Raw genomic sequence first — 113,363 nt, 5'->3', positions numbered from 1 at the left:
GTGGCGGCTGCAAGATGCAGCACTTGGATGCTTCAGCACAAATCGCGGTCAAACAACGCGCCCTAGAAGACAACTTGTGGCACTTAGGCAAAGTGAAGCCTGAGACCATTCTTCGCCCCATTCAAGGCCCTGCATGGGGCTATCGTTTCCGCGCCCGTTTGTCGGTGCGCTATGTGGTGAAAAAGGGCGAAGTGTTGGTGGGGTTCCATGAGCGTAAGAGCCGCTACGTGGCTGATATGCGCCAGTGCCCCATCTTGCCGCCGCATGTCGATGCCATGCTCATGCCATTGCGTCAGCTGATTGGCAGCATGGATGCGCGTGAGACCTTGCCGCAAATTGAATTGGCTTGTGGTGACCATGTGACGGCTTTGGTGCTGCGCCACATGGAGCCCTTGAGTGCACACGACATGCAAGCTTTGCGCGACTTCGCCGCCAAGCACAACGTGCAGTGGTGGCTCCAGTCCAAAGGCCCAGACACCGTGTGTCTGATGGAGGGCGCTTTGGGTGAGCCGTTGTCTTACGCCTTGCCTGAATTTGGCATCACGATGCCGTTCAAACCGACTGACTTCACGCAAGTCAATCCGCATATCAACCGTGTGTTGGTCACACGCGCTTTGCGATTGCTTGAGGTGCAGCCGACTGAGCGTGTGATCGACTGGTTCTGCGGCTTGGGTAACTTCACCTTGCCTTTGGCAACGCTTGCACGCGAGGTCTTAGGCATTGAGGGCAGCGAGGCTTTGGTGACGCGCTCTGGCGAGAACTATGTGTTCAACCAAGCGAACCGAGACAAGCCTTTGGCGCCGACCAGCTTTGTCGCGCGTAACTTGTTTGAAATGACGCCCGAGTTGCTGCGCCAAGATGGCGCGGCAGACAAGTGGTTGGTGGATCCGCCGCGTGAAGGCGCTTTCTCATTGGTGCAAGCGCTGGCCGAGATGCACCAGCAGCCAGAACTTCGTCAGGGTTGGACACCACCCAAGCGCATTGTGTATGTGAGCTGCAACCCGTCTACTTTGGCGCGTGATGCGGGTGTGTTGGTGAATGCTGCAGGCTATCGCATTTCATCGGCAGGTGCGGTGAATATGTTCCCGCACACGGCCCATGTGGAGAGCATGGCTGTGTTTGATTTGGTTTAAACCGCAACGCCTCAAAATCTGCAGACGTAAAAAAGGGACCGTGAGGTCCCTTTTTTGTGGATGGTAGGAATGGCTTATTCGCGTTCGCCACCAAAGATGCCGAGCAAGGCCAGCAAGCTTTGGAACACGTTGATCACGTCCAAGTACAAAGTCAGTGTGGCGCTGATGTAGTTGGTTTCGCCGCCATCCATCACTTGCTTCAAGTCGTACAACATGAACGCGCTGAAGATGGCCATGGACAACATGGAAATCACCATCATGCCGGCTGATGAGCCAACGAACACGTTGATGATGCTGCCAACCATCAAGACCACCGCGCCCACCATGAGCCATTTGCCCATGCCAGACAAGTCGCGCTTGATGACGGTGGCCAAGCTGGCCATCACAAAGAACACGCCTGCTGTACCCGCAAAGGCGGTCATCACCAACTCTGCGCCATTTTTGAAGCCCAAAACCATGGCGATCATGCGGGAGAGCATGAGCCCCATGAAGAAGGTGAAGCCCAAGAGCACGTACACGCCGGTGGCGCTTTCTTTGGTGCGCTCGATGGCGTAGATGAAGCCGAAAGCGCCAGCCATCATCAAGATCATGCCCATCACGCCGGAGATGGCGTAGCTGATGCCAGTGGCTACGCCAATGTAGGCGCCCAACACGGTGGGCAGCATGCTGATGGCTAACAACCAGTAGGTGTTGCGTACCACGCGGTTGCGTTCAGCCGTTGGCAACACGTAGTAGTCAACGGTTTGAATGTTGTCATTCATCATGAGTAGATCTCCTATAAACCTGATGATTCAGATGGGGCGAATTCTAGAGGTTTCAAGGGCTGGTACTTCATAGCTTACTTTTATTGAGGTTTCTTTTGTCTTGAGCGAGGGTAGTGGGGCTGTCAGAGTCGGTATGCTTGGGGTTTTCTTACTTTTCAAACTTGTTGCACATGAAAACCAAACACTTCCTCGAATCCGCAGATGTCAAAGCCATTGCCGCAGCCGCCGAAGCGGAAGCTTTGAAAAACAACTGGGCAGTCACCATCGCCATCGTGGACGATGGCGGCCACCTGTTGAATTTGCACCGTTTGGATGGCGCACCTGGCATTTCTTCGCACATTGCCCCAGCCAAAGCTCACACAGCAGCCTTGGGTCGTCGTGAGAGCAAGGTGTATGAAGACGTCATCAATGGCGGCCGCATGTCATTCCTGAGCGCGCCTGCCGTGCAAGGCATGCTCGAAGGCGGCGTGCCCATCATCAAAGATGGTCAATGCATCGGCGCTGTGGGCGTGAGCGGTGTGAAGTCCAACGAAGACGCGCAAATCGCGAAAGCAGGCATTGCTGCCATTGGTCTGTAAACCTTCGCGTTTCTAACAAAAAGCCCCGCAGCGCTAGGCGTTGCGGGGCTTTTTTGTGAAGGGGGGCGCCTTAGTAAATCAAACGTTCAGGGTTGATTTCTTGCAAGATGGTGGTGGCAATTTCCTCAATGCTTTTGTGCGTGGTGGACAGCCAGCGAATGCCTGCACGGCGCATCATGGCCTCGGCTTCGGCCACTTCGTGGCGGCAGTTGGCAAGGCTGGCGTATTTGGAGTCAGGGCGGCGTTCGTTGCGAATTTCGCTCAAGCGCTCGGGTTGAATGGTGAGACCAAAAATCTTTTTCTTGTGTGGCATCAGGGCAGGGGGGAGTTGGCGGCGTTCAAAATCCTCAGGAATGAGCGGGTAGTTCGAAGCCTTCAAGCCGTGCTGCATAGCCAAGTACAAGCTTGTGGGGGTTTTGCCGCTGCGACTGACGCCGACCAAGATCACGTCAGACAACTCCAAATCGCGGTTGAGTTGACCATCGTCATGGGCCAAGCTGAAGTTGATGGCTTCGATGCGCTCTCGGTACTCTTGGCTCTTGCTGGCATCTGAGAAACGGCCCACACGGTGGTTGGACTTGATGCCCAGTTCTTTTTCGAGCGGATTCACAAAGATGCTGAACATGTCCATCAGCATGGTTTTGTCCTTGCAGCCTTCCAAAATCACGCTTAAGACCTCCATATTCACCAATGTGGTGAACACAATGGGGCGGCGGCCCTCGATTTCGCCTGTGTGCAGGATTTGCCGCACGGCTTGGTGCGCTTTGTCGACCGTGTCAACAAACGGGATGCGGATGTGGCGAAATTTCACTTCAAACTGCGCCAAGATGGCGTTGCCAAAGGTTTCTGCGGTGATGCCGGTGCCGTCAGAAACAAAAAACACGGTGGGATTGGGCATGAAAAACTTTCAAAGTAAATGAAGCCAAAAACACAGGTTTTGGCGGGCGAGATAGCTTGTCGGCCACCTACAATGCTCCATTATCCGAATTTCGCCAGGCAGACTGATCGATCCATTCGAACAACTAAAAAGTCGCCGCGCTGCATGGCACGCCAGTTTTAACTTTTGGAGCTTGTCTATGACTGCACTTTTCAGCCCAACCGCCTTGGTGGTTCCTTTTGAGCAACTGCGAATGACAGACGTCGAAGCCGTTGGCGGTAAAAACGCCAGCCTCGGCGAAATGATTTCGCAACTACCCTCTGGCGTGCGTGTGCCCACGGGCTTTGCCACGACGGCCCATGCCTTCCGCGAGTTTTTGGCGTTCGACGGCTTGACCGACAAAATCAACGCCCGCTTGGACAAGCTCGACACCGAAGACGTGCGCGCCTTGGCCGAAGCCGGTGCCGAAATTCGCGCCATGGTAGAGGCCCAGCCTTTCCCAGCCGATTTGGAAAAAGCGATTCGCGAAGCCTTCATCACCTTGTCTGAGGGCAACGCTGCCGCGACGTTTGCCGTGCGTTCTTCTGCCACTGCCGAAGACTTGCCAGACGCTTCTTTCGCAGGCCAACAAGAAACCTTCCTCAACGTGCACGGCATTGACGAAGTGCTGCACAAGATGAAAGAGGTGTTTGCTTCGCTGTACAACGACCGCGCCATCAGCTACCGCGTGCACAAGGGCTTTGCCCACGCCGATGTGGCTTTGTCTGCCGGTGTGCAACGCATGGTGCGCTCTGACACGGGCGCTGCTGGTGTGATGTTCACCATCGACACCGAATCGGGCTTTGAAGATGTGGTGTTCATCACCTCCAGCTATGGCTTGGGTGAGACCGTGGTGCAAGGCGCCGTGAACCCCGATGAGTTCTACGTGCACAAGCCCACCTTGAAGGCCGGCAAGCGCGCTGTGATTCGCCGCAACTTGGGTTCGAAGCTGATTCAAATGGTGTTCTCCACCGCCGAAGAGAAAAAAGCCAGCGGCAAGTTGGTGAAAACCGTGGACGTGCCCACTGAGTTGCGCAACCGTTATTCCTTGACCGATGCCGATGTGGAGCAACTGGCCCACTACGCGCTGGTGATCGAGCAGCACTATGGCCGCCCTATGGACATCGAGTGGGGTAAAGACGGCACAGACGGTCAGCTCTACATCTTGCAAGCGCGTCCTGAAACCGTGAAGAGCCAAGCCAAAGGCCAAGCCGAGCTGCGCTACAAACTCAAAGGTCACAGCACCGTGTTGGCCGAAGGCCGCGCGATTGGCCAAAAAATTGGCACGGGTCCCGTGCGTTTGGTGCACAACATCAGCGAGATGGACAAGGTCCAGCCCGGCGACGTGTTGGTCACCGACATGACCGACCCCAACTGGGAACCCGTGATGAAGCGCGCCAGTGCCATCGTGACCAACCGTGGTGGCCGCACCTGCCACGCCGCCATCATTGCGCGTGAGTTGGGCATTCCTGCGGTGGTGGGATGTGGCCACGCCACCGAGCAACTCAAAGACGGCACCTTGGTGACCGTGAGCTGTGCCGAGGGTGATACGGGTCGCATTTACGACGGTTTGCTTGAGACCGAAGTGACCGAAGTGCAACGCGGCGAGATGCCACAGATCAAAACCAAGATCATGATGAACGTGGGCAACCCACAGTTGGCCTTTGACTTCGCTCAGTTGCCCAACGAAGGCGTGGGCTTGGCCCGCTTGGAGTTCATCATCAACAACAACATTGGCGTGCACCCCAAGGCCATCTTGGACTACCCCAATGTCGACGCTGACTTGAAGAAGGCGGTGGAGTCTGTGGCCCGTGGCCATGCGTCACCCCGCGCGTTCTACGTGGACAAAGTGGCCGAAGGCATTGCCACCATTGCCGCCGCGTTTTTCCCCAAGCCTGTGATCGTGCGCATGTCGGACTTCAAGTCCAACGAATACCGCAAACTCATTGGCGGCAGCCGCTACGAGCCCGAGGAAGAAAACCCCATGTTGGGCTTCCGTGGCGCAGCCCGCTACATCAGCGAAGACTTCGGCGAAGCCTTTGCGATGGAGTGCGAAGCCATGCGTCGCGTGCGCGAAGACATGGGGCTCACTAACGTGCAAGTCATGGTGCCTTTCGTGCGCACCTTGGGCCAAGCTGAGCGCGTGACCAATTTGTTGGCCTCGCACGGTTTGAAGCGCGGCGAAAACGACCTCAAGGTCATCATGATGTGCGAAGTGCCAAGCAACGCCATCTTGGCAGACGATTTCTTGAAGTACTTCGACGGCTTCTCCATCGGCTCCAACGACTTGACCCAATTGACCTTGGGTCTCGACCGCGATTCCGGCTTGGAGCTGTTGGCCGCTGACTTTGACGAACGCGACCCCGCCGTGAAAGCCATGCTCAGCCGCGCCATTGCAGCTTGCAAGGCGCAAGGCAAGTACGTGGGTATCTGCGGCCAAGGCCCCAGCGACCACCCCGACTTCGCGCACTGGTTGGCAGACGAAGGCATCAGCTCCATCTCGCTCAACCCAGACAGCGTGATTGAGACTTGGAAATCATTGGCCAAGTGATTCAACCTTGACACACCAACCCACAGCTGCCTCTGAGTCAGAGGCAGCGTCCCCATTGTCGATAGGCGGCTCGGCCTTGCCGAGACGAACTTTGTGGGGTGTGGTGGGCTTGGTGTTGCTCACGGTCACCTCGTTGGGTTTGGCTTGGAGTTTTCCCAGCCTGACTTGGCTGCATTTTTTATGGGTCGCACAAGTGGTGCCTGTGCTGTATTTGCTTTTGGCATGGTGGGGAACGCAAGCGCCGCGTTCGGATGATGATGCCGCTTAAACCTTGGCCTTGGCGCTTGTTGTTGCTCAGCTTTGCTGGCTTGGTCCTGCTGACGCTTTTGTTGTTGCTCGCAGATTTTGCTGGCGTACCCAAGGCTGTGGTGAATGGCTTTTTCTTGGTGGTGTCCATCATTGGCTACGCACTCATCGGCATGTTTTGCCGAACAACAGTGCCAGAGGAGTACTTTGTCGCTGGGCGCAGCATCAGTGCGCCGATGAACGGCATGGCGACAGCCGCGGATTGGTTGTCTGCTGCTTCATTCATCGGTTTGACCGGATTGCTCTTAACGGATGGTTTGGTTGGGGATGGTCAACATCCGGGGGGACTGGCTTATCTGTTGGGCTGGACCGGTGGCTTTTGTTTGCTTGGTTTTTTGTTTGCAGCCAAGCTCAATCGGTCGCGTGCGATCACGATTCCTGATTTTTTAGAGCAACGTTTCGGCAGTGCCGCGGTGCGTTGGTTAGCGGCATGGGGCGCCATCTTGTGCTCGGGTATTTATTTGGTGGCGCAGATTTATGGCATTGGTTTGGTGGCATCCATGCTGTCAGGTTTGACCTTTGAACTCGGTGTCTTTCTGGCTTTGGGCGGTGTGTTGCTGTGCTCTTTTCTCGGTGGCATGCGTGCGGTGACATGGACGCAAGGCGTGCAATGCGTGGTGATTGTGGTGTCCATGGTGGTGTTGGCCATGGCGGTCTCATTCAAAACACAGGGGCATCCTTTTGTGACGGTGGCTGCGATTCAGTCATTGCCGACGATTCAACAACGCACGCAGCAAATTGAGTCTGATCCAGCAGAGCTGATGACGCGCGATGTCATTAGCCTGCGTATGAGCAGCTTAGACGTCAAGATTGCTGAGCCTATTTATGCCCGTGAAGTCGAACGGCAGATCGTGGCGAAACAAGTGGCACGTGCGAAAGCTGACAACGCTTCGCTGCGAGAAATTCAAAAATTAGAAGCAAACCCAGCGTGGCGCGAAACTTCGCTGGAGCGATTGGTGGGTGCTTGGCAGTCTGAGCGTGAAGTGCTGGCGCAAGCCATTGATCGACCTGTTGGTTTCCAAAAAAACAACTTGAATGGATGGAACGATGGCTTAAACAACAGCCTGGCTTTGATTTTTTGTTTGATGCTGGGGACTGCCGCATTGCCACATATCTTGGTGCGTTCTTACACAACGCCAACCCCTGCAGAGGCTGAGCGTTCAGTGGTCTGGGCGTTGGCTTTCATTGTGGTGGTGTACTTGTGTGCGTCTTCGTTGGCGGTGTTGCTTAAGTCGTATGTATTGACGGAATTGGTTGGGTCGCATTTGGATCAATTGCCCGATTGGGCGGATCGTTTGAAGCTGCGCAAACTGGCGTTGTTGAGCATCCAAGACTACAACCAAGACGGCATGGTTCAATACGCTGACGTTCGTCTGTTCAGTGACTATTTTGTGTTGGGTGTGCCTGAGATGACGCACATTTCATCGGTGTTTACAGGGTTGCTCGCTGCTGGGGCTTTGGCTGCGGCGCTTTCAACAGCAGATGGTTTGTTGCTGACGATTTCTAGTGCGTTGGCGCAAGATTTATATTTCCAAACAGCAGAGCCCAATGCGCCGCCCTTGCGTCGCATCATGTTGAACAAAATATTGTTGATGGTGGTGGCCTTGCTCGCTGCGTGGTTTGCCACCAATCGCCCCGTCAGTATTTTGTTCTGGGTGACCTGCGCGTTTTCGTTGGCAGCTTCGACGTTCTTCCCCGTCATGCTTTTGGGTATTTATTGGCGAGGCATGAACCATGTGGGCGCGCTGTTGTCGATGGTGGCGGGGCTTGCTGTGAGTTCTTACTACATTGCCTCTAATCACCCGTGGGTGCAGATGTGGCTGCATTGGCAGCCCGCGGACACCTTGTGGATGGGCTTGGACCCGGTGTGTGCGGGTGTTTTTGGGGTCCCTGCCGGATTCTTGATGGGGTACTTGGGGAGTAAGCTTCCCTTTAAGCTTAAAAATTGACTATAATCATGGGCTTTTCCCTTGCTGCCAGCGTCTGACGCCGCAGGCAGCTTCATATCCACAAGGAGTGTCCATGCGTCATTACGAAATCATTTTGTTGATCCATCCGGATCAAAGCGAACAAGTTCCAGCCATGCTGGAGCGTTACAAAGGCATGATCACCGCAGGTGGTGGTGCGATTCATCGTACGGAAGACTGGGGTCGCCGCCAGTTGGCCTACATGATCAACAAGCTTGCCAAAGCTCACTACATTTGCTTGAACATCGAAGCTAGCCAAGCTGTGATGTCTGAACTCGAACACGCGTTCAAGTTCAACGATGCTGTGTTGCGTCACATGACTGTCTTGCGTAAGAAGGCTGAAACAACACCTTCCATCATGATGAAGACCGTCGAGCGCGAAGAAGCTCGCAAGAACCAGCAAGCTGAGTTCGCGGGCTAATTGCTGACTCACGACAAGGTTTGAACCACGTTGTTTTGAACGCTTGTGTTGTAGAGGCTTCGGCCCTGCGATACACCCCAGCCGGTTTACCCGCCATTGATTTGAGTCTCGAACACGAGTCCGAAATTCAAGAAGCAGGGCAAAAGCGACAAGTCAAAGCAACCGTCAAAACAGTCGCCTTGGGATCCTTAGCTGAGCGTCTCGCTCAACTTCCCCTCGGTAGCCTTTGGCAGTTCAGTGGCTTTTTAGCCTCACCTCGTCACAGCAAAAACGTCGTTTTTCACATTCAAGATTTTCAGCAAATTTCATAGGAGGCCCAGATCATGGCCACATTCAAGAAATTCAACAAAGACAAGCGCCCAAAGCGCAACACGCAATCATTGCTTTTCAAGCGCAAGCGCTTCTGCCGCTTCACCGTCACTGGCGTTGAAGAAATCGACTACAAAGACGTCGACACATTGCGTGACTTCATTGCCGAAAACGGCAAGATCATTCCCGCACGCCTGACCGGCACACGCGCTATTTACCAACGTCAGCTGAACACTGCCATCAAGCGCGCACGCTTCTTGGCTTTGGTGCCTTACAGCGACCAGCACAAGATCTAAGGAGACCGACCATGCAAATTATTCTGCTCGACAAGGTCGTGAACCTCGGCAACCTCGGCGAAATCGTCCGTGTGAAAGATGGTTACGCCCGTAACTTTTTGATCCCATCAGGCCGCGCTCGTCGCGCCACTGAGACAGCGATCAAAGAATTCGAAGTTCGCCGCGCTGAACTCGAAAAAGCTGCTGCTGAAAAATTGGCTGCTGCACAAGCCCAAGGCGAGAAGCTGACTGGCAAAGTCATCAAGCTCAGCCAAAAAGCTGGCGTGGACGGTCGTTTGTTCGGCTCTGTGACCAACCACGACATCGCTGAAGCGTTGACGAAAGAAGGTTTCGCAGTGGCCAAAGCTCAGATCCGTATGCCTCACGGCCCCATCAAAACAGTGAGCGAAAGCGCTGTGGGCGTGGCATTGCACACTGACGTGATTGTTGAAATCACGGTCAACGTGCAAGGCGAGACTGCTTAAGTTTCTCCACACCTCAAAAGCCGCTCTTCGGAGCGGCTTTTTTATTTGTTCTTTGCATTTCCCCAGCTAACCCACGTCTTATCCACAGAGTTATCCCAAGCGTTTAGCGTCTCTGGGCTTAGGATGTGCGTTTTACAGGATCACTATGTCAGCCGAATCGCTAAGCTTTGAAGAAAGCTTCTCCCACGACCAACAAATTGCACAGCTGCGCATTCCGCCGCACTCCATCGAGGCAGAATCCAGTGTGTTGGGCGGCTTGTTGCTAGACAACGGTGCGTGGGACCGCGTTGGTGATTTGTTGGTTGAAGGCGATTTCTACCGCTACGAACACAAGCAGGTGTACGGCGCGATTGGTGCCTTGGTCAACGCCAGCCGTCCTGCGGATGTGATCACTGTCTACGAGCATTTGCAATCGTTGGGCAAGGCCGAAGAAATCGGTGGCTTGGGCTACCTCAACGCCTTGGCGCAATACGTGCCGAGCGCGAGCAATATTCGTCGTTATGCCGAGATCGTGCGTGAGCGCTCAATCCTGCGCAAGCTGGTGACCGCCAGTGATGAGATTGCTACCAATGCTTTCAACACTCAGGGCAGGGCCGTGGCTCAAATCTTGGATGAAGCCGAGCAAAAAATCTTCAACATTGGTGAAGAAGGCTCACGCATGAAGCAGGGCTTTCAAGCCATGCCGCAGTTGGTGGTCGATTTGCTCGATCGCGTGCAAGAGATGGCGGACAACCAAAACGACATCACCGGCGTACCGACAGGTTTTATTGACTTTGACCGCATGACCTCTGGCTTGCAGCCGGGTGATTTGATTGTGTTGGCGGCTCGTCCGTCTATGGGTAAGACCGCGCTGGCCATCAACATTGCCGAGCATGTGGCCTTGAACGAAGGTTTGCCTGTGGCTGTGTTCTCGATGGAGATGGGGGCGGCACAACTGGCAGTTCGTATCGTGGGCTCAATTGGCCGTGTCGACCAAGGCCACTTGCGCACAGGCAAGCTCAACGATGACGAATGGCCGCGTTTGACAGAGGCCATTGAAAAGCTGCGCAATGTGTCGCTGCACATTGACGAAACACCAGGTCTGACCCCGAGTGAGCTGCGTGCGAACGCTCGTCGTTTGGCGCGTCAGTGCGGCAAGCTCGGTCTGATCGTGGTCGACTATTTGCAGTTGATGAGCGGCTCAAGCAGCAGCGGTGGCGATAACCGAGCCACAGAGATTGGCGAAATTTCTCGCGGCTTGAAGATGCTTGCTAAAGAGTTGCAGTGCCCCGTGATTGCGCTGTCTCAGCTCAACCGAAGCGTGGAACAACGCACGGACAAACGCCCCATGATGAGTGACTTGCGTGAATCAGGCGCGATTGAGCAAGACGCGGACGTGATCATGTTCATCTACCGCGACGATTACTACAACAAAGAGTCCAAAGAGCCAGGCGTGGCCGAAGTCATCATCGGCAAGCAGCGTAACGGCCCCACAGGGACCGTCAAGCTGGCCTTCTTGAAACCACTCACCAAGTTCGAGAGCTTGGCCAGTGGCTACAGCAGTGGTGGCGATTACTAAGCCAGTCCTGAAGGTTTAAAGCACTTCACTGGCAAAGTCAGCCAGACGCGAGCGCTCGCCACGCGCCAAGGTGATGTGACCGCCGTGTGGCCATCCCTTGAAGCGGTCCACCGCATACGTCAAGCCCGATGAGCCTTCGGTCAGGTAGGGCGTATCAATCTGCGCCAAGTTACCCATGCAGATGATCTTGGTGCCGGGGCCCGCGCGCGTGATGAGCGTTTTGATTTGCTTGGGCGTCAAGTTTTGAGCTTCATCGATGATGAGGTACTTGTTCAAGAAGGTGCGCCCGCGCATGAAGTTCAAACTCTTGACCTTGATACGACTGCGAATCAAATCATTGGTGGCCGCACGACCCCATTCGCCGGCACTGGTTTCCGTTTTGGCCAACACTTCGAGGTTGTCGTCTAAGGCGCCCATCCATGGGCCCATTTTTTCTTCTTCGGTGCCAGGCAAGAAACCAATGTCTTCGCCCACGCTCACGGTCGCGCGGGTCATGATGATTTCGGTGTAGCGGCGATCGTCTAACACTTGTGTCAAACCAGCTGCCAAGGCCATCAATGTTTTACCCGTGCCGGCGGTGCCTGTGAGGGTGACAAAGTCAATCTCAGGGTCAGTGAGCAAGTTCATCGCAAAGTTTTGTTCGCGGTTGCGTGTCGTCACGCCCCACACGGCATTTTTGAGATGTGTGAAATCTTTGAGTGTTTTCAACACCACGGTGTTGCCGCGAATTTCGGTGACGCGGGCGTACAAGCTGGGCTCTCCAGCAGACTCGTGATACACAAACTGGTTGATGTGCAAGTCGGGTACCAGTGGGCCACTCAGGCGGTAGAAGGTGTGGCTGCCACTTTGCCAACTCTCAACCTCTTTGGCGTGCTTGAGCCAGAAGTCTTCGGGCAGCGCCATCGCGCCCGAATACAACAGGTCACCGTCTTCCAGGGTCTTGTCGTTTTGATAGTCTTCAGCGGCTAGACCTAGTGCACGCGCTTTGACGCGCATGTTGATGTCTTTGGAGACCAACACCACTTCGCGTGGGGCATGTTTGACACGCAGGGCTTCCACCACCCCCAAGATTTGGTTGTCGGCTTTGCCTTGTGGCAGGCTGGAGGGGAGTGTGAAATCGAGGGGCTCGGTTTGGAAAAACAGGCGGCCGCTGACTTCGATGTGGCCGGTGCCATCGAGCTGGATGCCGGTGAGGATGTCAGCCTCATGTGATGCCACAAGTGCATCAAGCGAACGACTGGTCTGACGGGCATTGCGGGCTACTTCGGTCATGCCTTTTTTGTGGCCGTCGAGTTCTTCGAGCACGATCATGGGCAGATACACATCGTGCTCTTCGAAGCGGAACAAGCACATGGGGTCGTGCATCAGCACATTGGTGTCGAGTACGAATAATTTGGCAGGGCCTGTGTGCTTTTTCTTCGGACTTGTTTTTCGCTCGACCTTGTTGGCTGGAATTGAGATTGGTTTGCGTGAGACTGGGCTGACGGCCTTTGCCTCTTGGGGGGCTACAGAGATTTCCGCTGTCGACGCTTGTTTGGGACGAACTGCAGATTTCCGTGCGTTGCGCGATTTGGTTGTTATGGCGGCATCTAAGCCCTCGGTGTTCAACAAAGCGGCACGTTTGGCGGGAGCGGGAGGCAATGGCATAGATGAAACTTAAAGAGTTGAAACACGAAAGTTGGTTTGAAAAAGCGAAAAAGCCGCCTGGAGGCCAAGGCGGCTTTTGATGGGATACCCGTTCACTTCTGTCAATGTCATGAAGCCACTATACCCGAGCTCCGTGACACTTTTGGGCAGGGCTTATGCGGCTGCTGCGGTGGCCTTTTTCAAGGCCTTGACAGCTTTGAGTACTTCGTCCACATGACCTGGCACTTTGAGGCCACGCCATTCTTCTTTCAGCAAGCCGTCGGCGCCAATCAAAAATGTGCTGCGCTCGATGCCTTTGACTTTTTTGCCGTACATGATTTTGTTTTTCACCACGCCAAACATGTGGCACATTTTTTCTTCGGTGTCGGCAATCAACTCGAAAGGCAGCTCGAGCTTGGTTTTGAAGTCATCATGCGATTTCATGTTGTCGCGTGACACGCCAAACACCAAAGCGCCCGCTTTGACGAAGTCTTTGTATTTGTCGCGGAACTGCATAGCCTCTGTGGTGCAGCCTGGGGTGTTGTCCTTTGGGTAAAAGTACAAGACCATCATTTGGCCTACGTGCGACGTGTTGCTGACCTTGATGCCGCCTGTTGCATTGGCTTCAAATTCGGGGAGGGGTTTGTTGACAACAATGGCCATAGCGCTCAATCGGATGTGACAGTTCAGACGGCCGGATCAAGGAGGCGACTGTCGAGACAGCCCCCTTCCGGCAACCCATTATTTTAACTTAGAAACTTGCTTTTTTGAAAGCTGACTGTAGGCAGAACGCTGGCCAAAGCGCGTTCTAAATTCTTACTTGTCAGCAGTCTCGAGCAGTAGCGCCGCTGCGACTTTGCGGCCTTCACCTGCCAAGATGTTGTAGGTGCGGCAAGCGGCTTGTGTGTCCATGGTTTCAAGGCCTAGGCGGCGCTGCATCAAAGCCACTTGCCATTCGGGCTTGGGAAAGCGCAGGCGTTCACCGCTGCCAAAAATGACCAATTCAACATCGAGATCTGCGAGTTGGGCAAAGTGTTGCGGGCCTAAATCCTCAAAACTTTGACAATTCCAATCCAGTCGAACGCCCTCAGAAGTGATCAACACACTGTGCGTGATTTTTTCACCTTGGATGGCAATCCATCCTGGGCCATAAGCGGTGACCGACTGGGTCTCGATGCGATCGGGTTGTAATTTCATAAATGCCTTGAGATCTGTGGTCAAATTATAGGTTTCACCCCGTAAAAGAGCCCTCGGAGGGACTTTGAAGAAGATCCAAAAATCCAACAAGCTGTCCAACGTCTGTTATGACATTCGCGGTCCCATCATGGACCGAGCGCGTCAAATGGAGGAGGAGGGCCACAAGATCATCAAACTCAACATCGGCAACTTGGCCGTGTTTGGCTTTGATGCGCCTGAAGAAATCCAACAGGACATGATCCGCAACCTGCCCACCTCGGCGGGTTACTCGGACAGCAAAGGCATTTTTGGCGCCCGCAAAGCGGTGATGCACGAGACGCAAAAGCAAGGCATCAAAGGCGTCACGCTCGATGACATCTACCTTGGCAACGGCGCGAGCGAGCTGATCGTCATGGCCACCAACGGCTTACTCAACAACGGCGACGAGTTGCTCTTGCCTGCGCCTGACTATCCGCTTTGGACTGCTGCGGTAAGCTTGTCTGGCGGTACACCTGTGCACTATGTGTGTGACGAAGACAACGGTTGGATGCCCAACATCGACGATATTCGTTCGAAGATCACCAAGAACACCAAGGGCATTGTGGTCATCAACCCCAACAACCCCACCGGTGCTTTGTACTCAGATGAACTGCTGCTGCAAATCGTCGAGCTCGCACGCAAGCATGGCTTGATCATCTTTGCGGACGAGGTGTACGACAAGGTCTTGTACGACGGTGTCAAACACACGCCCATTGCCAGCTTGAGCGAAGACGTGTTGACGCTCACCTTCAACTCCTTGTCCAAGAGCTATCGCTCATGCGGTTATCGCGCAGGTTGGTTGGTGGTGTCGGGTGACAAGAAGCCGGCGGCTGATTACATCGAGGGCCTCAACATGCTCTCGAACATGCGCTTGTGCGCCAACGTGCCAGGCCAGTGGGCGATCCAAACCGCCTTGGGCGGCTACCAAAGCATCAACGATTTGGTAGGCGAGGGCGGTCGTTTGCGCAAGCAGCGCGACTTGGCCTATGAGCTCATCACAGCCATTCCTGGTGTGACGTGTGTGAAGCCGCAAGCTGCGCTCTACATGTTCCCGCGCTTGGACCCCAAGGTGTACCCGATCAAAGACGACCAACAGTTTTTCTTGGAGCTCCTCCAAGAAACCAAGGTCATGTTGGTGCAGGGCACGGGTTTTAACTGGAAGACCACGGATCACTTCCGCATCGTGTTCTTGCCCCATGAAGACGACTTGCGTGAGGCCATCTCACGCATCGCCAAATTCCTCGAAAACTATCGCAATAAGACATCGAAATGAAACCTATCCAAGTTGGCCTCTTAGGCATCGGCACTGTTGGCAGCGGCACTTTTGAAGTGCTCAAACGCAACCAAGAAGAAATCACACGCCGTGCAGGTCGTGGCATTGAAGTGGCCATGGTGGCAGACCTCGATGTGGCACGTGCCAAAAGCATTGTGGGTGCAAACGTTCAAGTGGTGGACGATGCACGCAAAGTCATCGCCAACCCCGAGATTGACATCGTGGTCGAGTTGATTGGTGGCTACGGCATTGCCAAGCAACTCGTGCTCGAAGCCATCGAAGCGGGCAAGCATGTGGTGACGGCCAACAAGGCATTGCTCGCTGTGCACGGCACTGAAATTTTTGCTGCCGCTCACAAAAAGGGCGTGATGGTGGCGTTTGAAGCCGCAGTGGCCGGTGGTATTCCGATCATCAAAGCTTTGCGTGAGGGCCTCACCGCCAACCGTATTCAATGGCTGGCCGGCATCATCAACGGCACAACCAACTTCATCTTGTCCGAGATGCGTGACAAAGGTTTGGCCTTTGCCGATGTGCTCAAGCAAGCGCAAGAGCTCGGCTATGCCGAAGCTGACCCCACTTTCGACATCGAAGGTGTGGACGCCGCGCACAAGGCCACCATCATGTCGGCCATCGCGTTTGGCGTGCCTGTGCAGTTTGACAAAGCGCATGTCGAAGGCATCACCAAGCTCGAATCGCAAGACATCAAATACGCCGAGCAATTGGGCTACCGCATCAAGCTCTTGGGTATTTCCAAGCGCACCGAGGCGGGCATTGAGTTGCGCGTGCACCCATGCTTGGTGCCTGCCAAGCGTTTGATCGCCAACGTCGAAGGCGCGATGAACGCGGTGATGGTGCAAGCCGATGCCGTGGGCACCACGCTGTACTACGGCAAAGGCGCGGGCAGCGAACCCACCGCCAGTGCGGTGATTGCCGACTTGGTGGACATCACCCGTTTGCACACCGCCGACCCGTTGAACCGTGTGCCGCATTTGGCATTCCAGCCCGATGCGATGAGCAGCTTGCCCATTTTGTCGATGGACAAAGTGGTGACCAGCTACTACCTGCGCTTGCGCGTGGCCGACGAGGCGGGCGTGTTGGCCAAGGTCACTGGTATTTTGGCCAACGCCAACATCAGCATCGATGCGGTGTTGCAGCGTGAAGCCGGTGAGGGCGAAAACCAAACCGACCTCATCATCCTGACCCACGATTGCGTGGAAGCGAACATGAACCAAGCCATGGCACAAATGCAGCAGCTCAACACTGTGTTGGCCCCCATCACCCGCATCCGCAAAGAAGAGTTGAACTGATGTTGTATTTGTCCACGCGCGGCCATGCCGAGCGCAAGCGTTTTTGTGAAATCTTGTTAGAAGGCTTGGCCCCTGATGGCGGCTTGTATTTGCCCGAGCACTACCCCCAAGTGGATGACGTTGCGCTCACACGTTTGCGCACCACGTTCAACGCCCAGGGCTATGCCGCGTTGGCGTTTGAAGTGCTGTCGCTTTACATCGACGACATTCCTGCCGCTGACCTGAAAGCCTTGTGCGCCAAGACCTACACGCAAGATGTGTTTGGCACAGCGGCCATCGTGCCCGTGCGCCCCTTGGAAGAGGGCTTGTATGTGGAGGCCTTGTCCAATGGCCCCACGCTTGCGTTCAAAGACATGGCCATGCAACTGCTGGGCAACTTGTTTGAGTACGAGTTGGCGCGCCGTGGTGAAGAACTGAACATTTTTGGTGCCACCAGTGGCGACACCGGCAGCGCGGCCGAGTACGCCATGCGCGGCAAAAAAGGTGTGCGCGTGTTCATGACCAGCCCACACGGCCGCATGAGCCCCTTCCAGCAAGCGCAAATGTTCAGCTTGATGGACGAGAACATTCACAACATCGCCATCGAAGGCGTGTTTGACGATTGCCAAGATTTGGTCAAAGCCGTGTCCAATGATTTGGACTTCAAAACCAAATACAAAATTGGCACGGTCAACTCCATCAACTGGGCGCGTTTGTTGGCGCAGGTGGTGTACTACTTCGCAGGCTACTTCCAAGCGACCACGGCCAACAGCCAAAAGGTGAGCTTCACTGTGCCCAGCGGCAACTTTGGCAACGTGTGCGCCGGCCATGTGGCCCGCATGATGGGCTTGCCTGTGGACACCTTGGTGGCAGCCACCAACGAGAACGATGTGTTGGATGAGTTCTTCCGCACCGGCGTGTACCGCGTGCGTGGCAGCGTCGACACATTTGAAACTTCAAGCCCCTCGATGGACATTTCCAAGGCCAGCAACTTCGAGCGCTTTGTGTTCGATCTGCTCGGTCGTGATGCTGCCTTGACCAAGGACTTGTTTGGCGCGCAGCTGTCGCAACACGGCAAGTTCGATTTGAGCTGCAACCCACACTTCGTCGAAGCCGCCACACGTTACGGTTTTGCCAGCGGCAAGAGCACACACGCCAACCGTTTGGCCACCATCCAAGACGTGCACAAACGCTTTGGCCAGATGATCGACACCCACACCGCTGACGGCGTGAAAGTGGCGCGTGAGCATGTCAAAGCTGGTGTGCCCATGATCGTGTTGGAAACCGCATTGCCCATCAAATTTGCCGCCACGATTGAAGAGGCATTGGGCCAAGAGCCCACACGCCCTGCCAAGTTCAACGGCATTGAAGCCTTGCCTAAGCGCGTGCATGTGATGAAAGCCGATGTGGCGCAAATCAAGGCTTACATCGCGAAGCATTGCGACCACGCATGAAGGTCGTCGCCTTTGCTGGATATTCCGGCTCAGGAAAAACCACTTTGGTGGAGCAGCTGATTGGCTGCATGCGCATGAAAGGTTTGCGCGTGTCTGTGGTCAAGCATGCACACCACAACTTTGACATCGACAAGCCCGGCAAAGACAGCTGGCGCCACCGCGAGGCGGGGGCGTTTGAGGTGCTGGTGGCGTCCAATCAACGTATGGTGTTGCAGCGCCAGTTTGAGCAGCCTGCACAGCTCTCAGTGCACCACCTGTTGGCCGAGGTTTACGAGGGCGTGGATTGGGTGTTGGTGGAAGGCTTTAAGCGAAGCGATTTGCTCAAGGTTGAAGTTTGGCGTCATGCGTCTGCGCAACCGGTACGATACCCAGAGGATGATTTTGTGGTGGCGATTGCCACGGATTCGCCCAATGATTTGCCTGAAATCACGCAACGTCCTGTGCTTGATTTGAATGATCCCTACGCCATCACTGATTGGCTCATCGCCAATCAGTCGCGTTTTGAATACACCCCACCGATGTTATGACGCGTCCTGCATTGCTTTCTTTGGATGAGGCTTTGCCTCAGTTGTTAGAACAGGCTCATGCCTTGCCCCATTCGCAGGTGGTGTCCACCTTTGACGCCGATGGCCGAGTGCTGGCGCAAGATGTGATTGCGGCATTGCAAGTGCCGCCACAGGACAACAGTTCGATGGATGGTTACGCTGTGCGTGCTTCTGATTGCACACAAGCAGGTTCAGTGTTGCGAGTGACCCAGCGCATTCCTGCTGGCACACACGGCGCACAGATCCATGCAGGCGAGGCTGCCCGTATCTTTACTGGTGCCCCTATTCCACCGGGTGCGGATGCTGTGGTGATGCAAGAAGACTGCGAAGCCTTAGAGGGCGAACAGGTCAAGGTCAACAAGGCGGTGCCTGCAGGACAGTGGATTCGCCGCTCCGGCGAAGACGTGACGCGCGGCGCTACGGTATTGAACAAAGGCACTCGCTTGACGCCTGCTGAGCTGGGTCTTGCTGCCAGCATTGGCTTGGCTCAGGTGCAAGTGTCTACGCGTCCACGCGTGGCTTTGTTTTCTACGGGCGATGAATTGGTCATGCCCGGCGAGGTTGCCCCCGAGGCCATGCCCGCTGGCGCCATTTACAACTCCAACCGTTTCTTTTTGCGCGCCATGTTGCTGCGCTTGGGATGCGAGGTGACAGACCTTGGCATCGTTCCCGACAAACGCGAAGCCACCATTGCTGCACTGCGCGATGCGGCCCAGCACCATGATTTGATTCTCACCAGTGGCGGCGTGTCGGTGGGCGAAGAAGACCACATCAAGCCCGCTGTGCAAAGCCTGGGCGAGTTGAACCTGTGGCAGCTGGCCATTAAGCCCGGAAAACCTTTTGCGTACGGCAAGGTGAATCGTGAAACTGCCAGTGATGTATGTCACTTCATGGGCTTGCCTGGCAACCCTGTATCAAGCTTTGTGACTTTCTTGTTGTTGGTGCGTCCGTTTGTGTTGGCTTTGCAAGGTGTCACACACACTGACATTGCACGCACAGAAATGGTGGCTCACTTTGATTGGCCCCGCGCTGACAAGCGTCGCGAGTTCTTGCGTGTCAAGCGCAATGCAGAAGGTGGCTTAGATTTGTTCCCAAACCAAAGCTCAGGTGTGCTCACCTCAGCCGTGTGGGGCGATGGCGTGGTGGATAACCCTGCTGGGCAAACGATTTCAAAAGGCGATACCGTTCGCTTTATTTCCTTTGCGGAGTGGCTGGCATGAGCGTGACCTACAACGTGAATCTCAAATACTTTGCGTCCATTCGCGAAGCCATCGGGGAAGGCAGCGAAAGCGTGAGCACGCACGCTGCTACGCTCAGTGCTTTGCGAGAAGAATTGATCGCCCGTGGCGGCGCATACGCCGACGTGCTGGCCCACGGACGCGCCGTTCGCATGGCCTTGAATCAAGAGTTATGCGATGAATCCGCAGCCTTGAGTGAGGGTTGCGAAGTGGCATTTTTCCCCCCCGTCACTGGCGGTTAAACCCAAAGGGCCGTTATGTCGTTCACCGTCAGCATTCAAACCCAAGACTTTGATGTGAGCCAAGAGTTGGCCTCTTTGCGTGCGGGTGATGCGCGTGTTGGCGCAGTGTGCTCATTTTTGGGTACGGTGCGCGAGCGCAACGATGGCAGCTCAGTTGCCAGCATGGAGCTGGAACACTACCCCGGTATGACCGAAAAATCCATCTCAGCCATGATGGATGAGGCCCGCCAGCGTTTTGACATTTATGCCGCGCGTGTGATTCATCGTGTGGGCTTGTTGCATCCACAAGACCAAATCGTTTTCGTCGCAGTGACCTCTGCGCATCGTGGCGAGAGCTTCAAGGCCTGTGAGTTTTTGATGGACTACCTCAAGACTCAAGCGCCTTTCTGGAAAAAAGAAGTCACGCCCGAAGGCGCACGCTGGGTCGATGCTCGTGTGAGTGACGACCAAGCTCTGGCCCGTTGGGGCATTGAAGCCAGCAACAGCGGGGCCATCTGAGGGCGCTACCAAGGGCGTTGCTGCTGGCTGAATGTCTGCGTGCGATGGGCTCTTGTTGGTTTAGAACTTGACCCATATCAAGGCTTGGCGGCGTGTTACCCCTTGAAATAGCCAGCGGCTGCCTCAAGTACTGACCAATTCAACAAATTCCTCGGAGTTTCCATGCGTATTGACAAACTCACCACCAAGTTTCAAGAAGCCCTTAGCGACGCCCAAACGCTGGCGCTAGGGGGCGATCACGCCTATATCGAGCCTTCTCATGTCTTGGTGGCCATGCTGCGCCAAAACGATGGTCCTAAGTCGCTGCTGCAGCGCGCAGGGGCCAATGTGTCGGGCTTGTTGTCATCTGCTGAAGACGCGATGAACCGCTTGCCCAAGGTCGAAGGCCAAGAGCAGGTGCAAGTGGGACGCGATACCGTGTCCTTGATTCAAGCCGCAGAAAAAGAAGCCATTAAGCGAGGCGACCAATTTGTAGCCAGTGAGTTGTTTTTGCTCGCCATGTGCGACAACAAAGGCAACTGGGGCAAGCTCACCATGCAAAACGGTTTGAACCGCAAGTCTTTAGAGGCAGCGGTGATGGCGGTGCGTGGCGGCCAAAAAGTGGACAACGCGGAGAGCGAAGGCCAGCGCGAGTCGCTCAAGAAATATTGTCTTGATCTGACCGAGCGTGCGCGTCTTGGCAAGCTTGACCCCGTGATTGGCCGTGACGATGAAATTCGCCGCGCCATTCAGGTGTTGCAACGTCGCAGCAAAAACAACCCTGTGCTCATCGGCGAACCAGGCGTTGGCAAGACTGCCATTGTGGAAGGCTTGGCTCAGCGTATCGTGGCAGGAGAGGTGCCTGATTCGCTCAAAGGCAAACGCGTGTTGTCACTCGACATGGCCGCTTTGTTGGCCGGTGCGAAATATCGTGGCGAGTTTGAAGAGCGCTTGAAAAGCGTGTTGAACGAACTCGCAAAAGACGAAGGCCAAACCATTGTGTTTATTGACGAGTTGCACACCATGGTGGGTGCAGGCAAAGCCGATGGTGCGATGGACGCGGGCAATATGCTCAAGCCCGCTTTGGCGCGTGGCGAGCTGCACTGCGTGGGTGCCACCACGTTGGATGAATACCGCAAGTACATCGAGAAAGATGCGGCGCTAGAGCGTCGTTTCCAAAAAATCATTGTGGGTGAACCTTCGGTGGAGGCCACCATTGCCATCTTGCGCGGCCTGCAAGAAAAGTACGAAGTGCACCACGGTGTGGAGATCACCGATCCTGCCATCGTGGCGGCGGCCGAGCTGAGCCATCGCTACATCACCGACCGTTTCTTGCCCGATAAGGCGATTGATTTGATTGACGAGGCGGCGGCCAAGATCAAGATTGAAATCGACTCCAAGCCCGAGGTGATGGACAAGTTGGACCGTCGCTTGATTCAACTGAAAATTGAACGCGAAGCGGTGCGCAAAGAAAAAGACGAAGCCTCGCAAAAACGTTTGGAGTTGCTCGAAGAAGACATCACCCAAGTGAGCAAAGAGTACGCTGACTTGGAGGAAATTTGGAAAGCTGAAAAATCCACCGCACAAGGTAGTGCCCAGATCAAAGAAGAGATTGACCGCTTGCGTCATCAGATTGAAGAGCTGACCCGTAAGGGCGATTTCAACAAAGTGGCCGAGCTGCAATATGGCAAATTGCCCGAGCTTGAAAAGCGTTTGAAAGAAGCCAACGCCCGCGAGAGCGGCAAGGCCAGTGAGGGCGGTCACCGTTTACTGCGCACACAAGTAGGCGCCGAAGAAATTGCCGAAGTCGTGGCACGTGCCACGGGCATTCCGGTGTCCAAACTCATGCAAGGCGAGCGCGACAAGCTCTTGCAGATGGAAGATAAATTGCACGAGCGTGTGGTGGGTCAAGACGAAGCCATCGTGGCGGTGGCCAACGCCATTCGCCGTTCACGCGCAGGCTTGGGCGACCCCAATCGACCCACCGGTTCGTTCTTGTTCTTAGGCCCAACCGGCGTGGGTAAGACCGAGTTGTGCAAAGCGCTGGCAGGTTTCTTGTTTGACAGCGAAGATCACATGATTCGCATCGACATGAGCGAGTTCATGGAGAAGCATTCGGTCAGCCGTTTGGTGGGCGCGCCTCCCGGCTATGTGGGCTATGACGAGGGCGGTTACTTGACCGAGGCCGTGCGTCGCAATCCCTACAGCGTGTTGCTGCTCGATGAGGTAGAGAAGGCGCACCCCGATGTGTTCAACATCTTGTTGCAAGTGTTGGACGATGGCCGCCTGACCGATGGCCAAGGCCGCACCGTGGACTTCAAAAACACGGTGATCGTGATGACATCCAACATCGGCTCGCCCATCATCCAAAGCATGGTCGGCCAAGACGCGCAAGACATCAAAGACGCGGTGTGGGATGAGCTCAAGTCACATTTCCGTCCCGAGTTTTTGAACCGCATTGACGAGACAGTGGTGTTCCACGGTTTGGATGCCGAACACATTGCGCGCATTGCCGCCATCCAGCTCAAGATCTTGGCCAGTCGCTTGACCAAGATGGACTTGACCTTGGATGTGTCGCCAGCCGCTTTGGCCGAATTGGCAAAGGTGGGCTTCGATCCAGTCTTTGGTGCGCGCCCCTTGAAGCGGGCCATTCAGCAGCGCATTGAAAATCCGCTGTCTAAGTTGTTGTTGGAGGGTAAGTTCTTGCCCAAAGACACAATTGCGGTCAGTGTCGATCCCGTGCGAGCACCGGGTGAATTTGCATTCACCAAAGTCGAGGTTTGACCCCAGATAGGTGAGGGGGCTTGTCCCCCAGTCGACCGTTTCAAACGAGCGCTGCAGTTAGGATGCTTGCATTCTCTCTGCAGCGTTTTTATGACTACTTCAATTCCCGTATCTAGCCCTTGGCGCGATGACGCCGCTGTCATTGGTTTGGTTGGCATTGCTCACGCCAGTTCACACTTTTCGCATCTGTTGCTGCCCCTGATGTTCCCTGTGTTCATCAGCACGTTTGCTCTGAGTTATTCGGAACTGGGTTTTTTGATGACAGTTTTTTTTGTGGTCTCGGGAGTAGGCCAAGCTTCTGCGGGTTTTGTGGTCGACCGATTTGGCGCTCGCCCAGTTTTGTTTGCGGCTTTGTTGTTGTTAGCCGCGGGATGTTTGGTGGTGTCAGTCGCCAACAGCTATGTAGGTTTGATGCTGGGTGCTGCGCTGCTTGGGCTGGGTAACTGCTCGTTTCACCCGGTCGACTTCACTATCCTCAATCAAAAAGTGTCAGCGCCTCGTTTGGGTTATGCGTTCAGCGCGCATGGCCTTACAGGCAACCTTGGTTGGGCATTGGCTCCGGTCTTCATGGTGGGTTTGAGCACGGCTTTTGATTGGCGTGTGGCTTATATGGGGGCGGCATTGTTGTTTGTGGGCATCTTTGCCTTGCTCATGTGTCAACGCGACTTTTTGCACGCCGAAGTGGTGAGTCATAAGCAAACCGCTGAAGCAGGCAGCACCATGGCCTTTTTGAAAATCCCAGTGGTGTGGTGGTGCTTTGGATTCTTCTTGCTCTCCACCATGACCTTGGCCGTGGTGCAAAGCTTTGCGGTGTCTATCTTGCAAGCGCTGCACCACGTCACATTTGAGGCTGCCACTTTCACGTTGACTGCCTACATGTTGTGTGCAGCCGCAGGCATGTTTGTGGGTGGTTTTGTGGCTTCGCGTTGGCCGCGTCACAGCGATAAAGTGGTCGCGGGCTGTATGACGGCGGGTGCCATCTGCATGGCCTTGTGTGGCAGTGGTTGGTTGAGTGCCGAGTTCACCATGGTCATCTTGGCGGCCACAGGCTTGGCCATTGGTGTCGGTGGACCATCGCGTGACATGATGATCAAAAAAGCCACACCCAAGGGTGCCACAGGGCGCGTGTATGGCATGGTGTATTCGGGTTTGGACACAGGCTTTGCCATCTCGCCACTGATCTTTGGTGTGTTCATGGACCATGGCTGGTACGGTGCCACGCTGCTAGGTGCTGCGTTGGTGTTGATGCTCAGTGTGGTCGTAGCGCTTGGTGTGGGCCGCCGGACAGTACACGCATAAGCCATTTAGGCATCCAATAAAAAAGGGACCGTGAGGTCCCTTTTTGGTTTCGGTAGAAACTGAATTACTTCAGGTGCTTACCGATTAAGCCAGCCAGTTCAAACATGGTGACTTGGGCCTTGCCAAACACTTGCTTGAGCTTGTCGTCAGCATTGATGTTGCGCTTGTTGACTTTGTCTTGCAGGCCGTGCTTTTTGATGTATGTCCACATCTTGCTCACGACTTCAGTGCGTGGCACTGCGGCGTTGCCGATCACAGCAGCCAAAGCGGCGCTGGGTGTGAGGGCCTTCATGAACGCTGCGTTAGGCGTGCGCTTTTTGGCGGGGGCCTTTTTCTTAGCAGGCGCCTTTTTGGCTGCTACTTTTTTAGCTGGGGCTTTTTTGGCAACCACTTTCTTGGCAGCTGGTTTTTTTGCGGCTGGCTTTTTGGCAGCTACTTTCTTGGCTGCAGGCTTCTTAGCGGCTACTTTTTTAGCGACTGGTTTTTTCGCAGCGGGCTTTTTAGCCGCTGGTTTCTTAGCTGCTACTTTTTTAGCGGTTGGTTTTTTCGCAGCGACTTTTTTTGCGGGAGCAGCTTTTTTTGCTGCTGCTTTTTTAGCTGGAGCTTTCTTTGCAGTTGCCATGGTTGATTTCCTTCTAGAAGTGTTTTTTTCAAGCCCTTAGAGATATCGCTCTAGAGCAATCCGCATGCTAATTGAGAACATCGTTCTTTCCAAGTGAAAAACGACTTTTTTCATAGGTAAATGTTGTTTTTTTCAAATGCTCGTTTTTCGTTGCGTCTGTGTGGTTTCAGTTGCACGAAACGGATGGGGCTTAGCACGCTTTTAATTTTTCTGAAAAGTGATTTTGAATTATGAAATTTGCATTTGCTGCACTGCAATATTTTTTCTTGATATGAGAAATCGTATTTCATATTTCGGTATCGAGTTTGTAACCCATTGTTTTTTAACAATAAAAATAAATTCTTCTATAAGACACAAGACATTGTTTGAGTCTTCTATAAGACTTATAGTAGACACATCGACAACCTTTCAACTTTCTGGAGTGAACCATGCCTCAATCACTGAATGAACAACTCAGCCGCGAACAACAAATCGCAGCCCTCGAAAAAGACTGGGCGACCAACCCACGCTGGAAAGGCGTGAAGCGTGGTTACTCTGCAGCTGACGTCGTGCGTTTGCGCGGCAGCATGCCGATCGAGCACACACTCGCCAAGCGCGGTGCAGAAAAGCTCTGGGAAAAAGTCAATGGCGGCGCCAAGAAAGGCTACGTCAACGCGTTTGGCGCGATCTCTGCTGGTCAAGCGATGCAACAAGCCAAGGCTGGCTTGGAAGCTGTGTACTTGTCAGGCTGGCAAGTCGCTGCTGACGGCAACACTTCTGAAACCATGTACCCAGACCAATCGCTCTATGCGTATGACTCTGTGCCTACGATGGTTCGCCGCATCAACAACACCTTCAAGCGCGCTGACGAAATCCAATGGAGCCGTGGCATCAACCCAGGCGACAAAGAATTCATCGACTACTTCTTGCCTATCGTGGCGGACGCTGAAGCCGGTTTCGGTGGCGTGTTGAACGCTTTCGAATTGATGAAGAACATGATCTCTGCTGGCGCTGCTGGCGTTCACTTCGAAGACCAATTGGCTGCTGTGAAGAAATGCGGTCACATGGGCGGCAAAGTGTTGGTGCCAACACAAGAAGCTTGCGAAAAATTGATCTCTGCACGTTTCGCTGCTGACGTCATGGGCACATCCACCATCGTGTTGGCTCGTACCGATGCCGAGGCTGCTAACTTGATCACTTCTGACCATGACGCCAATGACAAACCATTCTTGACAGGCGAGCGCACACAAGAAGGTTTCTACCGCGTCAAAAACGGTTTGGAACAAGCCATCAGCCGTGGTGTGGCATACGCGCCTTACGCTGACTTGGTGTGGTGCGAAACAGGCGTGCCTGACATCGGCTTCGCTCGTGAGTTTGCACAAGCCGTGCACGCTGCATGCCCAGGTAAGCTGTTGTCTTACAACTGCTCACCTTCTTTCAACTGGAAGAAAAACTTGGACGACAAGCAAATTGCATCGTTCCAAGAAGACCTGTCCGCATTGGGCTACAAGTACCAGTTCATCACCTTGGCTGGTATCCACATCAACTGGTACAACACCTTCCAGTTCGCCAATGCATACGCTAACGGCGAAGGCATGAAACACTATGTCAACATGGTGCAAGAGCCTGAATTCGCCGCACGCGATAAGGGCTACACCTTCGTGTCACACCAACAAGAAGTGGGTGCAGGCTACTTTGACGACGTGACCACTGTGATCCAAGGCGGCTCATCTTCTGTGAAAGCCCTCACAGGTTCTACCGAAGAAGAGCAGTTCCACTAAGCACTTCAAGTGAGAGATGGCCTGAGAAGGCTGTCTCTTGGTTTGAATAGGTTTGAGGCCACTCAACGCGCGAGCGTTGGGTGGCTTTTTAATTGAAAGCTCTAGTGACTGAGAAATTTACTCTGAAGTCGCCGGGTCGAGTATTAGCCGCTGTCCAGACGCCAGCGCCAGGCGTTTTTCCAAACGACTGCGCCATGGCCAGTGCCCAATTAAATTGTTGGATCTTTCCACCGACTTGCCAACCTGCCCCCTGGAGCACATAGGCCTGCTTGTCGGTTGCGTTGATCAATGGTGAATGGTTGTTCTTGATCATGCCGACATCGTAAAAAACTCCACCGTAAACATCGGGCACGATTTGGTGAATGAGGTCAAAGGATGCTTGTACACCTTGGTCACCAACACCATCGATAGAAGAATACGCGCGAATGCCACTGATGCCACCCAGAGACATGCGGTTGTAGCTATCGAGATTTTTAGCTGCTATTTGGGCTTTCCATCGAATAGAGCCTGTGTAGATTCGGTCGCGGTCGAGGGCTTGTGAGAGTGCGCCCGTGAGCTCCAGTTTTTTGTATTCACCCGCGACACGAAGGCCAGCGGCGTCATCCGTCTGATCTGAATGCAGACGGTCTAAGTTGACACGACCTACGGCGAGCATCAGTTCGTTATTGAAGCTATCTACCCAACTGTTCGATGATTCTGCGCGAATTTTTAATCGAATTTGTTGGTCAACACGATCCGAGATGATGACGTCTGAGCTTAGATTTTTTGTCTCTCTGCGTGATACTTCACTGCTCGCAAGCCAACGTCCGTTGCGATCAGTATGAATCAGTGAGGTCAGACCGATCCCCGCTTCGTTCGAAAAACCCTCAGTGTTTGCGTTGGAAGATTTGACATGGCCAGCGAATGTTCGTAACCGACTTTGTGTGCCAACGAGAGGGGCTTCGTAATCTGCACGGTAATAGCCGACACCTGTGGATTGTTGGGTTGTGAGGGTCAGTTCCGAAGATGGACTGAAGCCAGCAACTCTGAGGTTGCCGAGTAACTGATCGCGTCCGAATTGTGAGAGTCCATAGTTGTTGGCTTGAACAACTCCGCCTAGTATTTTTCCAAATTGCGCTTCTAAAAGACGTAAGTGGATTTCTACATCCACGCCGTTGTCGTTGATTTGTTTCAGGCTGACTTCCAAGTCAACTGGCAAGTCATACGATGCTGCATTCAACTGGTTTTCAATTCCTTGAATGTCAATCGGCATACCTGTTTTGTAAATGGCATTGAAGCGGCGTGTGACTTCTTGAATGTACTCTTTGCCCAGATTCCTCTCGGTAGTTACAACGGAGACTTTATTCAGTGTAGGGAGTGAGACCTTGACTGTGAGCACTGTGCCGTTAGCTTCGGTTTGTGTATGCGTGGTGATATAGGCGAGATACCCCTTGCTTTGAAAGAGTTCCCATGCAAAAGTTTTGAATTCAGTGAGTTTTTGTGCGGAAACTGGCTTGTTGATTTCCGTGAGCAAATAGCCCATTAACTCTTTTTGAAACAAAGGACTTTGCACGCGAATCTCATTCAATCGTGCAATGCTCTTTTCCGTTTCACTTGTGGATGCTTTTTTCGGTGCGGGTTGATAACGCCCACGTGAGAGCTCTTGTGTGCTTTGCTCAATATTACGAAGCACGTCTGTGGCACCGAGTGAAGTTTGGGCGTTGACATGTTGCAGCGCTAGTCCGTAAATGCATGCACTGGCGATGATTGGTAGTTTGCGAGAGAGTAATTTAGATGGGTGTGGTTTCATCTTTTTGGGGTGTTGGGTGAAAGCTTCCAATTGTGTAATTGGATTTATCCGTCTGAATGAATCAACGAATTGCTTTTGACTGATTTGCTGTTGCTACTGCAACTCACGCTACTTTCATTGCCGTCGCCACCTTCAGACTTGCACACGCAATCAGTGGTGCTCTCTGACAGGCAAGCTGCCAATCCATCAGGGCTTAAGCTAGACGCTTCTTGATTACCAAGTTTTAAGCGAAATTTAAAGTCATCTGCTGTATAGAAAGGCTTGGAAGTTGAGGCAATTGGCGGAACAGCAGGCGCGCCTGATGGTGCTGCTGTGATGCTGCTCTGTGTATTGTCGATAGCCCAAAGGTGCTGGCAGTAAATGCGCTGGCTGTGACGGAGCCGTTCTTGCCGAACAAGATGCCATTGGGGTTGAGCAAAATGACTTGTCCGTTAGCTGACAGCTTTCCCAAAATTTGGGTAGGGTCGTTTCCCACCACGCGGTTCAGCAATACAGCCGTTGAACTGGGTTGTGCAATGTTGACTGACGCACTTGTACCCACGTTAAAACTTTGCCAATTGACGCTGGCTTTGTCGCTGGATTGTGTGATTGCCATCTGGGCACCGCTGGTACTGATAGAAGCGATGCCCTTGCTAACAGTGGCCCCTTGGGGGAGGGCGCTCGCTGAGAGGGTCGGCAAGCTAGATTGAGCTTGCGAGGAGCCGAGTGATAAGCAGGCTAAGGCAATCGATGCAAAACTCAACCGTAAGATGCCAACAAATCCATCGGTGTTGCCAAATACGAATGACATGCCATGGGCCACACCTCGATGTGCTTGTCCACTCGCTGCTTTACCGCAGGCAGTGGTATGTTCACCAACAGCGACTAAAGTACCTAGGCGTTTAGAAAAGATGACTTTGTAACAACTGGTGTTCATATTGGCGAATAAGCAAAAATCGTCTAAATTGATTTGTAATCGCTAAATTCTATTTTTTCAGGGTTTTCACGTATATACGCCAATTGGCGTATGAAGCATGGTTCTAAGTTGGTTTTCTGAGAGTTATGCGCAAAAAATGCAAGAGTTATGCTTTGCTCCGCAGAAAAACTTTCGAAGAACCGCAGAATCACTGCATCTCGTACTTGCCATTCGCCATGCTTTAAATGCGCATTGAGGGGGAGCGTAAAATTGCGCTTCAGCGTTTCAGCATATTTCACAAGCGCGGCCGTTGCCGCGCTTTTTCATTGAAGACACATGGTTCAGATTACTCTTCCCGACGGTTCGCAACGTGACTTTCCAGGCCCTGTGACAGTGGCCGAAGTGGCAGCCTCTATTGGCGCAGGTTTGGCCAAGGCTGCTTTGGCAGGCAAGGTCGATGGCAAGGTGGTGGACACCAGCTACACGATGAATGCCAATGCGAGCTTGGCCATCATCACGGCCAAAGACGCCGAAGGCTTGGAGGTGATTCGTCACTCCACCGCCCACTTGCTGGCATACGCGGTTAAGGATTTGTTCCCAGAGGCGCAAGTCACGATTGGCCCCGTGATCGACAACGGCTTTTATTACGACTTCTCCTACAGCCGACCTTTCACACCAGAAGACTTGGTGGCGATTGAAAAGCGCATGGCTGAGTTGGCCAACAAAGACGAACCTGTGGTGCGTCGCGTGTTGCCGCGTGATGAAGCTGTGGCCTATTTCAAAGGTTTGGGCGAGCATTACAAGGCCGAGATCATTGGCAGCATTCCTAGCAACGAAGATGTGAGCTTGTACCGCGAGGGCAGCTTCGAAGACTTGTGCCGTGGTCCACACGTGCCCAGTACTGGCAAGCTCAAGCATTTCAAGCTGATGAAAGTGGCAGGTGCCTATTGGCGCGGCGACAGCAAAAACGAAATGCTGCAACGCATTTACGGTACCGCCTGGGCCAGCAAAGACGATTTGCAGCAATACCTCACACGTTTGGAAGAAGCCGAGAAACGTGACCATCGCAAACTGGGCCGTGAGCTTGACCTGTTCCACATTGACGAGCATTCACCTGGCACCGTGTTTTGGCATCCCAAAGGTTGGACCGTGTGGCAAGAGGTGGAGCAATACATGCGCCGTGTCTATCGTGACAACGGTTACCTAGAGGTGAAGGGTCCACAGATCCTGGATCAGAGCTTGTGGGAGAAAACCGGTCACTGGGACAAATACCGCGAAAACATGTTTGTCACCGAATCGGAAAAGCGCGACTACGCGTTGAAGCCGATGAACTGCCCTGGCCACATCATCATCTTCAAGCAAGGTATCAAGAGCTACCGCGATTTGCCATTGCGCTTTGGTGAGTTTGGCCAATGTCACCGCAACGAACCCAGCGGCGGTTTGCACGGCATCATGCGTGTGCGTGCATTCACACAAGACGATGGACACATCTTTTGTACAGAAGATCAAATTCAAGCCGAAGTGGTGGCGTTCACCACTTTGCTGCAAAAGGTTTACAAGGACTTTGGTTTCACCGACATCATTTACAAGCTCTCAACCCGCCCAGAGAAACGCATTGGCACAGAGGAAAGTTGGGATCGTGCGGAAAATGCCTTGGCCGAAGGCCTGCGTACGTCAGGCTGCGAGTTTTCGTATTTGCCAGGTGAGGGTGCTTTCTATGGACCCAAGATCGAATACACCCTGAAAGACGCGATTGGCCGCGAGTGGCAATGCGGCACGATTCAGGTCGATCCCAACCTGCCAGAGCGCTTGGATGCTGAATTTGTGGGCGAAGACGGCTCACGCCATCGCCCCATCATGTTGCACCGCGCCATCGTGGGTAGCTTGGAGCGTTTCATCGGAATTTTGGTGGAGCAACACGCGGGCGCCTTGCCCACTTGGCTCGCTCCAATTCAAGTTTCGGTGCTCAATATCACCGATTCGCAGGTCGAATATTGCAAAGAAGTTGCAAAAACGCTGCGAAATCAAGGGGTTAGGGTCGAATTAGACCTCCGAAACGAGAAAATCACGTATAAAATACGCGAGCATTCAATGCAAAAGCTTCCCTACATCTTGGTCGTAGGCGACAAAGAGAAGGAAGCTGGCGCCGTCGCAGTGCGCGCCCGAGGCAACCAAGACCTCGGTGTGATGTCCCTCGAAGCCTTCTGTGAAAAGATCGTTTCTGACATCTCCCTCAAAAGCTGATTTCATTGAGAAATTGCCAAGAGTTGTGCGTGGCACACGTGTGTCGGTTTGTTTTTGATTTTTAAGGATAGTCACCATCGCTACAGAATTTCGCGATCGCCGTCAGCGCGAGGAACGCAAACACCGCCTTAACCGGGAAATCATGGCCCCGGAAGTCCGCCTTTCAGGTCCTGACAACGAACCCCTCGGTATCGTGAGCTTGGCTGATGCCTTGCGCATGGCCGGTGAGTTAGATGTTGACTTGGTTGAAATTGCTGCCACGGCTGTGCCGCCGGTGTGCCGTTTGATGGATTACGGTAAGTTCAAGTACCAAGAGCAAAAGAAGGCTGCGGAAGCGAAAGCGAAGCAAAAGGTCATCGAGGTCAAGGAAATCAAGTTCCGCCCCGGTACCGATGATGGTGACTACAACATCAAGATGCGCAACATCAAGCGCTTCTTGGATGATGGCGATAAATGCAAGATCACGCTGCGCTTTCGTGGCCGCGAGATCACGCATCAAGAAATCGGTATGGCGCTGTTGCAGCGCATCCGTGATGAGTTGGCGGATCTGATCGTGGTCGAACAGTTCCCCAAACTCGAAGGGCGTCAAATGATCATGATGGTCGCGCCTGGTAAGAAGAAATCGGGTGGCGCCGCCAAACCCGCTGCAGAAGCTGCTCCGGCAGCCTCTGCATAAAAGGCGACGCAAATTAGTGTCTCGGGGCTAACAAGACTGCACATCGGTGTGCAGGCGCCTCACGAGCACAAATAAAGGAGCATCTAAATGCCCAAAATGAAGACCAAAAGCAGCGCTAAAAAGCGCTTCCGCGTTCGTCCAGGCGGTACCGTGAAACGCGGTCAAGCCTTCAAGCGTCACATCTTGACCAAGAAGACGACCAAGAACAAGCGTCACTTGCGTGGTGCAGTGAATGTGCATGAGACCAACATGGGTCACATGGCGCAAATGCTGCCCAAGTGCGGCCTGTAATTAACTGACGAACAAGGAGAAAAACTATGCCTCGCGTCAAACGTGGTGTTACGGCCCGTGCCCGTCACAAAAAAGTTCTGGCTTTAGCCAAAGGTTTCCGCGGCCGCCGCGGTAACGTCTTCCGCATCGCTAAACAAGCGGTGATGAAGGCCGGTCAATATGCTTACCGCGATCGCCGCACTAAAAAGCGCGTGTTCCGTCAGCTGTGGATCGCTCGTATCAATGCTGCCGCACGTCAATGCGGTCTGACATATAGCCAATTCGCCAACGGCCTGAAAAAGGCAGCGATCGAAATCGACCGCAAGATGTTGGCCGACTTGGCCGTTCACGACATGGCTGCTTTCACCAGCATCGTGAATCAAGTCAAAGCCAAATTGGCTGCTTGATAGTCAAGGGTTAACCACCCACGAGTAAAGGGGTTGGGGCTACACAGCTTCAATCCCTTTTTTGTTTTCTTCGCTCCCCAAATTTTTCAATGAAATAACTTTCATGATGAGGGGAAAATTGGAATCATCAAAGTTATGAACGAGTTGGATTCTCTGGTCGCCAGTGCCCAGGCCCTGTTTGCACAAAGCACCACACCGGCTGATCTTGAAAACGCCAAAGCCCAGTTCTTGGGAAAGTCAGGCCGCATCACCGAGATGATGAAAGGCATGGCTGCATTGAGCGTCGAAGAAAAGAAATCGACCGGTGCCGCCATCAACGTGGCCAAGCAAGCGATTGAAGCAGCACTCACGGCCCGTCGCCAAGCCTTGGCCGATGCCGAACTCGAGACCCAACTCAAAGCCGAAGCCCTCGATGTGACCTTGCCCGGTCGTGCCCGTATGGCTGGCGGTTTGCACCCTGTCACGATCACGCTTGAACGCGTTGAAGCCATTTTTGGTTCGATGGGGTTTGAAGTGGCCCAAGGCCCAGAGATTGAAACCGACTGGTTCAACTTCACTGCGCTCAACACGCCTGAAGATCACCCAGCACGTTCTATGCACGACACCTTCTATGTGGAAGGTGGCAGCCCCGAGGCTCCTAACTTGCTGCGCACGCACACCAGCCCCATGCAAGTGCGCCACGCTGTGCAGCATGTCAAGCGCTACCAAGCGCGTTTGGATGCCGGTCAAGGCATGCCCGAAATTCGCGTCATCGCACCAGGTCGCACCTACCGTGTGGACAGCGATGCCACGCACTCGCCCATGTTCCACCAGTGCGAAGGCTTGTGGATTGGCGAGAACGTGAGCTTCAAAGATCTCAAAGTGGTCATCACCGATTTCTGTCGCACCTTCTTCGAAAGCGATGACTTGGTGCTGCGCTTCCGTCCCAGCTTCTTCCCATTCACAGAGCCCAGCGCTGAGATTGACATCCAATTCCAAAGCGGCGCTTTGGCAGGCCGTTGGCTCGAAGTGGGGGGCTCAGGCCAAGTGCATCCGAACGTGGTGCGCAATATGGGCCTCGACCCTGAGCGTTTCATCGGCTTTGCCTTTGGCATGGGTATGGATCGTTTCACCATGCTGCGTTACGGCGTGAACGACTTGCGCTTGTTCTTCGATGGCGACATTCGCTTCTTGAGCCAGTTCCAATAACTTCACGCACACACGAGATTCATCATGCAATTCCCCGAATCCTGGTTGCGCGAATTCTGCAACCCCTCACTCACCACCCAAGAACTGGCCGACACGTTGACGATGGCTGGTTTGGAAGTGGAAGAACTCCAACCCGTCGCACCACCTTTCACAGGCATCGTCGTCGGTGAAATCAAAGAAGCCGTGCAGCACCCAGACGCTGACCGCTTACGCATTTGCCAAGTGGATGTGGGGCAGGGCGCGTTGCTCAACATCGTGTGCGGCGCACCCAATGCACGCGTAGGCATCAAAATTCCATGCGCCACCGTGGGCGCAGAGTTACCACCGGGCGAAGACGGCAAGCCCTTCAAAATCAAAGTGGGCAAGCTGCGCGGCGTGGAAAGCCAAGGCATGTTGTGCTCAGCCAAAGAACTCAAAATTGCCGACGACAACGGTGGCTTGCTTGAGTTGCCAGCTGATGCACCTTTGGGGCAGAACATCCGCGAGTACTTGAACCTCGACGACACCTTGTTCACCTGCAAACTCACGCCCAACTTGGCGCATTGTTTGAGCGTTTACGGCATTGCCCGCGAAGTGTCGGCTCTCACCGGCGCGCCGTTGAAGGCACCGACATTCCCGACGATTGCAGCGACCAATTCAGACACCTTGCCCGTCAAGGTCAGCGCCCCCGATTTGTGTGGCCGTTTCTCAGGCCGTGTCGTGCGTGGTGTGAACACCAAAGCGCAAACGCCTGCATGGATGGTGAACCATTTGGCCCGTTGCGGCCAACGCAGCGTGAGTCCCTTGGTCGACATCTCCAACTATGTGATGTTCGAGTTGGGTCGTCCGTCGCACATCTTCGATCTCGACAAAATTCAAGGTGGCTTGGAAGTGCGTTGGGGTAAAGCCGGTGAGCAGCTCAAGCTCTTGAATGGCAACACCGTCACGGTTGACGAAAAAGTGGGCGTCATTGCAGACGCACATCAAGTCGAATCACTCGCTGGCATCATGGGTGGCGATGCCACCGCCGTGAGTGACGACACGCAAAACATTTACATCGAAGCCGCCTTCTGGTGGCCCACGGCCATCGCAGGCCGTTCTCGCCGCTTCAACTTCAGCACCGATGCTGGCCATCGCTTTGAGCGTGGTGTCGACCCAGAGTTGACCGTGGAGCATATCGAGCGCATCACGCAGCTGGTGATTGACATTTGCGGTACGCCCAACACTACTGTTGGCCCGATTGACGACCACCGTGTGAACATGCCTGTTGCCAAGCCTGTCACATTGCGCGTGGATCGTGCTGTGAAAGTGATTGGCATGCCACTCACGCAACAACGCATGGCTGAGGCTTTACGTGGTTTGGGCTTGCCTGTGACTGAAGGTGAGGGGACCTTGACGGTTCAACCGCCATCGTTCCGTTTCGATTTGCAAATCGAAGAAGACCTGATCGAAGAAGTGGCACGCATGGTGGGTTACAACAACCTGCCCACCACACCGCCTCTGGCACCTATCACGGCCAGCGTGCGCCTTGAGTCGCAGCGCAGCCCACATGCTTTGCGTCATCAGTTGGCTGGCTTGGGCTACCAAGAAACCATCAACTACAGCTTTGTGGATGAGCGTTGGGAGCAAGAGTTGGCAGGTAATGCCAATCCCATCAAGTTGCTCAACCCCATTGCCAGCCAAATGAGTGTGATGCGTTCTACCTTGTTGGGCTCGCTGCTCAACGTGGTGAAGTTCAACGTGGATCGCAAGGCCTCACGCGTGCGCGTGTTTGAAATTGGCCGCGTGTTTCACAAAGACGCCTCGGTGCAAAACACTGACACCACTGTGCAAGGCTTTGATCAGCCCATGCACGTCGCGGGCATTGCTTTTGGAAGCGCTGCACCTTTGCAATGGGGCACCAAAGAACAAGGCGCAGATTTCTTCGACGTGAAGGCCGATGTGGAGGCTTTGTTGGCGCCCGCTGTACCAACTTTTGAAGCGGCTGAGCACCCAGCCATGCACCCTGGCCGTTGCGCCAAGGTCTTGGTCAATGGCCAACCCGTGGGGCATGTGGGTGAATTGCATCCACGTTGGCGTCAGAGCTGGGAACTGGCCCAAGCGCCCGTGATGTTTGAACTCTCGCTCGATGCCGTGTTGCAGCGTGAAGTACCCAAGTCCACGGGGGTCGCCAAGTTCCCTAACGTCGAGCGCGATATTGCGGTGATCGTCAAAGACAGCGTCACGCACGCCCAATTGATGGCTGCGGTGTACGCTGCTAAAACTCAAGGTTTGCTGCGCAGTGCTGTGTTGTTTGACGTGTATCGCCCCAAAGCCGAAAGCGCAGCCATGGCGATGGACGAAAAGAGTTTGGCAGTGCGCTTGACGCTCAACAGCGATGAAGCCACCTTGAACGAAGCACAAATTGAAACTGTGGTGCAAGCCGTGTTGGCTGAACTGACTGCCAAAGTTGCTGCCCGTTTGCGCAGTTGATGTTGAGACGATAAAGAGAACCGTATGGAACTGTCTTTTGAAAGCTTAGAAACGCCAGCGCTCACCAAGGCGCAGTTGGCCGACTTGTTGTTTGAACAAATTGGATTGAACAAACGCGAGTCCAAAGACATGATCGATGCTTTTTTCGATCTGATTGCACAAAGTTTGGTCGATGGCACGGATGTGAAAATTTCAAGTTTCGGTAATTTTCAAATTCGTACCAAGGCAGCAAGGCCTGGGCGTAATCCTCGAACCGGTGAGTTGATACCCATCCAAGCACGAAGAGCGGTGACATTTCATGCCAGTCACAAGCTGAAGGAGCAAATTCAAGGTGACAGTAATTCCAAAGTTGACAACTGATTGAAAAAGAGGCCAAGTTGGCCTCTTTTTTTTGCCAAAACTGTCAATCGGGATAAGGAATGAGGCAATCTTCGTGTAACCTCTGCGGTCCCGTTTACAAGCTACTGATTTTCATGGAGAAATCCCTCCCTCCCATTCCAGCCAAACGCTACTTCACCATTGGTGAAGTGAGCGAGTTGTGCGGCGTCAAGCCGCACGTGCTGCGCTATTGGGAGCAAGAGTTCACGCAGCTGCGCCCCATGAAGCGCCGAGGCAATCGCCGTTATTACCAGCGTCACGAAGTGCTGATGATTCGCCGAATTCGCGACCTCTTGTATGACCAAGGTTTCACCATCACAGGGGCGCGTAATAAGCTGCAAGAGTTGGTCCAATCTGAGCGCGAGCGCCGCCGTGCAGGTGGTGAATTGATCGATATCGATTTGCCCGATGACGATGAGTTTGAAGATGATTTAGATGTGGATTCGGACGACGCGCAAGCATTGCCGCTATTGGGCTTGAGCAGCAACGATGAAGCGCTTCAGGCTTTGCGAAAAGAACTCACACAAATTCGAGATCTGCTCTCAGAGCGCCACTGACAGGCGTTATAATTTCCGTCTGATTCGGTGTGTGGCGCAGCCTGGTAGCGCACTTGCATGGGGTGCAAGGGGTCGAAGGTTCGAATCCTTTCACACCGACCAAAAATGATGAAGGGTTAGCAACGCAAGTTGCTAACCCTTTTGTCTTTTTCGACTGTTAAGACTTCAAACAATATCGACATGGTGAAGCTCAAACTTGCCCTTCTTTGCATCTGCAAAGTAGTGCAGCAAAGTTTCTTTGACGGTTCGAAATGCAATTTCATCCCAAGGTATTTCATGCTCTGCAAATAAACGGGCCTCTTGCGTTTCGTGGCCTGGGTTGAATTGGTCGCTGGTGAGCTGAGCACGGTAAAAGAAATGCACTTGGCCCACGCGTGTGACGTTCATCAGTGTGAACAAGTCTTGCATCTCAAACTGCGCACCAGCTTCTTCAACGGTCTCGCGCGCTGCGCCTTGCGCTACGGTTTCGTTAAGCTCCATGAAGCCGGCCGGTAGCGTCCATTTGCCAAAGCGTGGTTCGATGTTGCGCTTGCACAGCAACACTTTGTCACCCCATACTGGCACGGTGCCCACCACGTTGAGCGGGTTCTCGTAATGGATGGTGTGGCAAGCGTTGCACACCGCACGTTCACGCGTGTCGCCATCGTCAGGCAGGCGATAGGTCACCGCGCTGCCGCAAGCTTTGCAATGTTGGATGAGTGGGCGGTGCAGCATGTGGTTTAAACCAAGCGAACTTTGAGTTCACCCAGGCCGGTTACTGCACCCACCAGTGTGTCGCCTGTCACCACTGCACTCACGCCTTCGGGCGTGCCGGTGTAAATCAAATCGCCGGGTTGCAACTCCCAAGCAGCCGACAAATGTTCAATCGTTTCAGCGATGTTCCAAATGAGTTGGTTGGTGTTGCTGCGTTGGCGGTCTTGGCCGTTGACTTGCACATAAATTTCGGCGTTGGCCACGTCGCCCGCGTGTGTTGCTGGTGTGATGGGGCCAATGGGCGCGCTGTGATCAAAGCCTTTACCAATGCACCAAGGGCGACCTTGCTTTTTCATGTCGTTTTGCAAGTCGCGGCGTGTCATGTCTAGGCCCACGGCGTAACCGTAAATGTGGCTCATAGCATCTGCTGCTTTGATGTTCTTGCCACCTTTGCCAATGGCAACCACCAACTCAATTTCGTGATGCAAATTTTTGGTGAGACTGGGGTAGGGCATGTCACCCGTTTCACCCGCATTGACCACCAACACAGCGTCTGCAGGCTTCATGAAAAAGAAAGGCGGTTCACGGCCTGTGAAGCCCATTTCTTTGGCGTGTTCTTCGTAGTTGCGGCCCACGCAGTAAATGCGGTGCACAGGGAAACGTTCTGTTTTGCCCACTACGGGCACGGACACAACGGGGGTAGGTTCGAATGTGTAGTTCATGCGGATTTACTCACCAGTTCAAAGTGTTCCACCATGGGCGGCTGTGCAAAGAAGGGGCCCACGATAGCGCGCCATTCGCCAAAGGCAGGAGATTCACGGAAGTCAACAGTGTGGTTCTCGAGCGTGGTCCAGAAAATTTGTAACACATAGCGCTCGGGTGACTCGATTCCGCGGTTGATTTTGAAGCCTTGAAAACCTTTGGCTTTAGCAATAACGGTTTCTACGCCACGTTGAATGGCTTCATCGAATGCAGCTTGTTGGCCAGGTTGAATGCGGATGTCGACGAGTTCGAGAATCATGATGGATGTGTTGAGTTAAAACTTGTCACAAGTCTACCGTCACTGCGCTCGGTGCACCGTCGCGTTCGGGATATCCTTTGGCACTTATGAGTCACACATCCCACACCCCTGCAACGCCTTTGTTTTGGCCCATGCAATGGGCATTGCCTGTTGGCGTGCAAGCGCTGTGTACCACGCGAGTGGGCGGCGTGTCGCATGCGCCGTTTGATGGCTTCAATCTGGGCGACCATGTGCAAGACGAGGCGCATGCGGTGGCTAAAAATCGCGCGCTACTGGCATCTCAGTTGAATGGTGCACGGCCTGTGTTTCTCAGCCAAGTGCATGGTGTGGAGGTGGTTCAACTCAATGCCGCTACACCCGATGGCACCAAGGCCGATGCATGTCTCACGCAAGAGCCGCGCGTGGCGTGCACCATCATGGTGGCTGATTGTTTACCCTTGTTGTTCACTGATGACGCGGGTCAAGTTGTTGCTGCGGCACACGCGGGTTGGCGTGGTTTAGCAGCGGGTGTGGTTGAGCAGACCGTGCAAGCGATGTGTGAGAAAGCCGGTATCGGCCCATCGCAAGTGCGTGTCTGGCTTGGGCCATGCATCGGCGCAGATGCGTTTGAAGTGGGTGAAGATGTCCGCGTGGCTTTCACTGAACAAGGCGATGCGTCAGTCGCTGAACGTTGCTTTAAACCGCATCCCACGCATGCGCAGAAGTGGTTGGCAGACCTTGCCGGTTTGGCACGATGGCGTTTGCAAGCCTTAGGTGTTCACTCGGTGTCGGGCAACGACAGCACGCCCGAGTGGTGCACGGTCACGCAACGCTCAAGGCTCTTTTCGTTCAGGCGTGACGGGATGACTGGGCGCTTCGCGGTATGTATTTGGCGCAACTGATTCAACATCATCGTTGTTGTTTTGTATACCGTTTGCCGCAAGCGCTTGTTTGCGCTCTGCAGCTTCTTTGGCCTTGATGGCACGGCGTCTCGCAGGTGTGCCCATGATGTAGCCCACCACGCTCATGGGCAACACCCCGTAGAGTAGAAAAGTAAAGGCTGCGCCGAGCAAAGAGCCCACGGGGCTTGTTGCTTCGGCGATTGCCATCATGAAAGCCACGTAAATCCAAGCGATCAAGACCAAATACATCTAGGGGTTTTCTCTCAAGTTTGATATCTGTCAGAAATTCGAAGGTAATTCACTGACATACTGGTGACATGTCAAAGACAACAGCGACTGTATAGGAGATAGTGATGGATCAGAATGCGGCCCTCAAGAGCCTCGGGGATAGCTGGCTCAAAGCCTTGGCCTCATTTCAGACACTCGGTGGTAGCGATGCCAAAACACCCGCACTGAGCTTTTCTCCTGAAAAACTTGAAGCTTTACAAAAGCAGTACATGGCCGAAGCCACTGAGCTTTGGAATCAGAGCTTGCAGGGCAAGCCTGAAGTGAAAGATCGGCGCTTCAAAGGTGAAGCCTGGGCGCACAACCCTATGGCTGCATTCACTGCAGCGGCTTACCTGCTCAACACCCGCACCATGATGGCGCTTACGGATGCCGCTGAGACCGATGCCAAAACCAAGGCGCGTATCCAGTTCGCCGTTGAACAGTGGGCTGCGGCTTCTGCCCCTAGCAACTTTTTGGCATTGAATGCTGAAGCACAACAAAAAGCAATCGAGACCAAAGGCGAGAGCATTTCTAAGGGCATTAAAAACTTGTTGCACGACATGCAGCAGGGCCATGTGTCTATGACCGATGAGAGCCTGTTTGAGGTTGGCAAAAACGTAGCCACCACCGAAGGCAAAGTGGTGTTTGAAAACGAGTTCTTCCAATTGCTCGAATACAAACCGCTCACGGCCAAGGTGTATGAGCGACCATTCTTGTTTGTGCCGCCGTGCATCAACAAGTTCTATATCTTGGACTTGCAACCAGAAAATTCTTTCATTCGTTACGCCGTGGCACAAGGCCATCGCACGTTTGTGGTTAGCTGGCGCAATCCTGACGAAAGCATGCGCAACACCACATGGGACAACTACGTGGAAGATGTCGCAATTCAAGCCATCAAGGTGGTGCAAGAAATTGGTGGTTCTAAACAAATCAATGCACTGGGTTTTTGTGTGGGGGGCACCATCCTCTCTAACGCGTTGGCCGTCTTGGCTGCACGCGGTGAAAAACCAGTAGCCAGTGCGACTTTGTTGACCACCTTGATTGACTTCACCGATACCGGCATCTTGGATGTGTTCATTGATGAGAACTTTGTGAAGTTCCGTGAAGGTCAGTTTGCTGAGGGCGGATTGATGAAGGGCAAGGACATGGCGTCCACCTTCAGCTTCTTGCGTCCCAACGATTTGGTGTGGAACTACGTGGTGGGCAACTACCTCAAAGGCGAAACGCCACCACCGTTTGACTTGTTGTACTGGAACAGTGACTCCACCAATTTGCCTGGCCCCATGTATGCCTGGTACTTGCGTAACACCTATTTAGAGAACAACCTCATCAAACCTGGCAAAGCCACGGTGTGCGGTGAGAAGATTGACTTGCGTAAGGTGGACATGCCCATCTACATCTATGGCTCGCGTGAAGACCACATCGTGCCGATTGGCGGTGCCTACGCCAGCACACATGTGTTCCCAGGAAAGAAGCGTTTCGTCATGGGGGCTTCGGGCCACATTGCGGGTGTGATCAATCCACCCGCGGCAAAAAAGCGTTGCTACTGGACAGGCAGCGACACCAACTTCCCCAAAGATGCTGAGCAGTGGATTGCCAAGTCCAAAGAGCATCCAGGCAGTTGGTGGACCGATTGGTCGACTTGGCTCAAGACCCACGCAGGTAAACAAATTGCAGCGCCAAAGACGTATGGCAAAGGCAAGTACAAAGCCATTGAGCCAGCACCTGGCCGTTACGTCAAAGCGCGCGCCAGCAACTGATTTAAAGATTTTCTAGGGAGATAGAACAAATGGAAGATATCGTCATCGTTTCTGCAGCACGCACAGCCGTAGGTAAGTTTGGTGGTTCGCTCGCCAAAATTGCCGCCACAGAGCTGGGCTCCATCGTCATTCGTGAAGCTCTGGCACGTGCCAAAGTAGATCCTTCCCAAGTGGGTGAAGTCATCATGGGCCAAGTGTTGGCTGCAGGTGCTGGTCAAAACCCCGCACGTCAAGCTTTGATGAAGTCGGGTATTCCCAACGCCGTGCCAGCGCTCACCATCAATGCGGTGTGTGGCTCGGGCTTGAAGTCGGTCATGTTGGCCGCACAAGCAGTGGCGTATGGTGACAGCGAGATTGTGGTGGCCGGTGGCCAAGAAAACATGAGCGCCTCTGGCCATGTGCTGATGGGTTCACGCGATGGTCAACGCATGGGCAACTGGAATATGGTTGACACCATGATCGTGGACGGCTTGTGGGATGTGTACAACCAGTACCACATGGGCATCACGGCTGAAAACGTGGCTAAAGAATTCAACATCACTCGCGACATGCAAGATGCATTGGCGCTGGCCAGTCAGCAAAAAGCAACGGCTGCGCAAGAGGCTGGTAAGTTCAAAGACGAAATCGTTTCAGTGCATATCCCACAACGCAAGGGTGATCCGATCGAGTTCAACGCCGACGAATACATCAACAAGAAAACCACTGCCGATGCTTTGGCTGGCTTGCGTCCCGCTTTTGACAAAGCGGGTTCTGTGACTGCGGGTAACGCATCCGGCATCAACGACGGCGCTGCCGCTGTGGTGGTGATGACTGCCAAGAAGGCTGCTGCATTGGGCCTCACACCATTAGCACGCATTGCCGCATTTGGCACCAGCGGTTTGGACCCCAAAATCATGGGCATGGGCCCCGTGTCTGCTTCACGTAAAGCGTTGGAGCGTGCAGGCTGGAAAGCCTCAGATGTGGACCTGTTCGAACTCAACGAAGCTTTTGCAGCGCAAGCATGTGCGGTGAATCAGCAATTAGACATTGATCCAGCCAAAGTCAACGTCAACGGGGGCGCGATTGCAATTGGCCACCCTATTGGCGCATCCGGCTGCCGCATCTTGGTGACTTTGCTGCACGAAATGCAACGCACCAACGCCAAGAAGGGCTTGGCCGCTTTGTGTATCGGTGGTGGCATGGGCGTGTCATTGGCGCTTGAGCGTTAAGCCGATTCAAATTTAAATTTCAATTCATAACTCATAAAACAGGAGACAAAACATGAGTCAAAAAGTAGCTTACGTCACAGGTGGTATGGGTGGTATCGGAACCGCCATTTGCCAACGCTTGCACAAAGAGGGTTTCAAAGTCATCGCAGGTTGCGGCCCAACACGTGACTTCAACAAATGGCTCGACGAGCAAAAAGCTTTGGGCTATACCTTCTACGCATCGGTCGGTAACGTGGCCGAGTGGGATTCCACTGTGGAGGCTTTCGCTAAGGCCAAAGCCGAGCACGGCCCGATCGATGTGTTGGTGAACAACGCTGGCATCACCAAAGACCGCATGTTCTTGAAGATGACCAAGGAAGACTGGGATGCAGTGATGAGCACCAACCTTGACTCCATGTTCAACGTGACCAAGCAAGTGGTGCCCGACATGGTCGAGCGTGGCTGGGGCCGCATCATCAACATCTCTTCGGTGAACGGTGAAAAAGGCCAAGCCGGTCAAACCAACTACTCTGCTGCCAAAGCAGGTATGCACGGCTTCTCGATGGCTTTGGCCCAAGAGCTGGCTACCAAAGGCGTGACGGTCAACACCGTGTCGCCTGGCTACATCGGCACCGACATGGTCAACGCCATCCGTCCTGATGTGTTGGAAAAAATCGTGGCCACCGTGCCCGTCAAGCGTTTGGGCAAGCCTGCCGAAATCGCGTCCATCATTGCTTGGATGGCCAGCGAAGACGGTGGCTACACCACCGGTGCTGACTTTGCTGTGAACGGTGGTTTGCACATGGGCTGATGCATTGCGCCCCAGGCGCTTCGCAAAATCCACGAAAGCCGCAGCTCAGTCTGCGGCTTTTTCATTAGCCATGTGGTGTAAGTGTTAACCCGTTAATCATCTTTGTTAAAGTCGCCAAATTAAATAATAAAACGGCAAATTTGCTGGAGGCTGCGATGGGTGACTACACAAACATGGCTGGTTACTACGACGTCATCATGACCTCGGGCTACTACGATTACAAAAAGATTGTGGACAGCCTTGTCTCACATCATCCCCAACGTAATGTTTTAGAAATTGGCTGCGGTACAGGGTTGATTCTGGAAGAGTTGGCCAAGCGCCAACCTCAGTTGCCTATCACTGGAATCGATTTGACAGCGCCCATGTTGTCGATCGCAAAAAAACGCTTGGCTCCGTTTTCGACGGTGTCGCTTTCGCAGCAAAACATCACCGAGTTGTCATTGAATGAGAAGCATGAGCTGGCTTTCTCTTACGGTGGCGTTTGGTATTTCGTGATTGATGGTGACAAAGAGCCGTTCTTGGTCAGCCACATTGCAGACGAGCAAGCCAACCACTTGGGTTTTGAACATTTAGCCAAGCACATTGCTGTAGGCGGCACCTTGTTGTTGGGTATTCAAGGGCCTCACCACGACTACGAGACTGTGATTTCAAACGGGATGAAGTATTCACAAAAAATTGATCCCACAGACATCGGCTTTACCAAACACTACTACCTCAAAGATGGGGATCACAAAGTCATGGATCAGACAGTCCACTACCGCACCTACACCTTTGCGGAGGCGCAGGCCTTGATGGGGACCTATGGATTTGAGTACGTGCCTGAAAAAGACCGCAATCAACTGTTTTTGCAGTTCAAGAAAGTGAAATGATGCCAACTGCAAAACCAAGCCTTTTCTTCATCGGTGTTGGCAATATGGGCAATCCCATGGCCGCCAATTTGGTGAAGGCGGGTTACACCGTCACAGTCTTTGATGTGTCTCGTGCGAAAGCCGACAACCTGCTCGCCCTCGGTGCCACTTGGGTCAACAGCTTGGCCGAAGGCGCTGCCAACGCAGATGTGGTGATGGCATCCTTGCCTGGGCCTGTACAAGTGCGCGAGGTGATGTTGGGTGAGCAGGGCGTGTTGGCGCATGTCAAGCCTGGTGCTTGCGTGATCGACACATCGACCAGCGCCGTGGAGTTGGTGCGTGAGCTGGTTGCTTTGGCTCAAACCAAAAACGTTGATTTTTTAGAAGCACCTGTGACCAACGCGGTGGACATGGCCGCCTTAGGGCGGCTCTCCATTTTTGTGGGGGGCGACAAAGCCTGTTTTGAAAAATACAAACCCATCTTTGAGGTCATTGGCGAAAAAATCTTTCACGTGGGCGAACCAGGCAATGGCGCGACCATCAAGCTGCTCACCAACTTGTTGTGGTTTGTCAGTGCTGCTGCGATTGGTGAAGGTTTGATGCTGGGCGCCAAGGCTGGCATTCCGCTGCACACCGTGTGGGAGGCGATCAAGTCAAGCGCGGGCAACAGCTGGGTGGCCGAGCACGATGTGCCATCCATATTTGCAGGTCACTACGATCCAAGCTTTTCGCTGGCTTTGTGCTGCAAAGATTTAGGCCTGATCAACGGCATTGCCAAATCACAGGGCTACGATTTGCCCATGGGTGGTATGGCGCAACAGTTGTTCCAACAAGCCATGGCCACCTACGGACCAGATGCGGCTGAGCTGCATGTGGTGAAACTTTTAGAAGAGCGTGTCGGACACATGCTGCGACCATGACACACCAATCGCGTTTACTGGCCGAAGCCCATTTGCACATGCCGCAAGGCGTGGCAGAGAACTACCGCTATTGGGGCGAGAAGGACACCGTGTTCATCGCCAGCGCCAAAGGCTGCACGCTCACCGATGTGGACGGCAAAACCTATGTGGACTTTCGCTTAGGCTACGGTCCCATCATCTTGGGCTACCGCGACGAACGCGTGGACAACGCGGTGATTGAACAAATCACGCAGCGTGGCACGCTCTCGGGCTTCTCGACCGAGCTCGACACCACCGTGGTCAAGCAAATCAAAGGCATGTGCCCCAACATTGACAAGATGCGCTTTGCCAATTCGGGTACCGAGGCGGTGATGGGCGCAGTGCGCACCGCGCGCGGCTTCACCCAACGCGACCGCGTGGCGATCGTAGAAGGCTCGTTCCACGGCTTGTACGACGAGATGATGTGGAAGTCCGACATCGAGCATTGGCAGCCGGGCAGCAAGGTGGCACCCAAGGTGATTCCCTTCGGTGGTGGTATTCCAGAGCGCAGCCGCGAGTTGTTGAGCATCATCAGCCATAACGATTTTGAAGCCTTAGAAAACTTGTTTGCCACGCAAGGCGACACCTTGGCCTGTGTGGTGATTGAGCCCATCATTGGCAATGCAGGCAGCGTGGCCGCCAGCCAAGAATGGTTGCAGCGTTTGCGTGACCTGTGCACACAGCACGGTACGGTGCTCATCATTGATGAGGTGAAGTCTGGCTTTCGCGTCGCGAAGGGCGGGGCGCAAGAGTTGTACGGCATTCATGCCGACCTCACCACCTACGCCAAAGCCATGGGCAACGGCTACCCTGTTGCTGCATTTGGCGGCAAAGCGCATGTGATGGATGTGGTGGGCTCTCACCCAGGCGGTGTGGTGCATGGCGGCACGTATACGGCCAACTTGGTCGCGCTCAGTGCCGCACACGCCACACTCAAAATTTTGACCGAGACCAACGCGCAGCAAACCATCAACCATGCGGGTGAACAAATTCAAGCAGTGCTGGGCCGTGTGTTCACAGCGGCAGGCCTTGAGCATGCCTTTGCAGGCCCGCCTGCGATGTTTGGCATTCACTTCAGCGCCACCGTGCCCACCAACTACCGTGATTGGCGTGTAACCAACAGCGAGCTTTATCGCAAGTTTGCGTGGGAATTGATTGCACGTGGTGTGATGCTTGAACCCGACTCACGCGAGCCATGGTTCATTTGCGAAGCGCATCAGCACATGGACATGGGCTGGCTCGAAGAGGTGGCCACGCAGTCCATCCGCGTGGCCTTGGCGGCGAAAGATTAAGACGCCGACTTGCCTGTGTTGACCATCTGCATGGCGGAGGCAATGAGGCCTGAGACCTCTGTCATGTTGCTTGGCACGATGAGTGTGGTCTTGGCGTCAGACGCCACTTTGGCATAAGCCTGCACGGCTTGCTCTGCGACTTTGAGTTGTACCGCTTGTTCGCCACCGGGTTGGCGAATGGAAGCGGCAATGCGTTCAATCGCTTGCGCCGTGGCATCGGCCACGGCGGTGATGGAAGCGGCTTCACCTTGCGCCTTGTTGATGGCCGCTTGCTTTTCACCTTCGGAGCGCGCAATGAAGGCTTCGCGCTCACCTGTGGCGATGTTGATTTGTTCTTGACGACGGCCTTCTGAGGCAGCGATCAGCGCACGCTTTTCACGCTCAGCCGTGATTTGCGATTGCATGGCATGCAAGATTTCTTTCGGCGGTGTCAGGTCTTTGATTTCGTAGCGCAACACTTTCACGCCCCAGTTCAACGCCGCTTCGTCGATGGCCGCCACAACTTGCGCATTGATGATGTCACGCTCTTCAAAGGTCTTGTCGAGTTCCAACTTGCCAATCACGCTGCGCAAGCTGGTTTGAGCGAGCTGCGTCACGGCCATGATGTAGTTGGACGAGCCATAGCTGGCCAAGCGAGGATCGGTCACTTGGAAATACAAAATGCCGTCGACTTGCAGTTGCGTGTTGTCGCGCGTGATGCAAATTTGGCTTGGCACATCGAGCGGAATTTCTTTGAGACTGTGCTTTTGAATCACGTTGTCAATGAAAGGCACGACAAAGTTCAGGCCCGGTGTGAGGCTGGCGTGGTACTTGCCCAAACGCTCGACCACCCAAGCGTTTTGTTGGGGCACGACTTTGACCGTTTTGACGATGAACAAAACAGCGATGGCTAAAAAGAGAATTGCGATTTCCATGCGTTGACCTTTGAGAGCAGTTAAATTTTTTGTAGCACCAAGCGATTGCCTTGCATTTCGCAGATGCGGTGCAAGCCTGGCGCGGGGGTGTTGTCATCGGCACATACAGCAGCCCATTGCGCACCGCGGTGTTTGACTTGGGTATGGCCTTGCGCATCCCAAGCATCGACCGTGACCGTTTCGCCAATGTCGAGATGCACATTGCTGTCTTGGGTGTCATTGCTGAGTGGTTTTTTCAAGTGCCACAAGACGGTAGCGCCGCCTCCCACGAGGGCTGCTGTCACGATTTGCCATGTGAGCGTGCCATCTGCATACGCTGTCAGCGCAGCGGCTGTGGCGCCTAGCGAGAGCATGAGCAAGTAAAACGTGCCGGTCAGTAGCTCAGCCATCACGAGCACGCCTGCGACGATCAACCAGAGGGTTGGGTTATCCATCATTCACACCTTGAACTAAATATTTTTAAGTACAGCGCCATTGTTGCCCAATTTGAAAAGGGTGGCACGGGATAATTGCGCCATGAATTTTCCCGATGCCTCGCTTTGGCGCACGTCCGTCGCCCCCATGATGGACTGGACAGATCGCCACTGCCGCTATTTCCATCGTTTGCTCAGTCGCAACACCTTGCTCTACACCGAGATGGTCACCACCGGTGCGCTGCGTCATGGCGATGTGCAACGCCATTTGCGTTTCAACGCCGAGGAGCATCCGGTGGCTTTGCAGTTAGGTGGTAGTGACGCGGCTGATTTGGCGCACGGCGCCAAGCTAGGCGAGCAATGGGGTTACAACGAAATCAACCTCAACTGCGGTTGCCCGTCTGACCGTGTGCAGCGCGGCGCGTTCGGTGCGTGTTTGATGAACGAGCCACACACCGTGGCCGATGGCGTGAAAGCCATGATGGATGTGGTGAGCATTCCGGTGACGGTGAAGCACCGCATTGGCATTGACCGCATCGAAAGTTACGACTTTGTGCGGGACTTTGTGGGCACTGTCAGCGATGCGGGTTGCAAGGTGTTCATCGTCCATGCGCGCAACGCGTGGCTCGATGGCCTCAGCCCCAAAGAAAACCGCGAAATTCCGCCGCTGCGATACGAGCTGGGCTATCAGCTGAAAAAAGACTTTCCCGATTTGGTGATTGCCATCAACGGTGGCATCACCACCAATGCGCAAATGACCGAGCATTTGCAGCACGTCGATGGTGTGATGCTAGGGCGCGAAGCCTATTACCGCCCGTGGCTCATGACGACGTGGGACGCCGAGTTTTACAACGACCCGCACGACATCCCAAGCCGCGAAGCGGTGGAGGAGGCGATGGTGGCGTATATGGAGCGTGCCCACGCCGAAGACGGTTGCCCTTGGTACCCGATTGCGCGTCACATGCTGGGCTTGTTCCACGGCCAGCGCGGTGCGCGTTTGTGGCGACAGACTTGGAGCAATCACAAACTCAAGCCATTACCCCCGCGTGAAGTGATGAAGATCGCCCGTGAGGCCTTGGCTCGCGGTGCAGAAAAACCAGCCGAAGTGTGATGGGTTTGCGCAACCCGAGAGCTGTTCTGCTGAAAAAGATTTAGCTCGCGGCTTCTAAGCCGTTGGCAAAGTGCTCATTCATGCGCTGCACGCTCAGTGCGGCGTCACGTGCCATCAACGCATCCATGATGGCTTGGTGTTCTTTGAGCGACTCTTCGAGACGCCCGCTCTTGAACAAGGAGTTGTGGCGGTTGAGCTTCATCACTTTGCGCAAGTCGCCCACCATTTGATCGCGCCAACGGTTGTTGGCAATCTCAAGCAAACGCATGTGAAAGCGCTCGTTGATTTCAAAAAACTTCTCGCGGTCTGTCACTGCGGCAGTCAGCTCAGCGTGTAGGGCTTGCAAGTCTTTCAGTTGTTCCGGCGTTGCCTGTTTGGCCACGACACCTGCGGCATCAGACTCCAGCAAAGCGAGCAGGTGGTACACATCCCGCTGGTCTTTTTCGTTGACCTCGGTCACATAGGCACCGCGTCGCACCTTCATGGTGACCAAGCCTTCGGCGGCGAGCACCTTCAGAGCCTCGCGCATGGGGGTGCGGCTGATGCCGTACTCCTCAGCCAAGCGCATTTCGTCAATCCAGCTGCCTGGCTCTAACTCGGCCGCAAAAATGCGTTGCCGAAGCAGTTCGGCAACTTCTTCATACAGGGCGCGAGGGGTCAATGTGACGGCGGACATGGGACGAATTGTAAGCCTGAATAAGATTTTGAATCAATAATTATGAATGATATGATCGCTGATGATCCATGTGCCCAGCAGGTTAACCTTGCACATCAGTCTTTTTAGAGAGTGACCAGATATGAGCCAAAAGCCCTTTGAATTCAACGCCTCCAACCTCGAAGCTTGGCAGAAAGCCGCTGCCAAATCGCTCAAGGACAAGCCACTGGAAAGCCTGAACTGGCTCACGCCCGATGGCATCAGCGTCAAGCCGCTCTACACAGCCGAAGACACGGCCAATCTGCCCTACGCCAACACACTGCCAGGCTTTGAGCCTTTCCTGCGCGGCCCTCAGGCCACCATGTACGCGGTGCGCCCCTGGACGATTCGCCAGTACGCAGGCTTCTCCACCGCTGAAGAATCCAACGCGTTTTACCGCAAGGCACTGGCCGCAGGCGGGCAGGGCGTGTCGGTCGCGTTTGACTTGGCCACACACCGTGGCTATGACTCTGACCATCCCCGCGTCACGGGCGACGTGGGCAAAGCCGGTGTGGCCATTGACTCGGTGGAAGACATGAAGATTTTGTTCAACGAAATTCCGTTGGACAAAGTGTCTGTCTCCATGACCATGAACGGCGCTGTGCTACCCGTGCTGGCCGGTTATGTGGTGGCTGCTGAAGAGCAGGGTGTCTCGCAAGACAAGCTCTCCGGCACGATTCAGAACGACATTCTGAAAGAGTTCATGGTGCGCAACACCTACATCTATCCGCCCGAGCCGTCAATGAAGATCATTGGCGACATCATCGAGTACACGAGCAAGAACATGCCCAAGTTCAACTCGATCTCGATCTCTGGCTATCACATGCAAGAAGCCGGTGCCAACCAAGCGCTGGAGATGGCGTTTACGCTCGCTGACGGCAAGGAATACGTGAAGACCGCCATCGCCAAAGGCATGGACGTGGACGACTTCGCTGGCCGCCTGTCCTTCTTCTGGGCGGTGGGCATGAACTTCTACTTGGAAATTGCCAAGATGCGTGCCGCACGTTTGCTGTGGTGCCGCATCATGAAGGGTTTTGACGCCAAGAACCCCAAGAGCCTCATGTTGCGCACGCACAGCCAAACCTCTGGCTGGTCGCTCACCGAGCAAGACCCCTACAACAACGTGGTGCGCACCACCATCGAAGCGATGGCAGCCGTGTTCGGCGGCACCCAGTCCCTGCACACCAACTCGTTGGACGAAGCGATTGCATTGCCTACCGAATTCAGCGCACGCATTGCACGTAACACCCAGCTCATCATTCAAGAAGAGACCCACATCACCAATGTGGTGGACCCATGGGCCGGTTCTTACATGATGGAGTCACTCACGCAAGAAATGGCCGACAAAGCCTGGGCCATCATTGAAGAAGTTGACGCCATGGGCGGCATGACCAAGGCCGTGGACAGCGGTTGGGCCAAGCTCAAGATTGAAGCCGCTGCTGCTGAAAAGCAAGCGCGCATCGACTCTGGCAAAGACGTCATCGTGGGCGTGAACAAATACAAGTTGGCCAAAGAAGATCCAGTCGAGATCTTGGAAGTGGACAACGTCAAAGTGCGTGATTCACAAATTACACGCTTGAACAACATCAAAGCCAAGCGCGACAATGCGGCGGTGCAAGCTGCTTTGGCTGCCCTCACCGCTGCTGCTGAGAGCGGCGAGGGCAACTTGCTCGACTTGTCGATCAAGGCCATTCGTCTGCGCGCCACCGTGGGTGAAGTGTCTGACGCCTTGGAAAAAATCTATGGGCGCCACCGCGCCGACACACAAAAGGTGACTGGTGTGTACGCAGCTGCTTACGACTCCGCCGAAGGCTGGGACAAACTGAAAACCGAAATCGCCGAATTTGCTGACCAACATGGCCGTCGCCCCCGTGTGATGATCGCCAAGCTGGGCCAAGACGGCCACGACCGTGGTGCCAAAGTGGTGGCCACCGCCTACGCCGACTTGGGCTTTGACGTGGACATGGGGCCCTTGTTCCAAACGCCTGAAGAGTGCGCACGCCAAGCGATTGAAAACGACGTGCACGCCGTGGGCGTGTCCACACTGGCCGCCGGTCACAAGACTCTGGTGCCCGCCATCATCGCTGAGCTGAAAAAGCAAGGCGCCGACGACATCATCGTGTTCGTGGGCGGCGTGATTCCTCGCCAAGACTACGACTTCTTGTACGAAGCTGGCGTCAAGGGTGTGTACGGTCCAGGTACGCCGATTCCTGCCAGCGCGAAAGATGTGCTGGAACAAATCAAAAAGGCAGTGGGCTAATCAGCCCTCGGTCAAGACGGAACACAGCGCGTGACGCCTGAACAGCTTTTGGACGGCATCTTGCACGGGGCTGCACCCGTGCAACGTCGTGCCATGGCTAAAGCGATCACGCTGCTCGAATCCACACGTCCTGACCACCGCGCTTTGGCCGACGAGTTGCTCACTGCCATGCTGCCGCATACCGGCAAGTCGTTTCGACTGGGCATCAGCGGTGTGCCCGGTGTGGGCAAGTCCACTTTCATCGAAGCCTTGGGTTTGTTTCTCATCAAGCAAGGCCACCGCGTGGCGGTGTTGGCGGTGGACCCTTCGTCAACCGTTTCGGGCGGCTCTATCTTGGGCGACAAAACGCGCATGGAGCACCTGAGCGTGCACCCCGATGCCTACATTCGTCCGAGCCCCAGCAGTGGCACCTTGGGCGGCGTGGCCGAAAAAACGCGAGAGTCCATGTTGGTGTGCGAGGCAGCCGGCTATGACGTGGTGATTGTGGAGACTGTGGGCGTGGGCCAAAGCGAAACGGCGGTGGCCAACATGACCGACATGTTCTGCTTGTTGCAACTGCCTAATGCTGGCGACGATTTGCAAGCGATTAAAAAAGGTGTGATGGAGTTGGCTGATTTGGTGGTCATCAACAAGTCGGACATCGACTTGAATGCTGCCACCCGCGCAGAAGCTCAAATCACCAGCGCCTTGCGTTTGTTGGGCATGCACGGCAACCCCGACAACATGCACCACAACGAAACGCAGTGGCACCCCAAAGTGGTCAAGATCAGCGCCTTGTTAGGGCAGGGTGTTGACGCTTTTTGGACCGCTGTCAGCGAATTCAAAGGCCTGCAAGTCAACAATGGGCGCTTTGGCATTCGACGCCAACAACAAGCGCTGTCGTGGATGTGGGAGCGCATCGACACAGGCCTAAAACAAACTTTTCGGGCGCAGCCGCGTGTGCAAGCGCTGTTGCCCGATTTGAGCCAACAAGTGGGCGCGGGGCAGCTGGCTGCCTCCACCGCGGCGAGACAGCTGCTCAGTGCTTACCAAGCACAGGGCTGAATGTGAAATCTTCCTGGAGTAAAGAAAGAGCAACCATGCAAGACATCATCGAACAACTGGAACAAAAGCGCGCTGCGGCCCGCTTGGGTGGCGGCCAAAAGCGCATTGACGCGCAGCACGCCAAGGGCAAACTCACAGCCCGCGAGCGCATTGAGGTGTTGCTCGACGAAGGCACCTTCGAAGAGTGGGACATGTTTGTGGAGCACCGCTGCACCGACTTCGGCATGGGCGATGACAAGATTCCAGGTGACGGCGTGGTCACTGGCTACGGCATGATCAACGGCCGTTTGGTATTTGTGTTCAGCCAAGACTTCACCGTGCTCGGTGGCTCTCTGTCTGAAACACACGCTGAGAAAATCTGCAAGATCATGGACCAAGCCATGAAGGTGGGTGCACCTGTGATTGGTTTGAACGACTCGGGCGGCGCACGTATTCAAGAAGGTGTGGCTGCTTTGGGTGGTTACGCCGAAGTGTTCCAACGCAACGTCATGGCCAGCGGTGTTGTGCCTCAGATCAGCATGATCATGGGTCCATCCGCAGGCGGCGCGGTGTATTCACCTGCGTTGACCGACTTCATCTTCATGGTCAAGGACACCTCTTACATGTTCGTGACCGGTCCTGATGTGGTCAAGACGGTGACCCACGAAGAAGTGACTTCTGAAGAGTTGGGTGGCGCGGTGACGCACACCACCAAGAGTGGTGTGGCCGACATGGCCTTTGAAAACGACGTGGAAGCTTTGCTCATGCTGCGTCGCCTCTACAACTACTTGCCACTGAACAACAAAGAAAAAGCGCCAGTGCGCCCCAGCGGTGATCCATCAGATCGCATGGACATCAGCTTGGACACCTTGGTGCCAGACAATCCCAACAAAGCGTATGACATGAAAGAACTCATCGTCAAAACCGTGGACGATGGTGATTTCTTTGAGCTGCAACCCGACTACGCCAAAAACATCTTGATTGGTTTTGCCCGCATGGAAGGCCAAACTGTCGGTATCGTGGCGAACCAACCTTTGGTGTTGGCTGGTTGCTTGGACATCAAGAGCTCTATCAAGGCCGCACGTTTTGTGCGCTTCTGTGATGCGTTCAACATTCCCGTGGTGACGTTTGTTGACGTGCCTGGCTTCATGCCCGGTACCTCACAAGAGTACGGCGGCATCATCAAGCACGGCGCGAAGTTGCTGTACGCGTACGCTGAGTGCACCGTGCCCAAGATCACGGTCATCACCCGCAAAGCCTATGGCGGCGCGTATGACGTGATGGCTTCTAAGCACTTGCGCGGCGACGTGAACTTCTCATGGCCTAACGCCGAAATCGCGGTGATGGGTGCCAAGGGTGCGGTGGAAATCATCTTCCGCGAAGACAAGAACGATCCCGAAAAACTCGCGGCTCGCGAAGCTGAATACAAAGCCCGTTTTGCCAACCCCTTCGTGGCTGGCGCACGCGGCTTCATCGACGACGTCATTCAACCGCACGAAACACGCAAGCGCATCTGCCGCTCGCTCGTGATGTTGAAAGACAAGAAGATCGACAACCCATGGCGCAAGCACGGCAACATTCCGCTCTAAGCCGCTAGGAGAAGAAGAACATGTTTAAGAAAATTCTGATTGCAAACCGTGGCGAAATCGCTTGCCGCGTCATCGCCACCGCTCACAAGATGGGCATCAAAACTGTGGCTGTTTACTCTGAAGCTGACAAAGAAGCACGTCATGTACAACTGGCTGATGAAGCCGTGTTGTTGGGCCCAGCGCCTTCACGCGAGTCTTACCTTGTGGCTGACAAAATCATCGCAGCCGCGAAGGCGACTGGCGCACAAGCCATTCACCCCGGTTACGGCTTCTTGAGCGAGAACACCGACTTCGCCAAGCGTTGCGAAGAAGAGGGCATTGCCTTCATCGGCCCCAAGGCGCACTCCATCGCGGCGATGGGCGACAAGATTGCTTCTAAGAAGCTGGCGCTCGAAGCCAAGGTCAACACCATTCCTGGCTACAACGATGCGATTGAAACGCCTGAGAAGGCTGTTGAAATTGCCAAAGGCATTGGCTACCCCGTCATGATCAAGGCTTCGGCTGGCGGCGGTGGTAAAGGCTTGCGCGTGGCGTTCAACGACAAAGAGGCCCTCGAAGGCTTCACCTCTTGCCGTAACGAAGCCCGCAACAGCTTCGGCGATGACCGCGTGTTCATTGAGAAATACGTGCTCGAGCCACGCCACATTGAAATTCAAGTGTTGGGCGACTCACACGGCAACGTGGTGTATTTGAACGAGCGCGAGTGCTCGATCCAACGTCGTCACCAAAAAGTGATCGAAGAGGCACCATCGCCATTCATCAGCGACGCCACGCGTAAAGCGATGGGTGAGCAAGCCGTGGCCTTGGCCAAGGCTGTGAAATACCAGTCCGCTGGTACGGTCGAATTCGTGGTCGGTAAAGACCAAGACTTCTACTTCCTCGAGATGAACACCCGTTTGCAGGTGGAGCACCCCGTGACCGAAGCCATCACTGGCCTGGACTTGGTGGAGCAAATGATTCGTGTTGCCGCAGGCGAGAAGCTGGCCTTTGGCCAAGCTGACGTCAAGCGCGACGGCTGGGCCATCGAGTGCCGTATCAACGCAGAAGATCCCTTCCGTAACTTCTTGCCTTCCACAGGCCGTTTGGTGCGTTTCCAAACGCCGAAACAAAGCATGTTCCAAGGCAACACCCAAGACCTGCACGGCGTGCGTGTGGACACCGGTGTGCAAGACGGTGGCGAGATCCCGATGTTCTACGACTCGATGATCGCCAAGCTCATCGTGCACGGCAAAGACCGCAATGAAGCCATCGCCAAAATGCGCGAAGCTTTGAACGGCTTTGTCATCCGTGGCATCAGCTCGAACATTCCGTTCCAAGCTGCGTTGTTGGCACATCCCAAGTTTGTGACGGGTCAGTTCAACACTGGCTTCATCGCCGAGCACTACGCCCACGGTTTCCGTGCCGAAGACGTGCCACACGATGACCACGATTTCTTGGCTGCTTTGGCTGCCTTTGTGCGTCGCAAGTCACGTCAACGCGCTGCCAACCTCAGCGGTCAGTTGCCTGGCTACGACGTGAAGATTGGCCAAGACTACGCGGTGGTCGAGTTGGGTCATAACGGCGACAACCGCTACGTGCAAGTGCATGTGGATGAGTTTGCAGGCAAGCCTGGCGTCGCTCAAATCACCATCGCTGGCAAAACCTATGCGATTGAAAGCAACTCACGCTTGAACGACATTCGCATTGAAGGCACTTGCAATGGCAAGCCTTTCACAGCACAGGTTGAGCGCGGCACGTTGAAGAACCCCTTGGCTTTGCAAGTGCAACACAATGGCACGCGCATTGAAGCTTTGGTGATGTCGCCCCGCATGGCCGAGTTGCACAAACTCATGCCATTCAAAGCACCACCTGACTTGAGCAAGTACGTCATCTCGCCAATGCCTGGCTTGTTGGTTGAAGTGTCTGTGGCCCCTGGCCAAAAAGTGCAAGCCGGCGAACGCGTGGCCGTCATCGAAGCGATGAAGATGGAAAACGTGTTGTTTGCAGCCGCAGACGGTGTGGTCAAGAAAGTGGTGGCTGCTAAGGGCGAATCACTGACAGTGGATCAAATGATTGTGGAGTTTGAATAAATGAGTGCGAATTCTCAGCGCCCATTCAAAGTCCTCGGCATTCAACAAATCGCCATCGGCGGCCCTGACAAGGGTCGCTTGAAAAAGCTGTGGGTGGACATGTTTGGCCTCGAAGTCACGGGCACGTTTCAAAGCGAACGCGAGAATGTGGACGAAGACATCTGCGCCATCGGCGTCGGCCCCTTCAAGGTCGAAGTCGATTTGATGCAGCCCATGGACATCGAGAAAAAGCCTGCGGTTCACGCCACGCCGTTGAACCACATTGGTTTGTGGATCGATGACTTACCCGTGGCCGTGGAATGGCTCACAGCACAAGGCGTGCGCTTTGCACCCGGTGGCATCCGCAAAGGCGCTGCTGGCTTTGACATCACCTTCATGCACCCCAAAGCGAACGACGAGTTCCCCATTGGTGGCGAAGGCGTGTTGATCGAGTTGGTGCAAGCACCACCTGAAGTGGTGAAGGCTTTTGCGGCCTTGGCGGCTTCTCACGCCTAACATTCGCATCACGAATTCGCTGTGTCCTCTTTGAATACGCGAAAAGAAAAAGCCGCTCAACTGAGCGGCTTTTTCATGGTCTATCACGCATTGTGTTGAGGAACTAAGCTCACTCGTGCATCGATACACGCTTGGCCAGCACGTGAGCCAGCAAAGAAGCACACGAGGCAACCACAGCGCACAACCAATAGTGCGTCACCTGTCCGCTCGGTTCGTTTTGCAACAGCATGCCACCGACCCATGCGGCCACACCCATGGCAAATGACTGCACCGCGCCATTGAGTGACATGAAGGTGCCGCGAAATTTGGGATTGGCAGCTGATGTGAGCAAGGCCATGCCCGGAATCATGCGGGCATTCATGGCAAAGAACAAGGTGCTGGTGACCAACAGCACCACAAACAACGGCACAGGTTCGATCAGCGTGATGGCAAACATCGGAATGATCGAGAACAACACTGCGCGTTGAAAGGTTTGGCGTTTGCCCAAGCGGTCAGTCACGCCACCCACCCAGCGTCCGCTGAACAGCGTCACCACGCCGCCACAAAAGTACAGCCATGGAATTTCGCTAGACGCCATGATCTGGTTGTTTTGCAAATACAGCGTGATGTACGGAATGATGGTGAAGGCTGCAAACATCATGGTGGCAGACAGCAGCAAGGCCATGCGTTGGTTCGATTCGCTCAGCACTTGGCCCATGGCATGCAGCACGTGCTTGTCTTTGGCATGGGCCACATGGGCATTGAGCTGTGGCACGCTGTAATTAGCCAACACGCCTACAGCAACGCACATCACGCCAATGGCAAAGAAAGCGGCGTGCCATCCCCAGAGGTTGGCAAATAACAAACCTGCAGGCACACCGGCCACGGTAGCGACCGAGAAGGATGTCATCACAATGCCAGTGGCGCGTCCACGGCGTTCGAACGGCACCACGTCACCAATGATGGTTTGCGTCATGGTGGACAACACGCCCCCAAAAAAGCCAGATGCAATGCGTGCAGCCATCAACCAGCCATAGGTGGGGGCAACGCCACAGGCCACGGTGGTGAGCGCGAATAACACGTACAGCGTCAGCAACAAGTGCTTGCGGTCAAAGCGGTCGATGAAGGTGGTGGCAAACAAGCCAGACAGACCGGCTGCCACTGTGTAAGCCGAGACCAACAAACCAAACTCAGCAAAGCTGATGCCAAACAAGCTGGTGAGCTGCGGGCCCAGCGGCATCATGATCATGAAGTCCACAATGTGTGTGAACTGAATGCCAGCGAGCGACAAAAGAAGCAGTAATTCTCTGCGTGCAGTGAGTTTGATGTGCATGGAAATATGAAATGTCACGAGTGGGCAGAAGATACCCATATGCACTCACCAAGACTCAAGTTTTTGTAGCTTGACGCGCCTTGGCTTTGGCGAGCGCGGCTTCAATGATCGCACGTTTGCGATCGACCTCGGGGGCGTGCTCCGTGCCCTTGGTGTGTGTGGGCAAATCGGCGAGCTTTTTCAATGCTTTGGCTTGCAGCCGCTCATCGTGTTCAACGGCTTCACGTTTGAGTCGTGCTGTGCGCGTGTCGTAGCGTTGACGTGCCAAGTCGGCCAGCTCTTGCGGCCATGAGGCCCAGCCGCTCAGGTTGATGTCGATGGGTTCGAGAGAAATGCAATCCACCGGACAAGCAGGAATGCACAGTTCGCAGCCGGTGCAGTAGGGCTCCACCACGGTGTGCATGCGCTTGTTCGCGCCCACGATGGCGTCGGTGGGGCAAGCCGCAATGCATAGCGTGCAGCCAATGCACCACGCCTCATCAATGATGGCGATGGTGCGAGGGCCTTCTAAGCCGTTTTCAGGGTTCAGGGGGAGGGCTGGCTTGCCGGTGAGGGCTGCCAGCCGTTCAACGCCTTCTGTGCCGCCTGGAGGGCACTGGTTGATGTCAGCCTCGCCTTGGACGATGGCCTCGGCGTAGCGCTGACAGTCAGGGTAGCCACAGCGCGTGCATTGCGTTTGTGGCAGGGCGTTGTTGATCTGTTCGACCAGACTCACTTTTTCGCAGTCGTTGCCTTTTTGGCTGCAGGCTTAGCGGCGGCTTTGGTGGCGACCACTTTCTTGACTGCAACTTTTGCTTTGGGCTTAGCTGTTGATTTGCCCTGGCCGTTGTTGTGTTCCAAGATGAAGCTCTTGACGTGTGGGTATACCACTTCACGCCAACGACGACCACTGAAGATGCCGTAGTGGCCTGCACCTTTGACTTCCAAATGGTGGTGCTCTTTGCGCACGATGCCGCTACACAGCTTGTGAGCAGCTTCGGTTTGACCTGAGCCGGAGATGTCGTCGAGTTCGCCTTCCACGGTTAGCAAAGCTGTGGCGTGAATGTCTTGTGGGCGCACCAATTCCAATTTGCCTTGCGGGTTTTTGACTTCCCATGTGCCGCGCACCAGCTTGAACTCTTGGAACACGGTGTTGATGGTTTCCAAGTAGTAATCCGCATCCATGTCGAGCACCGCGTTGTACTCGTCGTAAAAATCACGGTGTGATTCGACGCTGGAGTTGTCGCCCTTGATCAAGTCTTTGAAGTAGTCGTAATGGCTCTTCAGATGGCGATCAGGGTTCATGGCCACGAAGCCTGTGTGTTGCAAGAAGCCTGGGTACACGCGACGACCTGCACCTGGGAAGTTGTCGGGCACGCGGTAAATCACATTGTTTTCGAACCAGTTGTGACTCTTGTTCATGGCCAGGTTGTTCACGGCCGTGGGTGATTTGGTGGCATCGATAGGGCCACCCATCATGGTCATGGTAATCGGCGTTTTCTCGCCACGGCTGGCCATGAGTGACACTGCAGCCAAGACGGGGACGGTGGGTTGGCACACGCTCATGACGTGGCAATTGCCGTACTTGCTTTGCAAATCGCGGATGAACTCTTGCACGTAGTTCACATAGTCGTCGAGGTGGAATTCGCCTTCGCTTAAGGGAACCAGTCGCGCGTTTTTCCAGTCGGTGATGTAGACCTTGTGGTCGCGCAGCATTGTGCGCACCGTGTCGCGCAACAAAGTGGCGTAGTGACCGGACAGTGGAGCCACGATCAACACCACGGGTTGTGCTTTGAGCTTGGTCAGTGTGTCTGCGTCGTCTGTGAAGCGTTTGAAGCGACGCAACTCACAAAATGGCTTGTCCATTTCGATGCGTTCATGAATGGCAACTTCCGTGCCTTCGACTTCCACGGACTTGATACCAAATGCAGGCTTCTCGTAGTCCTTGCCCAGGCGGTAGAGCAAGTCGTAGCCTGCAGACACACGCTGCGCCATCGGGTTTTGTGCGATGGGTGAATTGGTTTGACCGTAAAGTTTAGAAGCAGCCTGTGCAAAGTCTGCGAAAGGTTCCATCAGGCTACGTTGAGTTTCGAAGATTTGGTAAAGCATGGTTCTGTCTCAAAAATTGTTGCAATGCAATATAGCAGTTGTTGCTTGGTTAAAAATGGAGGCTGTCCTCCAATTTACTTTTTATAACCATTTGTCCTAGACCCTGATGCGCACGTCAATACACACCACGCGAATGCCAGTTCTTTTTGTCGGTCACGGCAGCCCCATGAACGTGATTGAGGAGGGGCCCTATCGTCGTGCATGGCAGTCGCTGGGCGCGCAGTTCGGCGTGCGCTGGCCTAAGCCAAAGCTGATTTTATGTATCTCTGCGCACTGGATCACGCAAGGTTGGTGGCTCACAGGCATGGATAAGCCCAAAACGATTCACGATTTTGGTGGTTTTCCGCAAGAACTGTTTGATCAGCAATACCCAGTGATGGGCGCTCCAGAGTGGGTAGCCCAAGCAGCACAACAACTGCGCCAGCCGAACACGGGTCTGCCGGTGGGTGTGGATTTGACCGAGTGGGGGTTGGACCATGGGGCTTGGGGGGTGTTAAAGCCCATGTTTCCAGCCGCTGACATTCCGGTGGTGCAGTTGAGCATCGACTACCACCGGCCACCTTCAGAGCACTTTGCGTTGGGCCAACAGCTGCGTGCCTGGCGCGAGCAAGGTGTGCTCATCGTGGCCAGTGGCAACACGGTGCACAACCTGCGTGCCATCAACCGCGCTGCTGCCGACGAGCAAGCCTACGAGTGGGTGGTTGCGTTTGACCAATGGGTGGGCGCGCAGATCAGCGCGGGGCGCTTGGATGCGCTGGTCGACTTTCAATCGCAAGGTCAACTGGCGCAATTGGCCCACCCAAGCTACGACCACTTTTTGCCGTTGCTGTACGCAGCAGGGGCCGCCGAAGCGGATGAGCCCGTTGAGTTTTTTAACGATGGCTACCAGCTTGCATCGATTGCAATGCGTTCAGTGATTTGGGGTTGAGCGAAGTTTGGCTGTAAGCGCAGTGCGTTTTTGCACCATAAAAAAGGGCCTTACGGCCCTTTTTTTGCTGCATGCCGCTATTCGGTAGCTGTTGCCCATGTTTGTTTTGTTCTCAAAAATGCCACCTAACTAGTGACTTTTATGTGAATAAAGGCTTTTTAGTTAGCAATCAAAAATCCGACCATAGAAAACCTTCTTTACGAAGAAGTTTAAAATTAGCCATATAATTCGTCAATTAAATTTCAATTTCCTCGCTTTTTTACAGAGGTAACATGACTTCAATTGACGATTTTTCAGAAATAGAAACTGATTTAGCCAATTTGGCGAGGCTGTCTTCCAGTGGGGCGAATGAGGATGTCCGACTTTTGGTTGCTAAGCTGGTTCGTAAATACCGAACCCTTCGACCAGCCTTGGCAGAGCAGCTAGATTCCACGTTAAAAGCCTCTCGGACGCGATCGCACGGCCCTGCTGTGCTGAGGCGAAGTATGGCTGTATCAGACTCCTCTGCAATGCCAATGGATGCGGACTCTAGGCAATCCCTTATTCGAGTTTTTGACGATTTAGATGGGATATCTGAACCGTTGCTGCCAGACGCATTATTTGCGCATGTCCAATCTTTGATACGCGAGAGGCGGGAGCGGGATCGTCTCGCAGCTCACGGAATAAGGCCTACACGGTCAGCAATTTTGGTAGGCCCTCCAGGGGTAGGAAAAACGCTTTCTGCTCGCTGGATTGCAAACCAACTGGGTAAACCATTATGGGTGCTGGATTTAACAACTGTAATGAGTAGTTTGCTTGGCAAAACCGGTAGTAATTTGAGGGCCGTTTTTGACCACGCAAAGCAAAATCAAGCTGTTTTGTTGCTTGATGAAATCGACGCTATAGCAAAGCGCCGCAGTGATGAGTCGGATGTTGGGGAGTTAAAGCGACTTGTTACTGCAATTTTGCAAGAAGTTGATGCATGGCCTGATTCAGGTCTACTCTTGGCTGCAACAAATCATCCTGAACTGATAGATCCAGCTTTATGGCGTCGCTTTGATGCAGTCTTGACATTTGAGACGCCCCAGGGCAATGTCCTAGCAACTGCCGTTAGGCGATTTTTAGGCGCAGATATCGCCTTATTTGAAAAATGGGTTGATTTGTTAGCTTCTTCTGTTTATGGGATGTCTCTATCTGATGTAGAACGTTCGATTAATGCATTACGCCGATATACGGTCTTGGAAAACGCGAGTCCGGCCCACGCGGTTATAGAAATGGCGATTAAAGGCTTGCCTAGTTTAGACAAATCGTCTCGACAAAAACTGGCTATTGAGTTAGCCAGACTAGAAGCGCTGTCACACAACAAAATTATGGAGTTAACGGGAGTGTCTCGAGATACCATACGAAAGTATGCAGGACCATCCCCAATTAAGGGAAGAGGGATTAAGAAGAAAGATTAAAAATGGCAAATCGTTTCATAATCGGGCGTGGAGAAGTGCTCACCTACGAAATTCCACCTCCGAAGTCTGGAGGCCCGAAAGCACATCCATACACCCTTTCGGAAGCCAAAGCGGAACTAATTCCACAGATTCGCGAAATTGCAGCCGCAGCGCAAGATTTACCAGACCTTGCTTGCCCTAGAGACGTTGCGGTTGCAAAGATGACTTTGCATCCTGCATACATAGCTAAATCATTTTTCCCAACAGGTTTGTTGCGTGGTGCGGGCTTAGTCTCTTTAGGTAGTCGAACGGTTAGATTGACACCAAGGAAAGATACGCTCAAGAAGCTCGTGGAGCAACGCGAAACAACCCAGATTTTTGTTGCTGGTACACGGAACTCATTTGCTCAGTTTTCAGCATATGCAAAGCAGCTAGAAAGTGGAAGTAAAGAGGCGCTGGAGTTCGCCGAAATCGAAGTGCTTGGTTTAATGTCTAGTGTCGACCGCATTAAGTTGCAAAACGCAAGTAATCAACAAGGTGTTTACGAAGTCGGCCTGCATTTAATACCCAATGCACCAGTTGAAATTTTGCGCCGTAGCTTTTTAGACTACTGTCACGAATGCGGATTTATTGTTGCAACTAAATACGAATTTCAAGTCGGCGGTCTATTGTTTGTTCCCGTTGAAGGTGATGCATCGAAATTGAGTTTACTTGCTCAGTTTTCGCTTATGCGGGTTATCAGACCAATGCCTTTATTGCGAAGCGTACGACCACTAACTAGGGGAGGCCCGATTTCTATTGGATTCAAACTGCCTATAGATCAACCTCTATCAAATGAACCATCTGTTGCAGTGTTAGATGGTGGTCTACCTATCGACCACATACTTAGTCCATATGTTGGAAATTATTTCAAATCAGATGAAACTGCAGCGGACGTTTCAAACTATCTTAATCATGGTCTTGGAGTTACATCAGCTTTGCTGTTTGGGCCAATCGAGCCAGGTGAAGAGGCTCAACGCCCTTATTCTTACGTAGATCATTTCCGAGTTCTAGATGAGCTGTCAGATGGAGAAGATCCGTATGAACTCTATCGCACATTGGGGCATGTAGAGGAAGTTTTGTTGTCACGGCAATACCAGTTCATGAATTTGAGTCTCGGCCCAGACAGATCTATTGAAGATGATGATGTTCATGCATGGACAGCTGTCATAGACTCACTATTGAGTGATGGTGAAACCTTGCTGACGGTTGCTGTTGGAAATAATGGCGAAAGAGATCATGCTCTGGGATTCAATCGAGTTCAAGTGCCCGCTGATTGTGTCAACGCCCTATCTGTGGGGGCAACAAATCTAACAGGCAAGAGCTGGTCACGTGCACCCTACAGTGCCAGAGGACCTGGCCGAAATCCAGGCCGAAGAAAACCAGATGTTGTCGCATTCGGTGGCTCACCTAAAGAATATTTTCATGTTACTTTTCCAAGTAAGCATCCGGAATTATTGGCAACAATGGGGACAAGTTTTGCATCACCGTATGTATTGCGTACTGCCGTTGGAATAAGGGCCGTTCTCGGAGACGCTGTAGCGCCACTGACAATTAAGGCGCTGCTTGTTCATGCTGCAGAATCTCCAGACTTGAGCAACTCTGCTGATCCTTTAGATATCGGATGGGGTAGAGTGCCGCAAAACCTTAATGACATCATCATGTGCGGCGACGGTGTTGCTCGAATCATTTATCAAGGGATCTTGCGTCCAGGAAAATTTTTACGTGCGCCAGTTCCGTTACCACCTATTCCACTGTCCGGAAACGTTCAGTTGCACGCCACATTTTGTTATTCAAGTCCAGTTGATGTTCAAGATTCGGGGGCTTATACCAAAGCTGGACTTAGCGTTACTTTCCGTCCGCACGTTGGAAAAGTGAAACCGGGCAAGCAGCCTACGCCAAAATCTTTTTTTTCAAAATCAGAATTCCGCACAGAAGAAGAGCAACGCAATGACTTGGGTACCAGCACATCCTAATTGCGAACATCGGTGAGTTCGGCGGATCAACTGCTCAAGCCCCATACAACCTAGAACACCAACGGCTCATCTCGCACTCTCATGGAAGCAATCAGCTGGCTGTTTCAGTGTTCGATGTACGCCTAGAGGACTTCGGTCATGAACTTGAGGCTGCGAAGCTGGGGAAAATGAAATCGAAAAAAGTAAGAGAACGTATTGGTAAAACGCCGCCAGCTGGTTTGGATCGGTCATAAGCAGTTGCCGGAAACTGCCGGCAGCTTCTTGGGGTAATGCTTTTAGCCGCTAATGAGGCAGGATTAATTTAACGACCTATTTTTTTTAGCACATCTAACAAGTCAGACATATTTTTTAATACTTCCTGCGCTGAAGCGGCGTCCTGAAAATCGCTATCAACTACATCTAGAAGATCAAATGTACTAATGTAGATATCTAGCTTTGTGTCGGGTGATGTGTGTATCCAATAGTTGAATTGGCGGTCAACTACAAAGAAGAAATCCACCTCAACCGGAGATATCCCAGGAAGCTTTTTTGCCCACGACTGACATCTGATGTAGGCACTAATAAGCAATGAACGCATTTCTTGCGATCTGATTAATTCAGATTTTTTCGCTAGCAAGACCAATGCACTCAAGGCTTGAAACGATCTAATTTCAATAAGCTCTTTCAGCAAATCTTCGTTGAATCTTCTATGGTTTTGCCGAGAGTCAATTCGTCTATCTTCGTTATTCGAACTTTCCAGCAAAACATTGGTCACAGCAGAACCAAGCCCCCCTAATTTGTTATTAATCCATTTCTCATCGACCTCCACGCCACGTAGGACATCCCAAAGTGGCGAGTTGAAATAGTCGGCGGTGCCAGGGAAGGTTACTTCCGCCACGTCAACAGCATAGCTCTTGTCCTTAATTCTGCGAGGAACTCGAGCACCCATTTGGTAGCTAATCCATTTACTTGACCTTACTAAGCCATCTTCGTCGTCGTGAAGAAGATCTGGTTCAAGCTTGCTTTCAATGGCACAAGCACTTGGAAGTCCAGACATCGCCTTAACTGCATGAAACCAGACCTTCGTGCGTAAAACATCAATACTGTCTCGTTTTGGGCGACCACGTTTCGATTTTTCAGTCATGAGCTGGAATTTGGATACATACAGAAATTCTGATTATCCGTGCTGTGTACATAAAGATAACTTTCGCAAACACTCCGTGACAAGCGATGAGAAATTAAATATGAATTCAAGTAAACAAGACTTAGAAGCACTTAGCAGTCAGCTTCGTTTGGAGATGGAGGAGGTTCATGGGCCTCTGCTAGGCGGGCAAGTCCTAGCCAATGCGCTGGGGCATATCAGCGTAACTGCATTGCGGCAAGCTAGATATCGCGGTCAAGTATCTGTGCCGCTTTTTAATTTACCGAATCGGCGTGGGTTTTATGCACTTACTAGAGATGTTGCCGATTGGCTAGCGAATGCGCGCATGGCTCCAGTCACAACAGTAGAAAAGGAGAGAACTATGCCAACTGGGTAATCCTCCCTTGGGGCAATAAAGCACAAAGCCTAGTTGCTGCGCTAACAGTAACTAGGCTTGGATCTGTGCACAAGAGCTTGAACAGCGACTTGATGTGCAAAGTATCCCGCTTTAATTGAGAGATGTCAACAACCCCGTTGTAGGGTTGCAGGGCATGTCTTTGCCCCCGATTTTTGGCTGATAGCCAAACGAATGACTCACCGAGCCGTGCCCGGTGATTTCAGTACCGTTTTCGGGATAAGTTTATGAATAGAAATACTAAAGGTCAGCATTTTTTGCTGTCTGCCAAGTTACGTGACTTCACAGCTTGGGATGTGATGCAAATGAGTGATGCTGATTGCATCTGGAAACTGATTGAGTTTCGTTGGGGAGCCGTTGATAAAGTGATCTGTCCTGCATGCGGGAGTATTGATAAACCGTTTATCCGTATTGCCCGCAGTCAGATTCGGTGCCGACATTGCGATCATCATTTTTCACCTTTACATGGAAGTCCATTCGAAGATCGAAAGATGCCGCTTAAAAAGCTGCTGTTTGGAATCAGCTTATTTGCTGCTGGAGCAAAGGGCGTACCTGCTCTATACCTATCTCGCGTATTGGATGTGCAAGATAAAACTGCCACTGCGTTTACTGGGAAATTGCGTGAGGTCTTAGTTAGACAGCGTGATCAAGAGATCTTGCAAGGTGTGATTGAAATAGATGGAGGGCACTTTTGTGGAAAACCTAGGCATGGACGTATACGTATAAAAGCAAACCCCAAAGATGTAGCGGCATCTATTCAAGCAAAGTTACGCGGAGAAAAACCACCACGGCGTAAAGCTCGGAGTCGTGCCGAGGCTCGGAATTGGGCGCGTCGAAAACTTCGTCGAATCATCATGGTCATTCGTGAGCAGCATCCAATTAAAGGATTAGGCGCGTCCAAGACGAGGATTGCGATTGGCTACACAGAAAATTCAAGGGTTGCAGAGCGCGTCGTCAAAGAAATGGTCAAGCCTGGCAGTTTGATCATGACTGATGAAAATTCAGCCTACACACCTTTAGCGTGTTGGTATGACCATAAGTGTGTCGAACACGCCAAAGAGTTCAGCACCGATGATGGTGTGAATGAAAATCAGGCTGAAAGTTTTTTCTCTAGGCTGAGGCGAGCGGAATATGGCACCTACCACGGCATGCGTCCCAAGTATCTATTTGATTACGCACAGGAGTTTGCGTGGAGAGAAGATGTTCGAAGATTTACAGAGGGTGAGAAGGTGGCTGACCTATTTCGACGAATTTTTTCGAACGGTCTATCTAGATGGTGGCGTGGGTATTGGCAAGGACATCATCGATCTGGCGAATACGCGGTCATTTCATAGCGTTGACATCGTTGGACATGCTCCATCGACCTTCTGCTGCTCCTACTGGCGAATGATGTCGATTGATTAGCCCTTTGCTCGCCATAGTGCCAAGTCGTTGTCGTATACGGTATTTGATATTTGCAAAGTCAAAATCGGGGCAAGCAGTCTCAAGCTTCGTAGATATATAAATTGCCACTTGTGTAGTCGTCATGGTTTTGCCTTTTGCAAATTTCAAGCTTTCATAAATCAATCGTGTGATTTGTCCATGCTTTATTGACAAACGATTTTCATTCGTGCGCATAGGAGCTATTAAGCTTGGATCGATTTGCACTTCATGCTGCAAAAGGACAACATCTACGGCATTTACATCCTCTTGAAATTGCCTGCATGAACTTTCATACAGAGTCACAGCAAGTGCGTTTGCGGCGATAGCCTCTTTGTGCTGTTTTTCTAAATTACTGATTGAATTCAGGTGCTCGGCAGCTCGTTCTTTCTCTGCTTTGTGAAGCTTGCTCAATTCACCTAGAAGACGCGCGCGCCTGTTAATTAACCATTTAAGCGATGAAGGGGTCGGTGGTGCTCTCATGCGCAAGAGATTACCAACCAACCCCGCTAAATACTATGGGCGACAGCTACCGAATAGCGCTGCATGCTGTGCCTGCAAGTGATGTGGTGTCACATCACTTTTGCGATGGCCTGGCACACGTAGTCGATGTTTTTGCTGTTCAACGCAGCCACGCACATGCGACCGGTGTCGGTGCCGTACACACCAAACTCAGAACGCAAGCGCACCATTTGGTCTTTGGAGAGACCTGAGTAGCTGAACATGCCGATTTGGGTGGTGATGAAGCTCATGTCTTGGGTCACGCCAGCGGCTTTGAGGCCATCGACCAACTTTTGACGCATGGCCTTGATGCGCACGCGCATTTCGCCCAATTCTTTTTCCCACAAAGCACGCAGCTCGGGGTTGTTTAACACGGCTGCCACCACAGCGCCGCCGTGTGTGGGTGGGTTGGAGTAGTTGGTGCGAATGACGATTTTGAGTTGTGACAACACGCGGTCGCATTCTTCTTTGTCCGAGCACAACACGCTCAAGGCGCCCACACGCTCGCCGTAGAGGCTAAAGCTCTTAGAGAACGAAGTAGACACAAAGAAGTTCAAGCCAGCGGCGACAAACTTTTGAATCACCGCGCCGTCTTCTGCAATGCCGTGACCAAAACCTTGGTAGGCCATGTCCAAGAAGGCGGTCAGGTTTTTGGCCTTGACCACTGCGACCACTTGGTCCCATTGGGCGGCGGTGATGTCGTAGCCGGTGGGGTTGTGGCAGCAAGCATGCAACACCACGATGGTGCCTGCGGCAGCAGCATTCAATGAGGCCAACATGCCGTCAAAGTTCACGCCACGTTTGGCGGTGTCGTAGTAGGCATAGGTGTCAACTTTGAAACCAGCGTTGGTGAACAACGCGCGGTGGTTTTCCCAGCTGGGGTCAGAGATCAACACAGTAGCGTTGGGGCTGACGCGCTTCAAAAAATCAGCGCCGATTTTCAAGCCGCCTGTGCCGCCAATGCCTTGCACGGTGGCCACGCGGCCTGATTTGACAGGCTCGGAGTCAGCACCGAATACCAAGCCTTTGACGGCGGCGTCATAGGCGGCAATGCCGTCGATGGGCAAATAACCGCGAGCGGAAGGTTTTTCCATCATCGCTTTTTCAGCGGCTTGCACGCATTGCAGCAAAGGCAGTTTGCCGTTGTCGTCAAAGTACACACCCACGCCGAGGTTCACTTTATTGGGGTTGGTGTCGGCGTTGTATTGCTCGTTCAAACCCAAGATGGGGTCACGGGGTGCCATTTCGACGGCAGAAAACATTGACATCGTCAGTCCTTGATCACGGATAAAGAGAGGGGGTTGAGGTGAACAGGCGCAGTCTGCGGTAGGCTAGCGTGTTCAGCCTGAATTTTAAGGGTCAACCCGCAGGGTTTTGGCGCTTGCCCGTTTTTTTCGATACATACCGTTTTGACAGCCATGACTGCACCTACCGATATTCATGCCGACGACGCGTTGGCCGCAGAGGTAAATCCAGCGCCTGCATCGCCTCAAGGCGCGATGGTGCGTTACCCCGGCTCGCCGTTTGAGCTGTTTCAGCCGTACCCGCCCGCAGGCGATCAGCCCACGGCGATTGCGCAGTTGGTCGAGGGCGTCAACGACGGTGAGGTGTTCCAGACCCTCTTGGGTGTGACCGGTTCGGGCAAGACTTACACCATGGCCAACACCATCGCTCAGCTGGGGCGGCCCGCCATCATCTTTGCGCCCAACAAAACCTTGGCCGCGCAGCTGTACAGCGAGTTCCGTGAGTTCTTCCCCAACAACGCGGTGGAATATTTCGTCAGCTACTACGACTACTACCAGCCCGAGGCCTATGTGCCCCAGCGCGATTTGTTCATCGAGAAAGACAGCGCCATCAACGAGCACATTGAGCAAATGCGCCTCTCGTGCACCAAGAGCATCTTGGAGCGCCGCGATGTGATTGTGGTGGCCACGGTCTCGGCCATCTACGGTATCGGTGAGCCCGAGAGCTACCACCAGATGATCATGACCTTGCGCACGGGTGACAAGGTGGGGCAGCGCGATGCCATCGCCCAGCTGGTGCGCATGCAGTACGAGCGCAACGACCAAGAATTTATTCGTGGCAAGTTTCGTGTGCGCGGTGACACGATTGATGTGTTCCCCGCTGAACACTCGGAGCTGGCGATTCGCATCGAGTTGTTTGACGACGAGATTGAAAGCCTGCAGCTGTTTGACCCGCTCACGGGCCGCATTCGCCAAAAGATTCCACGCTTCACCGTCTACCCATCGAGCCACTACGTCACGCCGCGTGACCGCGTGTTGGCGGCGGTAGAGACCATCAAGCTGGAGTTGGCCGAGCGTTTGAAAGAGCTGGTGGGTATGAACAAACTGGTCGAAGCCCAACGCCTTGAGCAACGCACCCGTTTTGATTTGGAAATGCTCAGCGAGGTGGGTCACTGCAAAGGCATTGAAAACTACACCCGTCATTTGTCGGGTGCCGCGCCTGGCGACCCGCCCAGCACCTTGACCGACTACATGCCCAAAGACGCGGTGATGTTTTTGGATGAAAGTCACGTCATGATCGGCCAGCTTGGTGGCATGTACAACGGCGACCGCGCGCGCAAAACCACCTTGGTGGAATACGGCTTCCGTTTACCCAGCGCTTTGGACAACCGCCCCTTGAAACTTGAAGAGTTTGAAAAGCGCATGCGCCAAGTGGTGTTTGTGTCGGCCACACCCGCCGAGTACGAAAAGACACATGCCAGCAAAGTGGTGGAGCAGCTGGTGCGCCCCACGGGTTTGGTGGACCCCGAGGTGGAGGTGCGTCCCGCCACCCACCAAGTGGACGATGTGCTGCAAGAAATTCGCATCCGCGTAGAGAAAAACGAGCGCGTGCTCATCACCACGCTGACCAAGCGCATGGCAGAGCAGTTGACCGATTACCTCACCGACAACGGCGTGAAAGTGCGCTATGTGCACAGCGATGTGGACACGGTAGAGCGCGTGGAAATTTTGCGTGACTTACGCTTGGGCGCGTTCGATGTGCTGGTCGGCATCAACTTGCTGCGCGAGGGCATTGACTTGCCCGAGGTGTCGCTGGTGGCGATTTTGGATGCTGACAAAGAAGGCTTTTTGCGCTCTGAGCGCAGCCTGATTCAAACCATTGGCCGCGCGGCGCGTAACTTAAATGGCAAGGCCATTTTGTACGCCGACCGCATGACCGACTCGATGAAAAAGGCCATTGGCGAAACCGAGCGCCGCCGCGCCAAGCAAATTGCTTTCAACGAAGCCAACGGCATTACGCCGCGTGGTGTGGTCAAGCAGGTGCGCGATTTGATCGACGGGGTGTACAGCGAGAAGGCTGGCAAAGAAGCCCAAGAGCGCGAGATTCAACGCGCCAAGGTGGAAGACATGAGCGAACGTGATGTGGCCAAAGAGATCAAACGCTTGGAAAAGCAAATGATGGAGCACGCCCGCAACCTCGAGTTTGAAAACGCGGCTCGTGTGCGCGACCAGTTGACCACCTTGCGCGAGCAGGCCTTTGGTGGGGCTGGGCACGATCGGGTGTGAGGGTTTCTTGCAGTTCGCAGTCCAAGACAAATCGCCTCGGTGACAGAGTACCCGAGCAAATTTGTGGGGAATAGGGTATACTTGACCTAATTAGTCGACAAAGCCCAAACCTCAAGGAGCTTGCCATGCGTCTCACCACTAAAGGCCGTTTTGCGGTCACCGCCATGATTGATTTGGCGCTGCGTCAAAACAGCGGGCCTGTCACCTTGGCTGCCATTAGCCAGCGTCAACAAATCTCGTTGTCTTACCTCGAGCAGCTGTTCGGTAAGCTGCGCCGCCACGATTTGGTGGAGTCCACCCGTGGCCCAGGCGGTGGTTATTCGCTGGGCCGCAAAGCTGCTGACATCACCGTGGCCGACATCATTTTGTCGGTGGATGAACCGATTGATGCCACCCACTGCGGCGGCAAAGAAAACTGCTTGGGTGAAACCGGTCGTTGCATGACGCACGAGCTGTGGGCTTCGCTCAACCAGCGCATGGTGGAGTTCTTAGACTCGGTCACCCTCCAAAAGTTGGTGGATGAACAAGTTGCTAAAGGTGTGGAGATTGAAAACAAGCCCACCTTGAAACGCGCCATTTCACCCATGCCTGTGGTCAAACCCATTCGTGTGAATGCCCCCAATTCTGTGTTTGCGCTGGGCAATGCCTTTGCAAAAAACTAAGCCCTGATTTTTGATTCACTCCTCATGGATATGACACCTCATTTCCCTATTTATCTCGACTACGGTGCCACCACACCCTGTGATCCTCGTGTGGTTGACGCCATGATTCCTTGGTTGCGCGAGCACTTTGGCAACCCCGCTTCACGCAGCCATGCGTGGGGTTGGGAAGCTGAAGCCGCTGTTGAAAAAGCGCGTGGCGATGTGGCCGATCTCATTGGGGCCGATCCCCGCGAAATCGTCTGGACTTCAGGCGCGACCGAGTCGAATAATCTCGCCATCAAAGGCGCGGCGCAGTTTTACAAGTCCAAGGGCAAACACCTCATCACGGTGAAAACCGAGCATAAAGCCGTGCTCGACACCATGCGCGAGTTGGAGCGTCAAGGCTTTGAGGTGACTTACCTCGACGTGCAAGAAGATGGCATGCTCAGCATGGATGCGCTCAAAGCGGCCATTCGCCCTGACACCATCCTCATCAGCGTCATGTTCGTGAACAACGAAATCGGCGTGGTGCAAGACATTGCAGGCATCGGCGTGATGTGCCGCGAAAAAGGCATCATCTTCCACGTGGACGCGGCGCAAGCTACGGGCAAAGTAGCGATTGATCTCAAGACCTTGCCCGTCGATTTGATGAGCTTGGCGTCCCACAAAACCTACGGCCCCAAAGGCATTGGTGCCTTGTATGTGCGCCGTAAACCCCGTGTGCGCTTGGAAGCGCAAATGCACGGTGGTGGCCACGAGCGCGGCATGCGCAGTGGCACGTTGCCCACGCACCAATGCGTGGGCATGGGTGAAGCTTTCCGTTTGGCCAAAGAAGAAATGGCGCAAGACTTGGCCAAAGCCCAAAAGCTGCAACAGCGCTTGCTCGATGGCTTGAAAGACATTGAGCAAGTGTTTGTCAACGGTAGCTTGGAGCACCGCGTGCCGCACAACCTCAACATCAGCTTCAACTATGTCGAGGGCGAGTCCCTCATCATGGGCATCAAGGGCTTGGCGGTGTCGTCGGGCTCTGCATGTACCTCGGCCAGCTTGGAGCCCAGCTATGTGTTGCGTGCGTTGGGTCGCAGCGACGAATTGGCGCACAGCAGCTTGCGCATGACGATTGGCCGCTTCACCACCGAAGAAGAAATTGACTACGCGATTGAAACCATTCGCCACAACGTGGCGAAGTTGCGCGACTTGAGCCCCCTGTGGGACATGTACAAAGAAGGCATCGACCTCTCGACCATTCAGTGGGCTGCCCACTAAAGGAGATTCATCATGGCTTATTCAGAAAAAGTAATTGACCACTACGAAAACCCCCGCAACGTCGGTTCGTTTGACAAAGGCGACGACTCGGTCGGTACCGGCATGGTGGGTGCGCCCGCTTGCGGTGACGTGATGAAGTTGCAAATCAAAGTCAACCCCACGACAGGGGTGATTGAAGATGCGCGTTTCAAAACCTACGGCTGCGGCTCGGCCATTGCCTCGTCCTCCCTCGTCACCGAATGGGTCAAAGGTAAAACCTTGGACGAAGCGGCTGCCTTGAAAAACAGCGAAATCGCTGAAGAGTTGGCATTGCCACCCGTGAAGATTCACTGCTCGATCTTGGCCGAAGACGCCATCAAAGCAGCGGTGGACGATTACAAAAAGAAACACACGGCTGCTTAATCAAAGAAGAACAACATGGCTGTCACACTGACTGAAGCTGCGGCACGGCACGTGACCCGCTACCTTGCCAAACGCGGCAAGGGCGTGGGCGTGCGTTTGGGCGTTAAAACCACGGGCTGTTCGGGCTTGGCTTATAAGCTCGAATACGTGGACGAACAAGAACCGGAAGACGTGGTGTTTGAAGACCATGGCGTGAAAGTGTTGGTCGACCCCAAGAGCTTGGCCTACATCGATGGCACGCAACTTGACTTCGTGCGCGAGGGCTTGAATGAAGGCTTCAAGTTCCACAACCCGAACGAACGCGACCGCTGTGGTTGCGGCGAATCGTTCCGTATCTAAGTCGAGGCAGTCGGTGAGCGAATCGGCCCAGCCGTTGTCGGCGCAACTTGCGGTCAACGATTTTGAGTTGTTCGATTTGCCGGTGCAGTTTGCGCAAGACCGCGCCCAACTTGATGCACGTTGGAAAGACTTGCAACGCGAAGCTCACCCCGATAAATTCGCCTCACAAGGCGCCGCCGCGCAACGTGTGGCCATGCAATGGTCGGTGCGAATCAACGAGGCCTACCAACGCCTCAAAGACCCGATGCGTCGTGCCGCCTACTTGTGCGAGCTAGGTGGTGCACCCATTCAAGCAGAGAACAACACCGCCATGCCCGCCGCATTTTTGATGCAGCAAATGGAATGGCGCGAAGCGATGGATGACGCCACCAATGTGGCCGCGCTAGAAGCGTTGTTTGATGACGTGCAACAAGCCCATAAAGCTGCCATGCAGCAATGTGCGCAGCTCATCGACACCGCACACGACTTGCCCGCTGCTGCGCAGCAGGTGAGGGGGCTGATGTTCATCGAGAAATTTTTGCGCGATGTCGAAGCTCGAATGGATCATTTAGACGCCCACTGAAAGCGACAATACACACCATGGCGTTATTACAAATTTCCGAACCCGGCCAAGCGCCAGACCCACACCAACGACGCATCGCGGTGGGGATTGATTTAGGCACCACGCACTCCTTGGTGGCTGCCATGCGCAACGGCGTGGCCGAGTGTTTGCCTGATGCCGAGGGGCATGTCATCTTGCCGTCGGCAGTGCGTTACCTTGAAAACGACGGGCGTCAGATTGGCCGTGCTGCTTTGGTGTCTCAGGCAGAAGATCCAGAAAACACTTTAGTGTCCGTCAAGCGTTTCATGGGGCGCGGCGTAGCCGACATTGCCAACCGCGAGCAGCTGCCGTATGTGTTTGTAGACAAGCCTGGCATGTTGGCCCTTCAAACCCGCGTGGGAGAAAAGTCGCCCGTTGAGGTGAGCGCTGAGATTTTGGCCACCCTGCGCTTTCGTGCTGAAGATACGTTCAATGATGACTTGTACGGTGCGGTCATCACCGTGCCCGCGTACTTTGATGATGCCCAACGCCAAGCCACCAAAGATGCCGCGCAGCTCGCTGGCATCAACGTGTTGCGCCTGATCAACGAACCCACGGCTGCTGCCATTGCCTACGGCTTGGACCAAGCCAGCGAGGGGGTGTACGCCGTCTACGACTTGGGCGGGGGTACGTTTGACATTTCCATTTTGCGTTTGACCCGTGGCGTGTTTGAGGTGCTGTCCACCGGTGGCGATTCGGCTTTAGGAGGTGATGATTACGACCGCGCTCTGGTGGCGTGGGTGCAAAGCCAAACCGGCTGCGCCATTGAAACGCCTGCCGACAAGGCCAGTGTGTTGATGGCAGCTCGCGTTTGCAAAGAAGCTTTGTCTGCGGCAGATAGCGCCACGTTTGAAGTGGCCTTGTCGAGTGGCACATTGCGACACACCGTCACACGCGCCGAGTTTGATGCCGCTACCGCTGCGTTAACCCAACGCACCTTGTCTGCTGTGCGCAAAGCCTTACGGGATGCCAAGCTCAGCAAAGACGATATTCAGGGCGTGGTCATGGTCGGCGGTTCTACCCGTATGCCACAGGTACAGCAAGCCGTCGCCGATTTGCTGGGTTGTGCACCCTTGAACAACCTCAACCCAGACGAAGTGGTGGCCCTCGGCGCTGCCATTCAAGCCAATCAGCTCGCGGGCAACAACCCTGATGGCGAGTTGCTCTTGCTCGATGTGATTCCGTTGTCGCTAGGCATTGAAACCATGGGCGGCTTGGTCGAACGCATCGTGCCGCGTAACCAAACGATTCCTACGGCGATGGCGCAAGACTTCACCACCTACCAGGATGGCCAAACTGCCTTGGCCTTGCATGTGGTGCAAGGTGAGCGTGACATGGTGGCCGACTGTCGCAGTTTGGCGCGCTTTGAATTGCGCGGCATTCCGCCCATGGCTGCGGGTGCAGCACGTATTCGTGTGACCTTCACGGTCGATGCCGACGGCATGGTGAGTGTGAGTGCGGTGGAGCAGATGAGTGGCGTCACAGCCAACATCACCGTCAAGCCGTCCTACGGTTTGTCAGACGATCAAATCGCCGCCATGCTGCAAGACAGTTTCAAGACCGCTGAGCAAGACATCAAGGCTCGCGCTTTGGTCGAGGCGCGTGTCGATGCCGACCGCATGTGGCTGGCCACGCAAAGCGCCTTGCAAGCTGATGGTGATTTGCTGTCCGTCGAAGACCGCGCACGCATCGACGAGCTAATGGCTGCCACGCTTGAAGCCAAAAAACTCGAAGATGCAGCCGCCATTGAAGCCATCACCGAAGCGTTGGCCAAGGGGACCGAGGCCTTCGCCGCACAACGCATGAACCGAGGCATTCAACACGCCTTGGCTGGTCAAAACATTGAGAGTATTTAAATGCCTGTCATCAAAATCTTGCCCCATGCCGAGCTGTGCCCACAAGGCGCAGAAGTGAATGCTGCAGCTGGCAGCACCATTTGCGAAGTGCTGTTGGAAAACCACATCCATATTGAACACGCCTGCGACATGAGCTGTGCGTGTACTACTTGCCACGTCATCGTGCGCGAGGGGTTTAATTCACTCAATGAAGCAGACGAAAACGAAGATGATTTGCTGGATCGTGCGTGGGGGTTGGAGCCCAATTCACGCCTGAGCTGCCAAGCTATCGTGGCCCAGCAAAACTTGGTGGTGGAGATTCCGAAATACACCATCAACCACGCCAAAGAAAACCACTGACCATGCGCCAGATTTTTCTAGACACGGAAACCACAGGTCTGTCGCCCGACAACGGCGACCGCATCATTGAAATTGGTTGCGTCGAGTTGCTGCACCGCAAGCTCACAGGTAACAACTTACACCTCTACATCAACCCCGAGCGGGACAGCCATGAAGATGCGTTGCGGGTACACGGCATCACCACGGAGTTTTTGAAAGATAAGCCCAAGTTCGCCGAAATCGTGGATCAGTTCCTCGAGTACATCGAAGGCGCTGAAGTCATCATTCACAACGCGCCGTTTGACATTGGCTTCTTGAACAAAGAGCTGGAGTTGCAAGGTCGTAAGCCTTTGGCCAATTACATTGAAGGCGTCACCGACACCTTGGTGATGGCCAAAGAGATGTTCCCAGGCAAGCGTAACTCGCTTGACTCCTTGTGCGACCGTTTAGAGGTAGACAACTCGGGTCGCACGTTGCACGGCGCGTTGCTTGATGCTGAGTTGTTGGCTGATGTGTACATCAACATGACCCGCGGTCAAGACGCCTTGTTGATGGAAGTGGACAGCGGGGATGACCAAGTGCATCGCAGCGAGAGCGTTGACCTCAGCAGTTACCAGTTGCCAGTCATTGCCGCATCTGAACAAGAGTTGACCCAGCACGACGATCTGCTCGCGCAGCTAGATAAATCGAGCGGGGGTAAAACAGTTTGGCGAAATCTGCAAAATTCTGTGGCATAATCACGGTCTTTCCAGAGATGGAAAGCGGTAAAGATGGGCGATTAGCTCAGGGGTAGAGCACCACATTCACACTGTGGGGGTCGCAAGTTCGAAACTTGCATCGCCCACCATCTTTACTGAATCAATCGCTTCTCAAAAGCACATGTCTAAGGTTCCGCAAGGAGCCTTTTTTTGTTTGAGCTTTACTTTTCTTCCCCTCTTGTATTTTTGCTGTCCACGCCAATTTATAGGGCATGGTGCTGCAAAACGGAAAGGTTGAACCATGTTGTCTCGTTTGTTGAAATCAGCGGTGGCCGCTGCTTTGGCGCTGAGTGTCACGCTCGCTTTGGCGCTGCCTACACCCAAGGACATTGAAGCTGCGGTGGCTGCGGGCCAATACGCGCAGGCCGAAACCATGTTGCGTGAGGTCTTGAAGGACAAACCACAAAGTGCCAAAGCGCACTACGAGCTGGGCCAGGTGTTGGCCCATGAGCAACGTTACAAAGAGGCGCAAACACAGTTGCAAAAAGCCAAAGACATCGATCCGTCTTTGAAATTTGCCAGCAGCCCCGAAAAGTTCAACACCGTTTTTGCCAAAGTGAATGATTTGGCTGCTGCGCCTAGCTCATCGGTGGTGATGTCGCCCTCAGTGCCCCCCAGCACGCAGGACGCCGTGCAAACATTGCCTCATGCAGCGCCCAGCAGTGGTGGTATGTCGCTGGGCTATGTGTGGTTGGGCATCGGTGGCTTGGTTGTCTTAGGGGTGTGGCTCCGCCGCTCGTCCGCCGCCAACGCCTCAAACGGCAACTTTGCTACCCCTGTAGCCCCGATAGAAACTGCACCCGTTCAACGTGGATTTGGTGCTCAGTTCACACCCAACGCACCACAAGGTTACGCGCCACAGGGCTATGCGCAACCCACATCAGGCGGCGGATCAACCATCACAGGTGCTGTCGTGGGCGGTTTGGCAGGCGTGGCGGCGGGGTATGCGCTGTCTAAAGCCTTGGAGGGAGAGCACCATGAAGCCGCGACGCCTTCGTCTGCTGGTGCAAGTCCAGTGGCTAACAACGGTGGTTATGTGCCTTTTGATACGGCTAACCATGGAGATGTCGGCTCGTTCGATGCGGGCTCGGGCAGCGATTGGGACAATGCCGAGGGGGGCAGTGATGACAGCTGGTAATCTAGCTGCGCGACTTAAGAGACCAATTGAGCGCAGCGCTCAGCCTCTGCGTTCATGCCATCTCTGTCTACGGCAAAGAAACCAGGCATATTGAAGCGGTTCAGGCTGGGATAACTTGAAAAAGCCATCGACCAGTCTGTGAACCGACGTTTTTCTAAGGGGCCTCGCGCCAGTAACTCGATGTCGTGATGGCGCGGATCACGCTGCAAGCTTTCCCACAAGGAAGCAATCGCTTCGGGAGGGCCTTCAATGCATTGCACAAACACCTCTTCTGTGTAGAGCAAATGCCCTGTGATGCCTAATGATGCGTTCTTCGCACGCGCTTCGCTGAGCATGTTGAAGAGATGCAAGCTACCCAAAGTGTTGGTGGCTTTTGATCGATAGAGTAGGCGTTCGAGCACGGTGAGTCTGTGGGTGATGAAAAATAAATATTACAAATTTGCAATTAAGTTGTGCTTACAAGGTCGTTTAAGACAAAGCTAAGCTACTCCAACAAAAGACCCCGCGAGCGTGAGCTGGCGGGGTTTTTTGTGGGTGCAACGATTTACATCGTGTCGATAAAGCTACGCAGTTTGTCGCTGCGGCTGGGGTGCTTGAGCTTACGCAAAGCCTTGGCTTCGATTTGACGAATGCGCTCGCGCGTGACGTCAAACTGCTTGCCCACTTCTTCCAAGGTGTGGTCAATCGCCATCTCAATACCAAAGCGCATGCGCAGCACTTTGGCTTCGCGTGGGGTGAGGCCATCCAAGATGTCTTTCACCACATCGCGCAAGCCAGCTTGCATGGCTGCTTCGATGGGGGCGGTGTTGACGCTGTCTTCGATGAAGTCGCCCAAGTGACTGTCGTCGTCGTCGCCAATCGGTGTTTCCATCGAAATTGGCTCTTTCGCGATCTTCATGATCTTGCGGATTTTGTCCTCGGGAATTTCCATCTTTTCGGCCAAGACGCTGGCATCGGGCTCGAAACCAAACTCTTGCAAGTGTTGGCGGCTGATGCGGTTCATCTTGTTGATGGTTTCGATCATGTGCACCGGAATACGGATGGTGCGCGCTTGATCGGCGATGGATCGCGTGATGGCTTGGCGAATCCACCACGTGGCGTAGGTTGAGAACTTGTAGCCACGGCGGTATTCGAACTTGTCCACGGCCTTCATCAGACCGATGTTGCCTTCTTGGATCAAGTCGAGGAACTGCAAACCACGGTTGGTGTATTTCTTGGCGATTGAAATGACCAAGCGCAAGTTGGCTTCGATCATTTCTTTCTTCGCACCGCGAGAGGTGCGCTCACCCGCATTCATGCGTTTGTTGATATCTTTGAGTTGCTCCAAAGGCACCACCACGCGGGCTTGCAGGTCGATCAGCTTTTGCTGCAAGTCTTGAATTGGTGGGATGTAACGGCCCATGGTCGTTGACCAAGGCTTGCCTGCCGCAGCTTGTTTTTCAACCCATTTGAGGTTGAGCAAGTTGGGTGGAAAGTCTTTGATGAAGGTGGCTTGTGGCATGCCGCACTTGTCCACGATGATGCGGCGCAATTCGCGTTCGTTCTTGCGCACATCGTCCACTTGGCCGCGCACGGACTCGCACAGCTTTTCAATGGTTTTGGCTGTGAAGCGAATGCCCATCAACTCGGCGGTCAAAGCGGCTTGCGCTTTCATATAAGCCGGTGTGCCATAGCCTTCTTTGTCGTAGAGCTTGCGCAGCTTGTCGAACAAGGCGGCCATGCGATCAAAACGCTCCAATGCGGCGTTTTTCAATTCTTCGAGTTTCTTGGTCAGCGCTTTAGAGCCGCCTTTGCCGTCGTCATCGTCTTCTTCGTCGAATTCGTCGAAGTCTTCTTCGGCCACATAGTCATCGGCTTCGTTGAGGTTGTTGAAACCATCCACGATGGTGGAGATGACCACTTTGTTTTCGCGAATTTCTTCGGCCATGGCCAGCACAGCAGCGATGGTGGCAGGCGAGCCAGAGATGGCTGCCATCATGTCCATCAAGCCACCTTCGATGCGCTTGGCGATTTCAATTTCGCCCTCGCGGGTCAGCAACTCAACCGTGCCCATTTCGCGCATGTACATGCGCACGGGGTCAGTGGTGCGGCCAAATTCGCTGTCTACGGTAGAGAGGGCCGCTTCGGCTTCTTCTTCGGCTTCTTCTTCGGTCGCCGCAGTTGGCGCGTTGTTGTTGAGCAGCAGGGTTTCTGCGTCGGGTGTGTGTTCGTACACGGCCACACCCATGTCGTTCAACATGCTGATCACCACTTCGAGTGTTTCAGCATCCACCAACTTATCGGGCAAGTGGTCAGAGATTTCGCCGTGCGTCAGGTAGCCACGTGTCTTACCGAGTTTGATCAGGGTCTTCAAACGTTGACGACGCTTTTGCATGTCTTCTTCAGACAGCACGGTTTCGTCTAACCCGAATTCTTTCATCAAGGCACGTTCTTTGGCCTTGCTGATTTTCATGCGCAGTGGCTTGGCCTTTTCTGCACCGGGTTCGATGACAGGTTCGCCTTCGAGGTCGGCTTCGATGTCACCGAGGTCTTCGTCATCGGCGCTGGCTTTTTTGCCTTTGGCTTTGGTGGCCTTTTTTGCAGGCGCTTTTTTAGCGGTCGCTTTTGGGGCGTGCGCTTCTATAGCGGATGCTTTTTTCTTTGTGTCTTCAGCCTTGGCTTTGGTGGCTGTTTTGGCTGCGGTTTTTGTGGCTGGCTTTTCAGCTGCTTTTGTTTTGGGTGCGGGCACTGACTTGGCTTTCGTTGCTGGCTTAGCGGCTGGTTTTGCAGCTGCTTTTGCTGCCGGTTTGGCAGCGGTTTTTGCAACGGGTTTTGCGACTGACTTTGTAACTGCTTTGGCTGGGGCTTTCACAGCTGGCTTGGCTGCAGCTTTTGGAGCAGCAACGGCTGGCTTTTTGGCCACAGGTTTGGCAGGCTTCTTGGACTTACGGTCAACAGGCATGAAAACTCCTAGACTTCAAAGAAACGAATACTCAGCGCCACAAAACCCGGCGCGGGAAAAAGAAAAAGGGGGGTGAAGTGTGAACCTCTAGAAGCAAGCGGATTGGGCGAACATTTGGTGTGCAGTCCTTGCGGTGAAGTGGCGAGTCGTGCGCTTGTGTCACGGTTGGCCGGGCCCGGAGGTGCTGCTGTCGCACTTGCTGAGTGTGGATTATACCCAAAATGGTGGCCTTAGTTGAGCCACAGGCGCATCAATCGTGGCTTTCAGCAATCTTTTGGGGTAATTGGCCGAGTTGCTTGCGCCGCTCAAACAGGGCTTTGTAGCGCTGCATGGCGGTGGGGTCGGCTGCGGCTTCGGCGATGGCCTCTTTCATTTGTGCATCGAGGCTTTCAAACAAAATTTTGTTCAAAATGCCGCGAAGCTCTAGAGCTGCCTCTTTGCGTTGTTGTGCGGGCGTGAGGTTTTCGGGCATGGGCTTGCCCTCGTCATCCAGCAGTGGTGTAAAGGCGGTTGCCATCACGCGCAAGGCGAGATCTTCAGACTCATGCTCACGCAGACCTTCACGCAGAGCGCCCCAAGCTTGGTTGCCATGCTCATGGTGTTGCTGGTCGAGCCACACAAACAGCGGCCCGTGGGGCGGAGCGAGTTCGCACAACAAGTTGTGGTCTTCGGTAGAGAGGTCCTCCCACAAATCCATGTGCGAGAGCAGCACGCGTGCCGCGTGGTCGGCTCGTCCTTGCGGAATCTGGCGTGTGCCGCGTTTGTAGGTTTTAGGCGCGAAGGGTTCGCGTGGTTTGAATTTGGATGATTTTTTAAATTCACCAGTGCGTGCTGGTGCAGCTGCGGGGGCTGGCATCCACAGGTCTTGTAGTTCGTGGTTGCCAAGGTCGGCCAGCTCGGCGATTTCGCTGAGCAACTGGCGCTTCAAAGCGCCATCGGGCAGGGCCGTCCACAAAGGCTTGGCGTTGCTGGCCATATGGGCACGGCCTTCGGCGGTGTGCAGGTCGCAGCCTTCGCGTGCCACTTCAATGAGGAAGCGGCTGAGCGGCATGGCCTCGGTCACGCAGTGGGCAAAGGCTTCTTTGCCAAACTCACGGATGTAGCTGTCGGGGTCGTGCTCAGCGGGCAAGAACAAAAACTTCACGCTTCGCACATCGGTGGCGTAGGGCAGGGCGCCTTCGAGCGCCTTGCGTGCCGCACGGCGGCCAGCGCCATCGCCATCAAAGCTGAACACCACGTTCTCGGTGAAGCGAAACAGTTTTTGCACATGGTCGGTGGTACAGGCCGTGCCCAGTGTGGCCACCGCGTTGGGAAAGCCCAATTGCGCCAAGGCGACCACGTCCATATAGCCTTCGGTCACCAGCACATAGCCCATGTCGCGCAGCGCGTTGCGGGCTTCAAACAAACCGTATAACTCGCGGCCCTTGCTGAACACTGGGGTCTCGGGAGAGTTGAGGTACTTGGGCGTGCCTTCGCCCAATACGCGGCCACCAAAGCCAATGCACTCGCCCTTGACGTTGCGGATGGGGAACATCACGCGGTCACGGAAGCGGTCGTAGCGTTTTTCGTCTTCGCCATCTTCTTGGTTGACGATGACCAAGCCACTCTCGGCGAGCAACGGGTCTTGGTAGTCGGGGAACACGCTGGCCAAACTGCGCCAACCTTCGGGGGCATAGCCCAAGCCAAAGTGCTTGGCAATCTCGCCACTCAGACCGCGACCCTTGAAGTACTCAATCGCTTTGGGTGAGTTGCGCAATTGCTTGCGATAAGCCTCGCCCGCCTTTTCCAACACATCGGTCAGCGTGGCTTGCTTTTGGCGTTGCTCGGCAGCGCGGGCGCGGTCTTGGGGTGAGATGTCTTCTTCCGGCACTTGCATGCCGACGTTTTGCGCCAAGTCCTTCACCGCTTCGATGAAGGTCATGCCAGCATGTTCCATCAAAAAGCCAATGGCATTGCCGTTTTTGCCGCAGCCAAAGCAATGGAAAAACTGCTTGGCAGGGCTGACCGAAAACGAAGGCGACTTCTCGCCATGAAACGGGCACAGCCCCATGAAATTGGCCCCACCTTTTTTGAGCTGCACATAGCGGCCCACCACGTCGACCACGTCGACGCGGGCTAAAAGCTCTTGAATGAAAGACTGGGGGATGGCCATATGCAAAAAGGGTGAAGCCTGATTTTAGGCTTCACCCTTTTGCAGAGAGGAAGAACGTTTTGGCTTACTTCGGCGCCAAGCGAATCGCGCCATCCAAGCGAATCACTTCGCCGTTGAGCAAGTCGTTTTCAAAGATGTGCAGGGCCAACTTGGCGTAGTCCTGTGGGGTGCCCAAGCGGGAGGGGAAGGGCACGCCAGCGGCCAGCGCGTCTTGCACCTCTTGGGGCATGCCAAACAACATGGGCGTGCCCATGATGCCGGGGGCAATGGTCATGTTGCGAATGCCTGTGCGGGCCAAGTCGCGGGCGATGGGCAAGGTCATGCCGACAATGCCGCCCTTGGAGGCGCTGTACGCGGCTTGGCCAATTTGACCGTCGTAGGCCGCTACCGAGGCCGTGGAGATCAACACACCGCGCTCGCCTGTGGCCTCGGGCTCGTTCTCGCTCATGGCTTCGGCGGCCAAGCGGATCATGTTGAAGCTGCCAATGAGGTTAATGCTGATGGTCTTGCTGAAGCTGGCCAACGCATGTGCGCCGTTTTTGCCCACGGTTTTTTCTGCAGGGGCCACGCCCGCGCAGTTGACCAAGCCCATGAGCTTGCCCATCGACTTGGCTTTGGCCACCACGGCTTGGCCGTCGGCTTCTTGGGTCACATCGCATTTCACAAAGGCACCGCCAATGTCTTTGGCCACGGCTTCGCCTTTGTCGGCTTGCATGTCTGCAATTACCACCTTGCCGCCCTTGGCTGCAATGGCGCGTGCCGTGCCTTCGCCCAAGCCGGATGCGGCGCCTGTGACGATGAAAACCTTGCCTTGAATGTCCATGAGGATCTCCGTTTTTAATTGACGTTTACGTAAACGTCAATTATGGAGGAGGCGAATGCATTTGAGCCAGCAAACGATCTAGGACAATCCCTAGTGATTTGTTTTTTGAAAGCGTTGGCATGAAGTTGGGTGTGCGCGGTTGGTTGTGGGTGTTGAGCTTGGCCGTCTTGGCTGGGTGTAGTTCGCGTGGGCCGTTGGCGCCAGTAGAGGGTGAAAAGCCTGACACGCCAGTGATCAAACGTGTACCCAAATTTGGCCTGGCCTTGGGTGGCGGTGCTGCGCGCGGCTTTGCGCACGTGGGCGTGATTCAAGTGCTGGAAGAAGCGGGCATCAAGCCTGACTTGGTCGTGGGCACCTCGGCAGGCAGCGTGGTGGCTGCGTTTTATGCCAGCGGCAAAGACGGCGCACAGTTGCAAAAAGCAGCCGAAACGATGGAAGAGGCCACCATCACTGATTGGACTGTGCCCTTGTTGGGCCGAGGCATGATGCGCGGCGATGGCTTGGCCCGTTACGTCAACAAACAAACGGGCAACCGCCACATTGAAGATTTCAAAATACCGCTGGGCATTGTGGCCACAGACCTCAAAACGGGCGAGGGCATTTTGTTCCAACGCGGTGATGTGGGTACAGCCGTTCGCGCTTCAAGCTCAGTGCCTTCGGTGTTTGAGCCGGTGCGTATTGGCAATCGCGAGTTTGTGGATGGGGGCTTGGTGTCGCCCGTGCCCGTGCGTTATGCCCGTCAGATGGGGGCGGAGTACGTCTTAGCCATTGACATTTCAAGCCCGCCCGAATCAGGCAAAACGGGGGATATGTTTGACATCTTGATGCAGACCTTCACCATCATGGGCAAGAGCATCAACAGACTCGAATTGCGCGATGCCGACCTTGTGGTGCGACCCGCATTGAATGATGTCGGTAGTGCCGACTTCAAAGCCCGTCGTCGCTCGATTGAAGCTGGCCGTGCGGCGATGCTGCAAGCCTTGCCCAAGCTCAAAGCCGCCTTAGCGGTGCAATAACGAGAGACCAAAAAAAGGGGCCCACTTTGCAGTGGGCCCTTGAAGGGATTCTGCACCCTGAGGTGACGAAGAATCCGAGGAGACAATCGTTACAAATTAGCGCTTTTTAGCGGCGCTCTTGGTGGCTTTCACAGCTGTTTCAGCCACAGTTTTCATTTGTGATTCGGCCAAGTCAGAAGCTTGCTTGACGGCCTTTTGGACAGATTCCACAGCGGTGTTGCTGGCAGTGACGGCTTGCTTGAAGAAAGCAACAGCTTGCTCTGAGCCAGCAGGTGCGTTTTTCAAAGCTGCTTCGATGTATGCCTGAACAGCTTGTTGGCCTTCAGCAGCCTTGCCTTCGAAGCCTTTGGTGAATTCGGCACCAGCGCCTGTGGCGATGTCATACACGTGGCGGTTGTAGGCAGCAGCTTTTTCAGCCAAAGGTTGGAAGTAGTTGGTTTGCAAAGCAACCAATTCTTGTGCGTCTTTGGCACCCAACACGGCTTGTGCGTGAGCAGCAGACTCGGCCAAAGCAGAGCGGCCAGCGGCGAGGTTGAGTTCGACCAATTTTTCAACGCCATTGAAGGCCTTGTTCGACAAGCTGAACAAGTTGTCCAAGTTGGCTTTGTTGGTGGCGGTGATTTGTTCGACGTTGATCATGTGAATACTCCAAAAGGTTAAGTGAGCTTGCTAAAAATGTTGCGGTGCAGCATTGGGATGAAGTTTAGGGTTATCCCGAAGCATTGCAAGAGGGTTTGGGGCTGTCTTGGCTTGATTAGAGGCAAGGTTCTAAACCCTAGGGTTTTTGCAAATTCGTCACAATGCAGCCTTGTTTCATGCGGTTTTCAAGGGTTATGCGCGCTTTTTATTCGGACCAATTTGTGTTGCCCTTGCCGCAAGGCCATCGTTTCCCGATGGCCAAGTACCGTTTGCTGCGGGATCGGCTGACAGTTGAGTTGCCTGAGGTGAGCTTAGAGGTGGCGCCCCCCGCGAGCGATGGCGAGCTGGCTTTGGTGCATGCGCCGAGTTATATCCAAGCGGTGGCTCAAGGCACTCTGAATGAGGCTCAGCAAAAAGAAATTGGTTTTCCGTGGACGCCTGCGATGGTCGAGCGTTCACGCCGCTCTGCGGGGGCTACTGTGATGGCCGCACGCACGGCCTTGTTTGGCGCTCAGGGTGTAGCGGCCAACCTCGCCGGCGGTACGCACCACGCGTATGCAGACAAAGGCAGCGGCTTTTGCGTGTTCAACGACGCCGCCGTGGCCACGCGACTCATGCAAGCCGAGTGGGGGCGCACCCACAAGCAGCCTCTGCAGGTCGCCATCATTGATTTGGATGTGCACCAAGGCAACGGCACAGCGCGTATCTTTGAGCGGGACGAACACGTATTCACCCTGTCCTTGCACGGGGCGCGCAACTTTCCGTTTGAGAAGGAAACCAGCGATTTAGACATCGAATTGCCCGATGGTTGTGACGATACGGCGTATTTAGAGGCGTTAGAGCAGGCTCTGGCAGAGCTAGAAGCTCGCTTCACACCGGGGTTGGTCATTTACTTGGCTGGCGCAGACCCGCATGAGGGTGATCGTTTGGGGCGTCTGAGCCTGAGCTTTGATGGCCTAGAGGCCCGCGACCGCCGTGTGTTTGACTGGGCATGGTCTAAACGCATTCCCTTGGCTTTTTCGATGGCGGGCGGCTATGGGCGTGAAATGGCTGACACAGTTCAGGCGCAAGTCAACACTTACCGTGTCGCCTATGCGTACTGGCGACGCTGGCAAAATCTGTCTCAATGAGTTCTGCTTCCAATACCCGCCCACAACCTGAATCACGCAGCGCCTTCAAGGTGTTTCGTCGCATCGACACACGTTGGATGGACAACGATGTGTATGGCCACGTCAACAACGTCGTGTACTACAGCTGGTTTGACACTGCTGTCAACGCGCACCTGATTGAGCAGGGCGCACTAGACATTCACCACGGCGAGACCATTGGTTTGGTGATTGAAACCCAGTGCAATTACTTTGCACCCTTGGCATTTCCGCAAACCATTGAAGCTGGCATTCGTGTGGCGAAGATGGGAAGTTCAAGCGTGCGCTACGAAATAGGTTTGTTTGCGCAAGACGAAGACCTGTGCGCCGCACGTGGCCACTTTGTGCACGTGTACGTTGACAAAGAAAACCGTCGGCCTGTGAAGGCCTTGCCTTTGAAATTAAAAACAGTCTTGGAGACACTTGTATGACCAATCCCGCCAACATCGCCGCTGTGGACCACGCCATCACCTCACGCATGTCTGCCCGTGCATTCACGCAGCAAGAGGTGTCGCGCGAACTCATCACCGAAATTTTGCAAGTGGCCAGCCGTGCACCGTCGGGCACCAACACACAGCCTTGGAAGGTGTATGTGTTGCAAGGCGCGACGCGTGATGCCTTGGTCGACAAAGTGTGCGCCGCTCACGAAGCCATTCGCGCCAACCCCGAAGTGGCCAAGCAGTACACCGAGCAATACGACTACTACCCCGCGCAATGGGTCAGCCCCTACATCGACCGCCGCCGCGAAAACGGCTGGAGCCTTTATGGTTTGCTAGGCATCGGCAAAGGCGACAAAGACCGCATGCATGAGCAGCAACAACGCAACTTCAAATTCTTCGATGCCCCTGTGGGCTTGATGTTCACCATCGACCCCATCATGGGCCGTGGCTCTTTGTTTGACTACGGCATGTTTGTGCAAAACATCATGTTGGCTGCACGTGCGCGTGGTTTGCACACTTGCCCACAAGCAGCGTGGAATGGTTTTCACAGCATCATCCTGCCGCACATCGGAGCAGGAGAGGGCGAGATGATGGTGTGCGGCATGTCTTTGGGCTACGCCGACGAGACAGACAAAGTCAACACATTGGTCACGCCGCGCGTGCCTGTGAATGAGTTCACCCATTGGGTCGCCTGAGTTTTTTTAGTTAGTTTGCGATGATCATCACCAGCCTGCTCGACACCGATCTTTATAAATTCACCATGATGCAGGCTGTTCTGCATCAATTCCCCAGTGCGCAGGTGTCGTACAAGTTCAAGTGCCGCAACCCTGGTGTGGCACTAGCACCCTACGTGCAAGAAATTCGTGACGAAATTCGCTCGCTGTGCAGCTTACAGTTTCAAGATGCCGAGCTGGCTTGGTTGCGCAGCCTGCGTTTCATCAAGAGCGACTTTGTGGATTTTTTGGGACTGTTTCGGCTGAATGAAAAATACATTCAAGTCAATGCGTTGCCCAATGGTGAAATTGACATCAGCATTCAAGGCCCATGGCTGCACACCATTTTGTTTGAGATTCCGGTGTTGGCCATCGTCAACGAGGTGTACTTTCGCAACACGCACAAAGTGCCTGACTTTTTGGAAGGTCGCCGTCGCTTAGACCAGAAAATCGAAGCCTTGCACGCTGAGCGTTTGAGCGATTTGAAGATTGCCGATTACGGCACGCGCCGTCGCTTCTCCAAAGCATGGCACGAAGAACTGTTGCGTGTGTTGATTTCCAAACTCGGCACTGGCACCAAAGGCCAACTGGCAGGCACCAGTAACGCCTTGTTTGCCATGAAGCTTGGCCTCACCCCGCTGGGCACCATGGCACATGAATACTTGCAAGCTTGCCAAGCCTTGGGGCCGCGCTTGCGTGACAGCCAAGTGTTTGGATTTGAGACATGGGCACGTGAATACCGGGGTGACTTAGGCATTGCCTTGAGCGATGTGTATGGCATCGAGCCCTTCTTGCGCGACTTTGACATGTACTTTTGCAAGCTCTTCGATGGCGCGCGCCACGACAGCGGGGACCCCTTCACATGGGGTGAACGCATGATTGCACACTACCGCAACAACCGTGTCGATCCGCTCACCAAGACACTGATTTTTTCAGATGGCTTGACGGTTGAAAAAACGATTGCGCTGTACCAACAGTTCCGTGGTCGTTGCCAACTGGCATTTGGTATTGGCACCAACTTGACTAATGACTTGGGCTATGAGCCATTGCAAATCGTCATCAAGATGACGCAGTGCAATGGGCAACCCGTGGCCAAGTTGTCGGACACCCCAGGTAAGGGCATGTGTGATGACGAAAACTACTTGGCCTACCTGCGCCAAGTGTTTGATATTACGCAACCCGCGTAAAAGGAGCGTTTGATGCTGACGGCACTGGTCATTGTTTTCGTGCTGGCGTATGCCGCCATCGCTTTTGAACACCCTATCAAAATCAACAAATCAGCTTCGGCTCTGGTCGGTGCAGGTTTGTTATGGAGCATTTATGCCGTGAGTACGGGCGATGCCCAGTTGGTCGGTGAGCATTTGAATGAGTCTCTTATTAGCACGGCACAAATTGTGTTTTTCCTAATGGGGGCCATGGCCATTGTGGAAGTGGTGGATGCACACAACGGGTTTGAAGTCATCACCTCGCGCATCAAAACTACGCAGCTGTCGAGCTTGATGTGGTTGGTTGGATTTGTGACATTTTTTCTCAGCGCCATCTTGGACAACTTGACGACCACCATCGTCATGGTGTCGCTGATGAAGAAACTGCTCGACAAACGCGACGATCGCTTGTTCTTTGCCGGCATCATCGTGATTGCAGCTAATGCAGGTGGGGCCTGGTCGCCCATTGGTGACGTGACCACCACCATGCTTTGGATTGGTGGGCAAATCACAGCCGTAGAAATCATCAAAGGCTTGTTTTTGCCATCGCTCGTGAATTTGTTGGTGCCCCTCTTGGTCACGAGTTGGCTTCTCAAAGGGAAATCTGTGGTTCCTCCTCTTGCCACTGAATTGGAGCAAGCGGCCCGAGAGACAACCCCTTTCGAACGTAATCTGATGTTCTTTTTGGGATTGGGCATTTTGATCGCTGTGCCTGCCTTCAAAACGTGGACACATCTGCCGCCATTCATGGGCGTGCTCTTTGGTTTAGGTATTTTGTGGTTGGTGGGAGATTTGGTGCATCGCACCAAAGACGATGAAGACAAAGCACATCTGTCCCTCACGCATGCGCTGACGCGCATTGACATGCCATCGATTGTTTTCTTTGTAGGTATTCTGTTGTCTGTGGCCACGTTGGAGCACACGCACATCCTGTCTGATTTGGCTGCTTGGCTCGATCAAGCGGTGGGCCGCCAAGATGTGATTGTGATGATCATTGGTGTCGTCAGCGCCATTGTGGACAACGTGCCATTGGTCGCTGCTTCGATGGGCATGTACAGCTTGACGCAATATCCCGCGGATAGTTTTTTGTGGGAATTTCTGGCTTATTGCGCAGGCACCGGTGGTTCAATTCTCATCATCGGATCAGCCGCTGGTGTTGCAGCCATGGGCTTGGAACGAATAGATTTCATTTGGTATGTCAAGAAAATCAGTGGCTTAGCGCTGATTGGGTATTTTTCTGGTGCTCTTGTTTACATCGCAGAGTTTGCACTCACGCATTAACTGAAGGTTGTCTATGAAACACAAAATCATTGTTGCGCGTCCTATTTTTGAAGAAACTTTGGCGCGTTTGCGCGAGCACTTTGATGTGACCGATAACCAAGCTGATGTGGCTTGGACCAAAGCCACCTGGACACAAGCGTTGTCGCAGCATGCGGGCGCACTCACCACAGGCTCTGACCCCGTGGATGCTGAAGTGCTCAAAGCTTGCCCCAACCTCAAGGCGGTCGCCAACATGGCGGTGGGATACAACAACTTTGATGTGCCAGCCATGACGGCTCAAGGTGTGCAAGCCAGCAACACGCCCGACGTGTTGACCGAAACGACGGCCGACTTCGGCTTTGCATTGTTGATGGCCACTGCGCGTCGCATGGCGGAGAGCGAACACTACCTGCGTCGTGGCGAATGGACGCAATGGCGCTACGATATGTTTGCTGGCGCAGAGGTGCATGGCAGCACCATTGGCATCATTGGCATGGGACGCATTGGCCAAGGCATTGCGCGACGCGCTGCATATGGCTTTGGCATGAAGGTCATTTATCACAACCGTTCACGCTTGAGTGCTGAGGCAGAAGCCGAATGCAAAGCCACGTATGTGAGCAAAGAAGAATTGCTCAAAACTGCAGACCATGTAATGCTGGTCGTGCCCTACAGCGCAGCCTCTCATCACACGATTGGTGCTGCAGAGCTGGCGCAAATGAAACCAACAGCCACACTGATTAACATCGCACGCGGCGGCATTGTGGATGACGCGGCTTTGGCTGTAGCCTTGCGTGACAAGCGCATAGCAGCCGCGGGCTTGGATGTGTTTGAGGGCGAACCCAAAGTGCATCCTGATTTGTTGACTGTGCCCAACGTCGTGCTCACGCCGCACATTGCCAGTGCCTCTATGCCAACGCGCATGGCGATGGCCAATTTGGCAGCCGACAACCTCATCAGCTATTTCACGCAAGGCAAATCTCTGACGCCCTTGAACACGGTGGCCGCATGATGGAAATTTGGATTGCGGTTGGCGTTGGTGCGTTCAATGCTTTGCTTTTGTTGCTTTTGTTGCTTTTGTTGCGCAGACCCAGTGGCAACAACGAAGCAGCCGTCCAAGGCTTGCAGCAGAGCCTGCAAAGCATGCACGAAAAGCTAGAGCGCATCGAGCGCGAGCTGCGCACCGAAATTACTGAGTCATCTCGCGGTGGCCGCCAAGAGCTGACGCAAAACTTGGCGCTGTTTCAGCAAAGCCAAGTGCAGCAACTCACGCTGATGCAAAAAAGCATTGGTGACACGCTCAACCAACAGTTGCAACAGCTTCAAAAAAGCAATGCCGACAAACTGGACGAAATGCGTCGCACCGTTGACGAGAAACTGCAAACGACGTTGGAAAAGCGCCTGTCCGAAAGTTTCAAACAAGTGGCAGAGCGTTTGGAGCAAGTGCACAATGGCTTAGGCCAAATGCAAAAACTGGCCGATGGTGTGGGCAGCTTGCAGCGCGTGTTGACCAATGTGAAAACACGCGGCATGTTTGGCGAGGTGCAACTCGAAGCCTTGCTCGAACAAGTGTTGACGATGGAGCAATACGCCAAGCAAGTGGAAACCAAACCGCGCAGCAACCAACGCGTGGACTTTGCCATTCGCTTTCCAGGCCGAGGCGGTGCAGATGGCGAGCCTGTGTGGCTACCGATTGATGCCAAGTTCCCCCGTGAAGACTACGAGCGCTTGCTCGATGCCCAAGACCGCGCCGATGCTGTGGCTGCAGAAGTGGCGGCTAAAGCACTGGAAACACGCATCCGCACCGAAGCCAAAAGTATTGCTGAGAGCTATCTAGCGCCACCGCACACGACAGACTTTGCGATTTTGTTTTTGCCCACCGAAGGTTTGTATGCCGAGGTGTTGCGCCGCCCTGGTTTGATGGACAGCTTGCAGCGCGACTACCGTGTGACGCTGGCTGGCCCCACCACTTTGTTGGCCATGCTCAACAGCTTGCACATGGGCTTTCGCACGCTCGCGCTGGAGCAACAAGCCTCAGAGGTGTGGAAGGTGTTGGGGGCAGTCAAGACCGAGTTTGAGCGCTACGGCGACTGGGTGGAGAAGGTGCGCGAGCAAGTGCAAAAAGCAGCGGACACCTTGGATCGTGCCGACACACGCAGCCGTCAAATGCGCCGCGCATTGAAGAACGTCGAAGCCTTGCCTGAAGGCGAAGCACAAGCGCTACTCCCCAAGTTTGATGACGCTTTAGATGACACGGATGCCAAAGTTTGAAACGTGAACTCGCCAAGCTGATTGCAGGCCAAGTGTGTTTGCACGCCTGCATGGCCGGCATGCGCATGGCAGCCCCTTTGATGGCTTTGCGCAACGGCCAAAGCGAAGCCGCGGTGGGTGTGCTGCTGGCCATGTTTGCTTTGACCCAAGTGTTCTTGGCTTTGCCCGCTGGGCGTTACGCCGACTTGCATGGTTTGAAACGCCCCGTCATGTGGAGCGTACTGATGGGCGCGATGGGCGCAGGGGTCGCTGCCTTGTGGCCCATCTTCCCCGTGTTGTGTTTCAGTGGATTGATGACGGGCGGTGCGACAGGCATTGCCATCATCGCCTTGCAGCGCCACGTGGGACGCGCTGCGCAAGGCTTGGCGCAAATGAAGCAAGCGTTCAGTTGGTTGTCAATCGCGCCTGCGTTTTCTAATTTCATAGGCCCCTTGATGGCGGGCTTGTTGATTGACCATGCCGGTTTTCAGTGGGCATTTGCGGCCATGGCTTTGTTGCCTGTGATCGCGTGGCTGTGGATTCGCCAAGCCCATGAGTTACCCAAAGTGGTCAAGCCCGAAGGTCACGAAAACAACAGCGCATGGGACTTGTTGAATGAACCCATGTTTCGCCGCTTGTTGATGGTGAATTGGTTTTTATCCGCTTGTTGGGACGTGCACACCTTTGTGGTGCCCATCTTGGGCCACGAGCGTGGCCTCAGTGCTTCGGCCATTGGTTCTATCTTGGGCTCATTTGCGTTGGCGGCCGCTTTCATTCGCATGATGATGCCCTTCATCGCCGCGCGATTGCTAGAGTGGCAAGTCATCACGGGTGCCATGCTCATTACCTCATTTATGTTGGCCGTGTACCCGTTCACCGAGACAGCGTGGTTGATGGGTGTGTGTTCGGTGTTGGTGGGCTTGTCGCTCGGGGGCGTTCAGCCGATGGTGATGAGCACCTTGCATCAAATCACGCCTGAGCATCGGCACGGTGAGGCGCTGGGCTTGCGCTTGATGGGTATTAATGCATCGAGCGTGCTGATGCCCATGGTGTTTGGTGCGGCAGGCACCGTCATTGGCATCAGCGGGGTATTCTGGTGTGTGTCGGCGGTGGTGGGTTTGGGCTCACGCAGCGCTTATCAGCTCAGAGTTCATAAAAAGAGCGAATAAAGTTCCATGCGTCGTCTACGCTGTCGACGTATTTGAACAAGTCCAAGTCTTCTTCAGACACCACGCCTTCTTCCACCAGCACATCGAGGTGCAGCAAGCGCTTCCAGTAGCTGCTGCCAAACAGTACGATGGGCACGGGCTTGGATTTTTTGCATTGCACCAAAGTCAGTGTTTCAAACAATTCATCCAAGGTGCCAAAGCCACCGGGGAAGGCCACCAAAGCTTTGGCGCGCATCATGAAGTGCATCTTGCGCAACGCAAAGTAGTGAAATTTGAAGCTCAGATCGGGCGTGATGTAGGGGTTGGGTGTTTGCTCATGGGGCAGGGCAATGTTGAGCCCCACGCTGATGCCGCCTGCTTCTTGCGCACCTCGATTGGCCGCTTCCATGATGCCGGGGCCTCCGCCTGTGCAGATGAACAGCTTGTTGTGTTCAGGTTGCAAGGTGCTGAACTTGGTGATGGTATGGCCCAATGCGCGCGCTTGCTCGTAAAAGCGTGCGTTACGCACCAAGGTTTCGGCTTTCGCAATTTGCTGCTCATCGCCTGTAGCGCGTGCACGAATGAGCTCTTGGTGAGCCACCTCTTCGCTGCGAAAACGTGCACTGCCAAACACCACCACCGTGTGTTCGATGCCATGCTCTTTTTGCGCCAAATCAGGCTTGAGCATTTCGAGTTGAATGCGCAAGCCGCGCGTTTCGCGGCGTAGCAAAAACTCAGGGTCTGCAAACGCCAAGCGATTGGATTCGGGGGTGATTGAGTCGCCGTTGTCGTAGTGTGCTTTGAGGGTTTCCCAAGCTTCGGCAAGGCGTCGGTCGTGAGGGTCTAGCATTCCATCCATGTCGCGATGTTACTGGCAGAAATGCAGTTTGCTCAGACATGAAAAAAGGCTCCCGAAGGAGCCTTGATTTTGTAAAACCCGTGAAGGCTTAACAGGGAAGGTTTAGACGCGTTTGCGGTATTCGCCAGTGCGTGTGTCGATTTCGATCTTGTCACCTTGGTCCACGAACAAGGGGACAGCGACTTCGAAACCTGTTGCGATTTTGGCGGGCTTCAACACTTTGCCTGAGGTGTCGCCTTTGACGGCTGGTTCAGTCCAAGTGATTTCGCGGGTGACGTTGGTGGGCAATTCGACAGAGATGGCTTTCTCGTCGTAGAACACCACTTCGAGTTCCATGCCGTCTTCAAGGTAGTTCAGAGCATCGCCCATGTTGCTGGCTTCGACTTCGTATTGGTTGAAGTCAGCGTCCATGCACACATACATGGGATCTGCAAAGTAAGAGTAGGTGCACTCTTTCTTGTCCAAGATGACTTGGTCCATTTTGTCGTCAGCTTTGAACACGACTTCGGTGCCGAAGTTAGCGATCAAGCTTTTCAATTTCATGCGAACGGTGGACGAGCCACGACCGCCACGTTGGTATTCGGTGCGCAGGACAACCATAGGGTCCTTGCCGTGCATGATGACGTTGCCAACGCGGATTTCTTGTGCGGTTTTCATAGGGGTTTTGACAGATAAATTTTAAAAGGGGTGTCTTTTAACAAAGATGCATATTCTAGCTTGCTCATGTGAGCGTAGCTTTTAATGCCGTCGTTACTATTTCCTCCGCCACAAGCCGACAGCACAGAAGTTAACAGTAGCGTTTTGATGCAGTTTAGTTTCGGTGATGTCAGGTGGTGTCGAACGTGATGCATAAGCTTGTTCTGTTTTTTGCGAAGTCTTAAAAGCAAGGCGCAAATTTCTCGGAAATTACTTCGCTAGACAAATATCCAAACGATGGAAAATATTTGCTCAAGCAGATTTGCATATGTTCTTCATCAGTGACGGGGACCAGTTGTCCTAAGACAATGGCGCTTTGGGCGCTGAGTTTTTGAAGCACATGAGGTTTTAGGCTCAGAGATTCGAGAAGGTGCCTTGACATAGTGTCTTGTCCAGGCATGAAGCAACCGACTAGCGGCATGTTCCCAATCCGAACATCAAAACCAGCGTAAACATCCACTAAATCGGAAAGAGTGACGCCAATGGTGTCTAAGGACGAGAGCTTGAATTCATCTTGTGGCGCCATGGCATTGGCGCTTGGGGGCTCAGGTAGGTTGCGCGAACAGTGCCAGATAGCTCGGGGTTGGCTGAGATTTTCTGCATGAGCCAAGTTCAGCAGCGACCACGTCACCATGAACATGGCGAATAGACGGGGTGAATTAGGTGCTTGAAATGACATACGCTATATTTTCGTATGCCATTTGGTGTATTTATTAACTTAAATAAATAACTTTGTTACCAAAAATTCAATTTTTGAAAGTCGTTTTAAAGGTATGAAGCAAAAGCTGCGTGGTTAAGTCGACTTGCCATTGCAAGCGTTGGCGCATTGCTTGAGTCGCTGTGAGCCATGTCTTAAGCACTTCAGAGTCAGGTGTCGTGAATGAGGTGCTGATCCCATTCCACGCAAGATGAAATTCGCGCAGACTTGTTGGTGCTTGCAATGAGTTTAGGAAAGCTTCTAACTTGACGTGATGTGCATTGTCGTCTTGAGGATAGATGTGCCACACGAACGGCTTGCCAGCCCACAGTGCGCGAACCAGTGAATCTTCGCCTCTCACCATATTCAAGTCGCAAGACCACAGCAGATGGTCAAAGTCGGTTTGGCTGAGATAAGGCAGCGGATGCAGAACCAATTGACCTTGTGCGGACGAAATGCCTTGCTGCCATGTGCTGGCGGTATTTGCCCAGCCTAAGTGGTCTAGCGCCGTCTTCACCGCTGCTTGTGGTCGACCACGGGCAACCAATATGTCAACCGGTAATGGTTGTTTTGCAAGTTGCTTCAACCATGTGCTGAGCACGGCAGGTTCGTAGCAGAACAAAGACATGCGCTGTGCATGCATACGCAGTGGCAAGTTCAGCTGATTTAGCCACTCATCAGGAATGAATGCTGCTTGGCGTTTCTGTAAATCAGGTTCACGCAACAAGCCACCAGTGGCAGGCGTGAAGCCTGGGTAGAAAAACCACTTGGTGCAGCCTTTGGCAGGACCACTCATCACGGGGGAGGGCAGTCCGTGGCAGCGTTCCACAAAATCTTCTGCACTCAGGTATTCGAGGTTGATCCACACGACGGGTGTGGGTTGCTGTGACGCAATCGTGCTCTGTACATGTTCAGGCAATTCGCAGCCAAAGGCTTCAATCACCACATCGGCACAATCGGTGTAGTCGCTTTTGGATGCTGGCCACGCGTGGACATTGACACCTGTGCAGCCCTGCGGAGCCATCCAAGCCAAGGCTGATGCATCGTCCACCCACAGGCGCACACGTTGGCCGCGCTGTGCGAGGTCGGCGCACAACCGCCAGCACACGCCCAAGTCGCCGTGGTTGTCGATGACGCGACAAAACACATCCCAGCGCAAAGCAGGTGTGGCGGTCGTTGATGGGGCGTGGCTGAAATTCACGCTTGAGATTGTCCACAATACGCGTATGTCTGAAGACACCACGCCCGAAAAAAATACATCACGCCACGCGCCCGAGCTACTGGCCCAAGTGGCCAGCTTACCTGCGCTGCCGGGCGTGTACCGCTACTTCGACGCGCAAGAGCAAGTGCTCTACGTGGGCAAGGCCATCAACCTGAAAAAGCGGGTGTCGAGCTATTTCCAAAAAGACCACGGCGGCACACGCATTGGCCACATGGTGGGCAAGATTGCACGCATGGAAACCACGGTGGTGCGCTCTGAGGCCGAGGCGCTGCTGCTTGAGAACAACCTCATCAAAACGCTCAAGCCCAAGTACAACATCTTGTTTCGCGACGACAAGAGCTACCCGTACTTGAAGGTCACGCACGCCAGCACCAGCGCAGCAGCGCAAAGCTCGGGCCATCCTTCGGCGGCGCAGGTCTCGCGCATCGTGTACTACCGTGGCGCGGTGGACAAACGCCACCATTACTTTGGCCCATACCCCAGCGTGTGGGCGGTGCGCGAAGCGATTCAGCTCTTGCAAAAAGTGTTTCGCTTGCGCACCTGCGAAGACACGGTGTTCAACAACCGCACGCGCCCGTGCTTGCTGTTTCAAATCAAGCGTTGCTCAGGCCCGTGCGTGGGCCAAATTTCAGCAGCCGACTACCAGCGCGATGTCGACAGCGCCATGCGTTTGCTCAAGGGCGAAACCCAAGAGGTGATGGCCGCGATTGAAGCGCGCATGATGGCGCACTCTGAAAAGCTAGAGTTTGAACAAGCCGCCGAGCTGCGCAACCAAATGAGCGCTCTGTCTAAAGTGCTGCACCAGCAAGCGGTAGACACCGTGGGCGACCAGGATGTGGACATCCTCGCCGTCAAAGTGCAAGGCGGCAAAGCGTGTGTGAACTTGGCCATGGTGCGCGGTGGCCGCCACTTGGGTGACAGACCGTATTTCCCCGTGCATGTGGACCAAGACGAACCTGCCGATGTGCTGGAGGCGTTCATCAGTCAGCACTACTTAGAAGTGCCCGTGCCGCCCACGCTCATCACCAGCCATGCGGTGGACAAGGCGCTGCTGCAAGCCTTGACCGAGCAAACAGGCGTCAAGATCACAGCGGTGCACCAACCGCGCGAGCAGCGTCGCATTTGGCTGGAGATGGCGCAGCAAAACGCCGACATTCAACTGGCCCGCTTGCTGGCCGAAGAAGGCTCGCAACAAGCCCGTACCCGCGCCTTGGCCGAGGCGCTGGACTTGGCCATGGAAGACCTGGAACAAATGCGTGTGGAGTGCTTTGACATTTCGCACACTGCGGGCGAGGCCACGCAGGCGTCGTGCGTGGTGTACCACCATCACAAAATGCAAAGCGCCGAATACCGCCGCTACAACATCGACGACATTACCGGCGGCGACGACTACGCCGCCATGCGCCAAGTGCTGGTGCGCCGCTACAACAAGCTGGCAGAGGCCGTGCGCGCAGGCGAGGGCAAGTTGCCCGACCTCGTGCTGATTGATGGCGGCAAAGGCCAAGTGAGCATGGCGCGTGAGGTGTTTGAATCGTTGGGCCTTGACCTCTCGCGCATCGTGGGTGTGGAAAAAGGCGAGGGCCGCAAAGTGGGCCTAGAAGAGTTGGTGTTCGCCGATGGGCGTGAGAAGGTCTACCTAGGCCGCGACTCGGCAGCACTCATGTTGGTGGCGCAAATACGCGACGAGGCGCACCGCTTTGCCATCACCGGCATGCGCGCCGCACGCGCCAAAGTGCGCGTGGGTGGCAGCAAGCTCGAAGACATTCCGGGCGTGGGGCCGAAGAAACGCGCCAAGCTGCTGCAACGCTTTGGCGGCGTGCGTGGTGTGGCCGATGCCAGCGTGGCCGACCTGTGCACGGTCGAAGGCATTTCAGAAGAGTTGGCGCAGACGATTTACAACGCGTTGCGCTAGGCGTGACTACGCGTGCCGTGCTGGCACGCGTTGGTGGTTCAGGGCTTCACCACTTCCAACAAACGGTCTAAGCCGCCGTCGTTGATGGCCACCATGGCTTGTTCACGCACCTTGGGCTTGGCGTGGTAGGCCACCGACAAACCGGCTTCGCCCATCATCAGCAAATCGTTCGCGCCGTCGCCCATGGCAATGGCTTGGCTTGGGCTGATGCCCATTTGCGTGCAGATGTGCAGCAGCATCTTGCGTTTTTCTGCGCCGTCGCAAATATCGCCCCAGTCTTGCGTCACCACATCGCCGGTGAGGTGGCCGTGGTCAACGGCCAGCACATTGCTGCGGGCGTAGTCAATGCCCAGCATCTCGCACACGCGGTCTGCAAAGAAGGTAAAGCCACCGCTGACCAACAACACTTTCATGCCATGGGCTTTGCAGGTGTCTACCAGCGTTTTGGCGCCGGGGTTTAAGCGCAGGCGCTGTTCAAACACCTCGTGCAGCGCAGACTCGGGCACACCTTTGAGCAGCGCCACGCGGCGGCGCAAGCTGTCTTTGAAGTCGGTGATTTCACCGCGCATCGCCGCCTCGGTGATGGCTGCCACCTCGGCCTTGCGGCCTGCGGCATCGGCAATCTCGTCAATGCACTCGATGTTGATGAGCGTCGAGTCCATGTCAAACGCGATCAGCTTGAACGCAGACAAAGACAGTGGCGGTGTGAAGCCTTGAACCACAAGGCTAGGGGCAAATTCGGTCGCAGAAGTCATGGTGGGATTATCGCGGCAGGTGTGTTTTAACTTTTCAAATACATCTGATCAGACCAAGTGGCCAACCACTGCGGCTTGAACGCCACAAAAATGGCGCAGACCATGCCGGTGATGAACGCATCACCCCAAGCCATGAGCCAAAACGCGATGACGGACAAGCCGCTGCCTACATTGGGTAATTCATGGCCTGTCCACTGTGCCAACAAGCTGGCGGCGAAGATGCACAGCACCGATCCCAAAAAGCCGCGCCCCAGCACATAGACAAACGGGTGGTGCGACACCCAGCGGCGCAACGCAGCGCCAAGCAGCAACACAAAGGTGGCGGGCAGCAAGCCTTGCCACACGATGAGCGCGGTAGCCGTGTCTACTGATGTGGCAGAGATGAAAACGGTGACGATGCCCACCCCAATGAGCGCCAACACCGCCAGCGGCCAACCGAGCATGAGGGTGACCAAGGGCGCACCCGACCAATGCAGTTGCAGCGGCATCTGGTGCAAGCTGGGCAACGCCCACAGCCACGGCAGCAGCACCAAGGTGGCCAGCAAGGGCGTGAGCAGTTCGGTGTCCACCAACATGCGCCAAGGCTTGAGCCATAGGGAGGCGCACAGGCAAGCCAAGATGACGGCGATTTCAAAGTCCATGCTTATGACTGCGCTTCAGCCGCCTTGGATGCAGGCGCGGTCGGTGTGCCGAGTGAACGCAATACATCGCGCACCATTTGTGCACGGGCTTGTGGCTCCGGCAGTTCGCGCTCGATGCGCAGGCGGTCGTTGCCCGCGAGTTTGATGTGTTTGTTTTTTTGTACCAGCTCGATGATCCGCATGGCGTCAAACGGTGGGTTGGGTTTGAAGCTGATGTGGGTCACGCCGGGCGCAGCATCTACTTTGGTCACGCCATAGTTGCGGGCTTGTACGCGCAGGCGGTGCACGTCGATGAGGGTTTGCGCTTGCGCGGGCAGTTTGCCAAAGCGGTCCACGATTTCTTCGTGCAGGTTGTCAAGCTGATCGCCCGTTTTGGCCGTGGCCAATTTTTTGTAGAACGACAAACGCAGGTGCACATCACCACAGTAGTCGTCGGGCAGCAGGGCGGGGGCGTGCAGGTTGATTTCGGTGGTGGCGCTCAAGGGGCTGAGCAAGTCTGGTTCTTCGCCGTTCTTCAACGCACGCACAGCCTCAGACAACATTTCGTTGTAGAGCTGAAAGCCTACTTCCAACATGTTGCCGCTTTGGTTTTCGCCCAGCACTTCACCCGCGCCACGAATCTCAAGGTCGTGCATGGCGAGGTAGAAACCTGATCCGAGTTCTTCCATTTGTTGAATGGCGTCCAAGCGTTGCGAGGCTTGCTTGGTCAGGCCCTGTGTGTCGGGCACCATGAGGTAGGCATAAGCTTGGTGATGGCTGCGGCCCACGCGGCCCCGTAACTGGTGCAGCTGCGCCAAACCAAACTTGTCGGCACGGCTCATGATGATGGTGTTGGCCGAGGGCACATCAATACCGGTTTCGATGATGGTGGAGCACAGCAACATGTTGTAACGCTGGGCCACAAAGTCGCGCATGACGCGCTCGAGTTCACGCTCAGGCATTTGGCCGTGGGCCACGGCAATGCGGGCTTCGGGCAGCAGCTCTTCGAGCTGCGCGCGGCGGTTTTCGATGGTGGCTACATCGTTGTGCAAGAAATAGCATTGGCCGCCACGTTTGAGTTCACGCAACACAGCTTCGCGAATGACACCGTTGCCTTCGTTGCGCACAAAGGTTTTGATGGCCAAGCGGCGTTGCGGTGCGGTGGCGATCACGCTCAAATCGCGCAGACCCTCGAGCGCCATGCCGAGTGTGCGCGGAATGGGCGTTGCAGTGAGGGTGAGCACGTCCACCTCGGCGCGCAGGGCTTTCATGGCCTCTTTGTGACGCACGCCAAAGCGGTGTTCTTCGTCAATGATCAAGAGGCCCAAGTTTTTGAACTTAACCGATTCGCTCAGCAACTTGTGCGTGCCCACCACGATGTCAACGGTGCCTTCTTCAATGCCTTTGACGGCGGCGTTGATTTCTTTGGTGGAGCGAAAGCGACTCATCTCGGCAATCTTCACTGGCCATTTGGCAAAGCGGTCGCTGAGGGTTTGAAAGTGTTGTTCGGCCAACAAAGTGGTGGGCGCCAAGAAGGCCACTTGTTTGCCGCCGGTGACGGCCACAAACGCAGCACGCAACGCCACCTCGGTTTTGCCAAAGCCCACATCGCCACACACCAAGCGGTCCATCGGGCGAGGACTGATCATGTCTTGCACCACGGCGTGGATGGCGGCGCGTTGGTCAGCAGTTTCTTCAAAACCAAAGTCGTTGGCGAAGGTTTCGTAGTCTTGCGGCGAGTACCGAAAGGCATAGCCTTCGCGTGCGGCGCGGCGAGCATAGATGTTGAGCAGCTCGGCGGCGGCGTCGCGCACTTGTTCGGCGGCTTTGCGTTTGGCTTTGTCCCATTGCGCGGAGCCGAGTTTGTGCAGCGGCGCTTCGTCGGCGCTCACGCCGGTGTAGCGGCCAATCAGGTGCAGCTGACTCACGGGCACATAGAGCACGGCGTTGTCGGCGTATTCGAGGTGCAAAAACTCTTGCAGGGCGGGGGAACCGTCTGAGTTTTTCTCGCCCAAGTCCATGTTGATGAGCCCACGGTAGCGGCCAATGCCGTGGGCGTTGTGCACCACGGGGTCGCCCAGATTCAGCTCGGACAAGTCTTTGATGAGCGCTTCGACATCGCTCACCTGCTCTTGTTTTTTGCGGCGGCGTGTGGTGGCACCAACAGCGAACAGCTCGGTCTCGGTGATCAGGTCAAGGCCCGCTTCGGTCCAGCTAAAACCGACTTGCAGCGCGGCGGTGGCGATGCCGATTTTTTCTGTGTTGCTTTCAAACTCGGTCAGCGAATCAAACGCAGGCGGGCTGACGTTGGACGAGCGCAAGAAGTCGAGCAAGCTCTCGCGGCGGCCATCGCTCTCGGCCAAGATGAGCAAGCGGTTGGCTGTTTTGCCTGCGTAAGCTTGCAACTTTTGCAGCGGGTCTGCCGCGCCGCGTACGACGGTGAGATCGGGCAGGGCCTGTGCAAACGCGTTGTCGACTACGTCAGTGACGTGCGGGCGCAGCGCAAATTGGGCGTAGCTGTTGGCCGAGGCGTAAAACTGCTCGGCACTTAAAAACAAATTGGCTGGTGGCAAGGCAGGGCGCTCGGGGTCACCTTGCACGAGACGGAAGCGGTCTTGCGTGTCTTGCCAAAAGCGTTGGAAAGCGGGCTCCAAATCGCCGTGTAACACCACCGTGGCCGATGTGCCAAGGTAGTCAAACACCGTGGCGGTTTCTTCAAAGAACAAAGGCAGGTAGTACTCAATGCCGGCGGTGGCCACGCCGTTGCCGATGTCTTTGTAGATGCGGCTCTTGGTCGGGTCGCCATCGAGCATTTCGCGCCAACGGTTGCGAAACAGCGCACGCGCCGCATCGTCCATTGGGAACTCGCGGCCTGGCAACAAGCGCACTTCGGGCACAGGGTAGAGGCTGCGTTGGCTGTCGGGGTCGAAGGTGCGGATGGAGTCGATTTCGTTGTCAAACAAATCGACGCGGTAGGGCACGAGTGAGCCCATGGGGAAGAGGTCAATCAGACCGCCGCGCACGGCATATTCGCCAGGGCTGACCACTTGTGTGACGTGCGTGTAGCCCGCAAGCGTGAGTTGCGATTTGAGCTTGGCTTCGTCGAGTGGCTGCTTGACTTTGAAGTGAAAGGTATAGCCCGCCAAAAACGCAGGCGGAGCCAAACGGTACAGCGCCGTGGTGGCGGGAATGAGCACCACATCGGCCTCGCCCTGCGAGATACGCCACAGTGTGGCCAAGCGTTCGCTGATGAGGTCTTGGTGGGGCGAGAAGCTGTCGTAGGGCAGCGTTTCCCAATCGGGGAAAAGTACACAGCGCAAGTCGGGGGCAAAGAACGCCATTTCGTCTTGCAGGCGCTGGGCATCCATCGCATCGGCGGTGATGATGGCGACGCGTCGTTGGTTGGCTTTTTCGCGTGTTCCGAGCTGTGCGAGCAGCAATGCGTCCGCAGAGCCGACAGGGCGGGGCATGGCAAATCGTTTGCCGGGACTCAAAGAGGGCAGATGCATTAGCATGATTTTAGAATGGGGGACGAGCTTTCTATTTGCCAAAGCTCAAACCTATTCAATGCCCCTACACACTCACAGCCCTCTTCGTTTTTTTGCCGTCATTCCTTGTGCAGGCTTTGGCAGCCGTGCGGGCACGGCCACACCCAAGCAATACCAACCCATTGCAGGCCTGCCCATGGTGGTGCACACGCTCAAAGCCTTTGCAGGTGTGCAGTGTCTGGCCAAAGGTGTGCTGGTGTTGGCCCCAGATGATGCGCACATGGCTGCTGTGTTGGCCGCCAATCCGCAGCCTTTGTTTGAGATATCGCGCACAGGTGGTGCGACGCGCGCAGAGAGCGTGCTAGCGGGGCTGCGCGAATTGGTAAAGCAGGGCGCACACGACACCGATTGGGTGTTGGTGCATGACGCGGCGCGTTGTTTGGTGACGCCCGAGCAAATCAACGCTTTGATAGATGCATGCCAAGACGATGCCGTTGGAGGCTTGCTGGCTCATAAATTGGCTGATACCTTGAAAGCTGAAAGCCATGGCCGTGTGGCTGAAACGGTGGACCGCTCTGACAAGTGGTTGGCACAAACGCCGCAAATGTTTCGCATCGGCGTGTTGTTGCAGGCTTTAGAGCATGCAGGCGCAGCCGTGACCGACGAAGCCAGCGCGATTGAAGCGATGGGCTTGAGCCCACGACTTGTGTCTGGCAATGCGCAAAACTTCAAGGTGACTTATCCCGAAGACTTTGCCTTGGCGGCGGCGATTTTGAATTCGCGTCATTGACGCTTGATGGAAAGAACACACGATGACCGTACCCTCATTTCGAATTGGTGAAGGCTGGGATGTCCATGCCTTGGTCGAAGGGCGTCCACTCATCCTAGGCGGTGTGCGCATTGAGCACACGCATGGGTTACTGGGACACTCCGATGCCGATGTGCTGTTGCACGCCATCACCGATGCCTTGCTTGGCGCGGCTTCGTTGGGTGACATTGGTCGACATTTTTCAGACACAGATGCAGCCTACAAAGGTGCTGACTCTTGGGTGTTGCTACAAAAGACGGCTGCGATGGTGCGTGCCGCAGGTTTTCAGATTGGCAACGTCGACAGCACCGTGATTGCGCAAGCACCCAAGTTGGCCGTGCATATGCCAGCCATGTGTCAGCGCATTGCGGATGCGATAGCGATTGATGTGTCGCGTGTGAATGTGAAGGCGAAGACGGCCGAAAAAATAGGCCCTGTGGGACAGGGCCTAAGTATGGAAGCTCGCGCTGTTGCGCTACTTTATTGATTGCTAGGTGGCTTGGGGCCCAAGGCCGCTAAGCCTTCGACCACTTCGCGTACGACACGACGGTGTTCTGGTTGCAGAGCGAAGTAGCGAGAGATCAGCTGTTGATCGACCAAATTGATGCGCTCGTCCGTGAGTGCTTCGTCCGCTGGTCGTGGCGGCGGTGTACCAAACAACAAACCTTCTGGCGAAATTTTCAGCCATTTGGACAAAACCAAAAGTTTGTCCTGCTTGGGGATGGATACTCCCATGAGCCAATTACGAGCCGCATGGGATGAGATACCCTCACCCCAATAGCGCAAGTTGAACTCGTTTGCGACGACGGTTGCAGAAACACGGACGCCAGCATCTTTGAGCGCTGCGCGAAAACGATCTGCAAATTTGCTGGTTTCTTTAGGGTAGGTTTGTGTCATACCTCTAAGGTAAGAGAGATTTAACTATGATGTTGTAATTGTAAGTAAAAAAATGATTACATTTACAACTATAGTATTACAAAATAATCAAATCTCTCTGAGTTTTTTATTGCGCGGTCCATCCTCCATCCATATTCCACGCAACACCGCGGACGTTGTTACCCGCAGCAGAACAGAAAAATACGGCTAACTCACCTAATTCTTCGGGTGTGGTGAATTGCATGGAGGGTTCTTTTTCTCCCAGCAAGAGTTTGATTGCTTCATCGTTAGATAGACCCAACGCTGCGGCTTTGGCATCAACTTGCTTTTGAACCAAGGGGGTGAGTACCCATCCAGGGCAAATCGCATTGCAGGTCACACCGGTGGTGGCGTTTTCTAAGGCTGTGACTTTGGTCAAACCCACAATGCCGTGCTTGGCTGCAACATAGGCAGACTTTTGAACAGAGCCAACCAAGCCGTGAATGGATGCCACGTTGATGATGCGGCCCCAATTTTTTTGCTTCATGTAAGGCAATGCCAAACGTGAGGTGTGGAAGGCGCTGCTGAGGTTGATGGCAATGATGGCATCCCAACGTTCGGTGGGGAAATCCTCGACAGCGGCCACGTGTTGGATACCGGCGTTGTTCACCAAGATGTCGACACCACCAAACGTCTCAGCTGCAAACTTCATCATGGCTTCGATCTCGTTGGCTTTACTCATGTCTGCACCGTGGTAGCTGACGTTCACACCCAAAGCAGACACTTCGGCTTTAGGACCTTCGGCATCGCCAAAGCCGTTGAGGATGATGTTGGCGCCTTGACGAGCCAAGGCTTTGGCAATACCCAAACCGATGCCACTGGTGGAACCAGTGACCAAAGCTGTTTTACCGACGAGTGTGCGTTCTGACATTTTTGAAAACTCCATGCATTACGATGAGAAACCTATAGACATTATGCGGTTTTGCGGCTTACATGAAACATAACGGAGAAACACAGCGCGGCTCGCTCTTGAGCGCCACGTTGCAAGATTTGCCTGATCAGCCTGAGGCATTGACGCGCGCGCGTGCTTTTGCGCAGCCATTGTTAATGGGCGCAGCACTCGATACGGGCGAAGACGTGCTGGCGCATGCAGATGCCACGGCTCAGATCTTGAGCGTGATTGGCGGCTCTGAGGCGATGCAAGCGGCGTGCTACTTGGTGTATGCCGCCGAGTATTTGCAAAAGCCAGAAGAGGTGATTGCCAAGGCCTTTGGCCCAAGCTATGCCGAGTTGTCAGTTGAAACCTCGCGTTTGATCCGTGTGCAGCGTATGGCGCGCGCCACGGCGGCCGACGCACAAATGGCCGCGATGCAAACCGAAAACGTGCGCAAGATGCTGCTGGCGTTTTCGCGTGATTTGCGCGTGGTGCTGTTGCGATTGGCCTCCCGCTTGCAAACCTTGCGTCACTATGCGGCCAGCAAGCTGCCTGTGCCACACAGTTTGGCGTATGAGTCTTTGCATGTGTTTGCGCCATTGGCCAACCGTTTGGGTATATGGCAAATCAAATGGGAAATGGAAGATTTGTCTTTTCGTTTTCTGGAGCCCGAGACCTACCGTGAAATTGCCAAGTTGCTTGACGAAAAGCGCGTGGAACGTGAGAACTACATGGTGCAGCTGCGTGAGCGTCTCGAGGCTGACTTAAAAGCTCAAGGTATCACAGCGCAAGTGGCTGGACGCCCAAAGCACATCTACAGCATTGTGAAAAAAATGCGAGGTAAGTCGCTCGACTTTTCACGCGTGTTTGATGTGCGTGCGTTGCGTGTGGTCGTGCCCTCTATTCCCGACTGCTACGCGACCCTTAGCTTGGTACACACGCAGTTTGTACCGATTGATTCGGAGTTTGACGACTACATCGCCAAGCCCAAATCGAATGGCTACCAGTCCCTGCACACGGTGGTGCGCGACGCACAGGGTCGTCCGATTGAAATTCAAATCCGTACCCAAGAGATGCACGACCATGCTGAGCACGGTGTGGCTGCGCACTGGGCCTATAAAGAGGCTGGGACAAAAGGCTATGCGGGGGTGAGCGCCTCTGGTGACTATGACGCCAAGATAGCAGTGCTACGCCAACTCTTGGCGTGGGAGCGCGAGCTATCAGCCGATGCGCAAAGCCAAGCCACCACCGATGCGCTGAGTGATCGGATTTATGTGCTTACGCCTGATGCCGCCGTTGTTGAGTTGCCTCAAGGCGGCACACCTATTGACTTTGCCTACACCTTGCATACCAACCTTGGCCATCGCTGCCGCGGTGCGCGTGTGGACGGTGTGATGGTTCCGCTGAACACACAGTTAAAAAATGGTCAGACGGTGGAGGTCACCGCCATCAAAGAAGGCGGGCCTTCGCGTGATTGGTTGAATCCAGAACTGGGTTTTTTGGCTAGCTCTCGTGCGCGTTCAAAAGTGCGCGCGTGGTTCAACGCCCAAGCCATGCAAGAAACCGTGGCTAAAGGACGCGAGGCTGTCGAAAAGCTGTTGCAGCGCGAGGGTAAAACGGCGATGAAGCTAGATGACTTGGCCTCGCAGTTGGGTTTCAAGTCGGCTGAAGCCTTGTTTGAAGTTGTAGGTAAGGACGAGTTCTCGCTGCGCAACATTGAGACATTGCTTAATCCTCCTGCTGCGCCGATGGTGGCGGACGACTATGTGCGCTTGAAGAAAGCCAAGCCCAACGACAAAGCTTCAAAGAGTGGGGTGTTGGTGGTGGGCATTGATTCGCTGCTCACGCAACTCAGCAAATGTTGCAAGCCCGCACCGCCCGATGAAATTCGTGGTTTTGTGACCCGTGGCAAAGGCGTGAGTATTCACCGCGCTGACTGCGGTAATTTTCGGCAAATGGCATTGCGCAGTGGCGACCGTGTGATTGATGTGGACTGGGGGCAATCTGCTTCGGCGCAAGCTTTGGTTTATCCCGTGGATGTGAATATTGAGGCTTTGGATCGTCAGGGCTTGTTGCGAGACATTTCTGAAGTGTTTGCCAAAGAGAAGATGAACGTGATTGGCGTACAAACCCAATCGGTCAAAGATTTGGCGTGGATGACCTTCACCGTCGAGGTGGGGGATTCACGTCGCTTGCAAAAGGTGTTGGGCTTGGTCAAAGAGGTTCAAGGCGTGCGTACGGCAAAGCGTCGTTGAAGTCTGCTATACTTTCAGCTTCGAACAACGTAGGCGCGTAGCTCAGTTGGTTAGAGCACCACCTTGACATGGTGGGGGTCGTTGGTTCGATTCCAATCGCGCCTACCATCTTGTTCCCCGTCAAGCCCGGCACTGTTTGAACAGTTCTGGGCTTTTCTCTTTCAACGGGAGCTGACTTCATGAGCAGCAAAAAATCAAGCACTTCAGACGACGCGCAAGACCGCGTGATCAAGAAGTACCCCAATCGCCGCTTGTATGACACTGCGTCATCGAGCTATGTGGCGTTGTCGGATATCAAGCAATTGGTCATGCAGCACGCGCCATTTCGCGTGGTGGATGCAAAGTCTGGGGATGACCTGACGCGCAGCATCTTGCTGCAAATCATCTTGGAGCATGAGTCAGATGGCGCGCCTATTTTGACGGAGCATGTCTTGGCCAACATCATTCGCTTTTATGGGCATTCGATGCAAGGGTTCATGGGCTCCTACTTAGAGAAGAACGTGCAAACGTTCATGGACAACGTGCCGCAGCTGCCCATCGTGCCCACACTGATGAACAGCTACGCCGAACAATTGCAAAAACAAACTGAACACATGATGGATGTCATGGGGTTGAAACGTAAATGACTGAAGTAACTGCACCAAAAGTAGGTTTCGTGAGCTTGGGCTGTCCCAAGGCTTTAACAGACTCTGAATTGATCTTGACGCAACTCAGCGCCGAGGGGTATCAGACGTCTAAAACTTTTGCCGGCGCTGATTTGGTCATCGTCAACACCTGCGGCTTCATTGATGACGCTGTGAAAGAAAGCCTCGACACCATTGGCGAAGCCTTGGCTGAAAACGGCAAGGTCATCGTCACAGGCTGCTTGGGCGCACGCCAAGCAGAAGGTGGCGCCAACTTGGTGATGGAGATGCATCCCAGTGTGTTGGCGGTCACTGGACCACACGCCACACAAGAGGTGATGGATGCGGTGCATGCGCATTTGCCCAAACCACATGACCCGTTCATTGACTTGGTGCCCAACAGCTTTGGTGAGGCGGGTGTCAAGCTCACGCCCAAGCACTATGCGTATTTGAAAATCAGCGAAGGCTGCAACCACCGTTGCACGTTTTGCATCATTCCGTCGATGCGCGGCGATTTGGTGAGTCGCCCGATTGGCGATGTGCTCAAAGAGGCGCGTGCGCTGTTCGAAGGTGGTGTGAAAGAGTTGTTGGTGATCAGCCAAGACACATCGGCTTATGGCGTAGATGTGAAGTACGTCACAGGTTTCTTTGATGGTCAACCCATCAAAACACGCACTTTAGAGCTGGCACAAGCTTTGGCTAAGCTGGCTGAGTCTTATGGCGCTTGGGTACGTTTGCACTATGTGTACCCATACCCCAGCGTTGATGACATCATCCCGTTGATGGCCACAGGTCATGTGTTGCCGTATTTGGATGTGCCGTTTCAGCACAGCCACCCCGATGTGTTGAAACGCATGAAGCGTCCAGCCAGCGGTGAGAAAAACCTAGAGCGCATTGCACGATGGCGCGAGCTGTGTCCGCAAATCGTGATTCGCAGTACTTTCATTGCAGGCTTTCCAGGTGAGACAGAAGAAGAGTTCGAGCACTTGCTCAACTTTGTACGCGAAGCCGAGATTGACCGCGCAGGTTGCTTTGCTTATAGCCCTGTAGACGGTGCCGCTGCCAACGACATTCCAGGCATGTTGCCGCAAGAGGTGCGTGAAGAGCGTCAAGCGCGTTTCATGGCCGTGGCAGAAGAGGTCTCAATTGCCAAGCTCAAGCGCCGCATTGGTTCAACCATCCAAGTGTTGGTCGACTCAGCGCCTGCCGGAGGCCGCAAAGGTGGTGTGGGGCGCAGCTATGCGGATGCGCCTGAAATTGATGGCGTGGTGAAGCTCTTGCCGCCTGAAAAGCTCAGCAAAGTGCTCAAAGTGGGTGAGTTCACTCGTGCCAAAGTGGTGGCCACTGACGGTCACGATCTTGTCGCACTTCCGATTTAAATTTACAAAAAACAAAAGCCACCTGAAAAGGTGGCTTTCATTTAACTTATATTGGTGCCCAGGAAGGGACTCGAACCCCCACGATGTTACTCGCTAGTACCTGAAACTAGTGCGTCTACCAATTCCGCCACCTGGGCATTTCAGGAAAGAGAGGCATTGTATCAAGAATTCCGCACACACCAGTGGTTTACTGGAAGAGTTTGTCGGCACCGTCTCGGGTCACCGTGATGGGCATGGCTTTGTGCAACGAGATGATGGCTCGCCTGATATCTTTTTGCCCCC

107 protein-coding genes and 4 tRNA genes (2 of these 111 cut by a window edge) are annotated in these 113,363 nt (G+C 54.2%); 75 read left to right on the top strand and 36 right to left on the bottom strand.

Annotated features, from left to right (window positions below; genetic code table 11):
• Positions 1–1,133, top strand: partial view of a 23S rRNA (uracil(1939)-C(5))-methyltransferase RlmD gene (gene rlmD, locus QMG27_RS08035; protein WP_281810543.1) — the 3' portion only. It extends 262 nt beyond the left edge of the window; the window shows 1,133 of its 1,395 coding nt (coding positions 263–1,395); its start codon lies off the left edge, out of view; it ends in the stop codon at positions 1,131–1,133.
• A gap of 74 nt (positions 1,134–1,207) precedes the next feature.
• On the opposite strand, the gene QMG27_RS08030 is transcribed toward rlmD, so the two are convergent.
• Positions 1,208–1,894, bottom strand: coding sequence for a Bax inhibitor-1 family protein (locus QMG27_RS08030; RefSeq protein ID WP_281814572.1), 687 nt, complete (start codon positions 1,892–1,894; stop codon positions 1,208–1,210).
• A gap of 173 nt (positions 1,895–2,067) precedes the next feature.
• On the opposite strand from QMG27_RS08030, the gene QMG27_RS08025 reads away from it, so the two are divergent.
• Positions 2,068–2,475 carry a heme-binding protein gene (locus QMG27_RS08025; RefSeq protein ID WP_281810542.1) on the top strand — a complete coding sequence of 136 codons (408 nt, stop codon included), beginning with the start codon at positions 2,068–2,070 and terminating at the stop codon, positions 2,473–2,475.
• 70 nt (positions 2,476–2,545) lie between these two features.
• On the opposite strand, the gene QMG27_RS08020 is transcribed toward QMG27_RS08025, so the two are convergent.
• Positions 2,546–3,373, bottom strand: a complete 828-nt coding sequence (locus QMG27_RS08020; RefSeq protein ID WP_281810541.1) for a pyruvate, water dikinase regulatory protein — start codon at positions 3,371–3,373, stop codon at positions 2,546–2,548.
• A 178-nt stretch (positions 3,374–3,551) separates the two neighbouring features.
• Here QMG27_RS08020 and ppsA point away from each other — a divergent pair, with 178 nt between their 5' ends.
• From ppsA to dnaB, 8 genes are all read left to right on the top strand, one after another.
• Positions 3,552–5,942, top strand: coding sequence for a phosphoenolpyruvate synthase (ppsA, locus tag QMG27_RS08015; RefSeq protein WP_281810540.1), 2,391 nt, complete (start codon positions 3,552–3,554; stop codon positions 5,940–5,942).
• A 7-nt stretch (positions 5,943–5,949) separates the two neighbouring features.
• Complete coding sequence (locus tag QMG27_RS08010; protein ID WP_281810539.1) at positions 5,950–6,210, top strand: hypothetical protein; 261 nt, start codon at positions 5,950–5,952, stop codon at positions 6,208–6,210.
• Positions 6,200–8,197 (top strand): VC_2705 family sodium/solute symporter, encoded by a 1,998-nt coding sequence (locus QMG27_RS08005; RefSeq protein WP_281810538.1) that lies wholly within the window; start codon positions 6,200–6,202, stop codon positions 8,195–8,197. Before QMG27_RS08010 ends, QMG27_RS08005 begins: the two co-directional genes overlap by 11 nt.
• A gap of 73 nt (positions 8,198–8,270) precedes the next feature.
• Positions 8,271–8,636 (top strand): 30S ribosomal protein S6, encoded by a 366-nt coding sequence (gene rpsF / locus QMG27_RS08000; RefSeq protein ID WP_281810537.1) that lies wholly within the window; start codon positions 8,271–8,273, stop codon positions 8,634–8,636.
• Between the two features lie 20 nt (positions 8,637–8,656).
• On the top strand, positions 8,657–8,947 hold the full coding sequence (priB, locus tag QMG27_RS07995) for a primosomal replication protein N (protein ID WP_281810536.1): 291 nt from the start codon (positions 8,657–8,659) through the stop codon (positions 8,945–8,947).
• Positions 8,948–8,959: 12 nt separating this feature from the next.
• A complete protein-coding gene (gene rpsR, locus QMG27_RS07990; protein ID WP_044397946.1) occupies positions 8,960–9,241 on the top strand; it encodes a 30S ribosomal protein S18 in 282 nt (93 codons plus the stop codon).
• A gap of 11 nt (positions 9,242–9,252) precedes the next feature.
• Complete coding sequence (gene rplI, locus QMG27_RS07985) at positions 9,253–9,705, top strand: 50S ribosomal protein L9 (RefSeq protein WP_108282337.1); 453 nt, start codon at positions 9,253–9,255, stop codon at positions 9,703–9,705.
• A gap of 145 nt (positions 9,706–9,850) precedes the next feature.
• Entirely contained in the window at positions 9,851–11,263 is a 1,413-nt protein-coding gene (gene dnaB / locus QMG27_RS07980; RefSeq protein ID WP_281810535.1) for a replicative DNA helicase, read from the top strand.
• 15 nt (positions 11,264–11,278) lie between these two features.
• Here dnaB and QMG27_RS07975 read toward each other — a convergent pair whose 3' ends face one another.
• From QMG27_RS07975 to QMG27_RS07965, 3 genes are all read right to left on the bottom strand, one after another.
• Positions 11,279–12,910, bottom strand: coding sequence for a PhoH family protein (locus QMG27_RS07975; protein ID WP_281810534.1), 1,632 nt, complete (start codon positions 12,908–12,910; stop codon positions 11,279–11,281).
• 153 nt (positions 12,911–13,063) lie between these two features.
• Complete coding sequence (locus QMG27_RS07970; protein ID WP_281810533.1) at positions 13,064–13,552, bottom strand: peroxiredoxin; 489 nt, start codon at positions 13,550–13,552, stop codon at positions 13,064–13,066.
• 153 nt (positions 13,553–13,705) lie between these two features.
• The gene (locus QMG27_RS07965) at positions 13,706–14,086 is read right to left on the bottom strand and encodes an Mth938-like domain-containing protein (protein WP_281810532.1); all 381 of its coding nucleotides are present in this window, start codon (positions 14,084–14,086) and stop codon (positions 13,706–13,708) included.
• A 64-nt stretch (positions 14,087–14,150) separates the two neighbouring features.
• Here QMG27_RS07965 and QMG27_RS07960 point away from each other — a divergent pair, with 64 nt between their 5' ends.
• The 9 genes from QMG27_RS07960 to QMG27_RS07920 all read left to right on the top strand — a co-directional run bounded on the left by QMG27_RS07960 (position 14,151) and on the right by QMG27_RS07920 (position 24,702).
• Entirely contained in the window at positions 14,151–15,377 is a 1,227-nt protein-coding gene (locus QMG27_RS07960) for a pyridoxal phosphate-dependent aminotransferase (RefSeq protein WP_281810531.1), read from the top strand.
• Positions 15,374–16,684 carry a homoserine dehydrogenase gene (locus QMG27_RS07955; RefSeq protein WP_281810530.1) on the top strand — a complete coding sequence of 437 codons (1,311 nt, stop codon included), beginning with the start codon at positions 15,374–15,376 and terminating at the stop codon, positions 16,682–16,684. Before QMG27_RS07960 ends, QMG27_RS07955 begins: the two co-directional genes overlap by 4 nt.
• Positions 16,684–18,117, top strand: coding sequence for a threonine synthase (thrC, locus tag QMG27_RS07950; RefSeq protein ID WP_281810529.1), 1,434 nt, complete (start codon positions 16,684–16,686; stop codon positions 18,115–18,117). The genes QMG27_RS07955 and thrC overlap by 1 nt, the downstream gene beginning before the upstream one ends.
• Positions 18,114–18,644 (top strand): molybdopterin-guanine dinucleotide biosynthesis protein B, encoded by a 531-nt coding sequence (gene mobB, locus QMG27_RS07945; protein ID WP_281810528.1) that lies wholly within the window; start codon positions 18,114–18,116, stop codon positions 18,642–18,644. The genes thrC and mobB overlap by 4 nt, the downstream gene beginning before the upstream one ends.
• Positions 18,641–19,882, top strand: a complete 1,242-nt coding sequence (glp, locus tag QMG27_RS07940; RefSeq protein WP_281810527.1) for a gephyrin-like molybdotransferase Glp — start codon at positions 18,641–18,643, stop codon at positions 19,880–19,882. Before mobB ends, glp begins: the two co-directional genes overlap by 4 nt.
• The gene (gene moaD / locus QMG27_RS07935; protein WP_281810526.1) at positions 19,879–20,142 is read left to right on the top strand and encodes a molybdopterin converting factor subunit 1; all 264 of its coding nucleotides are present in this window, start codon (positions 19,879–19,881) and stop codon (positions 20,140–20,142) included. The genes glp and moaD overlap by 4 nt, the downstream gene beginning before the upstream one ends.
• Positions 20,143–20,157: 15 nt before the next feature.
• Entirely contained in the window at positions 20,158–20,640 is a 483-nt protein-coding gene (gene moaE, locus QMG27_RS07930; protein WP_281810525.1) for a molybdopterin synthase catalytic subunit MoaE, read from the top strand.
• Positions 20,641–20,802: 162 nt separating this feature from the next.
• Positions 20,803–23,403 carry an ATP-dependent chaperone ClpB gene (clpB, locus tag QMG27_RS07925; protein ID WP_281810524.1) on the top strand — a complete coding sequence of 867 codons (2,601 nt, stop codon included), beginning with the start codon at positions 20,803–20,805 and terminating at the stop codon, positions 23,401–23,403.
• Between the two features lie 90 nt (positions 23,404–23,493).
• Positions 23,494–24,702 carry an MFS transporter gene (locus QMG27_RS07920; protein ID WP_281810523.1) on the top strand — a complete coding sequence of 403 codons (1,209 nt, stop codon included), beginning with the start codon at positions 23,494–23,496 and terminating at the stop codon, positions 24,700–24,702.
• Between the two features lie 64 nt (positions 24,703–24,766).
• On the opposite strand, the gene QMG27_RS07915 is transcribed toward QMG27_RS07920, so the two are convergent.
• Positions 24,767–25,324 (bottom strand): SWIB/MDM2 domain-containing protein, encoded by a 558-nt coding sequence (locus QMG27_RS07915; protein WP_281810522.1) that lies wholly within the window; start codon positions 25,322–25,324, stop codon positions 24,767–24,769.
• A gap of 428 nt (positions 25,325–25,752) precedes the next feature.
• Here QMG27_RS07915 and aceA point away from each other — a divergent pair, with 428 nt between their 5' ends.
• A complete protein-coding gene (gene aceA / locus QMG27_RS07910; RefSeq protein WP_281810521.1) occupies positions 25,753–27,084 on the top strand; it encodes an isocitrate lyase in 1,332 nt (443 codons plus the stop codon).
• An 88-nt stretch (positions 27,085–27,172) separates the two neighbouring features.
• Here the strand turns inward: aceA and QMG27_RS07905 are convergent, their stop codons facing one another.
• Together QMG27_RS07905 and QMG27_RS07900 are read right to left on the bottom strand one after the other, a co-directional pair.
• Complete coding sequence (locus tag QMG27_RS07905) at positions 27,173–28,903, bottom strand: ShlB/FhaC/HecB family hemolysin secretion/activation protein (RefSeq protein ID WP_281810520.1); 1,731 nt, start codon at positions 28,901–28,903, stop codon at positions 27,173–27,175.
• A gap of 193 nt (positions 28,904–29,096) precedes the next feature.
• On the bottom strand, positions 29,097–29,663 hold the full coding sequence (locus QMG27_RS07900; protein ID WP_281810519.1) for a filamentous hemagglutinin N-terminal domain-containing protein: 567 nt from the start codon (positions 29,661–29,663) through the stop codon (positions 29,097–29,099).
• A 441-nt stretch (positions 29,664–30,104) separates the two neighbouring features.
• On the opposite strand from QMG27_RS07900, the gene thrS reads away from it, so the two are divergent.
• From thrS to QMG27_RS07855, 9 genes are all read left to right on the top strand, one after another.
• Positions 30,105–32,012 (top strand): threonine--tRNA ligase, encoded by a 1,908-nt coding sequence (gene thrS, locus QMG27_RS07895; protein WP_281810518.1) that lies wholly within the window; start codon positions 30,105–30,107, stop codon positions 32,010–32,012.
• A gap of 67 nt (positions 32,013–32,079) precedes the next feature.
• Positions 32,080–32,688 (top strand): translation initiation factor IF-3, encoded by a 609-nt coding sequence (gene infC, locus QMG27_RS07890; protein WP_281814570.1) that lies wholly within the window; start codon positions 32,080–32,082, stop codon positions 32,686–32,688.
• Between the two features lie 87 nt (positions 32,689–32,775).
• Entirely contained in the window at positions 32,776–32,979 is a 204-nt protein-coding gene (gene rpmI / locus QMG27_RS07885) for a 50S ribosomal protein L35 (protein WP_108282355.1), read from the top strand.
• A gap of 26 nt (positions 32,980–33,005) precedes the next feature.
• Positions 33,006–33,365: a 50S ribosomal protein L20 gene (gene rplT, locus QMG27_RS07880; RefSeq protein ID WP_108282356.1), complete on the top strand. Its 360-nt coding sequence runs from the start codon at positions 33,006–33,008 to the stop codon at positions 33,363–33,365.
• A gap of 135 nt (positions 33,366–33,500) precedes the next feature.
• Positions 33,501–34,553: a phenylalanine--tRNA ligase subunit alpha gene (pheS, locus tag QMG27_RS07875; RefSeq protein WP_281810517.1), complete on the top strand. Its 1,053-nt coding sequence runs from the start codon at positions 33,501–33,503 to the stop codon at positions 34,551–34,553.
• Between the two features lie 24 nt (positions 34,554–34,577).
• A complete protein-coding gene (gene pheT, locus QMG27_RS07870) occupies positions 34,578–37,004 on the top strand; it encodes a phenylalanine--tRNA ligase subunit beta (protein ID WP_281810516.1) in 2,427 nt (808 codons plus the stop codon).
• Positions 37,005–37,028: 24 nt separating this feature from the next.
• Entirely contained in the window at positions 37,029–37,364 is a 336-nt protein-coding gene (locus QMG27_RS07865) for an integration host factor subunit alpha (protein WP_281810515.1), read from the top strand.
• 113 nt (positions 37,365–37,477) lie between these two features.
• Positions 37,478–37,939 (top strand): MerR family transcriptional regulator, encoded by a 462-nt coding sequence (locus tag QMG27_RS07860; protein WP_281810514.1) that lies wholly within the window; start codon positions 37,478–37,480, stop codon positions 37,937–37,939.
• 25 nt (positions 37,940–37,964) lie between these two features.
• Positions 37,965–38,041: transfer RNA gene (locus QMG27_RS07855), tRNA-Pro, on the top strand.
• A 63-nt stretch (positions 38,042–38,104) separates the two neighbouring features.
• Here the strand turns inward: QMG27_RS07855 and QMG27_RS07850 are convergent.
• Genes QMG27_RS07850 through QMG27_RS07840 form a run of 3 tightly spaced genes read right to left on the bottom strand, consistent with a single transcriptional unit; the run spans position 38,105 to position 39,653 of the window.
• Complete coding sequence (locus tag QMG27_RS07850) at positions 38,105–38,653, bottom strand: NUDIX hydrolase (protein WP_281810513.1); 549 nt, start codon at positions 38,651–38,653, stop codon at positions 38,105–38,107.
• Positions 38,654–38,658: 5 nt separating this feature from the next.
• Complete coding sequence (locus QMG27_RS07845; RefSeq protein ID WP_281810512.1) at positions 38,659–39,354, bottom strand: fumarylacetoacetate hydrolase family protein; 696 nt, start codon at positions 39,352–39,354, stop codon at positions 38,659–38,661.
• Positions 39,351–39,653: an antibiotic biosynthesis monooxygenase family protein gene (locus QMG27_RS07840; RefSeq protein WP_281810511.1), complete on the bottom strand. Its 303-nt coding sequence runs from the start codon at positions 39,651–39,653 to the stop codon at positions 39,351–39,353. The genes QMG27_RS07845 and QMG27_RS07840 overlap by 4 nt, the downstream gene beginning before the upstream one ends.
• A gap of 86 nt (positions 39,654–39,739) precedes the next feature.
• Between QMG27_RS07840 and pgeF the strand changes: the two genes are divergently transcribed.
• Complete coding sequence (gene pgeF, locus QMG27_RS07835) at positions 39,740–40,534, top strand: peptidoglycan editing factor PgeF (RefSeq protein WP_281810510.1); 795 nt, start codon at positions 39,740–39,742, stop codon at positions 40,532–40,534.
• On the opposite strand, the gene QMG27_RS07830 is transcribed toward pgeF, so the two are convergent.
• A complete protein-coding gene (locus QMG27_RS07830) occupies positions 40,466–40,783 on the bottom strand; it encodes a hypothetical protein (RefSeq protein ID WP_281810509.1) in 318 nt (105 codons plus the stop codon). The genes pgeF and QMG27_RS07830 overlap by 69 nt on opposite strands.
• 104 nt (positions 40,784–40,887) lie before the next feature.
• On the opposite strand from QMG27_RS07830, the gene phaC reads away from it, so the two are divergent.
• From phaC to QMG27_RS07800, 6 genes are all read left to right on the top strand, one after another.
• Positions 40,888–42,561: a class I poly(R)-hydroxyalkanoic acid synthase gene (phaC, locus tag QMG27_RS07825; protein ID WP_281810508.1), complete on the top strand. Its 1,674-nt coding sequence runs from the start codon at positions 40,888–40,890 to the stop codon at positions 42,559–42,561.
• A 29-nt stretch (positions 42,562–42,590) separates the two neighbouring features.
• Positions 42,591–43,769 (top strand): acetyl-CoA C-acetyltransferase, encoded by a 1,179-nt coding sequence (locus QMG27_RS07820; RefSeq protein ID WP_281810507.1) that lies wholly within the window; start codon positions 42,591–42,593, stop codon positions 43,767–43,769.
• 52 nt (positions 43,770–43,821) lie between these two features.
• Positions 43,822–44,559, top strand: coding sequence for an acetoacetyl-CoA reductase (phbB, locus tag QMG27_RS07815; RefSeq protein WP_281810506.1), 738 nt, complete (start codon positions 43,822–43,824; stop codon positions 44,557–44,559).
• A gap of 155 nt (positions 44,560–44,714) precedes the next feature.
• A complete protein-coding gene (locus QMG27_RS07810; RefSeq protein WP_281810505.1) occupies positions 44,715–45,428 on the top strand; it encodes a class I SAM-dependent methyltransferase in 714 nt (237 codons plus the stop codon).
• The gene (locus QMG27_RS07805) at positions 45,425–46,327 is read left to right on the top strand and encodes an NAD(P)-dependent oxidoreductase (RefSeq protein ID WP_281810504.1); all 903 of its coding nucleotides are present in this window, start codon (positions 45,425–45,427) and stop codon (positions 46,325–46,327) included. The genes QMG27_RS07810 and QMG27_RS07805 overlap by 4 nt, the downstream gene beginning before the upstream one ends.
• Positions 46,324–47,637 carry an aspartate aminotransferase family protein gene (locus tag QMG27_RS07800; RefSeq protein ID WP_281810503.1) on the top strand — a complete coding sequence of 438 codons (1,314 nt, stop codon included), beginning with the start codon at positions 46,324–46,326 and terminating at the stop codon, positions 47,635–47,637. The genes QMG27_RS07805 and QMG27_RS07800 overlap by 4 nt, the downstream gene beginning before the upstream one ends.
• Here QMG27_RS07800 and QMG27_RS07795 read toward each other — a convergent pair.
• Positions 47,634–48,551, bottom strand: a complete 918-nt coding sequence (locus tag QMG27_RS07795) for an SPFH domain-containing protein (RefSeq protein WP_281810502.1) — start codon at positions 48,549–48,551, stop codon at positions 47,634–47,636. The two genes, QMG27_RS07800 and QMG27_RS07795, sit on opposite strands and share 4 nt — an antisense overlap.
• Before the next feature lie 20 nt (positions 48,552–48,571).
• The gene (locus QMG27_RS07790; RefSeq protein WP_281810501.1) at positions 48,572–48,985 is read right to left on the bottom strand and encodes an NfeD family protein; all 414 of its coding nucleotides are present in this window, start codon (positions 48,983–48,985) and stop codon (positions 48,572–48,574) included.
• Between the two features lie 82 nt (positions 48,986–49,067).
• Here QMG27_RS07790 and dusA point away from each other — a divergent pair, with 82 nt between their 5' ends.
• Positions 49,068–50,075, top strand: a complete 1,008-nt coding sequence (gene dusA / locus QMG27_RS07785; protein ID WP_281810500.1) for a tRNA dihydrouridine(20/20a) synthase DusA — start codon at positions 49,068–49,070, stop codon at positions 50,073–50,075.
• Positions 50,076–50,115: 40 nt separating this feature from the next.
• On the opposite strand, the gene QMG27_RS07780 is transcribed toward dusA, so the two are convergent.
• Positions 50,116–50,751 carry a GntR family transcriptional regulator gene (locus QMG27_RS07780; protein WP_281810499.1) on the bottom strand — a complete coding sequence of 212 codons (636 nt, stop codon included), beginning with the start codon at positions 50,749–50,751 and terminating at the stop codon, positions 50,116–50,118.
• A gap of 121 nt (positions 50,752–50,872) precedes the next feature.
• Between QMG27_RS07780 and scpA the strand changes: the two genes are divergently transcribed.
• Genes scpA through QMG27_RS07755 form a run of 5 tightly spaced genes read left to right on the top strand, consistent with a single transcriptional unit; the run spans position 50,873 to position 58,205 of the window.
• Positions 50,873–53,029 (top strand): methylmalonyl-CoA mutase, encoded by a 2,157-nt coding sequence (gene scpA / locus QMG27_RS07775; RefSeq protein WP_281810498.1) that lies wholly within the window; start codon positions 50,873–50,875, stop codon positions 53,027–53,029.
• Positions 53,030–53,059: 30 nt separating this feature from the next.
• Positions 53,060–54,073: a methylmalonyl Co-A mutase-associated GTPase MeaB gene (gene meaB, locus QMG27_RS07770; protein WP_281810497.1), complete on the top strand. Its 1,014-nt coding sequence runs from the start codon at positions 53,060–53,062 to the stop codon at positions 54,071–54,073.
• Between the two features lie 35 nt (positions 54,074–54,108).
• Positions 54,109–55,641: an acyl-CoA carboxylase subunit beta gene (locus QMG27_RS07765; RefSeq protein ID WP_281810496.1), complete on the top strand. Its 1,533-nt coding sequence runs from the start codon at positions 54,109–54,111 to the stop codon at positions 55,639–55,641.
• Positions 55,642–55,661: 20 nt separating this feature from the next.
• Positions 55,662–57,710, top strand: a complete 2,049-nt coding sequence (locus QMG27_RS07760) for an acetyl/propionyl/methylcrotonyl-CoA carboxylase subunit alpha (RefSeq protein ID WP_281810495.1) — start codon at positions 55,662–55,664, stop codon at positions 57,708–57,710.
• Positions 57,711–58,205 carry a VOC family protein gene (locus tag QMG27_RS07755; RefSeq protein WP_281810494.1) on the top strand — a complete coding sequence of 165 codons (495 nt, stop codon included), beginning with the start codon at positions 57,711–57,713 and terminating at the stop codon, positions 58,203–58,205. It begins immediately after the preceding gene.
• A 109-nt stretch (positions 58,206–58,314) separates the two neighbouring features.
• On the opposite strand, the gene QMG27_RS07750 is transcribed toward QMG27_RS07755, so the two are convergent.
• Genes QMG27_RS07750 through phaZ form a run of 3 tightly spaced genes read right to left on the bottom strand, consistent with a single transcriptional unit; the run spans position 58,315 to position 61,605 of the window.
• Positions 58,315–59,517: an MFS transporter gene (locus QMG27_RS07750; RefSeq protein ID WP_281810493.1), complete on the bottom strand. Its 1,203-nt coding sequence runs from the start codon at positions 59,515–59,517 to the stop codon at positions 58,315–58,317.
• A gap of 55 nt (positions 59,518–59,572) precedes the next feature.
• Positions 59,573–60,232 carry an electron transport complex subunit RsxB gene (rsxB, locus tag QMG27_RS07745; RefSeq protein ID WP_281810492.1) on the bottom strand — a complete coding sequence of 220 codons (660 nt, stop codon included), beginning with the start codon at positions 60,230–60,232 and terminating at the stop codon, positions 59,573–59,575.
• A complete protein-coding gene (gene phaZ / locus QMG27_RS07740; RefSeq protein ID WP_281810491.1) occupies positions 60,229–61,605 on the bottom strand; it encodes a polyhydroxyalkanoate depolymerase in 1,377 nt (458 codons plus the stop codon). Before phaZ ends, rsxB begins: the two co-directional genes overlap by 4 nt.
• Positions 61,606–61,711: 106 nt before the next feature.
• Here phaZ and ygiD point away from each other — a divergent pair, with 106 nt between their 5' ends.
• The 3 genes from ygiD to QMG27_RS07725 all read left to right on the top strand — a co-directional run bounded on the left by ygiD (position 61,712) and on the right by QMG27_RS07725 (position 65,966).
• Positions 61,712–62,533 carry a 4,5-DOPA dioxygenase extradiol gene (gene ygiD / locus QMG27_RS07735; protein ID WP_281810490.1) on the top strand — a complete coding sequence of 274 codons (822 nt, stop codon included), beginning with the start codon at positions 61,712–61,714 and terminating at the stop codon, positions 62,531–62,533.
• A gap of 272 nt (positions 62,534–62,805) precedes the next feature.
• A complete protein-coding gene (locus QMG27_RS07730; RefSeq protein ID WP_281810489.1) occupies positions 62,806–63,972 on the top strand; it encodes an ATP-binding protein in 1,167 nt (388 codons plus the stop codon).
• Positions 63,973–63,974: 2 nt separating this feature from the next.
• Positions 63,975–65,966, top strand: coding sequence for a S8 family peptidase (locus tag QMG27_RS07725; protein WP_281810488.1), 1,992 nt, complete (start codon positions 63,975–63,977; stop codon positions 65,964–65,966).
• Between the two features lie 301 nt (positions 65,967–66,267).
• Here QMG27_RS07725 and QMG27_RS07720 read toward each other — a convergent pair whose 3' ends face one another.
• A complete protein-coding gene (locus tag QMG27_RS07720) occupies positions 66,268–67,089 on the bottom strand; it encodes a hypothetical protein (RefSeq protein ID WP_281810487.1) in 822 nt (273 codons plus the stop codon).
• On the opposite strand from QMG27_RS07720, the gene QMG27_RS07715 reads away from it, so the two are divergent.
• Together QMG27_RS07715 and QMG27_RS07710 are read left to right on the top strand one after the other, a co-directional pair.
• Complete coding sequence (locus tag QMG27_RS07715; protein WP_281810486.1) at positions 67,088–67,483, top strand: hypothetical protein; 396 nt, start codon at positions 67,088–67,090, stop codon at positions 67,481–67,483. The two genes, QMG27_RS07720 and QMG27_RS07715, sit on opposite strands and share 2 nt — an antisense overlap.
• A 245-nt stretch (positions 67,484–67,728) precedes the next feature.
• A complete protein-coding gene (locus tag QMG27_RS07710; protein WP_281810485.1) occupies positions 67,729–68,835 on the top strand; it encodes an IS1595 family transposase in 1,107 nt (368 codons plus the stop codon).
• Here QMG27_RS07710 and QMG27_RS07705 read toward each other — a convergent pair.
• Positions 68,825–69,403 carry a hypothetical protein gene (locus QMG27_RS07705; protein ID WP_281810484.1) on the bottom strand — a complete coding sequence of 193 codons (579 nt, stop codon included), beginning with the start codon at positions 69,401–69,403 and terminating at the stop codon, positions 68,825–68,827. The genes QMG27_RS07710 and QMG27_RS07705 overlap by 11 nt on opposite strands.
• An 89-nt stretch (positions 69,404–69,492) precedes the next feature.
• Positions 69,493–70,689 (bottom strand): amino acid aminotransferase, encoded by a 1,197-nt coding sequence (locus tag QMG27_RS07700; RefSeq protein WP_281810483.1) that lies wholly within the window; start codon positions 70,687–70,689, stop codon positions 69,493–69,495.
• A gap of 231 nt (positions 70,690–70,920) precedes the next feature.
• Between QMG27_RS07700 and uvrB the strand changes: the two genes are divergently transcribed.
• The 11 genes from uvrB (at position 70,921) to QMG27_RS07645 (ending at position 80,249) form a co-directional block, all read left to right on the top strand.
• Positions 70,921–72,951, top strand: coding sequence for an excinuclease ABC subunit UvrB (gene uvrB / locus QMG27_RS07695; RefSeq protein WP_281814568.1), 2,031 nt, complete (start codon positions 70,921–70,923; stop codon positions 72,949–72,951).
• A 125-nt stretch (positions 72,952–73,076) separates the two neighbouring features.
• Complete coding sequence (gene iscR, locus QMG27_RS07690; protein ID WP_281810482.1) at positions 73,077–73,613, top strand: Fe-S cluster assembly transcriptional regulator IscR; 537 nt, start codon at positions 73,077–73,079, stop codon at positions 73,611–73,613.
• A 24-nt stretch (positions 73,614–73,637) separates the two neighbouring features.
• Positions 73,638–74,858, top strand: coding sequence for an IscS subfamily cysteine desulfurase (locus QMG27_RS07685; RefSeq protein ID WP_281810481.1), 1,221 nt, complete (start codon positions 73,638–73,640; stop codon positions 74,856–74,858).
• A 12-nt stretch (positions 74,859–74,870) separates the two neighbouring features.
• Positions 74,871–75,260 carry a Fe-S cluster assembly scaffold IscU gene (gene iscU, locus QMG27_RS07680; RefSeq protein ID WP_281810480.1) on the top strand — a complete coding sequence of 130 codons (390 nt, stop codon included), beginning with the start codon at positions 74,871–74,873 and terminating at the stop codon, positions 75,258–75,260.
• 15 nt (positions 75,261–75,275) lie between these two features.
• Positions 75,276–75,599 (top strand): iron-sulfur cluster assembly protein IscA, encoded by a 324-nt coding sequence (gene iscA / locus QMG27_RS07675; RefSeq protein ID WP_281810479.1) that lies wholly within the window; start codon positions 75,276–75,278, stop codon positions 75,597–75,599.
• Positions 75,600–75,612: 13 nt separating this feature from the next.
• Positions 75,613–76,161 carry a Fe-S protein assembly co-chaperone HscB gene (gene hscB / locus QMG27_RS07670; protein ID WP_281810478.1) on the top strand — a complete coding sequence of 183 codons (549 nt, stop codon included), beginning with the start codon at positions 75,613–75,615 and terminating at the stop codon, positions 76,159–76,161.
• Positions 76,162–76,178: 17 nt separating this feature from the next.
• On the top strand, positions 76,179–78,035 hold the full coding sequence (gene hscA, locus QMG27_RS07665) for a Fe-S protein assembly chaperone HscA (protein ID WP_281810477.1): 1,857 nt from the start codon (positions 76,179–76,181) through the stop codon (positions 78,033–78,035).
• On the top strand, positions 78,036–78,374 hold the full coding sequence (fdx, locus tag QMG27_RS07660) for an ISC system 2Fe-2S type ferredoxin (protein ID WP_281810476.1): 339 nt from the start codon (positions 78,036–78,038) through the stop codon (positions 78,372–78,374).
• A gap of 2 nt (positions 78,375–78,376) precedes the next feature.
• Positions 78,377–79,090 (top strand): DNA polymerase III subunit epsilon, encoded by a 714-nt coding sequence (gene dnaQ / locus QMG27_RS07655; protein WP_281810475.1) that lies wholly within the window; start codon positions 78,377–78,379, stop codon positions 79,088–79,090.
• A 35-nt stretch (positions 79,091–79,125) separates the two neighbouring features.
• A tRNA-Val gene (locus tag QMG27_RS07650) sits at positions 79,126–79,200 on the top strand.
• Positions 79,201–79,352: 152 nt separating this feature from the next.
• Positions 79,353–80,249 carry a tetratricopeptide repeat protein gene (locus tag QMG27_RS07645; protein WP_281810474.1) on the top strand — a complete coding sequence of 299 codons (897 nt, stop codon included), beginning with the start codon at positions 79,353–79,355 and terminating at the stop codon, positions 80,247–80,249.
• 14 nt (positions 80,250–80,263) lie between these two features.
• Here QMG27_RS07645 and QMG27_RS07640 read toward each other — a convergent pair whose 3' ends face one another.
• The 4 genes from QMG27_RS07640 to QMG27_RS07625 all read right to left on the bottom strand — a co-directional run bounded on the left by QMG27_RS07640 (position 80,264) and on the right by QMG27_RS07625 (position 86,165).
• Positions 80,264–80,650, bottom strand: coding sequence for a BLUF domain-containing protein (locus QMG27_RS07640; RefSeq protein WP_281810473.1), 387 nt, complete (start codon positions 80,648–80,650; stop codon positions 80,264–80,266).
• A gap of 143 nt (positions 80,651–80,793) precedes the next feature.
• On the bottom strand, positions 80,794–83,190 hold the full coding sequence (gene rpoD, locus QMG27_RS07635) for an RNA polymerase sigma factor RpoD (protein ID WP_281810472.1): 2,397 nt from the start codon (positions 83,188–83,190) through the stop codon (positions 80,794–80,796).
• Between the two features lie 250 nt (positions 83,191–83,440).
• Positions 83,441–85,342: a DNA primase gene (gene dnaG / locus QMG27_RS07630; RefSeq protein ID WP_281810471.1), complete on the bottom strand. Its 1,902-nt coding sequence runs from the start codon at positions 85,340–85,342 to the stop codon at positions 83,441–83,443.
• 64 nt (positions 85,343–85,406) lie between these two features.
• A complete protein-coding gene (locus tag QMG27_RS07625; RefSeq protein WP_281810470.1) occupies positions 85,407–86,165 on the bottom strand; it encodes a 3-hydroxyacyl-CoA dehydrogenase in 759 nt (252 codons plus the stop codon).
• Between the two features lie 119 nt (positions 86,166–86,284).
• On the opposite strand from QMG27_RS07625, the gene QMG27_RS07620 reads away from it, so the two are divergent.
• Positions 86,285–87,181: a patatin-like phospholipase family protein gene (locus QMG27_RS07620; protein ID WP_281810469.1), complete on the top strand. Its 897-nt coding sequence runs from the start codon at positions 86,285–86,287 to the stop codon at positions 87,179–87,181.
• Positions 87,182–87,277: 96 nt separating this feature from the next.
• Here QMG27_RS07620 and phaP read toward each other — a convergent pair whose 3' ends face one another.
• Entirely contained in the window at positions 87,278–87,820 is a 543-nt protein-coding gene (phaP, locus tag QMG27_RS07615) for a TIGR01841 family phasin (RefSeq protein WP_281810468.1), read from the bottom strand.
• 194 nt (positions 87,821–88,014) lie between these two features.
• On the opposite strand from phaP, the gene QMG27_RS07610 reads away from it, so the two are divergent.
• The 8 genes from QMG27_RS07610 to QMG27_RS07575 are packed head-to-tail and all read left to right on the top strand — an operon-like array spanning position 88,015 to position 95,999.
• On the top strand, positions 88,015–88,950 hold the full coding sequence (locus tag QMG27_RS07610) for a histone deacetylase (RefSeq protein WP_281810467.1): 936 nt from the start codon (positions 88,015–88,017) through the stop codon (positions 88,948–88,950).
• A complete protein-coding gene (locus QMG27_RS07605; protein ID WP_281810466.1) occupies positions 88,947–89,396 on the top strand; it encodes a thioesterase family protein in 450 nt (149 codons plus the stop codon). Before QMG27_RS07610 ends, QMG27_RS07605 begins: the two co-directional genes overlap by 4 nt.
• Entirely contained in the window at positions 89,393–90,100 is a 708-nt protein-coding gene (locus QMG27_RS07600; protein ID WP_281810465.1) for a nitroreductase, read from the top strand. Before QMG27_RS07605 ends, QMG27_RS07600 begins: the two co-directional genes overlap by 4 nt.
• 20 nt (positions 90,101–90,120) lie before the next feature.
• On the top strand, positions 90,121–91,305 hold the full coding sequence (gene pncB, locus QMG27_RS07595; protein ID WP_281810464.1) for a nicotinate phosphoribosyltransferase: 1,185 nt from the start codon (positions 90,121–90,123) through the stop codon (positions 91,303–91,305).
• 12 nt (positions 91,306–91,317) lie between these two features.
• Positions 91,318–92,604 (top strand): sodium:proton antiporter NhaD, encoded by a 1,287-nt coding sequence (gene nhaD / locus QMG27_RS07590; RefSeq protein ID WP_281810463.1) that lies wholly within the window; start codon positions 91,318–91,320, stop codon positions 92,602–92,604.
• 13 nt (positions 92,605–92,617) lie between these two features.
• Positions 92,618–93,592 (top strand): D-glycerate dehydrogenase, encoded by a 975-nt coding sequence (locus QMG27_RS07585; protein ID WP_281810462.1) that lies wholly within the window; start codon positions 92,618–92,620, stop codon positions 93,590–93,592.
• The gene (gene rmuC / locus QMG27_RS07580; RefSeq protein WP_281814565.1) at positions 93,592–94,851 is read left to right on the top strand and encodes a DNA recombination protein RmuC; all 1,260 of its coding nucleotides are present in this window, start codon (positions 93,592–93,594) and stop codon (positions 94,849–94,851) included. The genes QMG27_RS07585 and rmuC overlap by 1 nt, the downstream gene beginning before the upstream one ends.
• Positions 94,848–95,999 (top strand): MFS transporter, encoded by a 1,152-nt coding sequence (locus QMG27_RS07575; RefSeq protein ID WP_281810461.1) that lies wholly within the window; start codon positions 94,848–94,850, stop codon positions 95,997–95,999. Before rmuC ends, QMG27_RS07575 begins: the two co-directional genes overlap by 4 nt.
• Here QMG27_RS07575 and QMG27_RS07570 read toward each other — a convergent pair.
• The 4 genes from QMG27_RS07570 to earP form a co-directional block, all read right to left on the bottom strand.
• A complete protein-coding gene (locus tag QMG27_RS07570; RefSeq protein WP_281810460.1) occupies positions 95,974–96,837 on the bottom strand; it encodes a TIGR00730 family Rossman fold protein in 864 nt (287 codons plus the stop codon). The genes QMG27_RS07575 and QMG27_RS07570 overlap by 26 nt on opposite strands.
• Positions 96,838–96,939: 102 nt before the next feature.
• Complete coding sequence (gene efp / locus QMG27_RS07565) at positions 96,940–97,494, bottom strand: elongation factor P (protein ID WP_281810459.1); 555 nt, start codon at positions 97,492–97,494, stop codon at positions 96,940–96,942.
• 220 nt (positions 97,495–97,714) lie between these two features.
• Positions 97,715–98,173: a hypothetical protein gene (locus QMG27_RS07560; protein WP_281810458.1), complete on the bottom strand. Its 459-nt coding sequence runs from the start codon at positions 98,171–98,173 to the stop codon at positions 97,715–97,717.
• Between the two features lie 106 nt (positions 98,174–98,279).
• Complete coding sequence (earP, locus tag QMG27_RS07555; RefSeq protein WP_281810457.1) at positions 98,280–99,431, bottom strand: elongation factor P maturation arginine rhamnosyltransferase EarP; 1,152 nt, start codon at positions 99,429–99,431, stop codon at positions 98,280–98,282.
• Between the two features lie 25 nt (positions 99,432–99,456).
• Here earP and uvrC point away from each other — a divergent pair, with 25 nt between their 5' ends.
• The gene (gene uvrC / locus QMG27_RS07550) at positions 99,457–101,364 is read left to right on the top strand and encodes an excinuclease ABC subunit UvrC (RefSeq protein WP_281810456.1); all 1,908 of its coding nucleotides are present in this window, start codon (positions 99,457–99,459) and stop codon (positions 101,362–101,364) included.
• Positions 101,365–101,402: 38 nt separating this feature from the next.
• Here the strand turns inward: uvrC and serB are convergent, their stop codons facing one another.
• The 3 genes from serB to mfd are packed head-to-tail and all read right to left on the bottom strand — an operon-like array spanning position 101,403 to position 106,248.
• Positions 101,403–102,119 carry a phosphoserine phosphatase SerB gene (serB, locus tag QMG27_RS07545; protein ID WP_281810455.1) on the bottom strand — a complete coding sequence of 239 codons (717 nt, stop codon included), beginning with the start codon at positions 102,117–102,119 and terminating at the stop codon, positions 101,403–101,405.
• A 26-nt stretch (positions 102,120–102,145) separates the two neighbouring features.
• A complete protein-coding gene (locus tag QMG27_RS07540) occupies positions 102,146–102,760 on the bottom strand; it encodes an energy-coupling factor ABC transporter permease (protein ID WP_281810454.1) in 615 nt (204 codons plus the stop codon).
• Between the two features lie 2 nt (positions 102,761–102,762).
• Entirely contained in the window at positions 102,763–106,248 is a 3,486-nt protein-coding gene (mfd, locus tag QMG27_RS07535; RefSeq protein WP_281810453.1) for a transcription-repair coupling factor, read from the bottom strand.
• 58 nt (positions 106,249–106,306) lie between these two features.
• Between mfd and ispD the strand changes: the two genes are divergently transcribed.
• Complete coding sequence (gene ispD, locus QMG27_RS07530) at positions 106,307–107,017, top strand: 2-C-methyl-D-erythritol 4-phosphate cytidylyltransferase (RefSeq protein WP_281810452.1); 711 nt, start codon at positions 106,307–106,309, stop codon at positions 107,015–107,017.
• 22 nt (positions 107,018–107,039) lie between these two features.
• Positions 107,040–107,522, top strand: coding sequence for a 2-C-methyl-D-erythritol 2,4-cyclodiphosphate synthase (gene ispF / locus QMG27_RS07525; RefSeq protein WP_281810451.1), 483 nt, complete (start codon positions 107,040–107,042; stop codon positions 107,520–107,522).
• On the opposite strand, the gene QMG27_RS07520 is transcribed toward ispF, so the two are convergent.
• Positions 107,516–107,932, bottom strand: coding sequence for a hypothetical protein (locus tag QMG27_RS07520; protein ID WP_108282451.1), 417 nt, complete (start codon positions 107,930–107,932; stop codon positions 107,516–107,518). The two genes, ispF and QMG27_RS07520, sit on opposite strands and share 7 nt — an antisense overlap.
• Positions 107,933–108,038: 106 nt before the next feature.
• A complete protein-coding gene (locus QMG27_RS07515) occupies positions 108,039–108,821 on the bottom strand; it encodes a 3-hydroxybutyrate dehydrogenase (protein WP_281810450.1) in 783 nt (260 codons plus the stop codon).
• A gap of 62 nt (positions 108,822–108,883) precedes the next feature.
• Here QMG27_RS07515 and QMG27_RS07510 point away from each other — a divergent pair, with 62 nt between their 5' ends.
• The 4 genes from QMG27_RS07510 (at position 108,884) to rimO (ending at position 113,081) form a co-directional block, all read left to right on the top strand.
• Positions 108,884–111,079, top strand: a complete 2,196-nt coding sequence (locus QMG27_RS07510) for a bifunctional (p)ppGpp synthetase/guanosine-3',5'-bis(diphosphate) 3'-pyrophosphohydrolase (protein ID WP_281810449.1) — start codon at positions 108,884–108,886, stop codon at positions 111,077–111,079.
• Positions 111,080–111,110: 31 nt separating this feature from the next.
• Positions 111,111–111,187, top strand: a tRNA-Val gene (locus QMG27_RS07505).
• A gap of 71 nt (positions 111,188–111,258) precedes the next feature.
• Positions 111,259–111,705: a polyhydroxyalkanoate synthesis repressor PhaR gene (phaR, locus tag QMG27_RS07500; RefSeq protein ID WP_281810448.1), complete on the top strand. Its 447-nt coding sequence runs from the start codon at positions 111,259–111,261 to the stop codon at positions 111,703–111,705.
• A complete protein-coding gene (gene rimO, locus QMG27_RS07495) occupies positions 111,702–113,081 on the top strand; it encodes a 30S ribosomal protein S12 methylthiotransferase RimO (RefSeq protein WP_281810447.1) in 1,380 nt (459 codons plus the stop codon). The genes phaR and rimO overlap by 4 nt, the downstream gene beginning before the upstream one ends.
• Before the next feature lie 52 nt (positions 113,082–113,133).
• On the opposite strand, the gene QMG27_RS07490 is transcribed toward rimO, so the two are convergent.
• Positions 113,134–113,218, bottom strand: a tRNA-Leu gene (locus QMG27_RS07490).
• Between the two features lie 23 nt (positions 113,219–113,241).
• Here QMG27_RS07490 and rnr point away from each other — a divergent pair.
• Positions 113,242–113,363 carry the 5' end (the start) of a ribonuclease R gene (gene rnr, locus QMG27_RS07485; protein ID WP_348773632.1) on the top strand. Its footprint extends 2,128 nt past the window's final position, so 122 of the gene's 2,250 nt are visible here — the first part of the coding sequence; its start codon is at positions 113,242–113,244; its stop codon lies off the right edge, out of view.

It is taken from the genome of Limnohabitans sp. MORI2 (assembly GCF_027925025.1).
GTDB lineage: Bacteria > Pseudomonadota > Gammaproteobacteria > Burkholderiales > Burkholderiaceae_C > Limnohabitans.
The sequence above is the reverse complement of the archived record's forward strand: the minus strand, read 5'-3'. Positions and strand labels throughout refer to the sequence as shown.

Excerpts from the sequence above, each read along its gene's own strand:
- QMG27_RS07600 (WP_281810465.1), top strand. The coding sequence starts at position 89,393 with ATGACCAATCCCGCCAACATCGCCGCTGTGGACCACGCCATCACCTCA.
- moaE (WP_281810525.1), top strand. The coding sequence starts at position 20,158 with ATGTCGTTCACCGTCAGCATTCAAACCCAAGACTTTGATGTGAGCCAA.
- pgeF (WP_281810510.1), top strand. The coding sequence starts at position 39,740 with ATGAGTCACACATCCCACACCCCTGCAACGCCTTTGTTTTGGCCCATG.
- QMG27_RS07755 (WP_281810494.1), top strand. The coding sequence starts at position 57,711 with ATGAGTGCGAATTCTCAGCGCCCATTCAAAGTCCTCGGCATTCAACAA.
- aceA (WP_281810521.1), top strand. The coding sequence starts at position 25,753 with ATGCCTCAATCACTGAATGAACAACTCAGCCGCGAACAACAAATCGCA.
- QMG27_RS08025 (WP_281810542.1), top strand. The coding sequence starts at position 2,068 with ATGAAAACCAAACACTTCCTCGAATCCGCAGATGTCAAAGCCATTGCC.
- QMG27_RS07805 (WP_281810504.1), top strand. The coding sequence starts at position 45,425 with ATGATGCCAACTGCAAAACCAAGCCTTTTCTTCATCGGTGTTGGCAAT.
- mfd (WP_281810453.1), bottom strand. The coding sequence starts at position 106,248 with ATGCATCTGCCCTCTTTGAGTCCCGGCAAACGATTTGCCATGCCCCGC.
- hscA (WP_281810477.1), top strand. The coding sequence starts at position 76,179 with ATGGCGTTATTACAAATTTCCGAACCCGGCCAAGCGCCAGACCCACAC.
- QMG27_RS07780 (WP_281810499.1), bottom strand. The coding sequence starts at position 50,751 with ATGTCCGCCGTCACATTGACCCCTCGCGCCCTGTATGAAGAAGTTGCC.
- QMG27_RS07715 (WP_281810486.1), top strand. The coding sequence starts at position 67,088 with ATGAGCTGGAATTTGGATACATACAGAAATTCTGATTATCCGTGCTGT.
- phaZ (WP_281810491.1), bottom strand. The coding sequence starts at position 61,605 with ATGCTTTACCAAATCTTCGAAACTCAACGTAGCCTGATGGAACCTTTC.
- QMG27_RS07700 (WP_281810483.1), bottom strand. The coding sequence starts at position 70,689 with ATGTCAATGTTTTCTGCCGTCGAAATGGCACCCCGTGACCCCATCTTG.
- QMG27_RS07795 (WP_281810502.1), bottom strand. The coding sequence starts at position 48,551 with ATGGAAATCGCAATTCTCTTTTTAGCCATCGCTGTTTTGTTCATCGTC.
- QMG27_RS07800 (WP_281810503.1), top strand. The coding sequence starts at position 46,324 with ATGACACACCAATCGCGTTTACTGGCCGAAGCCCATTTGCACATGCCG.
- scpA (WP_281810498.1), top strand. The coding sequence starts at position 50,873 with ATGAGCCAAAAGCCCTTTGAATTCAACGCCTCCAACCTCGAAGCTTGG.
- QMG27_RS07955 (WP_281810530.1), top strand. The coding sequence starts at position 15,374 with ATGAAACCTATCCAAGTTGGCCTCTTAGGCATCGGCACTGTTGGCAGC.
- QMG27_RS07610 (WP_281810467.1), top strand. The coding sequence starts at position 88,015 with ATGCGCGCTTTTTATTCGGACCAATTTGTGTTGCCCTTGCCGCAAGGC.
- QMG27_RS07710 (WP_281810485.1), top strand. The coding sequence starts at position 67,729 with ATGAATAGAAATACTAAAGGTCAGCATTTTTTGCTGTCTGCCAAGTTA.
- QMG27_RS08030 (WP_281814572.1), bottom strand. The coding sequence starts at position 1,894 with ATGAATGACAACATTCAAACCGTTGACTACTACGTGTTGCCAACGGCT.
- dnaQ (WP_281810475.1), top strand. The coding sequence starts at position 78,377 with ATGCGCCAGATTTTTCTAGACACGGAAACCACAGGTCTGTCGCCCGAC.
- rplI (WP_108282337.1), top strand. The coding sequence starts at position 9,253 with ATGCAAATTATTCTGCTCGACAAGGTCGTGAACCTCGGCAACCTCGGC.
- QMG27_RS07520 (WP_108282451.1), bottom strand. The coding sequence starts at position 107,932 with ATGACACAAACCTACCCTAAAGAAACCAGCAAATTTGCAGATCGTTTT.
- QMG27_RS07920 (WP_281810523.1), top strand. The coding sequence starts at position 23,494 with ATGACTACTTCAATTCCCGTATCTAGCCCTTGGCGCGATGACGCCGCT.
- phaP (WP_281810468.1), bottom strand. The coding sequence starts at position 87,820 with ATGATCAACGTCGAACAAATCACCGCCACCAACAAAGCCAACTTGGAC.
- iscA (WP_281810479.1), top strand. The coding sequence starts at position 75,276 with ATGGCTGTCACACTGACTGAAGCTGCGGCACGGCACGTGACCCGCTAC.
- QMG27_RS07845 (WP_281810512.1), bottom strand. The coding sequence starts at position 39,354 with ATGAACTACACATTCGAACCTACCCCCGTTGTGTCCGTGCCCGTAGTG.
- QMG27_RS07915 (WP_281810522.1), bottom strand. The coding sequence starts at position 25,324 with ATGGCAACTGCAAAGAAAGCTCCAGCTAAAAAAGCAGCAGCAAAAAAA.
- rpoD (WP_281810472.1), bottom strand. The coding sequence starts at position 83,190 with ATGCCTGTTGACCGTAAGTCCAAGAAGCCTGCCAAACCTGTGGCCAAA.
- pheS (WP_281810517.1), top strand. The coding sequence starts at position 33,501 with ATGAACGAGTTGGATTCTCTGGTCGCCAGTGCCCAGGCCCTGTTTGCA.
- QMG27_RS07790 (WP_281810501.1), bottom strand. The coding sequence starts at position 48,985 with ATGGATAACCCAACCCTCTGGTTGATCGTCGCAGGCGTGCTCGTGATG.
- rpsR (WP_044397946.1), top strand. The coding sequence starts at position 8,960 with ATGGCCACATTCAAGAAATTCAACAAAGACAAGCGCCCAAAGCGCAAC.
- nhaD (WP_281810463.1), top strand. The coding sequence starts at position 91,318 with ATGCTGACGGCACTGGTCATTGTTTTCGTGCTGGCGTATGCCGCCATC.
- fdx (WP_281810476.1), top strand. The coding sequence starts at position 78,036 with ATGCCTGTCATCAAAATCTTGCCCCATGCCGAGCTGTGCCCACAAGGC.
- pheT (WP_281810516.1), top strand. The coding sequence starts at position 34,578 with ATGCAATTCCCCGAATCCTGGTTGCGCGAATTCTGCAACCCCTCACTC.
- QMG27_RS07570 (WP_281810460.1), bottom strand. The coding sequence starts at position 96,837 with ATGGATGGAATGCTAGACCCTCACGACCGACGCCTTGCCGAAGCTTGG.
- QMG27_RS07830 (WP_281810509.1), bottom strand. The coding sequence starts at position 40,783 with ATGTATTTGGTCTTGATCGCTTGGATTTACGTGGCTTTCATGATGGCA.
- QMG27_RS07860 (WP_281810514.1), top strand. The coding sequence starts at position 37,478 with ATGGAGAAATCCCTCCCTCCCATTCCAGCCAAACGCTACTTCACCATT.
- QMG27_RS07705 (WP_281810484.1), bottom strand. The coding sequence starts at position 69,403 with ATGAGAGCACCACCGACCCCTTCATCGCTTAAATGGTTAATTAACAGG.
- QMG27_RS07965 (WP_281810532.1), bottom strand. The coding sequence starts at position 14,086 with ATGAAATTACAACCCGATCGCATCGAGACCCAGTCGGTCACCGCTTAT.
- QMG27_RS07750 (WP_281810493.1), bottom strand. The coding sequence starts at position 59,517 with ATGCACATCAAACTCACTGCACGCAGAGAATTACTGCTTCTTTTGTCG.
- QMG27_RS07720 (WP_281810487.1), bottom strand. The coding sequence starts at position 67,089 with ATGACTGAAAAATCGAAACGTGGTCGCCCAAAACGAGACAGTATTGAT.
- QMG27_RS07725 (WP_281810488.1), top strand. The coding sequence starts at position 63,975 with ATGGCAAATCGTTTCATAATCGGGCGTGGAGAAGTGCTCACCTACGAA.
- rmuC (WP_281814565.1), top strand. The coding sequence starts at position 93,592 with ATGGAAATTTGGATTGCGGTTGGCGTTGGTGCGTTCAATGCTTTGCTT.
- QMG27_RS07645 (WP_281810474.1), top strand. The coding sequence starts at position 79,353 with ATGTTGTCTCGTTTGTTGAAATCAGCGGTGGCCGCTGCTTTGGCGCTG.
- phaC (WP_281810508.1), top strand. The coding sequence starts at position 40,888 with ATGGATCAGAATGCGGCCCTCAAGAGCCTCGGGGATAGCTGGCTCAAA.
- efp (WP_281810459.1), bottom strand. The coding sequence starts at position 97,494 with ATGAAAACCGCACAAGAAATCCGCGTTGGCAACGTCATCATGCACGGC.
- QMG27_RS07620 (WP_281810469.1), top strand. The coding sequence starts at position 86,285 with ATGAAGTTGGGTGTGCGCGGTTGGTTGTGGGTGTTGAGCTTGGCCGTC.
- QMG27_RS07820 (WP_281810507.1), top strand. The coding sequence starts at position 42,591 with ATGGAAGATATCGTCATCGTTTCTGCAGCACGCACAGCCGTAGGTAAG.
- glp (WP_281810527.1), top strand. The coding sequence starts at position 18,641 with ATGACGCGTCCTGCATTGCTTTCTTTGGATGAGGCTTTGCCTCAGTTG.
- QMG27_RS07625 (WP_281810470.1), bottom strand. The coding sequence starts at position 86,165 with ATGGACATTCAAGGCAAGGTTTTCATCGTCACAGGCGCCGCATCCGGC.
- phbB (WP_281810506.1), top strand. The coding sequence starts at position 43,822 with ATGAGTCAAAAAGTAGCTTACGTCACAGGTGGTATGGGTGGTATCGGA.
- QMG27_RS07540 (WP_281810454.1), bottom strand. The coding sequence starts at position 102,760 with ATGGACTTTGAAATCGCCGTCATCTTGGCTTGCCTGTGCGCCTCCCTA.
- QMG27_RS07900 (WP_281810519.1), bottom strand. The coding sequence starts at position 29,663 with ATGTCATTCGTATTTGGCAACACCGATGGATTTGTTGGCATCTTACGG.
- QMG27_RS07760 (WP_281810495.1), top strand. The coding sequence starts at position 55,662 with ATGTTTAAGAAAATTCTGATTGCAAACCGTGGCGAAATCGCTTGCCGC.
- rplT (WP_108282356.1), top strand. The coding sequence starts at position 33,006 with ATGCCTCGCGTCAAACGTGGTGTTACGGCCCGTGCCCGTCACAAAAAA.
- QMG27_RS07850 (WP_281810513.1), bottom strand. The coding sequence starts at position 38,653 with ATGCTGCACCGCCCACTCATCCAACATTGCAAAGCTTGCGGCAGCGCG.
- serB (WP_281810455.1), bottom strand. The coding sequence starts at position 102,119 with ATGACTTCTGCGACCGAATTTGCCCCTAGCCTTGTGGTTCAAGGCTTC.
- phaR (WP_281810448.1), top strand. The coding sequence starts at position 111,259 with ATGAGCAGCAAAAAATCAAGCACTTCAGACGACGCGCAAGACCGCGTG.
- QMG27_RS07510 (WP_281810449.1), top strand. The coding sequence starts at position 108,884 with ATGAAACATAACGGAGAAACACAGCGCGGCTCGCTCTTGAGCGCCACG.
- QMG27_RS07975 (WP_281810534.1), bottom strand. The coding sequence starts at position 12,910 with ATGCCATTGCCTCCCGCTCCCGCCAAACGTGCCGCTTTGTTGAACACC.
- dusA (WP_281810500.1), top strand. The coding sequence starts at position 49,068 with ATGAATTTTCCCGATGCCTCGCTTTGGCGCACGTCCGTCGCCCCCATG.
- QMG27_RS07810 (WP_281810505.1), top strand. The coding sequence starts at position 44,715 with ATGGGTGACTACACAAACATGGCTGGTTACTACGACGTCATCATGACC.
- QMG27_RS07605 (WP_281810466.1), top strand. The coding sequence starts at position 88,947 with ATGAGTTCTGCTTCCAATACCCGCCCACAACCTGAATCACGCAGCGCC.
- QMG27_RS07840 (WP_281810511.1), bottom strand. The coding sequence starts at position 39,653 with ATGATTCTCGAACTCGTCGACATCCGCATTCAACCTGGCCAACAAGCT.
- dnaB (WP_281810535.1), top strand. The coding sequence starts at position 9,851 with ATGTCAGCCGAATCGCTAAGCTTTGAAGAAAGCTTCTCCCACGACCAA.
- clpB (WP_281810524.1), top strand. The coding sequence starts at position 20,803 with ATGCGTATTGACAAACTCACCACCAAGTTTCAAGAAGCCCTTAGCGAC.
- QMG27_RS07585 (WP_281810462.1), top strand. The coding sequence starts at position 92,618 with ATGAAACACAAAATCATTGTTGCGCGTCCTATTTTTGAAGAAACTTTG.
- rimO (WP_281810447.1), top strand. The coding sequence starts at position 111,702 with ATGACTGAAGTAACTGCACCAAAAGTAGGTTTCGTGAGCTTGGGCTGT.
- QMG27_RS07765 (WP_281810496.1), top strand. The coding sequence starts at position 54,109 with ATGCAAGACATCATCGAACAACTGGAACAAAAGCGCGCTGCGGCCCGC.
- QMG27_RS07515 (WP_281810450.1), bottom strand. The coding sequence starts at position 108,821 with ATGTCAGAACGCACACTCGTCGGTAAAACAGCTTTGGTCACTGGTTCC.
- rpsF (WP_281810537.1), top strand. The coding sequence starts at position 8,271 with ATGCGTCATTACGAAATCATTTTGTTGATCCATCCGGATCAAAGCGAA.
- QMG27_RS07560 (WP_281810458.1), bottom strand. The coding sequence starts at position 98,173 with ATGTTCATGGTGACGTGGTCGCTGCTGAACTTGGCTCATGCAGAAAAT.
- ispD (WP_281810452.1), top strand. The coding sequence starts at position 106,307 with ATGCCCCTACACACTCACAGCCCTCTTCGTTTTTTTGCCGTCATTCCT.
- thrS (WP_281810518.1), top strand. The coding sequence starts at position 30,105 with ATGGTTCAGATTACTCTTCCCGACGGTTCGCAACGTGACTTTCCAGGC.
- iscU (WP_281810480.1), top strand. The coding sequence starts at position 74,871 with ATGGCTTATTCAGAAAAAGTAATTGACCACTACGAAAACCCCCGCAAC.
- ppsA (WP_281810540.1), top strand. The coding sequence starts at position 3,552 with ATGACTGCACTTTTCAGCCCAACCGCCTTGGTGGTTCCTTTTGAGCAA.
- QMG27_RS08005 (WP_281810538.1), top strand. The coding sequence starts at position 6,200 with ATGCCGCTTAAACCTTGGCCTTGGCGCTTGTTGTTGCTCAGCTTTGCT.
- thrC (WP_281810529.1), top strand. The coding sequence starts at position 16,684 with ATGTTGTATTTGTCCACGCGCGGCCATGCCGAGCGCAAGCGTTTTTGT.
- uvrB (WP_281814568.1), top strand. The coding sequence starts at position 70,921 with ATGGTGCGTTACCCCGGCTCGCCGTTTGAGCTGTTTCAGCCGTACCCG.
- rpmI (WP_108282355.1), top strand. The coding sequence starts at position 32,776 with ATGCCCAAAATGAAGACCAAAAGCAGCGCTAAAAAGCGCTTCCGCGTT.
- uvrC (WP_281810456.1), top strand. The coding sequence starts at position 99,457 with ATGTCTGAAGACACCACGCCCGAAAAAAATACATCACGCCACGCGCCC.
- moaD (WP_281810526.1), top strand. The coding sequence starts at position 19,879 with ATGAGCGTGACCTACAACGTGAATCTCAAATACTTTGCGTCCATTCGC.
- ygiD (WP_281810490.1), top strand. The coding sequence starts at position 61,712 with ATGCGCACGTCAATACACACCACGCGAATGCCAGTTCTTTTTGTCGGT.
- iscR (WP_281810482.1), top strand. The coding sequence starts at position 73,077 with ATGCGTCTCACCACTAAAGGCCGTTTTGCGGTCACCGCCATGATTGAT.
- ispF (WP_281810451.1), top strand. The coding sequence starts at position 107,040 with ATGACCGTACCCTCATTTCGAATTGGTGAAGGCTGGGATGTCCATGCC.
- QMG27_RS07685 (WP_281810481.1), top strand. The coding sequence starts at position 73,638 with ATGGATATGACACCTCATTTCCCTATTTATCTCGACTACGGTGCCACC.
- dnaG (WP_281810471.1), bottom strand. The coding sequence starts at position 85,342 with ATGGCCATCCCCCAGTCTTTCATTCAAGAGCTTTTAGCCCGCGTCGAC.
- pncB (WP_281810464.1), top strand. The coding sequence starts at position 90,121 with ATGATCATCACCAGCCTGCTCGACACCGATCTTTATAAATTCACCATG.
- QMG27_RS07865 (WP_281810515.1), top strand. The coding sequence starts at position 37,029 with ATGGAACTGTCTTTTGAAAGCTTAGAAACGCCAGCGCTCACCAAGGCG.
- QMG27_RS07730 (WP_281810489.1), top strand. The coding sequence starts at position 62,806 with ATGACTTCAATTGACGATTTTTCAGAAATAGAAACTGATTTAGCCAAT.
- QMG27_RS07970 (WP_281810533.1), bottom strand. The coding sequence starts at position 13,552 with ATGGCCATTGTTGTCAACAAACCCCTCCCCGAATTTGAAGCCAATGCA.
- QMG27_RS08020 (WP_281810541.1), bottom strand. The coding sequence starts at position 3,373 with ATGCCCAATCCCACCGTGTTTTTTGTTTCTGACGGCACCGGCATCACC.
- mobB (WP_281810528.1), top strand. The coding sequence starts at position 18,114 with ATGAAGGTCGTCGCCTTTGCTGGATATTCCGGCTCAGGAAAAACCACT.